Origin of the sequence: Psychrobacter sp. Sarcosine-3u-12 (genome assembly GCF_002836005.1) — a bacterium.
Lineage (GTDB): Bacteria > Pseudomonadota > Gammaproteobacteria > Pseudomonadales > Moraxellaceae > Psychrobacter > Psychrobacter okhotskensis.
Genome location: NZ_PJBY01000076.1, coordinates 1 through 115,343 on the forward strand (window position 1 = coordinate 1; position 115,343 = coordinate 115,343).

90 protein-coding genes (1 of these 90 running past the window's edge) are annotated in these 115,343 nt (G+C 43.8%); 41 read left to right on the plus strand and 49 right to left on the minus strand.

Annotated elements, in window-relative coordinates; genetic code table 11:
• Positions 1–46: 46 nt before the first annotated feature.
• From CXF65_RS02955 to ispF, 6 genes are all read right to left on the minus strand, one after another.
• Positions 47–1,006, minus strand: coding sequence for an AEC family transporter (locus tag CXF65_RS02955; protein WP_025653314.1), 960 nt, complete (start codon positions 1,004–1,006; stop codon positions 47–49).
• A gap of 144 nt (positions 1,007–1,150) precedes the next feature.
• Entirely contained in the window at positions 1,151–1,360 is a 210-nt protein-coding gene (locus CXF65_RS02960; protein WP_025653313.1) for a ChaB family protein, read from the minus strand.
• Positions 1,361–1,576: 216 nt separating this feature from the next.
• The gene (gene mnmG / locus CXF65_RS02965; RefSeq protein WP_025653312.1) at positions 1,577–3,475 is read right to left on the minus strand and encodes a tRNA uridine-5-carboxymethylaminomethyl(34) synthesis enzyme MnmG; all 1,899 of its coding nucleotides are present in this window, start codon (positions 3,473–3,475) and stop codon (positions 1,577–1,579) included.
• A 66-nt stretch (positions 3,476–3,541) separates the two neighbouring features.
• Positions 3,542–4,117, minus strand: coding sequence for a hypothetical protein (locus CXF65_RS02970; protein WP_101210986.1), 576 nt, complete (start codon positions 4,115–4,117; stop codon positions 3,542–3,544).
• Positions 4,118–4,315: 198 nt separating this feature from the next.
• Complete coding sequence (gene grxD, locus CXF65_RS02975) at positions 4,316–4,666, minus strand: Grx4 family monothiol glutaredoxin (RefSeq protein WP_025653310.1); 351 nt, start codon at positions 4,664–4,666, stop codon at positions 4,316–4,318.
• Between the two features lie 135 nt (positions 4,667–4,801).
• Complete coding sequence (gene ispF, locus CXF65_RS02980; RefSeq protein ID WP_037025748.1) at positions 4,802–5,305, minus strand: 2-C-methyl-D-erythritol 2,4-cyclodiphosphate synthase; 504 nt, start codon at positions 5,303–5,305, stop codon at positions 4,802–4,804.
• A 287-nt stretch (positions 5,306–5,592) separates the two neighbouring features.
• Between ispF and mnmA the strand changes: the two genes are divergently transcribed.
• Positions 5,593–6,810 carry a tRNA 2-thiouridine(34) synthase MnmA gene (mnmA, locus tag CXF65_RS02985; protein ID WP_413771503.1) on the plus strand — a complete coding sequence of 406 codons (1,218 nt, stop codon included), beginning with the start codon at positions 5,593–5,595 and terminating at the stop codon, positions 6,808–6,810.
• 22 nt (positions 6,811–6,832) lie between these two features.
• Positions 6,833–7,039 (plus strand): hypothetical protein, encoded by a 207-nt coding sequence (locus CXF65_RS02990; RefSeq protein WP_025653307.1) that lies wholly within the window; start codon positions 6,833–6,835, stop codon positions 7,037–7,039.
• A 9-nt stretch (positions 7,040–7,048) separates the two neighbouring features.
• Here the strand turns inward: CXF65_RS02990 and CXF65_RS02995 are convergent, their stop codons facing one another.
• Positions 7,049–7,699 (minus strand): hypothetical protein, encoded by a 651-nt coding sequence (locus CXF65_RS02995; protein ID WP_227523185.1) that lies wholly within the window; start codon positions 7,697–7,699, stop codon positions 7,049–7,051.
• Between the two features lie 928 nt (positions 7,700–8,627).
• Here CXF65_RS02995 and purB point away from each other — a divergent pair.
• Both purB and CXF65_RS03005 read left to right on the plus strand, forming a co-directional pair.
• Positions 8,628–10,031, plus strand: a complete 1,404-nt coding sequence (gene purB / locus CXF65_RS03000; protein ID WP_101210987.1) for an adenylosuccinate lyase — start codon at positions 8,628–8,630, stop codon at positions 10,029–10,031.
• Positions 10,032–10,074: 43 nt separating this feature from the next.
• Positions 10,075–10,716 (plus strand): DUF2238 domain-containing protein, encoded by a 642-nt coding sequence (locus CXF65_RS03005; RefSeq protein WP_101210988.1) that lies wholly within the window; start codon positions 10,075–10,077, stop codon positions 10,714–10,716.
• Positions 10,717–10,769: 53 nt separating this feature from the next.
• Here the strand turns inward: CXF65_RS03005 and CXF65_RS03010 are convergent, their stop codons facing one another.
• Positions 10,770–10,955 carry an NF038104 family lipoprotein gene (locus CXF65_RS03010; protein WP_025653303.1) on the minus strand — a complete coding sequence of 62 codons (186 nt, stop codon included), beginning with the start codon at positions 10,953–10,955 and terminating at the stop codon, positions 10,770–10,772.
• 158 nt (positions 10,956–11,113) lie between these two features.
• On the opposite strand from CXF65_RS03010, the gene CXF65_RS03015 reads away from it, so the two are divergent.
• Positions 11,114–12,286, plus strand: a complete 1,173-nt coding sequence (locus tag CXF65_RS03015) for a cupin domain-containing protein (protein WP_101210989.1) — start codon at positions 11,114–11,116, stop codon at positions 12,284–12,286.
• Between the two features lie 143 nt (positions 12,287–12,429).
• On the opposite strand, the gene CXF65_RS03020 is transcribed toward CXF65_RS03015, so the two are convergent.
• The 3 genes from CXF65_RS03020 to CXF65_RS03030 all read right to left on the minus strand — a co-directional run bounded on the left by CXF65_RS03020 (position 12,430) and on the right by CXF65_RS03030 (position 18,448).
• Positions 12,430–13,119 (minus strand): 1-pyrroline-5-carboxylate dehydrogenase, encoded by a 690-nt coding sequence (locus CXF65_RS03020; RefSeq protein ID WP_101210990.1) that lies wholly within the window; start codon positions 13,117–13,119, stop codon positions 12,430–12,432.
• 11 nt (positions 13,120–13,130) lie between these two features.
• A complete protein-coding gene (putA, locus tag CXF65_RS03025; RefSeq protein WP_101210991.1) occupies positions 13,131–16,406 on the minus strand; it encodes a bifunctional proline dehydrogenase/L-glutamate gamma-semialdehyde dehydrogenase PutA in 3,276 nt (1,091 codons plus the stop codon).
• 746 nt (positions 16,407–17,152) lie between these two features.
• A complete protein-coding gene (locus CXF65_RS03030; RefSeq protein ID WP_025653299.1) occupies positions 17,153–18,448 on the minus strand; it encodes an NCS2 family permease in 1,296 nt (431 codons plus the stop codon).
• A 479-nt stretch (positions 18,449–18,927) separates the two neighbouring features.
• Between CXF65_RS03030 and tolQ the strand changes: the two genes are divergently transcribed.
• The 4 genes from tolQ to CXF65_RS03050 all read left to right on the plus strand — a co-directional run bounded on the left by tolQ (position 18,928) and on the right by CXF65_RS03050 (position 22,566).
• A complete protein-coding gene (tolQ, locus tag CXF65_RS03035; protein WP_025653297.1) occupies positions 18,928–19,656 on the plus strand; it encodes a protein TolQ in 729 nt (242 codons plus the stop codon).
• Positions 19,653–20,111, plus strand: a complete 459-nt coding sequence (gene tolR, locus CXF65_RS03040) for a protein TolR (protein ID WP_025653296.1) — start codon at positions 19,653–19,655, stop codon at positions 20,109–20,111. The genes tolQ and tolR overlap by 4 nt, the downstream gene beginning before the upstream one ends.
• A gap of 74 nt (positions 20,112–20,185) precedes the next feature.
• On the plus strand, positions 20,186–21,190 hold the full coding sequence (locus CXF65_RS03045; protein WP_227523186.1) for a cell envelope integrity protein TolA: 1,005 nt from the start codon (positions 20,186–20,188) through the stop codon (positions 21,188–21,190).
• 74 nt (positions 21,191–21,264) lie between these two features.
• Positions 21,265–22,566, plus strand: a complete 1,302-nt coding sequence (locus tag CXF65_RS03050) for a translocation protein TolB (protein ID WP_227523187.1) — start codon at positions 21,265–21,267, stop codon at positions 22,564–22,566.
• A 218-nt stretch (positions 22,567–22,784) separates the two neighbouring features.
• Here CXF65_RS03050 and CXF65_RS03055 read toward each other — a convergent pair whose 3' ends face one another.
• From CXF65_RS03055 to CXF65_RS03080, 6 genes are all read right to left on the minus strand, one after another.
• On the minus strand, positions 22,785–23,417 hold the full coding sequence (locus CXF65_RS03055; protein WP_173240384.1) for a c-type cytochrome: 633 nt from the start codon (positions 23,415–23,417) through the stop codon (positions 22,785–22,787).
• An 88-nt stretch (positions 23,418–23,505) separates the two neighbouring features.
• Complete coding sequence (locus tag CXF65_RS03060; RefSeq protein WP_025653293.1) at positions 23,506–25,107, minus strand: flavin monoamine oxidase family protein; 1,602 nt, start codon at positions 25,105–25,107, stop codon at positions 23,506–23,508.
• A 206-nt stretch (positions 25,108–25,313) separates the two neighbouring features.
• Entirely contained in the window at positions 25,314–26,768 is a 1,455-nt protein-coding gene (locus CXF65_RS03065; protein WP_101210992.1) for a cytochrome c, read from the minus strand.
• Between the two features lie 901 nt (positions 26,769–27,669).
• Positions 27,670–28,287: a flavodoxin family protein gene (locus CXF65_RS03070; protein WP_101210993.1), complete on the minus strand. Its 618-nt coding sequence runs from the start codon at positions 28,285–28,287 to the stop codon at positions 27,670–27,672.
• Positions 28,288–28,370: 83 nt separating this feature from the next.
• The gene (locus CXF65_RS03075) at positions 28,371–29,399 is read right to left on the minus strand and encodes a polyphenol oxidase family protein (RefSeq protein ID WP_101210994.1); all 1,029 of its coding nucleotides are present in this window, start codon (positions 29,397–29,399) and stop codon (positions 28,371–28,373) included.
• Between the two features lie 62 nt (positions 29,400–29,461).
• The gene (locus CXF65_RS03080) at positions 29,462–30,775 is read right to left on the minus strand and encodes an RluA family pseudouridine synthase (RefSeq protein WP_025653289.1); all 1,314 of its coding nucleotides are present in this window, start codon (positions 30,773–30,775) and stop codon (positions 29,462–29,464) included.
• Between the two features lie 815 nt (positions 30,776–31,590).
• Between CXF65_RS03080 and CXF65_RS03085 the strand changes: the two genes are divergently transcribed.
• A complete protein-coding gene (locus CXF65_RS03085; protein ID WP_227523188.1) occupies positions 31,591–32,826 on the plus strand; it encodes an outer membrane protein assembly factor BamD in 1,236 nt (411 codons plus the stop codon).
• 352 nt (positions 32,827–33,178) lie between these two features.
• On the opposite strand, the gene CXF65_RS03090 is transcribed toward CXF65_RS03085, so the two are convergent.
• A complete protein-coding gene (locus tag CXF65_RS03090) occupies positions 33,179–34,810 on the minus strand; it encodes an alkaline phosphatase (protein WP_025653287.1) in 1,632 nt (543 codons plus the stop codon).
• Between the two features lie 532 nt (positions 34,811–35,342).
• Here CXF65_RS03090 and CXF65_RS03095 point away from each other — a divergent pair.
• The 10 genes from CXF65_RS03095 (at position 35,343) to yfaE (ending at position 47,047) form a co-directional block, all read left to right on the plus strand.
• On the plus strand, positions 35,343–37,535 hold the full coding sequence (locus CXF65_RS03095) for a DNA primase (protein WP_025653286.1): 2,193 nt from the start codon (positions 35,343–35,345) through the stop codon (positions 37,533–37,535).
• Positions 37,536–38,029: 494 nt separating this feature from the next.
• Positions 38,030–39,949, plus strand: coding sequence for an RNA polymerase sigma factor RpoD (gene rpoD / locus CXF65_RS03100; protein ID WP_025653285.1), 1,920 nt, complete (start codon positions 38,030–38,032; stop codon positions 39,947–39,949).
• Between the two features lie 258 nt (positions 39,950–40,207).
• On the plus strand, positions 40,208–40,564 hold the full coding sequence (locus tag CXF65_RS03105; RefSeq protein WP_025653284.1) for a YbeD family protein: 357 nt from the start codon (positions 40,208–40,210) through the stop codon (positions 40,562–40,564).
• Positions 40,565–41,078: 514 nt separating this feature from the next.
• Positions 41,079–43,355: a class 1a ribonucleoside-diphosphate reductase subunit alpha gene (gene nrdA, locus CXF65_RS03110; protein ID WP_101210995.1), complete on the plus strand. Its 2,277-nt coding sequence runs from the start codon at positions 41,079–41,081 to the stop codon at positions 43,353–43,355.
• Positions 43,356–43,557: 202 nt separating this feature from the next.
• Positions 43,558–44,283, plus strand: coding sequence for a hypothetical protein (locus CXF65_RS03115; protein ID WP_101210996.1), 726 nt, complete (start codon positions 43,558–43,560; stop codon positions 44,281–44,283).
• Between the two features lie 307 nt (positions 44,284–44,590).
• On the plus strand, positions 44,591–44,842 hold the full coding sequence (locus CXF65_RS03120; protein ID WP_101210997.1) for a type II toxin-antitoxin system Phd/YefM family antitoxin: 252 nt from the start codon (positions 44,591–44,593) through the stop codon (positions 44,840–44,842).
• Positions 44,832–45,119 (plus strand): type II toxin-antitoxin system RelE family toxin, encoded by a 288-nt coding sequence (locus CXF65_RS03125; RefSeq protein ID WP_101210998.1) that lies wholly within the window; start codon positions 44,832–44,834, stop codon positions 45,117–45,119. The genes CXF65_RS03120 and CXF65_RS03125 overlap by 11 nt, the downstream gene beginning before the upstream one ends.
• Positions 45,120–45,158: 39 nt before the next feature.
• A complete protein-coding gene (locus CXF65_RS03130) occupies positions 45,159–45,542 on the plus strand; it encodes a hypothetical protein (protein WP_101211035.1) in 384 nt (127 codons plus the stop codon).
• Between the two features lie 67 nt (positions 45,543–45,609).
• Complete coding sequence (gene nrdB, locus CXF65_RS03135) at positions 45,610–46,743, plus strand: class Ia ribonucleoside-diphosphate reductase subunit beta (protein WP_101210999.1); 1,134 nt, start codon at positions 45,610–45,612, stop codon at positions 46,741–46,743.
• Between the two features lie 37 nt (positions 46,744–46,780).
• Positions 46,781–47,047 carry a class I ribonucleotide reductase maintenance protein YfaE gene (gene yfaE / locus CXF65_RS03140; protein ID WP_025653277.1) on the plus strand — a complete coding sequence of 89 codons (267 nt, stop codon included), beginning with the start codon at positions 46,781–46,783 and terminating at the stop codon, positions 47,045–47,047.
• A 118-nt stretch (positions 47,048–47,165) separates the two neighbouring features.
• Here yfaE and CXF65_RS03145 read toward each other — a convergent pair whose 3' ends face one another.
• A complete protein-coding gene (locus CXF65_RS03145) occupies positions 47,166–48,494 on the minus strand; it encodes a S1C family serine protease (protein WP_025653276.1) in 1,329 nt (442 codons plus the stop codon).
• Between the two features lie 424 nt (positions 48,495–48,918).
• Between CXF65_RS03145 and CXF65_RS03150 the strand changes: the two genes are divergently transcribed.
• Both CXF65_RS03150 and CXF65_RS03155 read left to right on the plus strand, forming a co-directional pair.
• Positions 48,919–49,752: a Nif3-like dinuclear metal center hexameric protein gene (locus tag CXF65_RS03150; RefSeq protein ID WP_101211000.1), complete on the plus strand. Its 834-nt coding sequence runs from the start codon at positions 48,919–48,921 to the stop codon at positions 49,750–49,752.
• A gap of 1,034 nt (positions 49,753–50,786) precedes the next feature.
• Positions 50,787–51,995: a transglycosylase SLT domain-containing protein gene (locus tag CXF65_RS03155; RefSeq protein ID WP_025653274.1), complete on the plus strand. Its 1,209-nt coding sequence runs from the start codon at positions 50,787–50,789 to the stop codon at positions 51,993–51,995.
• A gap of 180 nt (positions 51,996–52,175) precedes the next feature.
• Here the strand turns inward: CXF65_RS03155 and CXF65_RS03160 are convergent, their stop codons facing one another.
• The 3 genes from CXF65_RS03160 to CXF65_RS03170 all read right to left on the minus strand — a co-directional run bounded on the left by CXF65_RS03160 (position 52,176) and on the right by CXF65_RS03170 (position 57,541).
• Positions 52,176–55,187, minus strand: coding sequence for a LysM peptidoglycan-binding domain-containing protein (locus CXF65_RS03160; RefSeq protein WP_025653273.1), 3,012 nt, complete (start codon positions 55,185–55,187; stop codon positions 52,176–52,178).
• Between the two features lie 276 nt (positions 55,188–55,463).
• Positions 55,464–55,958, minus strand: a complete 495-nt coding sequence (locus CXF65_RS03165; RefSeq protein WP_025653272.1) for a hypothetical protein — start codon at positions 55,956–55,958, stop codon at positions 55,464–55,466.
• Between the two features lie 308 nt (positions 55,959–56,266).
• The gene (locus tag CXF65_RS03170; protein ID WP_084212346.1) at positions 56,267–57,541 is read right to left on the minus strand and encodes a CNNM domain-containing protein; all 1,275 of its coding nucleotides are present in this window, start codon (positions 57,539–57,541) and stop codon (positions 56,267–56,269) included.
• A 1,410-nt stretch (positions 57,542–58,951) separates the two neighbouring features.
• Here CXF65_RS03170 and yajC point away from each other — a divergent pair.
• From yajC to CXF65_RS03205, 7 genes are all read left to right on the plus strand, one after another.
• Positions 58,952–59,278, plus strand: coding sequence for a preprotein translocase subunit YajC (gene yajC / locus CXF65_RS03175; RefSeq protein ID WP_025653270.1), 327 nt, complete (start codon positions 58,952–58,954; stop codon positions 59,276–59,278).
• Between the two features lie 271 nt (positions 59,279–59,549).
• The gene (gene secD / locus CXF65_RS03180) at positions 59,550–61,427 is read left to right on the plus strand and encodes a protein translocase subunit SecD (protein ID WP_101211001.1); all 1,878 of its coding nucleotides are present in this window, start codon (positions 59,550–59,552) and stop codon (positions 61,425–61,427) included.
• Between the two features lie 9 nt (positions 61,428–61,436).
• Positions 61,437–62,705, plus strand: a complete 1,269-nt coding sequence (gene secF, locus CXF65_RS03185; RefSeq protein ID WP_025653268.1) for a protein translocase subunit SecF — start codon at positions 61,437–61,439, stop codon at positions 62,703–62,705.
• A 235-nt stretch (positions 62,706–62,940) separates the two neighbouring features.
• Positions 62,941–64,362, plus strand: coding sequence for an MATE family efflux transporter (locus CXF65_RS03190; protein ID WP_025653267.1), 1,422 nt, complete (start codon positions 62,941–62,943; stop codon positions 64,360–64,362).
• A gap of 396 nt (positions 64,363–64,758) precedes the next feature.
• Positions 64,759–65,490 (plus strand): AzlC family ABC transporter permease, encoded by a 732-nt coding sequence (locus CXF65_RS03195; RefSeq protein WP_413772492.1) that lies wholly within the window; start codon positions 64,759–64,761, stop codon positions 65,488–65,490.
• Positions 65,480–65,836 (plus strand): AzlD domain-containing protein, encoded by a 357-nt coding sequence (locus tag CXF65_RS03200; protein ID WP_101211002.1) that lies wholly within the window; start codon positions 65,480–65,482, stop codon positions 65,834–65,836. The genes CXF65_RS03195 and CXF65_RS03200 overlap by 11 nt, the downstream gene beginning before the upstream one ends.
• 549 nt (positions 65,837–66,385) lie before the next feature.
• The gene (locus CXF65_RS03205; protein WP_025653264.1) at positions 66,386–66,919 is read left to right on the plus strand and encodes a DUF2058 domain-containing protein; all 534 of its coding nucleotides are present in this window, start codon (positions 66,386–66,388) and stop codon (positions 66,917–66,919) included.
• Between the two features lie 154 nt (positions 66,920–67,073).
• Here the strand turns inward: CXF65_RS03205 and purF are convergent, their stop codons facing one another.
• The 11 genes from purF to CXF65_RS03265 form a co-directional block, all read right to left on the minus strand.
• Positions 67,074–68,609, minus strand: a complete 1,536-nt coding sequence (gene purF, locus CXF65_RS03210; protein ID WP_101211003.1) for an amidophosphoribosyltransferase — start codon at positions 68,607–68,609, stop codon at positions 67,074–67,076.
• Between the two features lie 331 nt (positions 68,610–68,940).
• The gene (locus CXF65_RS03215) at positions 68,941–69,438 is read right to left on the minus strand and encodes a CvpA family protein (protein WP_025653262.1); all 498 of its coding nucleotides are present in this window, start codon (positions 69,436–69,438) and stop codon (positions 68,941–68,943) included.
• Positions 69,439–69,465: 27 nt separating this feature from the next.
• Positions 69,466–70,500 carry a quinone-dependent dihydroorotate dehydrogenase gene (locus CXF65_RS03220; protein WP_025653261.1) on the minus strand — a complete coding sequence of 345 codons (1,035 nt, stop codon included), beginning with the start codon at positions 70,498–70,500 and terminating at the stop codon, positions 69,466–69,468.
• A 178-nt stretch (positions 70,501–70,678) separates the two neighbouring features.
• Entirely contained in the window at positions 70,679–71,107 is a 429-nt protein-coding gene (locus CXF65_RS03225) for a DUF4870 family protein (RefSeq protein ID WP_101211004.1), read from the minus strand.
• A 209-nt stretch (positions 71,108–71,316) separates the two neighbouring features.
• On the minus strand, positions 71,317–71,865 hold the full coding sequence (gspM, locus tag CXF65_RS03230) for a type II secretion system protein GspM (protein ID WP_101211005.1): 549 nt from the start codon (positions 71,863–71,865) through the stop codon (positions 71,317–71,319).
• Positions 71,866–72,004: 139 nt separating this feature from the next.
• Complete coding sequence (gspL, locus tag CXF65_RS03235; RefSeq protein ID WP_101211006.1) at positions 72,005–73,309, minus strand: type II secretion system protein GspL; 1,305 nt, start codon at positions 73,307–73,309, stop codon at positions 72,005–72,007.
• A 401-nt stretch (positions 73,310–73,710) separates the two neighbouring features.
• The gene (sixA, locus tag CXF65_RS03245) at positions 73,711–74,172 is read right to left on the minus strand and encodes a phosphohistidine phosphatase SixA (RefSeq protein WP_101211007.1); all 462 of its coding nucleotides are present in this window, start codon (positions 74,170–74,172) and stop codon (positions 73,711–73,713) included.
• Positions 74,173–74,311: 139 nt separating this feature from the next.
• Positions 74,312–75,628: an NAD(P)H-dependent glycerol-3-phosphate dehydrogenase gene (locus tag CXF65_RS03250; protein ID WP_101211008.1), complete on the minus strand. Its 1,317-nt coding sequence runs from the start codon at positions 75,626–75,628 to the stop codon at positions 74,312–74,314.
• A gap of 152 nt (positions 75,629–75,780) precedes the next feature.
• Positions 75,781–76,530, minus strand: a complete 750-nt coding sequence (locus CXF65_RS03255) for a nitroreductase (protein ID WP_101211009.1) — start codon at positions 76,528–76,530, stop codon at positions 75,781–75,783.
• Positions 76,531–76,748: 218 nt separating this feature from the next.
• Entirely contained in the window at positions 76,749–77,855 is a 1,107-nt protein-coding gene (gene zapE / locus CXF65_RS03260; RefSeq protein ID WP_101211010.1) for a cell division protein ZapE, read from the minus strand.
• A gap of 66 nt (positions 77,856–77,921) precedes the next feature.
• Positions 77,922–78,578, minus strand: a complete 657-nt coding sequence (locus tag CXF65_RS03265; protein WP_025653252.1) for an alpha/beta hydrolase — start codon at positions 78,576–78,578, stop codon at positions 77,922–77,924.
• A gap of 354 nt (positions 78,579–78,932) precedes the next feature.
• On the opposite strand from CXF65_RS03265, the gene CXF65_RS03270 reads away from it, so the two are divergent.
• The 3 genes from CXF65_RS03270 to xseB all read left to right on the plus strand — a co-directional run bounded on the left by CXF65_RS03270 (position 78,933) and on the right by xseB (position 81,514).
• Positions 78,933–79,301: a hypothetical protein gene (locus tag CXF65_RS03270; protein ID WP_101211011.1), complete on the plus strand. Its 369-nt coding sequence runs from the start codon at positions 78,933–78,935 to the stop codon at positions 79,299–79,301.
• Positions 79,302–79,668: 367 nt separating this feature from the next.
• Complete coding sequence (gene xseA, locus CXF65_RS03280; protein ID WP_101211013.1) at positions 79,669–81,201, plus strand: exodeoxyribonuclease VII large subunit; 1,533 nt, start codon at positions 79,669–79,671, stop codon at positions 81,199–81,201.
• A gap of 67 nt (positions 81,202–81,268) precedes the next feature.
• A complete protein-coding gene (gene xseB / locus CXF65_RS03285; protein WP_025653249.1) occupies positions 81,269–81,514 on the plus strand; it encodes an exodeoxyribonuclease VII small subunit in 246 nt (81 codons plus the stop codon).
• A 15-nt stretch (positions 81,515–81,529) separates the two neighbouring features.
• Here xseB and pncB read toward each other — a convergent pair whose 3' ends face one another.
• The 5 genes from pncB to CXF65_RS03310 all read right to left on the minus strand — a co-directional run bounded on the left by pncB (position 81,530) and on the right by CXF65_RS03310 (position 90,199).
• Positions 81,530–82,747, minus strand: coding sequence for a nicotinate phosphoribosyltransferase (gene pncB, locus CXF65_RS03290; protein WP_101211014.1), 1,218 nt, complete (start codon positions 82,745–82,747; stop codon positions 81,530–81,532).
• Between the two features lie 441 nt (positions 82,748–83,188).
• Positions 83,189–85,024, minus strand: coding sequence for a bifunctional peptide-methionine (S)-S-oxide reductase MsrA/peptide-methionine (R)-S-oxide reductase MsrB (gene msrAB, locus CXF65_RS03295; RefSeq protein ID WP_101211015.1), 1,836 nt, complete (start codon positions 85,022–85,024; stop codon positions 83,189–83,191).
• 416 nt (positions 85,025–85,440) lie between these two features.
• On the minus strand, positions 85,441–86,379 hold the full coding sequence (locus tag CXF65_RS03300; RefSeq protein ID WP_101211016.1) for an ATP-binding cassette domain-containing protein: 939 nt from the start codon (positions 86,377–86,379) through the stop codon (positions 85,441–85,443).
• Between the two features lie 24 nt (positions 86,380–86,403).
• Positions 86,404–88,356 carry a glycine betaine ABC transporter substrate-binding protein gene (locus CXF65_RS03305; protein ID WP_025651823.1) on the minus strand — a complete coding sequence of 651 codons (1,953 nt, stop codon included), beginning with the start codon at positions 88,354–88,356 and terminating at the stop codon, positions 86,404–86,406.
• A gap of 361 nt (positions 88,357–88,717) precedes the next feature.
• Positions 88,718–90,199, minus strand: a complete 1,482-nt coding sequence (locus CXF65_RS03310) for a coniferyl aldehyde dehydrogenase (protein ID WP_025651822.1) — start codon at positions 90,197–90,199, stop codon at positions 88,718–88,720.
• A 440-nt stretch (positions 90,200–90,639) separates the two neighbouring features.
• Here CXF65_RS03310 and lipB point away from each other — a divergent pair, with 440 nt between their 5' ends.
• The 3 genes from lipB to CXF65_RS03325 all read left to right on the plus strand — a co-directional run bounded on the left by lipB (position 90,640) and on the right by CXF65_RS03325 (position 92,917).
• Complete coding sequence (lipB, locus tag CXF65_RS03315) at positions 90,640–91,545, plus strand: lipoyl(octanoyl) transferase LipB (RefSeq protein ID WP_025651821.1); 906 nt, start codon at positions 90,640–90,642, stop codon at positions 91,543–91,545.
• A gap of 168 nt (positions 91,546–91,713) precedes the next feature.
• Complete coding sequence (locus CXF65_RS03320) at positions 91,714–92,244, plus strand: inorganic diphosphatase (RefSeq protein ID WP_101211017.1); 531 nt, start codon at positions 91,714–91,716, stop codon at positions 92,242–92,244.
• Positions 92,245–92,443: 199 nt separating this feature from the next.
• Positions 92,444–92,917 carry a hypothetical protein gene (locus tag CXF65_RS03325; protein WP_025651819.1) on the plus strand — a complete coding sequence of 158 codons (474 nt, stop codon included), beginning with the start codon at positions 92,444–92,446 and terminating at the stop codon, positions 92,915–92,917.
• Between the two features lie 184 nt (positions 92,918–93,101).
• Here CXF65_RS03325 and CXF65_RS03330 read toward each other — a convergent pair whose 3' ends face one another.
• The 3 genes from CXF65_RS03330 to CXF65_RS03340 form a co-directional block, all read right to left on the minus strand.
• Positions 93,102–93,569: a hypothetical protein gene (locus CXF65_RS03330; RefSeq protein WP_101211018.1), complete on the minus strand. Its 468-nt coding sequence runs from the start codon at positions 93,567–93,569 to the stop codon at positions 93,102–93,104.
• A gap of 278 nt (positions 93,570–93,847) precedes the next feature.
• On the minus strand, positions 93,848–94,594 hold the full coding sequence (locus tag CXF65_RS03335; RefSeq protein WP_101211019.1) for a hypothetical protein: 747 nt from the start codon (positions 94,592–94,594) through the stop codon (positions 93,848–93,850).
• Positions 94,595–94,974: 380 nt separating this feature from the next.
• Complete coding sequence (locus CXF65_RS03340; RefSeq protein ID WP_101211020.1) at positions 94,975–95,862, minus strand: SDR family NAD(P)-dependent oxidoreductase; 888 nt, start codon at positions 95,860–95,862, stop codon at positions 94,975–94,977.
• A 212-nt stretch (positions 95,863–96,074) separates the two neighbouring features.
• Here CXF65_RS03340 and CXF65_RS03345 point away from each other — a divergent pair, with 212 nt between their 5' ends.
• Entirely contained in the window at positions 96,075–96,464 is a 390-nt protein-coding gene (locus tag CXF65_RS03345; RefSeq protein ID WP_101211021.1) for a DUF1622 domain-containing protein, read from the plus strand.
• A gap of 32 nt (positions 96,465–96,496) precedes the next feature.
• On the opposite strand, the gene dusB is transcribed toward CXF65_RS03345, so the two are convergent.
• The 4 genes from dusB to CXF65_RS03365 all read right to left on the minus strand — a co-directional run bounded on the left by dusB (position 96,497) and on the right by CXF65_RS03365 (position 102,700).
• Positions 96,497–97,534 (minus strand): tRNA dihydrouridine synthase DusB, encoded by a 1,038-nt coding sequence (dusB, locus tag CXF65_RS03350; RefSeq protein ID WP_101211022.1) that lies wholly within the window; start codon positions 97,532–97,534, stop codon positions 96,497–96,499.
• A gap of 133 nt (positions 97,535–97,667) precedes the next feature.
• Positions 97,668–99,710 carry a BCCT family transporter gene (locus tag CXF65_RS03355; protein ID WP_101211023.1) on the minus strand — a complete coding sequence of 681 codons (2,043 nt, stop codon included), beginning with the start codon at positions 99,708–99,710 and terminating at the stop codon, positions 97,668–97,670.
• A 218-nt stretch (positions 99,711–99,928) separates the two neighbouring features.
• On the minus strand, positions 99,929–101,974 hold the full coding sequence (locus tag CXF65_RS03360; protein WP_025651811.1) for a BCCT family transporter: 2,046 nt from the start codon (positions 101,972–101,974) through the stop codon (positions 99,929–99,931).
• Between the two features lie 282 nt (positions 101,975–102,256).
• Complete coding sequence (locus CXF65_RS03365; RefSeq protein ID WP_101211024.1) at positions 102,257–102,700, minus strand: HIT family protein; 444 nt, start codon at positions 102,698–102,700, stop codon at positions 102,257–102,259.
• 228 nt (positions 102,701–102,928) lie between these two features.
• On the opposite strand from CXF65_RS03365, the gene CXF65_RS03370 reads away from it, so the two are divergent.
• The 3 genes from CXF65_RS03370 to CXF65_RS03380 all read left to right on the plus strand — a co-directional run bounded on the left by CXF65_RS03370 (position 102,929) and on the right by CXF65_RS03380 (position 107,288).
• A complete protein-coding gene (locus tag CXF65_RS03370) occupies positions 102,929–103,717 on the plus strand; it encodes a hypothetical protein (protein ID WP_101211025.1) in 789 nt (262 codons plus the stop codon).
• A gap of 185 nt (positions 103,718–103,902) precedes the next feature.
• Positions 103,903–105,789 carry a dihydroxy-acid dehydratase gene (gene ilvD, locus CXF65_RS03375; RefSeq protein ID WP_101211026.1) on the plus strand — a complete coding sequence of 629 codons (1,887 nt, stop codon included), beginning with the start codon at positions 103,903–103,905 and terminating at the stop codon, positions 105,787–105,789.
• Positions 105,790–106,040: 251 nt separating this feature from the next.
• A complete protein-coding gene (locus CXF65_RS03380) occupies positions 106,041–107,288 on the plus strand; it encodes a cation:proton antiporter (protein ID WP_101211027.1) in 1,248 nt (415 codons plus the stop codon).
• A 51-nt stretch (positions 107,289–107,339) separates the two neighbouring features.
• On the opposite strand, the gene CXF65_RS03385 is transcribed toward CXF65_RS03380, so the two are convergent.
• The 4 genes from CXF65_RS03385 to CXF65_RS03400 form a co-directional block, all read right to left on the minus strand.
• Positions 107,340–108,731, minus strand: coding sequence for a serine hydrolase domain-containing protein (locus CXF65_RS03385; RefSeq protein WP_101211038.1), 1,392 nt, complete (start codon positions 108,729–108,731; stop codon positions 107,340–107,342).
• A 180-nt stretch (positions 108,732–108,911) separates the two neighbouring features.
• Complete coding sequence (locus CXF65_RS03390) at positions 108,912–109,484, minus strand: beta-lactamase hydrolase domain-containing protein (RefSeq protein WP_227523189.1); 573 nt, start codon at positions 109,482–109,484, stop codon at positions 108,912–108,914.
• Between the two features lie 80 nt (positions 109,485–109,564).
• Entirely contained in the window at positions 109,565–110,482 is a 918-nt protein-coding gene (locus CXF65_RS03395) for a MaoC family dehydratase (protein WP_101211029.1), read from the minus strand.
• Positions 110,483–110,903: 421 nt separating this feature from the next.
• Positions 110,904–112,304: a 3-oxoacyl-ACP reductase gene (locus CXF65_RS03400; RefSeq protein ID WP_025651803.1), complete on the minus strand. Its 1,401-nt coding sequence runs from the start codon at positions 112,302–112,304 to the stop codon at positions 110,904–110,906.
• Between the two features lie 652 nt (positions 112,305–112,956).
• On the opposite strand from CXF65_RS03400, the gene CXF65_RS03405 reads away from it, so the two are divergent.
• The gene (locus tag CXF65_RS03405; protein ID WP_101211030.1) at positions 112,957–114,576 is read left to right on the plus strand and encodes an acetyl-CoA C-acetyltransferase; all 1,620 of its coding nucleotides are present in this window, start codon (positions 112,957–112,959) and stop codon (positions 114,574–114,576) included.
• A gap of 231 nt (positions 114,577–114,807) precedes the next feature.
• Positions 114,808–115,343 carry the 5' portion of a polyphosphate kinase 2 gene (gene ppk2, locus CXF65_RS03410; protein WP_264754722.1) on the plus strand. 478 nt of this gene lie beyond the right edge of the window, so 536 of the gene's 1,014 nt are visible here — the first part of the coding sequence; its start codon is at positions 114,808–114,810; the stop codon falls past the right edge of the window.

Below are 115,343 nucleotides of genomic sequence, written 5' to 3' on the forward strand. Positions count from 1 at the left end.
TTTTATTATTGAACTGCTCTCTTATCTTATCATGCTAAAACAACCACTACATCCACCCTAAAGCACGTAACATCGCCGCACCAATCGCCATGCCAAACATGCCTACGACGGTGGTAAACGCTAAGATATTGGCGGCTAATACATCATTGCCACCCATGGCTTTTGCCATCACGTAGCTGGCGGCCGCTGTAGGTGAGGCGGCCATCAAAAACAGCACGCCCATATGAACGCCCGTTAGCTCGAAGCTCAATCCTACTGCGATAGCGATTATTGGCGCGACGACGATACGGCCAATACTGGCTTGCATGGATAATCCTGAAGGATGTAGCATCGACTTTAAGTCAATACTGGCGCCTGCACAAATCAGTGCTAATGGTAATGCTACGGCCGCTAGTAAGTCGCCAGTCGTATGAATCACACCTGTTATCGGTGGTAGCGGCAACGCCTTATAAGCAAAGGCAGCTAGTAAAGCGATGATTAATGGATTGGTAAAGAGTTTTTTGATGATCATGGTGCTACGACTAACCCACGTATCGTCCACGCTTTTCGACACGCGACTGAGGGTAATCACAGCTAAAATATTAAATAATATCGTCACCACACCCATATATACCGCACCAATACTTAAACCGCGCTCTCCGTAGGCATTGGCAACTGTCGCCAGTCCAATAATGGCCATATTGCTACGAAATATACCTTGTACAAACACTCCTTGATCTACGGGACGACTGACAAAATGCTTGGCGTAAATCTCTGCCCCAATAAATAGAATAAAAGTCACTAAAATACCAGCAACTATCAGGGTAATTTGCTTGCCATAATCCACATTACTATCGACGACACTGAAGAAAAGCAAACAAGGCAGACAGTAATTAAAGACGAAGTTTGAAGATTGATCGATAAAGCTCTGGCTTGCCTCGCCGCGTATTTGCATAAAAAACCCCAACCCCATTAACACAAGGTTGGGCAGTACAATAGTAATCGCAAAAACAATGGCTTCGATCATAGATAAGCTCGGATCAGCAATATGCTCAAAGCTATGTTGTCAAAGCCATGAGCATATACTTGTTATAGGTCGGATTAAATAATGGAAGATTAAATGTTATAGAGTGCTACATTATAGAATGAGATATTACAGTGTAGTGCATATCTATTTATGATCTGGTTTTTTGACCCATTTACCGTCAGCACTTTTTTCGTAGACATTCTCAACGGCAGACCATGCGGTCGCAAACCAACGTGACTCCTCATCATACTGTTTACTCGCACTATTAAACGCCGCACGAAAGATTTCTTGTGCGTGTTTGGGTAAGTTGTCTTTTACCGCATCCGGTAAGTCTGATAATTTATCATAAGGCATAAAAGCATTCCTTGTCTGTAATCGACTATCGACATCATCTTTAATCATTCTATTCTACCTATTATTTGTTCTCAAAACAGAATAGAGCCATATTATGCTGTTTTTAAATTGTTAAGAATATTGTTAGGCGCTTTACCATAAAAAGAGCCCATAACTAAACAACGTTATGAGCTCTTTTTATCATTCTTTATTCATTGTTCTTTTTTTAGTGATGTTTTACGACAAATTTAAAGCTGCTGCGACTTTTTTCTGCTTCTTGACGGTCATGGCTAATAATTGAATGGCGGCAGGCGTGACTCCACTCACGCGCCCAGCTTGGGCAAGTGTAGCAGGACGGACTTGCGTGAGCTTCTGCACAATCTCATTTGATAGCCCTGACACGATGCTATAATCAAAATCAACAGGTAGCGCGGTGTTCTCCAAGCGCTTCATTTGATCAATCTCTTCTTGCTGACGATCAATGTAGCCGGCGTACTTGACAGAAATTTCAATCTGCTCACCCACCTGTGCATCGACTTGCGAATCAGTAATCGAAGCGATATCGGCAAAGTGGATTTGCGGACGTTTGAGCAGATCAAAAGCAGTTGCTTCTTTGCTAAGTACTTCGCCTGTTTGCTCAGTGACTTTTTGCCCTAGAGCATTGGCAGGGGTTGCCCACATATCTTTTAGGCGAGCAGACTCAGTAGCGATAGATTCCATTTTCTGCTCGTAAGCCTGCCAGCGCTCATCATCAACCAAGCCAAGCTTACGACCCGTTTCAGTCAAGCGTTGATCCGCATTGTCTTCACGTAGCAATAGACGATACTCAGCACGGCTAGTAAACATACGATACGGCTCAGTCGTGCCATGTGTAATCAGATCATCGACAAGCACGCCAAGATAGGCTTCATCACGGCGCGGTGTCCACGTTTCAAACTCGCTATTATTACTAGTGACGAGTGCAGCATTCGTTCCTGCTAGCAAACCCTGCACGCCTGCTTCTTCGTAACCCGTCGTACCGTTGATTTGACCTGCGAAGTACAAACGATCAATAGATTTGGTCTCAAGCGTTGGTTTTAGATTTTGCGGATCAAAATAATCGTATTCAATCGCATAACCGGGACGGGTAATGTGCGCGTTCTCTAACCCTTTCATACTATGAATAAAGTCTAATTGCACATCAAATGGTAAGCTGGTTGAGATGCCGTTTGGATACAGCTCATGCGTCGTCAGACCTTCTGGCTCAATAAAGATTTGATGACTGTCTTTATCAGCAAAGCGGTGAATCTTATCTTCAATCGATGGGCAATAACGTGGACCCACGCCTTCGATTTTGCCAGAGAACATCGGTGAGCGATCTAAATTCTCACGGATAATGTCATGGGTACGCGCATTGGTATGGGTGATATAGCAGTTGACCTGCTCAGGATGCATCGACACATCACCCATATAACTCATCACTGGCAATGGCGTATCGCCTGGCTGTACGGTCATCACACTAAAGTCAACGCTACGTGCATCGATACGTGCGGGTGTGCCAGTCTTTAAACGTCCAACTGGCAGCTTAAGCTCACGCAAACGGTCAGCCAACTTGATCGAAGGTTGATCCCCTGCGCGTCCGCCTTTTGAGTTCTCAAGACCAATGTGAATGACACCGCCCAAGAAGGTTCCTGAAGTCAGTACCACAGTTTCGGTATTAAAGATAATGCCAGTCGAGGTGACAACCGCCGTCGCGCGACCATTTTCTACCAAAATATCATCAGCACCTTGTTGGAATAAATCAAGATTAGGCTGGTTTTCTAGCGTTTCACGAATGGCGGCTTTGTACAAAATGCGATCTGCTTGCGCACGGGTCGCGCGCACGGCAGCGCCTTTACGACTGTTCAATACACGAAACTGAATACCTGCTTTGTCCGTCGCCAATGCCATGGCACCGCCCAACGCATCAATCTCACGTACCAAGTGTGATTTACCGATACCACCAATCGCTGGATTACAGCTCATCTGCCCCAGCGTCTCAATATTATGCGTCAACAGCAAGGTCTGCGCGCCCATACGTGCGGCCGCCAGAGCAGCTTCAGTACCGGCGTGACCGCCACCGATGACGACCACGTCGTAATGTTTTGGATATTGCATGCATGCCTCGCTTGACAGATAACGTCAATATAAATAGAGAAAAATAGTCACCAATTATAGCAATTTTTAGTCGGTATTCATATTATTACCAGGACTCAGCGGTACAATGCGATCTGCGTGACCACTACCTAGCATATGCTGACTACCATAACCCTCTGGATTAATCTGCAAGTAGGCATTCATCTGCCCAATCGCATCACCGTCATCACTGGCTAAGATCTGACCTTTAATCAGTTCAACGGGTGGCAGTGGTAAGTTTTTGAGTAATGCCAAGCGCTGATCGTTATCACCCTTATTGACAACCAATTCAATTAGCTGACGCGCATCAATCGGCAAATCTGGCGTATTTTGTGCCATCAAAGCTAAATGATAAGCACCAGCCGTGTCTTGATCCGCAACGACACGCTGCTCAATGGCTACATAAGTCGCTTCAGTTGCACCGCCTGCCACACTGAGCTGATGGATACATTTGAGTGCTGAATTCGGCTCATTGCCCGCAATATCAATAATACGCGTGGATTCATTTTTTAGGTGTTCACGGCGCTTCTCGATAGCCGCTTGCTCGAGCACTTCTTGTTGCTTATTTTTTTGATCAGCAACTTGTGGTTCAGTAAGTTCATTATTATTTAATTGATTATTCATAAGTCTCTCTTATTATGTAAACTGGATTTATCTTGAACACTATATGGGGTTAAAACCTATAAAAACAATCAATTGCACAGACAATAAAAAACCCGAATAACCATTTTAATCTATTAAGAAAGGTCATTCGGGTTCACTGTGCTTTGATATCACGCTTTGCGTTTAGACATTAAGTTAGTCTAATCATGCGAGTAAATATTAAGCAGCAGGGCTGTTTGCTTCAACCAACGGCTTAAGCTCACCTGATTGATACATTTGTAAAATGATGTCAGAACCGCCCATCAACTCGCCATCAATCCATAATTGTGGAAACGTTGGCCAGTTGGCAATTTTTGGTAATGTTGCACGGATTTCTGGGTTTTCTAAAATATTGACAAAGGCAAATGGACGACCGATTTGGGTAAGTACCTCAATCGATTTAGCAGAAAAACCACACTGTGGAAACTGCGGTGTCCCTTTCATATAAAGAATGACTTTATTGTCTTTAATTTGATCACGGATCAGTTGTTCAACATCGTTTGCAGCGGTATTTGGGGTTTGCTCACTCATAAAAGCTCCTATTGATAAAGCGGTTCATTGAAATGGTTATTTATATGACAAAATAGTACTATGAAGATATGGTTGATACATGGGGCGATTGCCACGGTATTACAAGCAAAATCTATATACTGGTCCAGCCAATCGTTATTTGGCTTCGACGACATTAGGGACTAATAATACCACGGCATTGGCCATAATGCCCTCTTGCCGACCGGTAAAACCTAGTTTTTCAGTCGTTGTGGCTTTGACACTGACATGTCCAATATCAGTTTGCAAGTCACTGGCGATATTCTCACGCATGGCCTGATTGTGCGGGGCAAGTTTTGGGCGCTCACACATCACCGTAATATCAGCATTGCCAAGCATATATCCTGCCGCTTGCACCTTGCTATAGACATAACGTAGCAATACTCGCGAGTCCAGACCCGCATGCGCCGCATCAGTATCTGGAAAGTGCTGACCGATATCGCCAAGCGCCAAGGCACCCAACAGCGCATCCGCGAGTGCGTGCAGTACTACATCGCCGTCAGAATGCGCCAGTAAACTATGGCTATGCTCAATAAGCACACCCGCTAAGATGACGTATTGCTGCTGCTGACCATTATTATGAAAAGCATGAACGTCGATACCTTGACCAATTTTTATCATTGTTATTCCAAATTAAGCGTGATTAAAATAATTGACAATCACTATCTAAATTTTCAAAGCTATTTTCTGGCAGTCAGGCCGTATAGCTCGCCACCAGTTTTAAATTAACTGGTATAATGTGACGCTTATTTTATCATAATACCCAGTCCAAGCGATAAGTCTAAACGATGAGATAACCCTGTCAACTTACTAAGCCTATTAAAGGCGTTGTAGTGAGGTCAGTGGTATTTCAAACTTTATTTCAAATTTGGACAAGGTATAAAAAGTTGAGCCGTTCTATGTCAGTCATGCCAAATACTTCAAGCATATCCGTTTCTGATTCTTTCAGCGCCCAGCGCCCTTTGACGCTTGCCGATATCGACAATCCTAGCAGCAAGCATGTGATTGTTGGTATGTCGGGTGGGGTCGACTCTTCCGTATCGGCTGTCTTGCTTCAGCAGGCAGGCTTTAAGGTGGAAGGACTGTTTATGAAAAACTGGGAAGAGGATGACGGCACCGAATACTGCACAGCGATGGATGACTTAGCCGACGCGCAAGCCGTATGCGATAAAATTGGTATCAAGCTGCATACGGCTAACTTTGCCATGGAATATTGGGATCGCGTTTTCGAGCATTTCTTAGCCGAATATAAAGCTGGCCGCACGCCAAATCCAGATATTTTATGCAATAAAGAGATTAAATTTAAGGCGTTTTTAGACTACGCACTCACTCTAGGTGCTGATTATATCGCCACCGGTCACTATACGCGCCGCAGTGTGAATTACAAAAATGACAACGATACCGAAGTTGCGCAGCTATTACGTGGCTTGGATAATAACAAAGATCAAAGTTACTTCTTACATGCCGTTGGCGGCGACAAAATCGCCAAGACACTGTTCCCAGTTGGTGAGCTTGAAAAACCGGTCGTACGTCAAATCGCGGAAGAGCATGACTTAATTACGGCTCATAAAAAAGATTCAACGGGCATTTGCTTTATTGGTGAGCGCCGCTTTAAAGACTTTTTACAGCAGTACTTGCCTGCCCAAAAAGGCGATATCGTCACAGACGATGGCCACATTATCGGCTCCCATGATGGACTTATGTATTATACCTTAGGTCAGCGCGGTGGCATCGGTATTGGTGGCGTCAAAGATCGCCCCGAAGAGCCATGGTTTGTACTCGCAAAAGACTTAGATAAAAACCGCTTAATCGTTGGTCAAGGTCACGAGCACCCAATGATGCTGAGCAATGAGCTGCAGGCTTATAAGCTTGACTGGGTCGATGGTCTACCTCCTGCAGCTATATTTAGCGCTGAAGGCTTACATTGTATGGCAAAGTCGCGCTATCGTCAGCCAGATCAAGCCTGTCATGTGTTTGCTATTGATGATAAAGGTTTGGAGGTGAGAGCTGTATTTGACGAGCCACAACGGGCGGTAACCCCAGGTCAATCAGCAGTATTCTATATTGATGAGGTTTGTCTAGGCGGCGGCGTGATTGAGTCTATCGATGCGCCTTGTGGGTTTTAGAATATATATAAAGAGCAAATAGATGCTTATCATTGCTTATACCATTTGGATCGCAGTTTTTTTATTGTTAATTATTGGAGCTTTTATATTCTCTAATAAGAATAACTCTAAATACTCTGCGAAGAAACGCAACTTAATTTTAGTGGCTCTAACGATTCAAATTGTCTGCTCACTCGCTTTTATAGCAGTTTTTATATCAGCAGTTTTTGATGTAGCTGCATCTGTTTAACCTTGATTGTTATTCGATAACCTCATAAATATTATAAGTTAACTGAGCAACTGGCTGTAGCTCAGAGGTAAATTGATAAAAACGAATGTCATAACTACCTACCGCCCAGCCCTCATAAGGTGTAAAACTGACCCAATTCTGATTGCTGTTAGCGACAATATTCTTTTTCTCAAATAACAATACTTGCCCTGTTTGATTATTGACCCATTTGACAAATACAAATGGGCTAGTAGGAACTTTTCCATCGGTGTCTAAATGTGCAAACAGCTTAGCATTCTTATTTATTGTTGCCGTATCTAAAGAGCCTGATGGCATCACAGGGTTTGTTGATAGTTTCACAGTGCCTACTAAGGGCTGATTGTCATTCGACTTATATAACTCTTCAACAGCACGCTCAGCAAAACGCCTTTTATCATCGATTACTTCGCTAGCACCCTTCGCCATAAACTTATCTACATACTGCCCAAGCACATAATCTGGCATTTTATCAATCATCTCTTGTGCTTGCTGCTCTGAGTAGTCCTTAATAGAAGGAGATGAATCATCGGCATTTGGCGCAGTTGATACGTCTGCGTCTGCATTACTTGCGTAATTTTTTAGCTCTACTAAAGGATTTTTGGTTTGATTACCTGCGTTTTGATTTTTTGTAGATATAGGCATTTGCTGCTTTGCTTGCATAATTTGATCTATCTGCTGCTTAGTTATGAACAGATAGGTGGCTAAGCTACCTAAAACGAAAGCAACCAGAACTGATGAGAAAAATAAGGTTTTGTCTTTCATAAGATATTAATTGTTTAATAATATAGTTGATTGAGGTGAAGACTTCTAACTATGACTCTTAGAACATAAAAAAAGCATCCACTACTAGTGTGAACGCTTTTAGAAATGAATCGACTTATCTTTTAAGCCGATAGAGATTATTTAGCACATTGAACTATATAACCGTTGAAATTAAGGCTACCAGCAGATATTCCTCCAGAAACTTTAGAGCCTAAAGTAACAGTATTACCCGAACACTCATAACTACTCTCTTTACCTCCATTAACTTTAGGAATTGCGAAAGTACATGTGCTTTCTTTAGGCACATATACATTTTTACCTTCAGATTTACATTTAGCAACAGTAGGCTGTGGTGGTGGAGTCGGTTTTGGTGGATTAGAATCATTTGGTACTTAAGGTTTAGGGGTTGAAGCGGTATTACCACTACTATCAGAATCACCGCCACAAGCAGATAAGCCTAAAGCTGCACCTAAAAGCATTACACTCATCAATTTATTCATAGTGTAGTCGTCCTTAAATAAGTCATTAGTTGGTAAAAATACAGTCTTATTTAATCAGTTCTGTTTCTGCAATGCAACACAAATATGAACAAATGTATATTCATAATAAAAGATATAGTTCGACTTAATTCAGTAGATCTATATGTTAGATTATTAATAGCTTCATTAATTTATTAGCTTATAAAAAAACCTCTAAACCTGATGGTAATCGTCACTTTTTTATACCAACTCTTGTTATAATCATGCCATCAAAAAATCCCTACTTACTTTATGTAATGATTTACTCACTCTTAATCTAAAGGATGTTTATGACCACCTCTTTATCTGCCTTGACCGCCCTCTCTCCAATCGATGGTCGTTACGCGTCCAAAGCCGACAGCTTGCGCCCCTACTTGTCTGAATTCGGTCTAATCAAAGCGCGCGTGACGGTTGAGATTCGTTGGTTACAGTCGTTGGCGGATAATAGCGCAATCGGTGAATTAGCAGCGTTTGATACCGATACCAATGCGTTTTTAAATAGCATCGTTGACGATTTTAGCGAAGCGGATGCGCAAGCGATTAAAGACATCGAAGCGACGACCAATCATGATGTGAAAGCGGTCGAATACTTTATTAAAGATAAGTTTCGCGGGAATCAGCAGTTAGAAGATAGCCTAGAGTTTATTCATTTTGCTTGTACCAGTGAAGATATCAACAATCTATCATATGCATTAATGCTAAAAGACAGCCGCGAAATCGTCGTTGCTAAAATGCAGCAAGTCACAGATAGCATCGTTGATTTGGCGATTACCCATGCTGATCAACCCATGTTGTCACGCACACATGGTCAAACGGCTAGCCCAACGACACTTGGTAAAGAGATGGCAAACGTGGCTTATCGTTTAGCTCGCCAAATCAAGCAAATCGGTCAAGTAGAGCTACTCGGTAAAATCAATGGCGCAGTTGGTAATTATAACGCTCATTTTTCCGCCTACCCTGATGTTGATTGGCAAACGCATGCTGAGCAATTCATTAATGAGCGTTTAGAGCTGACCTTTAACCCTTATACCACGCAGATTGAGCCGCATGATTACATCGCTGAATTGTTTGATGTGGTCAAACGCTTTAATACGATCCTAATCGATTTTAACCGCGATATTTGGCAATATATTAGCTTAGGCTATTTTAAACAGCGCCTAAAAGAGGGCGAAGTGGGTTCGTCAACGATGCCGCATAAAGTCAACCCGATTGATTTTGAAAATTCTGAAGGTAATTTAGGCGTTGCTAATGCCATGCTTGCTCATTTGGGTGAAAAGCTACCAATTTCACGTATGCAGCGCGATTTATCAGACTCTACCGTATTACGTAATATCGGTGTTGGTCTGGCACAGAGCATGATTGCGTTTGACGCTTGCTTAAAAGGTGTGAGCAAACTTGAGTTAAATGCACAGCGCTTAAATGACGACCTTAATCAAGCACAAGAAGTATTGGCTGAGCCGATTCAGACAGTGATGCGCCGCTACCGCGTTGAGAACCCTTATGAGAAACTTAAAGCCTTAACTCGTGGTAATGCCATGACTCGCGAAGCGATGCTGACATTCGTTGAAAGTGACGAGTTAGCAGCCGTTAGCGATGCGGATAAAGCACGTCTACGTGAACTAACTCCAGCGACCTATATCGGTAATGCAGCTGAGCAAGCACGTACGATTAAAGAGTGGATTGCTAAGCTTTAATCATTAGCTATGAATAATTGCTAATAATTAAAGAAGCGTGCAAATGCATCGAAACTTTAACTCTGTCATTGTCAGTACTGTAGCGGTATTTATCGTCATGGTACTGGCAAGCATTGAGCCTCTAGAGTGGTCAAGCTACCTACTCCATCAATTAGGCACGCTGTTGTTTTTGGCATTAATGCTGTTTGCGTATCGCTACTGGCATATTAGCTCACGCTCCTATGCCCTTGCCTCAATATTCCTCCTCATTCATATCATAGGCGCACGCTATCTATATTCGTATGTGCCTTATGATAACTGGACAGAGCGGCTATTTGGTATAAGCCTAAACGAGTTGTTTGGTTGGCAGCGCAATATGTATGACAGGCTCGTACATTTTAGCTACGGGCTATTGCTGTTCAATGCGATGGTTGAAAGCTCAAAATCTATCTTTAAGATATCATCCATCAAGCTTTTAGTCGCTATCGCCCTCATGATTAATATGTCATCGAGTCTGCTGTACGAGCTACTTGAATGGGGAATTGCAGCGACTTTATCACCAGAAGCGGCAGAGGCTTACAATGGTCAGCAAGGCGATATTTGGGATGCCCACAAAGACATGGCATTAGCGCTCCTCGGTGGGCTGATTGCGGCAGGCATTCTTTTATTTAAGGCTTCTATTCAAACTCGTAGCTTCAAACAATAACCGTTAAATAACAGCCTTTTAAAACAGACACAAAACGATTGCTAAAGAATAAGTTAATCGTCCTTTTTGTCGTCATCACTGTCACCCGGTATGATAGCTTTGCCCACAGCGACGGTACCTTTTACCACGCCCTTGGTGGTTTTATAAGCAACTTTGGCAGGTACGGTCACTATCTTGTGTACACAGGCTTGTAGTAAAAACACGCTAGCGATGATGACAATAAAATGTAATTTTTTCATAAATTTCCTACGATTGATGGGATGTTCTGACAGTAGCTATTGATATTGATACTGTAATACTCGCTATCAGATAGGCGATAATCATAAACTATTAAAACCTTCCTATAAAGCACTCCTCACTATTAATCTTATACCCATTTTTAGATATGGATTTATCAATGACCTCAACTCCCCTTTGTTTACCCGACTCTATTACGCCTGAGCAATTCTTAAATGACTATTGGCAAAAAAAACCATTACTTATCAAGCAAGGTTTACCGCAATTGATTGGAATGTTTGAGCCAGAAGACATGCTTGGCCTAGCACTTGAAGAAGACGCTTCGGCGCGCCTGCTTATCCAAGCTGCAACTAAGCAAAAAGGTGCGCCACAATGGCAACTCAAAAAAAGCCCATTGGCTGAAACTGATTTTGATAACTTGCCAAAACAATGGACTGTGCTGGTTCAGAATATGGAACAGTGGTCACCTGAGCTTGGGCAATTGTGGCAAGCCTTTGACTTTATTCCGCAATGGCAGCGTGATGATATTATGGTCTCATATGCGCCCAAAGGCGGCTCGGTGGGCAAGCACTATGACGATTATGATGTATTTTTAGCGCAAGGATTTGGGTCTAGACGTTGGCAGCTTGGCAAATTCTGTGATAAGAGCACTGAGTTTGTCGCAGATGAGCCAATCAGGCTTTTTGATGATATGGGCGAGATCATATTTGATGAGATACTAGAAGCTGGTGACGTGCTCTATGTACCGCCAAAACTCTCGCATTTTGGGGTTGCTCAAGATGATTGCCTGACCTTCTCTTTTGGCTGTCGTCGTCCAAACTTAATGCAAATTATTGATAGCCTAGCTGATATCGCCACCAATGACAGCGATTTATTTATCCCAATGCTACTACCACAAGCGCTGCAAGCGTCAGGTGAATTGCAAGCAGATAGCATTGATGCGATTAAAGACCAGCTATTACAAATGCTGCAATCTGAGCGCGGAGACGATATCATTCGTCAAGCAGTGTCGGAAGTCGTGAGCAAACGTCAATATGATGCGCTGGTACCCGAAGAAACGGTAGATACTGATGAGCTGATGCAAGCTTTATCAGAAGGTGCAACGCTGCAAGCCGACTATAGTAATCGCCTACTCTATAGCCAAACTGATGATGGCATCACGCTATACGCCAATGGTCAGCGCATTGACGGGCTTGACGAGGCAGCAGGCGCTGTATTGGTGCGTTTGGCAAATGGCGAACACCTAAATAGCCAAGATGTGACGGATATTGATGCAGATGACTTGAGCGAATGGCTAGAGAACGGCTGGGTATGGATCGACGCGGCTGAATAGCTTTTAATGCGATTTTATTAAATTTGGCTTATCCAACCATAAGAAAACCGATACCTGATTGATTCAGATATCGGTTTTTTAATGCATATTACTTTTTAAGTTAGAGTCTTTATTGTGACATCAGACATTACTTAAATCCTTGGCTAAGTACCAAGCTCAAGCAAGCTCGCATTACCACCAATAGCGGTGGTATTAATCGTTCTTACCCGCTCAGTAACAAAGCGATGGAGGTAATCAGGCGTTAGCATCTCTGACATGCCTTCCATATCGGTCACGGCAATCACTTGCGTCAAAATACCATCCGTATTGGCCAGCTCTTGACTGATTGCTTGTACTTCACTGTTATTACCTGCAACAGCAACTTGGGCGAGACGATCAATATATAACAGCGTAATCGTTTGCGAATCATTAGCCACACTTAGCACATCATCGCTAATACCAGTGTCATAAAGTATTTTTGCTGCCTCATCACACATCTCAGCCTGACTAGGACAATGCAATATCACTTCATTGCCCATCAGTAATGCAGCGATTAGCTGTCCAAGTACTGCCATCGCCCGCGCAGACTCACCGCCGATGACCATCGTTTTACCACGACCAGTGACATATAAGTCGTTGGACTCACCTGTTGCACCCGTCATACGCTGTACTTTATCCAGACTGGGCGCGGCGTTCAATAAATGATGGAATAGACGCTTTGCCTTGTTGGCATCACCAGTCAGCAAAGCCAGCTTAGGTATCGCAGCCTCAAGATAAGTGGCGCGATTGACTGCGCTAAGTAATCGCCAAGCTTCACAAACCTGGGCATGATTTTTTTTAAATTCAGTCGCCATGTTGCTGCTCCTTATGCGATTTCTGGTTGAGTAAGTGATTCTGTTTTAGTATTGGTAGCAGTGTTTTGCTTAGTAGCACTTGTTTGCTCAGTAGCGACTGACTCAGAGCTTAGCTGCATGAGACGGGCGACGTAATGTGGACCACCCGCTTTTGGACCCGTGCCCGATAGACCACAGCCACCGAACGGTTGGACGTTTACGACCGCACCGATTTGGTTACGGTTGACATAGGTATTACCGACAAAGGCACGGCGTTCAATATGCTCAACAATATTTTCAATACGGCTGTGAATACCTAACGTTAAGCCAAAGCCAGTAGCATTGATAGCATCGATAAGCTTATTTAAATCACGGGCTTGATAACGCAGCACATGCAATATCGGGCCAAAGTGCTCACCACCAATCACGTCGATACTTTTGACTTCAATCGCGGTTGGTAACACAAAGGTAGACTGCTCTTGACTGACAACCGAGCTGGCACTCATCGGTGTCTGCGCCAAGATATTGGCCGTTGGCTCAGCGACCATACGTTCGATATGCGCCTCAAGACCTTGCTTGGCATCATTATCAATGACTGGGCCGACATCGGTAGCTGCATACAGCGGATTGCCTACAACCAGTTCAGCCATATTGCCTTGCAGTAGCTCAATCAACTCATCAGCCACTTCTTCTTGTACACATAGTATGCGACAAGCTGAACAACGCTGACCTGCCGAGCCAAAGGCAGACAGTACGGCATCTCTGACCACTTGTTCAGGCAAGGCTGTTGAATCGACAATCATGGCGTTCTGACCACCTGTCTCAGCGATAAACACGGGCAGCTCCCCGCTGGCTTGCGCATGATCATTTAAACTTTGATTGATACGTTGTGCCGTTTGGGTCGAGCCAGTAAAGATGACACCAGATAAATTGTCAGCAGCGGTTAATGCCCCACCCACTTCACCAGCCCCAGTGACAAACTGTAGCGCCCCGATTGGCACCCCAGCTTGATACATCAGCTGCGCACCGAAATGCGCGATTAAACTGGTTTGCTCAGCAGGTTTTGCAACGACGGTATTACCGGCGGCGAGTGCTGCCACAATCTGACCGGTATAAATAGCCAATGGGAAGTTCCAAGGGCTAATACAAACAAAGGTACCACGCGCTTTATAGACTTGGCGCGACTGCTTGCCAGATAAATCGGTAAACTCATGGGCTTTGGCGTCTAAGCGCTCCGCTTCATCCGCATAAAAACGGCAAAAATCAACGGCTTCTTTGATCTCATCAATACTGTCTTGCATGGTCTTGCCAGCTTCGACTTGGCACAACGCCATCAGTTCAGCATAGTTTTCTTCGTAGAGATCAGCGGTTTTGCGCAATATTGCCGCACGTTTTGCCGCTGGCACTGCTTGCCACGCGCTTTGTCCGGCTACTGCGGCATCAATGGCTTGACGCGCCAATTCTGCATTGGCGTATTGTACGTCGCCTGCGATAACTTCATGATTCCACGGCGCACGCACTGTATGACTATCAAGCTTCTGAGCTTTACCATCCACTGAAGAGTCATGAATTGCTTGCCCATTGATGATAGGAGACGCGGACCATGTCTTTGTTAAATGACTGTCAATCGCGGCTTTGAATAATAGCCACTGCGACTCTACAAATATATTGGGACCAAAGCTGGCACGGCGATCGCCATAAATCTCTAAAGGTAACGGAATATCCGGATTGTTTAACGTATCATTGGCTACTAGCTTGTCATACGGATGTACCGTCAGCTTATCAATCGGATAAGACTTATCTAACAACTGATGCACAAATGAGCTATTCGCGCCATTTTCGAGCAGACGGCGTACTAAATATGGCAGTAAGTCTTTGTGCGCACCAACTGGGGCATAAATACGAACAGGGATCTTGTATGTTTGTAAGATATGGTCATAAAGCGCATCACCCATGCCATGCAAACGCTGAAATTCAAAATCTCTATGCGCACTCATGGTCATCACTGATGCCAGAGTATGAGCATTATGGGTCGCAAACTGCGGCCAAATAAGTCCGCGCAGATGCTCAGACAACAAGAAGCGCGCACAGGCTAAATAAGCGGTGTCCGTGCCTTCTTTACGCGTCCAAACGGGATATCCTGACAAGCCTTTTTGTTGGGCAAGTTTAATCTCTGTATCCCAATAAGCGCCCTTAACCAAGCGTAACGGGATACGATCGCCAACTTCTTTTGCCAAGCGTGCAAGCCAAGCAAAAATAGCAACGGCGCGCTTAGAGTAGCCTTGCACCACTAAACCCAATCCATCCCAACCAGCGGTTAACGGATCCCGATAGAGCGATTCAAACAGCTTTAGAGATATCTCTAGGCGATCGGCTTCCTCGGCATCGATGCTCAAATCCACATCCACTTCGCGTGCCGCTTCGATCAGCAATAAGCAGCGCTGACGCAATAATCCCAACACCTGAGCTTCTTGCGTGGCTTCATAGCGTGGATGTAGTGCCGACAGCTTGATAGAAACTGACGGCTTTGGCATGCCCTCTTGAACTTTGACATTGGCAGTTGCTTTAATCGCATGCAAATAGTCGTTAAAGTATTTTTCGGCGTCTCTATGGGTAATCGCCGCTTCACCCAACATATCGAACGAATAGGTATAGCCTTTATTACGATACGGCTGACTGTTTTTGTTGGCGTCTTCAATCGTCTCACCAAGGACAAACTGATGCCCCATAATACGCATGGCTTTTTGCATCGCCGCCCGAATCATTGGCTCACCCATTCTTTTGGTCATTCGATCCAAAAATCCTGAAGCAGTCGTGCTATTGTCGATACTGACGACACGGCCCGTCATCATCATGCCCCACGTCGAGGCATTGACCATAAAACCATTGTCATCTTTTAAATGCTTTTTCCAGTCCGCCACACTCATCTTGTCACGAATCAACGCATCAGCGGTATAATTGTCTGGCACGCGAATCAAGGCTTCGGCCAAGCTCATCAGCAAAATACCTTCTTGCGTATCAAGGCTGTATTCAAGCAATAACGAATCAACCATTTTGATTGCTTTGCCATCATTGCGCACATATTCAACCAGCTGGCGCGTCTGATTACTAGCCGCCTCACGCTCTTCATCACTGGGTTTAGCAAGTGGTAATAAGTCAGACAACCAACGCTGCTCATCGACACTATACAAAGGTGAGATGCGCGCATACAACTCATCTGCGGACTGATCAATATAGGCTGGCGATAGCATATCGACCGGGTTAAATAAAATCGGCTCTCTCGGGGTAAACTGCTCTACTGGGTTCATACCAACTCCATAACTATCGTCTAAAAACCATGATAAATGGGCCATGAGGAAAACTGATTGCGCAAGCTTACTGCCTATAATCCTACGATATTTAATAGGAATTATTGACTGCGGCTCACAGTAATAATCAAAAGACCAAACGGCGCCATCGTAAAACGAGCAAATCCAGCATAAGCTGGAAACGTTTAAGTAGGTCGTTCGAGTGTTAAACGGGCTACGTTAACAATATAAAGGCAACAACGAACAGCTAAGCGGCATTAGTGCCTTCTTCTTGTCAGTAGTGAAAGGAGTGCGATTGATAGCTCAAGGTCGAACCTTATTAAAATAATAACCATAAGTTATCACGCTAATGAGCCCAAATCCGTCATCTTATACGGCGCTAATTCACTGTAAGAAAAACCTCTACGGCGTTGATTGAGGTGATGCGCTTAACCCAGCTATGGTATCATGAAAAAAAATTTCGAACTAACGATATTTAGGATTTAAGTCAATAATTATATCTTTTAAAAACAATTAGTTATCTATAATTTATTGGTAATGACGCTTTAGTTATAATTTTTTGTTTACTATTGGTTATTAATTGTTTTTTGAGTCGAATATTTTCCGCTAATTATGACCAATGACTTTCTTTCAAACGTAAAAAAACCCTCCTTATTACTCACTAATAAAGAGGGTTAAAATTCAAAATACTAATAAGGTTAAAAAACCAATAACCCTATTATTGGCAATGTCATACCATCAGACATTTATAACAATACTAACTTTGCCAAAAGAATCGCTGTCAAAACCCATACAGGAATTGTAATTTCAGAGAATTTACCCGTCATCAACTTCACCGCGGTAAAGGTAATAAAACCAAGCGCGATACCATCAGCGATAGAATATGTCAGCGGCGTTAATAGCAATACAACTGCGACTGGTGCGGCTTCGGTCAAATCTTCCCAATTGATGTCTTTTAGCGTGAACAACATCAATACCGACACATAGAATATCGCCCCTGCCGTGGCATAAGCAGGAATCATACCGGCTAATGGTGCAAAGAAAATACTGAGCAAAAACAGCACACCGACAGTCACTGCCATCAGACCCGTACGACCACCTGAAGCAACTCCTGACGCACTTTCAATATAACTGGTCGTTGAAGAAGTACCTAGCATGGCACCAGCAACCGTAGCGGTTGAATCAGCCAATAAGGCTTTGTCCATATTAGGGATGTTGCCGTCTTTATCGATAAGCCCTGCTTTATTGGCAATACCAACCAAGCTGCCCGCTGTATCAAACAAATCAACGAATAAGAAAGCAAAAATAACGCTGATCATACCAATATCAAACGCGCCCGCGATATCAAGCTGTAGGAACGTTGGGGCAATGGGTGGCGGTGCCGACATGATACCAGTGAATTGCGTATGCCCCGTCACCAAACTAACCAAAGTGATGAACAATATACCAATGGTAACCGCGCCTGGGACTTTTTTATAGACCAGACCAATAATGATGAAAAAGCCTAAGGCCGCCATCATGGGTGGAAATGAAGTCATGTCCCCAAGCATCACTAACGTCGCATCACGTCCAACGATGATGCCGGAGCTTTGCAGAGCAATAAACGCCAAAAATGCACCGATACCGGCAACGATACCTTGCTTCAGACTGGTAGGGATGGCATTAATAATCCATTCGCGTATCTTAAATAAGCTCAAAAGGATAAACAAACACCCTGATAAGAATACTGCTCCTAATGCGGTCTGCCACGCATAGCCCATGCCCAGCACTACACCGTAGGTAAAAAAGGCATTTAAGCCCATACCTGGCGCCAATGCCACCGGCAGTCTGGCATAAATACCCATGATAAAGCAGCCTATTGCCGCTGCCAAACAAGTAGCAACGAACACCGCACCTTTGTCCATACCCGCTTCTGCTAATACATTGGGGTTTACAAAGATGATGTAAGCCATCGTCAAAAAGGTCGTAATACCGGCTAGGATTTCCGTTTTGACCGTGGTGTTTTCACCGTTGATCCCAAAATAGCGTTCAATTGCATTCATAAGTGTCGCGCCCAGCTTGCTAGTGAAAGAACAAATTTAGTGGCGCCTAAAATAAAGATGACGTCAGCAAGCAAGTTGCGACGTCATAATCAAAAGGCAGCGGTAACAAAGAGCAATATTTTAGAGAAATTGAGCTACAAATTCAATCATTACCCGTGCCTTACGCGTTTAAAACGAAAATAAGACTGTACTGTCATTCTATTATTGGATAATAGTCGTGTTATAGAATAATCTAGCCTGCAAACCTACCTTATATCGATAAAAATCATAACTCTATCAATAAAACGCATTTTTTTTCGCTTTAAGCTTTTAAAAAAATGACCTTTTCTTCATTTAGCAGTACACTAGTCGGTTGATATAAGTGTACAGAATGCAACGAACGATACTTTGCTGTCCTACATCTTGAGTTGTCAGAGGTCTTATCTGGTCTGCGTGTGACGCTTATGCCAGTTATTGTTAATTACCCGTGAGTCCATTACATGCCTGAATCATTAAATATTATTGACCTTATTACCCAAGCCAGTCTATTGGTACAGATTGTGATGGCGCTGTTATTATTAGCGTCTTTGCTCAGTTGGGTGATTATTTTTCGTATGAGTGCACGGCTCGGTACGGCTAGGAACTTTGATCAACAGTTTGAAACGTGGTTTTGGTCGGGTGAAGATTTGGCAAAGTTGTACCAAGGTGTGCAAGGCTCGCCTGAGCGCCAAGGGCTTGAGCAGATATTTTATGTCGGGTTTTCTGAATACTTAAGAATGCACAAAAAACGCCAGCCAAAAGATGACATTATCGATGGGGTTGAGCGTAAGCTGCGGGTCGGTTTAGGACGTCAGCAGCAGTTATTAGAATCTGGGCTCACGACCCTAGCCAGTATCGGCTCAGTCGCACCTTATGTCGGTTTGTTTGGCACAGTATGGGGTATTATGAATGCCTTTTTGGGACTCTCTCAAACGGAACAGGCGACTCTCGCTTCTGTTGCGCCAGGCATCGCGGAAGCACTCATTGCCACGGCGATGGGTTTATTTGCAGCGATTCCTGCTGTGCTCGCGTACAACCACTTTACGGCCAAATCGAGCCGCTTGTACGATTCACGCGCGTTATTCTGCGATGAGATGACAGGGATGCTCCAGCGTGAGACCAGTGCTCAAAGCGTGATAGACAGAGACACTGCCCTTAACAGCAATGCCAGTCAGGTGACAGGGCTATGAAACCAAACCCTTATCGCCGTGAAAAAAAAGCGCTGAATGCGGAGATGAATGTCGTTCCTTATATCGACGTCATGCTGGTGCTACTGGTGATATTTATGGTGACAGCGCCAATGTTGATCACCGGCGTCGATGTCGAGTTGCCAAAAGAGCAAACCAATACCTTGAGTCAAAGTCAACTACCCGTGATTGTCTCTTTAACTGACAGTGGCGAGATTTTTATCAGTTATGAAAACAATGTTGATTTGCCAATTAGTGAGCCCGAGCTGATTAATACCTTGTCTAATCTGCAATCGCAGAGCAGCAATGCAGGTGCGCAGCCTTTACAAGTGATGATCAACGCCGACCAAAACAATCAATATGGCGCCATCATGACTTTGATGGCAAGCTTGCAACAAGCAGGTATCCAAAAGGTGGGATTATTAACGGGCGCCCCCTTACCCACCCCTTCATTGTAATCAATTCTATTGTTAGTATCGTTTGTTATAATAAGTGAATAATCTGATGAACCTTGTCTTTCAATACCCTGTCCATGAGTATCACTGCCATGAATAATGCGCCTGCTGTTTATGTGCCGACCCAACCTGAAGGCAATGGGCTGACACTGCCTACGCTGCTCAGCTTGCTTGCACATGGTCTGGTGATTGGCATACTTATTTATACTTATCAACATACAAAAACCGACACTGTGGAAAGCATTGAGACGGTCATGGTATCCCCTGAGCAATTGGCTGAGATGCAAGGGCAAATCCTTGCCAACCGTGCAGCGGCGGCCAGTGCTGCTATGCAAGCTGACAGCGGTGCAAGCAGTGCATCAAACACCCCATCATCAGAAAGTTTTAGCGATAGCACCAGTCAGTCAAACTCTCAGCGCGTACCTGTCTTTACCCGTTCCGATGATCCTGCCAGTCGTCCGATGCTCATGAGTGAAGAGCAGCATCAACGCATACTTGAGCAAAATCAAGAATATGAGCGTAATATGGCTGAATGGGCAGCCAAGCTAGATGAATCGGTGACAGAAGAGCATGGTCAGGTAGAGCAAAACAAAAAAGAACAGCTAATAGAAGAACAAAAACAGCTGGGTGATTTCCGTCATAAACAAAATAACCCGCCTCATATTCCACGCCCGACTGCGACTGATAAAAATTTAAAGATTGACACTGGCAGCTCTGGCAGTGCCAGTAAAAACTTTAGCTTATCAGAAGATGGTGAGTCGACCATATCTGGAAGTATGTCTGGTCAATCTAGTGGTGGTAGTCCTGCCCGTTCTAGCGGTGCTAGCGATAGTGAGATAAAAGCACTAATCAAAAAGAATCTTATATCACCAGAAGGAGCTAAGGGGCAAACTGTCCTAGCAACTCTGACTATTACTGTTGATAGCAGTGGTATTATAACTGGTTACAATGCATCAGGAAGTAACCCAAAATATAATAAAGCACTAGAAGATGCAGCTAGGGTTACTAGGAAATTACCCATTGGTCCTGACGATCCTAAATACCCTACTTTTAGCATAGAATATATTGGAACAACTAAATAAAACTCAGTATATAAAAACCTCATTTCTTAAATTTTAAAAGTATCAAGATTCTTTATTGATTTTAGGAGAATAAATTGTACAAGTATATTTATAAAAAAAAGCTTACAACTCTGTGTATTAGCGCATCATGTTTACTTGCTTCTACTAGTTTGTCTGCCAAAGAAATAGTCGTACTACAGGATAGTTTCGAAATTCCAGTCCAACAAAACCAAGTGGTTTTCGTGCCATTTGCGGGCGATTCTGTATTATCACCGATTATTCTCAATGATTTGAGTAAAACAGAATTAAAGGTGACCAATAAAGATTTACCGCAGCAGCCGCACAGTAGTAGTGAACTTTCTGGCACGCTACCCGTCTGGCAGAGCATGGGTATTCCTTACCTAGTTGTCGGCAATACTCGTAGTAACCGTGGTAAAATCGTCACCGATTATGAAGTCGTTGATGTCAAATCTGGCCGAGTGATTGAAGGCAAGCAAACCTTAACAGCTGACAATAATAAAGAAAGCCTGCGCTACGCCGGTCACGTCATCGCTGACAAAGTTTATGAGCTGATTACTGGTACGCCAGGTGATTTCTCCGGGCGTATTGCCTACATCGAAGAAGTGGGTACTGGTAAAGACAAAGTATCGCGCTTAAAAGTGATGGATGCTGATGGCGAAAACGCCAAGACCATTACCGAGGTTGCCGGTTCGATATTCTCCCCATCGTGGTCACCAGATGGTAACCGTATCGCCTACTCTGTACAGCGTGATAAGTCATATCCTGTTATCTATGTACAAAACGTGAGTGGCGGCGGAGCAAGTGCATTAACGCCTTTTAAAGGTAGCAATTTAAGTCCCTCGTTTTCACCTGATGGTAGCAAAATACTGTTTTCAAGCAGCTTTGAAGGCAGCGCTGATATTTACGAGATGAATGCCAGCGGTGGTAAACTTAGACGAATTACCAATTGGCCAAGCAGTGAAGTGCAACCAAGCTACGCCCCAGATGGCAAATCTTTTGTGTTCGTCAGCGACCGAGCAGGATTTAATAAACCACAGATTTATCGTTACGAGTTTGGTTCGGGACGTACAACCAAAGTATCCAGTAGCGGTTATGCCACCAGCCCGCAGTTTAGTAGTGATGGCTCACAAATTGCCTTTTTAAGTGGTCGCTCAGCCGCTATTATGAATAGCAGTGGCGCGGTAACCACCAATTTGGGCAATACAGGTATCGATGAAGCGCCAAGCTTTTCACCCAATGGTAAACGCGTGGTTTATGCTTCTACTCAAGGTGGCAAAGGTATCTTGACCATCAAGTCTCTAAATGGTGGTGAGTCATTTGGTAAATCTGGACAAGGCACTATTCGCTCACCAGTCTGGTCATCTAGCCCTAAATAACTTATACAGCTCCCAAGCTTTACGAGTTAATAAAAGCGTAGATAAAAAAAAGCGCCTAATACATAATTAGGCGCTTTTTTATGTTTGCTAAAAATAGCTGAGTAATTCCTATATTAAGGTCTGCTAAACATTCGACCGTGGCACTGCTGCCTTCTGGTGAATATTCAACATATCCTAACAGCTTCACTGAAAATTACTGGCTAAAAGATTAAACTGTGTTAATCATCACTTGGGTCCCCAGCTGGTGGATTGGCATGCCGCAGCTCTGCCACATCCTCGGCAGTGACGGTATCGGTAAAGCCATTCAAATCGCTGACCACATATTGAGTCACTGCAGCTATCTGCTCATTATTCATCATTCCATGGAATGAGGGCATACCGCGGAAGCCATTAATCAAGATATCAATGATGTAGTACTTCGATTGCATTTTACTGTTATTAGCCAGTGGCGGATAATAACCTGCACCGTAAGCGCCCTCGCCTTTATGCATATGACACGCCGCACAAGAGTCATGATACAGCTTGGCACCATCTGTTGTCACAAAGCCATTGGTTCCTTCAAACTTTGCGTCCCACTTAGCAATACTTGGATCATTGTCCATAGTGGGCAGTGAGCTGTTATCGACGATATTGATAGGAGGTGCTGTAAGCTCTTCACGACTCATATAGACGCCGCCCCAAGCGCCCGTATTACGGCTCGCCTGATAGTCATCCGTTGTGATACCTTCTTTCTCTTGTTCGCTAGCCACTGTCTCTACATCATCTGACTGTTGACTACAACCTAACAGTGCTGCACTGCTCATCACACTCAGCAACATCACAGTCAGCAGTTTGGGTGTCATGTTTTTCATGACTTTTTTCTTCAAGATTGCCTTCTTCACGATTGCATTGTCCATGATAGCCTCTGAATTTTTATAGTTATCCATATTAACCAAATATTTAACCGAGCATTTTTGCTTTTTGATGTAGGCGCTTTGCGGCATCCATACCAGATAAAATAGCGCCCTCTTGCCACGCTGGAATATGTGAACAATGCTCGCCCGCCAGTACAATACGGTTATCAATGCTGCACAAAGTGTCGTAATGCTGACGACGAGTTGATTCATTCCAAATTCCATAACAACCGAGCGTCCACGGGATACGATGCCATACTACTGACGTACCGGCGCGGAACTCTTTTGTATACTGGGGATGAATATACTTACCGTAAGCGAGCGCGACATTGATACGTTCTTGCGGCGTCAAAGTATTAAACTTATAAGATGTCGGGCCGTAACCATAGGCTCCTAGTAGCACTCCAGTACCATCTTTAAACATATTCTGTGAAGGATAGGCAATCTGTGCAATGGGCATATCGGTATAAGTCAATCCACCAAATATCCACTCGTCTTCTTCCCAAAAGCGGCGATTAAACTCTAAGCCAACTTTATAAGAAGTCTCATAAGGTACTGCCGCCATGGCTTCTTTCATCGGTTTTGAGACGTTAATATCCATTTGCGTCAGCACCGTTAACGGGATATTACACACGCACCAATCGGCACGTATGGTTTTGGTTGCCCCGTCTGGGCTGTTGCTATCGACATAATCGACAGTCACACCGCTTTCATCTTGATGAATTTTGGTTACTTTTGCGTTAAACTCAATCATATCGCGACATTCGCGGGTAAAGGCATCACCGATTTTGCCCATGCCGCCTACTGGCTGAAACATGGTTGGTTGGTGACCATAGGTCATATGATTGCCATAAATATCCGCCCACATGCCTGAATCTAAGATTTCACTGATAGGCAAAGGCTTTGACGGTTTTGCATCAGGCATCAAGCCACCACCGGGAAAGACACTGAAACCGCGATGCTTACTGGTCTCATTACTGGCGCGATAACGATAATCTTTATCGAGCACACCCCAGCCTTTTAAACCTTCAAGCAGCTTTTCTTTATCCTCAGTATTAACCGAGCGATCAAGACCACCAACGTTAACTGACTTTGACAACAGCTCAGCCACATGGCCTTGAATATCATTTTTTACATCACCCAAACGCTGTGGGACACCATCAAAATGAGTGGTACGGTGCAGATAGGCACGATCATTGGTTTGAATAAAGGGCTGCATCTCGACGCCGAACTGTTTGCAATAATGAAAGACAGCATAGTGATGACTGGGCAGACGCCACGGTCCACCATTAAAATAATTACCCTCTTCAAAATCACAGGTCACTTCTTCGCCACCCAGCTCAGTATATTTGTCCCCGCTGTTGAGTGTCCAGCTACGACCACCACCACGGTTTTGGAACTCAAGTACTTTGACATCGTAGCCCGCTTTTCGTAGCTCATACGCCGCAGTTAACCCACCAAGACCGGCACCAAGAATGACAATACTAGCGCCTGCAGGTGCACCCTTAAGATCCATGGTTTCTTTAAAGCTCGATTCAGAAGCAAACCCAAGGGTCGTCATCGCTTGATACATCGCGGTTGCACCTGCGGTTTTACCGATCATCGAGAGCAGTTGGCGCCGCGTTGGTGATTGAAGCATATCTTTCATAATAATGTCCTTAAAGTAGACGTCGTGTATAAAGGCAGGCATTGTTCTTTGGCATTTTGCTTTTATTATCGGCTCAGTTTATATCGAACGTTTGTCTTGCCAAGCCTTAATGCACTACCGTTTTGACCTTAATTCTCGTACTGTAATCAGCGTCTAATACGCCTTTATAAATTCTTTGTTCGACCATTTATCTAAACATAGTCAAACTAAGCGCGGCGTCTAGAGCGTAAGATGGCGCGGATGATAAATACAATGATAGCAATCGCAACGATAATACCTATTATCGCCAATAAGCCTGCGTACTTAATCAAGAAAGGCTTATCAACGCCAGTATTTGCGATGCGATCAACATCATCAGCACTCACATCACTGCTAGCAAGACCACCAAAATTCACCCGTACGTAGTTGGCAATACCAGCGATTTGCTCACTATTTAACTCGTCTGAAAACCCTGGCATGATAGGCGACGTATTGGTTGCCCCTTCTACCCCATGAAGAATCATATTAACCAGCGCATCGGGCTGGTCACGGCGGATACTGCTCAGGCCAACGATAGGCGCATAGCGAGCATCAGGCTGACCATAACCGTTAACACCATGACAGCTACCACAAGCGGCCAGATATAATGACTCTGGAGCGTTACTGCCATTACCTACTGCCGCTTTTGCCTGTTTCAAATACTCTTTTTGCGCCAGCAAGTCATGCGTGATAGATTCGTTGATTGGCGTTGGCAGACGCGACACATCCACCGCAGACACTTTGTCTTCGGTTTGGACAGCAGGTACGGCTTTTAGATAAGACGCAATGGCGCTTAAGTCTTCATTTTTTAAGTAGCGGGTACTGTGGGCGACTGCTTCACCCATGGGGCCACCAGCGTATGCACGTTGATCAAGCTCGCCTGTACGCAGATAAGTGACGATATCTTGCTCACTCCAGCTACCGATACCGCTTGACTCATCTGGGGTAATATTTGGCGCATGCCAGTTGCCGAGCTGAGCACCAGATAGGTACATACTCTTATCAAAACCCATCGTACTATTACGTGGGGTATGGCAAGTGCCACAGTGCTCTAGATTATTGACCAGATATTCACCGCGTTTTTGGGTCTCGTTCAGTCCGTCGCGCTTTTCAGTAGACGGTACGTTGAGAAAGTTCCAACCCAACATTAAGCTGCGAATATTAAAAGGAAATGGCAGATCCGTTTTTTCTTCGGGGGCTTCGTCAACCGCTGGTACCGTCTGTAAATAAGCAAACAGCGCACTGATGTCTTCCTCTTTCATGCCGCTGTAAGAAGGATATGGCATGGCAGGATAAAGCATATGGTCAGGCGCACGACCTTTTTGCAGCGCATTCTTTAAGTCCGCTTCGGTATAGTCGCCGATACCGTAACGTTTGGATGGGGTGATATTGGTGGAATAGATCTCTCCCATGGGGGTCTCGATTGCCGTCCCGCCGGTATAGTCCTCGCCGTGACAGGCCATACAGTCAGCAGCGCGAGCAATATAAGCACCGCGATTGACAAGCTCACTATTGGCGGGGCTGACATTAGGTAGGCTTGCGTTGGGCAAGCTCGCATTAGGAAGGTTGACACCTTCAGCCATGACGGCGCTGGAGGTGATACCAATGGCTAGCATTGATAACATCACAGAGAGTGGCTTCATAATATCCTCATATAGCTGGCATCTAGGGTGTTTTAATTATTTTTAGCACATAATATCTATTATTTAGCAGTATCCATTCATTGTTTGGCAATATCTAAGTCTTTGCCTATGAGGCATCTATGAAGATTAGTTACCGTAGAATGTCTGCCTTCACCACTAATGTAAAACTATTTTGCTGTTATTGCTTAAATAGTAACTTAACCACCCTATTTTTTTACAAAAATAAAAGATTTTATCATTAGAGGTTGGGTTTTATTATTCAAACCATATATTCATATTATTGTTAACAACGATAAAAAATTCCTTTTAAAAACAATTACTAATAAATATCAACTGCTTTATCTGTTTTTTATAATGACGAAATTTTAGTAATAAAACTCAATAATTCTATTTTTTGACTGTTATTTTTAATTTCGAGCGTACATAATAGATACATAGTGCAGAAACCATACTATGTCTACGCTTCACATTATACTGAGGTATATATGAGGTTAGCCGTTGCATAATGCGGTAATTTGTTTATGATGAACGCTGTTTTTAATGCTGGCAATTGTGTCCTGAGATACCATTATGAAATCCTTTGTCATGACCTACATACTCTCGGCAGCGCTACTATTAAACGCATGCCAATCTTTTCAATTTGTCGAAAACCCCATTCCTGTCAAACCATTACCCGCCAAAAACCTTAGTAAATAATTTTACTAATGGCAATAAAAAAAGCAGCTATCAAATTGATGTCTGCTTTTTTATTTATTAGGCCGTGTCATGATTTTAATAATGGTGATAAAAAAGAGATAAATTTGCAGTCCAAAGTGGAAATAGTGCCGTTAATTTCTGATTATATTGCAAGTCTCAGTTACGACAATTAATCCCTATTTATGCTAATAAAAGCAATCTGACTTTAGCCAACTGCAATGACTGGTCGATGCTTGATAATGGTCTTGGCTAAATGATCACCAAACCAGATAGCCGTATCGATATCACCTTTACCAGGGGTTTCCTCAGGAGGGCCGTCAAGGGATTGCGTCATGAGCCCCAAAAAGCTCGACAGACGATTTAAATCATGCGATTCATGACCTGTCGGCATCAAGGGTAAACCGATCCAATTCATGCCGTGCTGCATGGTATACAAACAGATCTGTTGTAAGACGGCCAATTTATCACCGCTAAGACCGCCCGAATTGGCAAAACCTGCGGCCCACTTACCTTCCCATTTGCGATGGTACCAACGCTGTGAGGTCTCATCCATAAAGGTTTTAAATCCAGCAGTCACGCTACCCATATAGACGGCACTACCAAAAACCAGCAGATCTGCCTGATCCAAAAAATCCCAGTCGACATCATGAACATCGACGGCTCTTGCCTGCGCTTCTGGTAATTGTTGGCGCGCACCCATAACGATCGCTTCGGCCACACGCTTGGTATGACCATAATTGCTATGATAAATGACGGCAATCGATACGCTCGTTGCGTCATCAGTCGCTATGGAGGTTGAAGATGCTGTGGCAGATGTATTCATACAAACTCTAATAATGGCTATAAATAATTAAATAGAAATAAAATGGCTCAAGCGTACTTAGTATTGATCAGCGACTAGCAAATTCATACTAACTCAGTATCTGACTCAGTATCTGACTGGGTGGAAGCACGGCGCACAATCACTAGCGCCATCCGTCCCGTCGCTGGTTGCTGCAAATGCGTCTGACGCCGATAAGAGTAATAACGGTCATCGCCGTAACTACAGCCTATAGCAGACTCATTACATAACGTCATACCAGCAGCAGTTAATTGGTCAGCGGCAAGTCTTGGTAAGTTTAGCTTAATTTTATCCGCATTTACTTTGGCATAATTTGCGAGTTTATCAACGGTCTTATGTAAGCGCTGAGGATTAACATCCGAATTTTTACTAGTATCAATATGGCTATCATCACCGGTTTGGTTTGCAGAATTCATCACGTAGCGCGCATCGAAGCGCTCGATATTTGCTGACGTTAATAACTGACTGTCTACGCAACCTGCCAGTAGCTTATCGCGGACTTGACTACCCACTTCATAATTCTGCTGGCTAATACAGACGCCAATCCATGCCATAATTTGCCCTGAGTCGGTAAAGCGCTCAGCAGTTGCTTGGATGACGCCACAAGCCAGCCCTTGCCAACCTGCGTGAATGGCGGCAATTTTACCACTTGCAGGTTGATATAAAACAATAGGCACGCAGTCGGCAGTCATTATCGCTAAACCAACACCCTGCTGCTGACTCAGCATAGCATCAGCCGCTAGCGGTTGCATACTTAAGGCAGTGGCGTCGATATGATGAATATCATTGCCATGTACTTGATTGACCCAATGCAATCTTTTGATAGGAGCATTTTGCGCACTCGTTGATGGCAAGCTGTTCAATTTCTCATTAATCGCCGTCAAGAGACGCATGCGATTGTCTAAAACCTTTGCCGCATCATCGTTTACATGCAAGCCCAAATTAAGCGCGCCATAGCTCGCCTGCCCTAGCTCATGCATTTGCTGACTGTTTGTATCAGCTGCACATTTATTACCATTGGCAAGTGCGGCGGTCTGAAAAACCGCCACATCGTCTAGTTGTGCTAGCAATGTCATAGGAAGCTTACTTTTCATGGCGTCTCTACCATCTCTCTCGTCACAGAAATACGTACTTAAGGCCAATTAGTCAAAAGCATTTATTCAGGATCGTAACCATCACCTAACACAGCCATCAACTGCTGCATGTCTTCAGGGATTGGCGTAGTGACTTCGATATCTTCGCCCGTCGTTGGATGAACAAAACCCAAAGTATAAGCATGCAATGCCTGTCTTGGGAAGTTAGTAATCGCTTGACGCTGCGCCTCTGTGAGACCTGCCCGCAGTTGACGACGACCACCATAGACGCGATCGCCGACGATCGGATAGGTAATATGACTCAAATGCACGCGAATCTGGTGGGTGCGACCCGTCTCAAGACCCACATCTAGCAGACAGTAATTGTCATTAAGAGCCGTCACATTTAACAAATGCGTGACCGCTTCGCGACCAGCAGTCATGACCGTCATTTTGGTACGCTGATTGCGATGGCGACCAATGGGCGCATCAATACGACGATGACGCAGCAGACTTGCCGCATCGCCAGCGACGACACACTGGTAATGACGATAGACAGACTTGTCTTTCAGTTGCTCCATCAATGCCAATTGCGCAGGTTTGGTCTTGCCAATAAGCAACAATCCAGAAGTGTCTTTGTCAATACGATGCACCAGACCGGCACGCGGAAGATGGTGCTGCTGCGGATAGTGATACAGCAACGCATTGACCAAAGTACCTGTCTGATTGCCAGCACCAGGATGAACCACCATACCGACGGGCTTATTAATCACCAAGACATCATCGTCTTCATAGACCACATCGATATCGATATCTTCTGGTTGATCTTCCCCATGCGGCTGCAGCGTCGTTGACAGATGTATCACATCGCCCGCTTTGACCCGAATCTTGGGCTTTTGCACGCTATCGTTATAGAGTAAGCTGCCGTCGCTGATCCAGCCTTGCAACTGCGCACGCGAAAAGTCGGTAAACACCAGTGATGCCAATTTATCGATACGGAGACCTGCTTGTTCTTCGGTGACGGCATAGGTTACATCGATAACGACGGGTACCGCTTGCCCTGCAGTCGACGCTTCATAATCAGCATCATCATCGTCGTCACTGTCATCAATACCTTCGTCAGCCTCATCCGTTTCATAGTCCTCAATCATCTCGTCATCGAGTCTATCACTATCTTTTGAGACACTGCCTTCTGAAACAGTACCTTCTGACGCTTGTGACAGGGTATCGTCTGCGATGAAACCATCGGATACCGTCTCTGCGTTTATGCGGTCATCAGTTTCTAGCGGCTTAGCATCTGATGATTCGTTATTTTTTAAAACTTTATTTGACATGGAAGGCTCTTGCGCTGATAAATCAGTATCTAGCGATTGATTCGGTGGTAAATGGGTGGTCATAGTATTATTATTCATAACAAATTTAGACATAAAAATGCCTGACATAATTTTATAAAGTACTTATAGCAATGCACTTCTTATAGTAATAAAGCACTTATAATAAACCACTTTATAAGAAAAATTTATAGGCAAATATAGTGCGCTATAACAAAAACAACGCCTCGCATTGACCATCAAAACCTATCTTGGTCAAGAAATCAGCGACAGTAGTGCCATAGTGTAGCATGCCAAGTGCTCAAGCCCTATAGAAGCTGCGCGTTATCTGTCATTTTATCCCTATCATTTGATCGCTAAATCATCGACAATTAACTCTCTAAAATATGACGTTGCTGTAATTTACTGTATATTTGTCGATGTCAGCGCCATTCGATATCGCTCGTTGCGACGGCTCATGCTAAACTGCAAAGCTGAAACGTAATAGACAGAGATGTTCAGGATATATCCGCTGGTAGGGCCTTGAATACACTAAGATAAATACGGAAGACCTTCTGCCATTCAAAGCGCTCTAGATAGATGAACGGCAAAATAGATAACGAAAAAATAGACGAAGCCGCGGTTATTCTATAAAGTAAGCTCTATTTTGCTGTATGCTATGGCACGGTATTTTTAAAAATGTACTTTTAAACTGGTACTATTAAATAAGCCATTGCAAAAACTGTATTTGATAAAAATTATGTTGATTACGAGTCGGCTTACCTATTAGCATACTCAATAATAAACCGTTAACTGGTGCGTTACGCATCGTTTTTATTATTAACCTTATATATAGCATGATAGCGCCGCTGCTATTATGCGTCTTGTGTCGGAGAAGAAGTATGCACGCTGTTGGCAATACGTTTATCAAACTGTCCTCAATCACCCTGCTTGCGCTAAGTGTCAACTTGGTGGGCTGTCAGACTTTTAAGAACCTGACCAATAAAAACGTCGATGCAGTCGAAACCGCCGAGAAGTCAGAGCAAGGCTACTATAACGATGCCATCGCTCAGATTGACAAAGCTCGTTATACCCAAGCGATTGAAGACTTGACCAATCTGCGTACTTTTTATCCTACCGGACAGTATGCTGAACAAGCGCTGCTCGATATGATGTATGCCCAATATGAAAGCGGTAAGTTTGAGTTGGCAGCAGCCAGCGCTGATCAGTTTATTGGTCTCTACCCTTCTAATCCGCAAGTCAGCTACGCCTATTACGTGCGCGGTGTGGCCAATATGCAGGGCTCATCTGAAGGCCTTAAATTGTTTAAGCTGAATCAAGCTGAGCGTGATACTGCCTATCTGCGTATCGCCTTTGCCAACTTTCAAGAGCTTATTAATAAGTACCCCAATAGCCCTTATACGCCAGATGCTGCACAGCGTATGACCTTTATTTACAATCAGTTTGCTGAAAGTGAGCTGAGTGCGGCCAGTTGGTATATTGAGCGTGAAGCTTATGTCGCGGCTATCAACCGTGCCAAATGGGTCTTTCAATACTATCCACTGAGCGAGTCTGTACCCGAAGCCATCGCCATTCTCGCCTACAGCCATGAAAAGCTAGGGCTAGCCGACTTGGCCAAAGAGTACAAAACCCTATTACAAATCAACTATCCAAATTGGCTAACCAGTGATGGACGCGTCAAGCTCAATACCAAGCGTGACCGCACTTGGTTTAACAAGCTGACCTTTGGTAAGCTTGGCCGTTCGGGTATCAAAGACAGCTCAGTCTCTCAAGGTAACTACACTGGCGCAACCAAAACCCAAGTCGTTCGTAACGCCAATCAGTTGCGATTGCCAAATGACAATGCAACTAACGCCAATGCTGCTAACGCTAATGCACCACTAAATACCTCTCCAACGAACCGTATTGGTGGTATCAATGTCGGCTTAGGTCTGCCTGAGGCGTCCTCTGAACGCGTTACCAACCAAGCCAGCACTGGCTCTACCGCTAGAGAAGCGAATGTTGATCCGCAGAACATCAACCCAACGCGCCGTACCACGCTATCCGATGAGAATAATAGCGATAGTATTCGTCTAACACCAATGGACAATGATATAGTCATAGAAGAAGCTGAATAGTTAGCGTTCATAGCCTTACACTGAAGTGATATAGCTAATCTGTAGTTATTTAAAAAGGCCAACTGATAGTTGGCCTTTTTTTGTTCATACTGATACTGAACAATATCTTTATAGATTTTATGTTTTTAATATCGATAATTGTTCATCATTAGTATCAATGCTACTGTAACACACCCGAGTTTGCAGTTACGGGAAAACTGCTTATGCCTTCGCAAACCACCCTTCTCTAACAACTCACCATAAACGTAGCAGAATTAAGCCCCTCATTATTTAACGCCATTGCCTTTTAAAAGTAGACCGGCCCCCGATAATTATCGAGGGCCAGTCAAATATTTAGGCAGGTATTAATGTATTAGTCTTCTAGTGCTTCCATAGCGTGTTGACCTACTTCTGTGTGATGCAGTACTTTGCCAAAGGGTACGGTAGTATCTCCCGGGCCTTGGGTAAATACCAGTACCGGTGTATTGGTATGGGTGCCGGTGGCCCAGACTACGTTTTGCTGTTCAGCCACTTCGCGAGCCAGCAGGTTTTGACGATTGTCGTCAGTTTGGTAAGCGAAAAAGGCACCGTTAACGTCCATTTTTGGAACGGTTTTGGTGCTTAAATAAGGATGGCCTTCGGTGTAAAGAGGATTGTCCTCGGTTGCGAGTACACGCGCAGCTTGAGCTTCTGTAATGTCAAAGCCAGTTTCAGAATTTACAATGCGAGCTAAGCTGGCAGGTGTTTGCTGGTCTGCTTCTAGTGCATCGAACTGGCTGTAAAATATGTCGCCGTAGGAGGATTTTTGCTCGTAGAGTGTATCGAGGGTCGCTACGTCGCCGAAGTTGAAGAGCGGTTGGAACTGTTGCTCTTTGAAAACGTTGCCTGGTAGGTCACGTCCGTGGGGTAGATCATTAGCAGAATAGCTGAAGCCAAAGCCACCTGTTTCGTGATCGGCGGTTACCACAATCAGGGTATCGTCACGGCCTTCTGCCCAATCCAATACATAATTAAGTGTTTCGTTCAACCGCAGCATTTCGTGCAGCATAGTGCCAGTGTCGTTGTAGTGCCCTGCCCAATCTATTTGCCCAGCTTCAATCATCAGGAAAAATCCTTCGTCGTTTTTGGACAACGAATTAATCGCTTTTTCTGACATTTCTTTTAGCGTTGGTATGGTGCGGGCGGGGTCATTCTTAGTTTGGTGCTCGGTAATACCGTTTGGCAACGATGAATAAGCAAATAAGCCAAGTATTTTACCGTCGGCCTTTTCCATCTGTGAGCGGTTGAACGCTAAATCATAGTTCTTCTGCTGTGCTTCAGCGATCAAGTTTCGGTTGTCTTTACGCTTGGATTTAATAACGACGCTACCTTCGGACAGCACTTCCAATTCTTGGCGGACAGCTGATTGCTCATCATTGACGGACTCAGGAATCCAGTAACGCAGACCACCGGACAACATGACATCTACGTTATTGTTCAGCAGGTCTTCAGCAATTTCATTTTCTAAGCTGCGATGGCTCTGGTGCGCGGCAAAGCCAGCTGGGGTTGCATGGGTAATGCGGGTATCGGACACCAGCCCGGTGGATTTGCCTAGTTTTTTGGCCTTTTCCAGTATACTTTCTGCGCTGTTACCGTCTTTATCCGTGCCAACCATCTCAGCACCAGCTAGCTTACCGGTTGCCAGTTGTGTAGCGGAAGCGGCAGAATCGACCACTAGGTTGTTGTTGGCGTGGGTCATGGAAATACCCATACGGCCGTTAGCAGCGATCCGGTCAAAGGCTGTTGTGCCGTCGGTGATTACCGAGTTTGGCGCTTGCTTGGCGTACGCCAATAGTAGACCAACTTGTTGTGGCCCCATACCGTCGCCAATGATCATAATGACGTTTTTGGCTTTTTCCGGCGTGGATTGTACTGCTTGCGGCGCAGATTGCATTGTTGTACACGCTGTCAGCATCAGGTAGGTTGTGACCATTCCTGCTGCTACTGTGGCTTTACGGACGTTCATAATAAAATCCTATTACGGTTGGTGTTTTCATGGCTATTTGGGTGCGACTATCGCCACCTCAGCTGTCGTCCAGATGTTTGCCTAGAGTGATATGGTGTAGCTCTCGTTCGTCAGCGAAGCCGATTATTTGACTGCTCTCTACCTCCAGCAGAATTAATAGACATGGCTTTTTTACGCAAACCTTCGTGAAGTACGCGCACTCCATGGCTCATTGAACTCATACCGTTTTCTTAATAACTTCCCTATTAAAATGAATCTTCATTGCAGTGAGGAAGCATTCAAACGAATACACTAACACAATTCCGTAACAATATTTCACCGAGTTTAATGACAAATTATCAGTAACTTGGCTTAATCGAAATGCCAGTATACATTTACAAAGGGCTTAAAAGTCATAACAGACTACAGTGATATTTTATTGAGAAATCAAACGAATTATACTAACGGTTTCTCATCTATTTGAAACTATTTTAGGTATTGGTAGCCCTATTTATGAATTGTATGTAGACCTTGTGGTAAAATATTTGTCCTTATGAGTATCCCAAACCATATTCTCGAACAATTAAATAGCCAAGCTGACTTAATCAGTATTATTGGGCGTCACACGACGCTCAAACGTGCTGGTAGTGAGTTTAAAGGCTGTTGCCCGTTTCATGGTGAAAAATCACCGTCTTTTTATGTCAATCCACAAAAAAATATCTATCACTGCTTTGGTTGTAGTGTCGGTGGCAATGCCATCAGTTTTTTACGTGATTATGAAAACCTAACGTTCATCGAAGCGGTCAATGAGCTGTCAAAACAAACGGGCATCGAAGTCCCAAAAGAAGAACAGCAAAACGTTAGTTATCAGCGTACTAAAAAACAAGCTGCTATAAAACCCGCCTCGCGTGCACCCGCTGCTGAAACTGCAAAATTTCAGCCAGCAGTGGATAACCAATTACCAGCAAGCATAGCAACCGATTCTCAGCAGAAAAACTATACAGATCAGCCCACTTATAATGACCATAATAATCATGATAGTAGCTACGATCATAACTATGAAAACAGCTACGACAGCTATCCACCGCTAGACGCTTACGATTCAGCGCCTTATCCAATGGATTCTTATCCTGCCGACTATCAAGATGCAACTAACAATGGCGCTCCACCTGCATGGTTGACCGATACCAATGCTGGCGCAGGCTCACATAGTGACAATAGTGTCTCAGATAAAGACGGCAATCTATACGATTTACTGGAACAAATTCAGCAATTCTATCAACACAACCTCACTATCCATCCGCATGCCAAGCATTATTTCTTATCGCGTGGCATTACTGAAGATATCTTTGAGACTTTTGGTCTCGGTTATGCACCCTTCGGTTGGCAGCATCTTGAGCATCAATTCCCGCAAGATATTGAAGGTCTAAAAGCGCTTGGTTTAGTGCGCCAATCAGAATCTGGGCGCGATTACGACTTGCTTCGCGATCGGGTGATTTTTCCGATTCGTGACAATCAAGGTCGCACCATTGGCTTTGGTGGTCGCGCGCTCGATGATGACGTGAAGCCAAAATATATCAACTCCTCTGACTCGCCCGTTTTTCATAAGCAGCATGTGCTGTACGGCTATTATGAATCACGCCAGCAACGTGCGGATAGTTGGCTGGTGGTCGAAGGTTATATGGATGTAATTGCCCTTTACCAATCCGGTATCTATGGCGCGATTGCCTCTATGGGTACGGCGATTAATGAGAGTCAAATCTCGCGATTATTAACGCTAAATCCTACCCTGACATTAAGCTTCGATGGTGATAGTGCAGGACAAAAAGCGGCTTGGCGAACGCTAGAAGTTGCTCTGCCTGTACTGGCTGATGATAAAGAGCTACGGTTTTTGACACTGCCCAACAATCATGACCCTGACACCTTTATCAAGAGTCAAGGCGGTGACGCTATGCGAGAGCAAATCAAAAATGCCATGCCGCTGTCACAGTATATTTTTGCCTACTTAAGCGAGCGCTATGATTTGACCTTGGTAGAAGGCAAAGCCAAACTGATGTCACAGGTTCGTTCACTAACCATGGCGCTTCCCAAAGGCAGTAGCTTTCGTTACCTACTAAATAATGATATCTATCAAAAGCTAGGTGGTAAGCGTAGCCAAAACAAAGAAGCAAGGGACGCGCTGCTAGATTTCGATGGTGATATGACCATCAGCCAGCAATTGCAGCTTTGTTTTTTATTCCAGCCGCGTGCACTGCTTGAAGATCCTATTGAGTCGATCTGGCAACAGGCCGGTATCAACCGCATCAACCTGCCAGCTCATATCAAGGAAAAAGCCTCGCCTGATATCTTGCGTGCACTTGCTTGGGAAGACTTGCAAGATGATGCCCTGCTCGATATCGTCAGCACTATCAAGCGCTGCCTCAATTATTTACCGCAGGACGCCAACGCCGCTGCGCACTTTATCCTGTCGAACGTCAAACCGATTACCCAAGAGATGCTGAGTCGTAACTGGGGCGGCTTTTATAAAACCCTAACGACAAGAAATATTTTGAGCCTTGATGAGCTGATTGAAAACTTGGTCAGTCAGCTTCTCGAACGCAATATGAAGAAAAAGATACAAGAGCTGATAAAAAACCCCGATCATATCAAGCTGGCGATTGTCCGTAAGCAGACACAGCTATTGAACGATTGGCTACGTGCTCAGCAAGCCGAACAATCGGCGCAGATGGTCACCGTGCAGTCTTAATATCTGATGTTATTTTTGGTTTATAAATTGGCAGCCCTTTAAAATTATGGTGGTTGCCCCCACTACTAGTGATTATGGCCAATCGCTCAAGCCATCTTTATCATTCATTATACGAACAATAAACCATTATACGAATCGAAAATAATGAGTAAATATGATAGAGAGCATGCACTACCTCGTGCTTGACTACACTGGTCTGTGTTAAACTGTGTCGCTAACTATTTATAGCATGGCTTACGAAATGACTATAAGCGTGCATCGTTAAGCACAAATTTTTAGTATTACTTTTAACAATTATTATTTTTGATATATTTTTAACAGTTTTTTAGCTCCGTTATTGTAGTGTTTTGAGCCTTTATTCATATCCACTCATTTTTGATATTGTTGACTGTCCCTACGCCTTATTTTGATTAATCGATTGATTAGATCAACGCACCGAGCGAGCGCTAGCGAGTCACCCTATAAAAATGTCCGATGCAAGTAAGCGAGTATTTATGAACGATAAGTCAGTTTCTAAGTCCACCTCTCAACTGGCCACCTTAATCCAAATGGGTAAAGAGCAAGGGTATCTTACCTATGCCGAGGTGAATGACCAACTACCCGACTCTATTACCGAAAGTGACCAGATCGAAGACATCGTGCAAATGCTGACCGACGTTGGCATTAAAATCTTTGAGTCTGCCCCAGATGCCGATGACATCTTGATGAACGATGATTCAAGTGATGATGACATGGCAGCGGATGAGGCAGCGGCAGTGCTTGCCTCTGTTGAGACAGAGCCTGGTCGCACCACTGACCCTGTGCGTATGTATATGCGTGAGATGGGTACGGTTGACCTCTTAACCCGTGAAGGCGAGATTGCTATTGCCAAGCGTATCGAAGAAGGTATTCGTGACGTCCAGCATGCGATGTCATACTGGCCGGGCACGGTACAATTCGTCCTTGATGAATATCAAAAAGTGCAAGATGGCGACAAAAAACTCTCTGATGTCATCACCGGCTTTTTGGATCCTGAGACCGAAGAAGACAAAATAGCGGCTCAAGAAGCCAAAGAAGCGGCGAAAGAAGAGCGCGAGCGCATCAAAGAAGAAAAAGAAAATCCGCCTGTTATCAAGCCAAAAGCCAATGCGAAAGACGATCTCGATGATGACGACGCTGATGATATTGATGACGCTGAGGAAGAGGAAGAAGAAACGGGCGGCATCGATCCAGAAGAAGTACGCTTGCGTCTAGAAGAGATCGAAAACCTATTTATTAAAGCAAAACAGGCCTTGCTCGACTATGGTCGTGGTAGCGCACAAGCCGACGAAGCCTATGCACAATTGGCAGAACGCTTTATGATGCTCAAGCTGAACAATCGCTTGTCAGACCAAGTCATGGCTATCATGCATGATGTGTATGATGATGTGCGTAAGCAAGAACGTCAAATCATGCGTTTGGTGATTCGCCGTGGTCGTATGCCGCGTGATGAGTTCCGCAAGACCTTCCCTAGTAACGAAACCAACGTTGATTGGCTCATTGAGCGCCTAAAAGGCAAGCCCGCTTTTGCTGGTACGCTAGAAAAAGTCACCGATGACGTGATTTTGCTACAGCGTAAAATTCGTGATTACGAGCAGCAGCTCGACATGAAAATCCACGATATGAAAGACGTCGCCCGTCGTATGGCAGTCGGTGAAGCCAAAGCTCGCCGCGCCAAAAAAGAGATGGTCGAAGCTAACTTGCGTCTGGTTATCTCTATCGCTAAGAAATATACCAACCGTGGTCTACAGTTCTTGGATTTAATCCAAGAAGGTAATATCGGTCTGATGAAAGCGGTCGATAAGTTTGAATACCGCCGTGGTTATAAGTTCTCGACCTATGCCACTTGGTGGATTCGTCAGGCGATTACCCGCTCTATCGCGGATCAGGCGCGTACCATTCGTATCCCTGTGCATATGATTGAGACGATTAATAAAATTAACCGTGTTTCACGTCAGCTATTACAAGAGATGGGACGCGAGCCGACACCTGAGGAATTAGGCGAACGCTTAGAGATGGACGAAGTCAAAGTCCGTAAAGTGCTAAAAATCGCCAAAGAGCCTATCTCTATGGAGACGCCTATCGGTGATGACGAAGACTCACATCTAGGCGATTTCATCGAAGATGGTACGATTTCAAGTCCTGTTGATGATGCAACCGCGGCTGGTCTGCGTGAAGCCACTCGTGACGTATTGGGTAATCTGACTGAGCGTGAAGCACGTGTCCTAAAAATGCGTTTCGGTATCGATATGCCAACGGATCATACGTTAGAAGAAGTTGGTAAGCAGTTCGATGTGACGCGTGAGCGTATTCGTCAGATTGAAGCAAAAGCCCTACGTAAATTGCGTCATCCATCACGCTCTGAGCACCTACGCTCTTTCCTTGAAAATGACTAATTTATCTAGGTACAAAATGCTGAACACGATATAAGCATTCTTAAAATCAAATCAAAAAAGCTGAGCATGACTCAGCTTTTTTGTGTCTACAAGATAGTCATTTATGGTATTGCTAGCTTATTTTAACAATAGCAGTGCTCTTTTTCAGCGCTACTAATTTGCTTCAATACGTATCAGTGCCCTTGAATAATGGGTCAAGTGCCATTATAAATAGCCAGTATGTAAGCGACATTCTCAAATAACGATAAGGATACGATGATGAGCGATAACAACAACCCAAAAAGAGACGTCAAAGTGACCGAGTTAGTCGCCAATGACGGTATTTTGAAAGGCAAAAAAACCGACGTGCAAAATCCTGAGCTTTGGGAGTTCCCAATGAACTACCCACTGAGCATCATCGGTCATGAAGGCGAGCATGAGAATTTGCTGAATGAAGTGAAGCTCATCCTCGGTAGCCAGTTCCCAGAGTTTGATTTGGCGTCTATGGAAGTCAAACCGTCAAAAACAGGACGTTTTCATTCGGTACGTGCCAATCTGTACTTAACCACTGTTGAACAAGTAAATACGCTTTATGCCTCACTAGACGATGCCAAAACGGTACGCTTGGTTGTATAAACAGGGAATGGGTGTTTAGAAAAAAACAACCCTTTTTAGGTCTAAATCGTCACTCATATGGGTGGCGATTTTTTGTTGTCTGCGGTACAATCTGCATCCGAATTATTACGGTGATGACCATAACTATCACTCGACCCTTTAGCAAATAATAAAAAGCAAACGACCATCCATTTTTACAAAAAATTTATTATTTGTGTCATTCGCACCTAACCCTTGCCCCGTCGTCCTTTGCCAAAATTTGGACGCGCTTTCACCCCTTAGCAACATAGTTTGCTACTAAAATCAATATAGTATTTTCAAAATTTTCCCGCTATATTGTGCCTACCTACTAATAAATACGCTACATGTAGTGCTCAATGATTTTTATCATTATTTCGAGCAGCTGGATGCTTTTGCCATAAAAAAGCACCGCTAAGCTATTGATTATTAGTAGTTTGATTATTAATTTAATAATAAACGTTTCGCGGACTTAACCGCTTAGCGAATAATATAAGCAATCATCTAAGAGGCTAGCATGACACATATCGACAAAATCCAAGTGACCAAACGTGACGGACGTTTAGAGCCTATTGATTTAGATAAAATTCACAAGGTTATTGCCTGGGCAGCGGACGATTTGGATAACGTGTCTGTGTCACAAGTTGAGCTAAAGTCGCACATTCAGTTTTATGAAGGTATCAAAACTCGTGATATTCACGAGACCATCATCAAGTCTGCCGCTGACCTTATCTCTGAAACCACGCCTGACTATCAGTATTTAGCCGCGCGCTTGGCCATCTTTCATCTGCGTAAGATTGCTTATAATAAATTCACTCCGCCGCACCTATATGACCATGTCAAAAAACTGACTGACGCTGGCAAATATGATCAACATATCCTAGCCGACTATAGCCGTGCTGAATTTGATGAATTAGAAGAATACCTCGACCACTGGCGCGATATGAATTTGGCTTATGCTGCTGTTGAGCAAATGGCGGGTAAATACCTCGTGCAAGATCGCGTCAGCAAAACCGTTTATGAGAGCCCGCAGTTCTTATATATGCTGGTCGGTATGTGTCTGTTCGCCAATTACGACAGAGCTGAGCGCATGAGCTATGTGAAGCGCTTCTATGATGCGACTTCAGAGTTCAAAATTTCGCTACCGACGCCAATCATGTCAGGTGTGCGTACGCCATCACGCCAGTTTAGCTCATGTGTACTGATCGAATGTGGTGATAGCCTAGATTCAATCAACGCGACCACTAGCGCCATCGTACGCTATGTATCGCAGCGCGCTGGTATCGGCATCAACGCTGGTCGTATTCGCGCCCTTGGTAGCCCTATCCGTGGCGGTGAAGCCCAGCATACTGGCTGTATCCCATTCTATAAACTGTTTCAGACAGCTGTTAAATGCTGCTCACAAGGCGGCGTCCGTGGCGGTGCAGCGACGTTGTTCTATCCATTATGGCATTTAGAAGTTGAGTCGTTATTGGTACTCAAAAACAACCGCGGCGTCGAAGACAACCGTGTCCGTCATATGGATTATGGCGTCCAGTTAAACAAGACAATGTACACGCGCCTCATCAAAGGTCAAGATATCTCGCTATTCTCACCGGGTGATACCCCGGGCTTGTACGATGCGTTCTTTGAAGATCAAGACAAATTCGAAGAGTTATACACCAAGTACGAGAATGACCCAAGCATTCGTAGCCGTCAAATCCCAGCGGCAGATTTGTTTAGCCTAATGATGCAAGAGCGCGCCAGCACGGGTCGTATCTATATCCAAAACGTCGACCATTGCAACACTCATAGCCCGTTTGATCCGACGGTCGCTCCGATTCGTCAGTCAAACCTATGCATGGAAATCGCGCTACCGACTAAGCCACTTGATAACATTAATGACGAAGAAGGCGAAATCGCGCTTTGTACGCTATCAGCAGTTAACTTAGGTAAAGTTGAAAACGTCAGCGACATCGAAGAGCCAGCTGAGCTAATCGTGCGTGCGCTTGATGCCCTGCTCGACTATCAAGACTATCCAGTCAAAGCTGCTCAAAACGGCAGCATGCGTCGTCGTACACTAGGTGTGGGTGTGATTAACTACGCGTACTACCTTGCTAAAAATGGCGTACGCTATTCAGACGATAGCGCGCTTGGTCTGACCCATCAAACGTTTGAAGCGTTGCAGTTCTATCTCTTGAAAGCGTCAAACAAATTGGCAAAAGAGCAAGGCGCGTGCCCTGCGTTCAATGAGACAACTTACTCGCAAGGTATCTTGCCGATTGATACGTACAAAGCCGACTTGGATAAAATCTGCCAAGAGCCGCTACATCTCGATTGGGAAACGCTACGCACTGAAATCACCACTCACGGTCTGCGCAACTCTACCCTAACTGCCTTGATGCCATCTGAGACTTCTAGTCAGATTGCCAACGCCACCAATGGTATCGAGCCACCACGCGGTCTGGTCTCTATCAAAGCGTCAAAGGACGGTATCCTCAAGCAAGTCGTGCCTGAGATTGACAAGCTAAAAGATCAGTACGAGCTACTATGGCAAATGCCGAACAATGACGGTTATTTAAAGCTCGTCGCTATCATGCAAAAGTTCGTCGATCAAAGTATCTCTGCCAATACTAACTACGATCCGGTTCGTTATGAAGGTGGCCGTGTACCGATGAAGATATTGCTAAAAGACTTGCTAAACGCTTATAAGATGGGTGTAAAAACGTTGTACTACCATAACACTCGTGATGGTGCGAACGATGCCCAAGCGGATATGGAAGATGATTGTGCTGGCGGGGCTTGTAAGATCTAGGTCTAATTATATTACCACGGTTTCATTCTTTATTTTTCAAGCCATTTGTGAATATATATTTACGAATGGCAAGTGTTAATGATTTTATAAATAGAATTTAATAAAAATGCACTTCACTAAACCTTGAAGATTATAAATTTAGTAAGAGGTTATCAAATATTTATAATTTAGAGCATAAAAATTGATTAGAGAAAAATAAAATATGAATCAATATTTATTACCTATATTAAGTATAGCTATTCCTACTATTGTAGTAATAGGAGTTGCTATTTATCAAAATAAAATAAAGAAATTGTCTTATGAAATAGTGCTAAACACTCCTTTAGTTAAGGTGAGCTCTAAGGTAAAAGATAAAATTGAAGTATATTATGAAAAAAATAAAGTAGAAAACCCTCAAATATTAATAATTAGATTTCTAAATAATGGAAACCAACCCATTAGTACTTCTGATTTTGAAGAAAGTATTAAACTGGTATTTCATAGTGATGCAAAAATTATTCAATGTGAAAGTACAAATTTAAATCCTGACAGCTTATCATTAAATTTTAACCATGCAAAAAACACAATAACTATTGATCCATTACTTCTAAACTCCAATGAAGGGTTCACTTTGAACTTAATTATTGAAGGTGAAGATAGTAGTTTTACTATTATCGATAGAATCCAAGGTGTCAATGTCAAAAAGTATAAAGAGCCATTCTTTATTGTCAATGACTGGATATATTTACCAATTGCTTTATTTGCAAGCTTCGTTTGGATGTATTATTTCACACCGATGTTTCAGCGCAGTTATACTGCTGAAGATACTCTATTGAAACTTGCAAACGTACCGATGTATGCATTTCCTACAGGAATTTTATTTATATCAATTATATCGATTCCAAATATCTATAGATTTTTTAGAAAGCGTAGGCTTGAAGATAAATAGATTGTATGGTGCGCCCAATCAGAATAGTCGTTAATAAAAGAGAAAGACGCCCTAACACGGTCGTTTAGCCGCGACTATAGCGGTATCCTGCTGACGACGATGGCGATGCAGACTGTGGCTGAGAGCAGTATCGAGACAACAGGAATGCGGTCAGACACAATAGACTGCACGCCAGCGGCAAGGCAGATACAAGCGGTAGGCGGGATTGGCTACTAAAATATTTAATTTAACACAGTGACAAATAAGACCGAATTTTCATGCTAAAATTAGCCCTATATTTAGAGCGTAATTTTAATGGAGAATGAATATGCAACCAATATTTGCGACACAGACAGCCAGTATCTCAGAGTTAAAGACCAACCCTTCGGCACTGATTAAACAATCAGACGGTGAGTCTATTGCTATTTTAAACCACAATAAACCTGTGGCTTACTTGGTTTCCACAGACATGTATGAGCGCATGATGGAAGCGATGGACGATATGGCATTAAGCCAAACCGTTAGCGCACGATTAAATGATGGGCAGATACCGATAAAGGTAACGTTGGATGACTTATAGTCTTGAGTTTCATCCCTTAGCATTAAAAAAATGGAAAAAGTTAGCGCCCAGTATTCAGCAGCAGTTTAAGAAAAAATTACAGCAGCGCTTATTAAATCCTCGTGTTCCTGCGTCGAAACTTTCAGGACATACGGACGCCTATAAAATCAAACTACGCACCATCGGCTATCGTTTGGTATATATCGTCAAAGATGATGTCGTCGTTGTATACGTGCTAGCAGTAGGCAAAAGAGAAAATAACAAAGTATATGACGCGCTTGCGACACGCCAGCCGTAATCGACACACAGACAGAATAAAATGACGGAGGTCATAGACGTGCAATATACCGCAATCATCAAAGACGGTGGTTTGTTTATCCCTAACGTATTTTCAGACCTAAACGATGGCGGCTCGCATATCGTACAAGTAGAAGTAGACATCGAGGAAGTTCGTCAGCAATTAAGCGAAGGCGCTGTATCAACACTAGAAACACCAAAGAAAGACACCGCAAAAGCACCCAAAAAACCAGTAAAGAGAGCGACCAAAAAAGACGCACAGAAAGAAATACAGCAACTGTCAGATGATGAAGGCTTGAGTGCGCTGCGCAAAAGCGCAATCGATGAATTGGAAGCATTGGATGATGTGGAGCTGAGCGAGATATTTAAAGCGTATATGAATGATGGACAGACGTCAGAACAGATATCGTTAGAGAACTTGTAATCCAATCCAAGCAAACCCAGTCAAATCCATATAAATTAATAACCGTATCACTTATAAAGGCAGTCCCATGACTTATTCGATTTTTTCCCAAACACCAAATGACGCCATGAAAGAGCCGATGTTCTTTGGTCAGCCAGTCAATATTGCCCGCTACGACCAACAAAAGCACCCCATCTTTGAGCAATTGATTGAAAAGCAGCTGTCATTCTTTTGGCGTCCAGAAGAAGTCGATGTGTCAAAAGACCGTATGGACTACGGCAATCTGTCCTCGCATGAGCAGCATATCTTTATCAGTAACCTAAAATACCAGACCCTACTCGACTCTATCCAAGGTCGTAGCCCAAACGTCGTGCTACTGCCGCTGGTATCGATTCCTGAGCTGGAGACATGGATTGAGACGTGGTCATTCTCTGAGACCATTCACTCACGCAGCTATACCCATATCATTCGTAATATCGTCAACGATCCCGGTATTGTGTTTGACGATATTATGCAAAACGAGCACATTTTAGAGCGTGCTTCAGACATCGCTCAATATTATGACGAGCTGTATCGCAATTCGCAGCTGTATAGCCTGTACGGTGCTGGTACGCACAATATCAACGGTAAAGAAATCACCGTCGACTTAAAGTCACTTAAGAAGCAAATGTATCTGTGCATTATGGCGGTCAACGTCTTAGAAGCCATTCGCTTTTATGTGTCGTTTGCCTGCTCGTTTGCCTTTGCTGAGCGTAAGCTGATGGAAGGTAATGCCAAAATCATTAAACTCATCGCTCGTGATGAAGCGCTGCATTTGACTGGTACGCAGCATATGCTAAACCTCATGCGCAACGGTCGTGACGATCCCGAGATGGTCGAAATTGCCGCAGAGTGCTATGAGGAAAGCATCGAGATATTCCGCAAGGCGGCTGAGCAAGAAAAAGAATGGGCAGGTTATCTGTTCAAAGACGGCTCGATGATTGGTCTGAATAAAGATATTCTGTGCCAATATATCGAATACATCACCAACTTGCGTATGGAAGCGGTGGGCTTGCCATCAGCTTTCCCGAAATCAAAATCAAATCCGATTCCTTGGATCAATACGTGGTTGTCGTCTGACAATGTACAGGTCGCACCGCAAGAAACCGAAATCAGCTCGTACTTGGTCGGTCAGATTGATTCGGACTTATCAGACAGTGACTTTGATGATTTTGAGCTTTAGGCTTTAGTAGCTTTACGCTTTTTACATAGGATTTATCATGACTTGGGTAATGACCAGTAAAAAACAATTCTATTTGCATGATAATGAGAGTCTACTCGATGGACTGTTGCGCACCGGACATGAGGTCAATTATCAGTGCAAGGAAGGCTACTGTGGTAGCTGCCGAGTCAAGCGCATTGCCAGCTCGCATACGGTCGATTACCCGTTTGCTCCGCTTGCGATGATTGAGGACGATGAGATCCTACCCTGCTGCTGCCGTGTGCAAGGGGTGATTTATATCAACCACGAACCAATCGAGAAATAACCTCTCATTTATAAAACGTTAAGATCAATAAAAAGCGCGCTATCTACATAAGATAACGCGCTTTTTTTATGCTAATAATCTTTTTGAGCCCTTGCGCCAATTATTCTGACCCAAGAAACTACTGAGCCACGCCATCTTGGTCAAACAGTTTTAGCAGCTCTTCACGCATACGGTCACGCTCGGCTTCTGACATCATGGGCGTCTCTTGTCCACCGTCTTGCATGTTGGGTTGACCAAGACCATTCATGGTCTCATCTTCGATAATAACAGGGCGCTCGACTGGCTCTTGCACAGGACGCTCCTCTAACAGTATCTTCACTTGCGCATTTTTACCACGGCGTAATATCTGGGCGTTTAGCTCAGTATTGGGTGGTTTGCGAGCGACATACTGAATCAGCGTGTTGGCATCGGTCATCTCAACGCCATCAATCGTCAGGATGATATCGCCAACGCGCAGACCACTCTTGGCAGCTGGACCTTTATCGATAACATTTAGCACTTCTACACCCGTCGAGGTTTCAAGCTGCGTCGGATCCCGAAGCTGCGACTGTATCTCAATACCTAGCCAGCCGCGACTGACCTTACCATCTTTGATCAGAGCATTCATCACTTGCTCAACTAGGGCGGTCGGGATAGCAAAACCAATGCCCATCGAGCCACCAGAGCGTGAGTAAATAGCCGTATTAATACCAACCAATTCACCGCGCGCATCAACCAGTGCGCCGCCCGAGTTACCGGGATTGATAGCGGCATCGGTTTGGATAAAGTCTTCAAACTTATTGACCCCAAGTCCAGTACGACCCGTTGCTGAAATAATCCCTTGCGTCACTGTTTGACCGACACCGAACGGATTACCAATCGCTAATGCAATGTCTCCCACTTTAATAGGTTCTTCACGGAAGCCTAACGGTGTCAATCCAGTCATGTCGACCCGAATCACTGCCAAATCACTGTCTGGGTCGGTACCGATAAGCTTAGCGCGACTCTTACGACCATCATTAAAGGCAACGGTAATCTCATCTGCCTTTTCGATTACGTGCGCATTGGTGACGATAAAGCCGTCTTCTGACACAATCACACCCGAGCCCAAGTTGGTTGGGCCTTGATCTTGTGGCGGTCCACCATGGAACTCAAAGAAGCGGCGCAACACAGGATCATCCATATAAGGATGCTCCGCCATGGTCTGTGTCGTATAGATGTTGACCACTGACTGCGACGCACGGCTAACGGCATTATGATAAGAGGAAATAGGCGTTGGCGTATCGGCTACAGGTTCCGACGCTGCCTGCTCAGCAGCCGAGGTTCTTGGTGGCTCCCAAGTGGCTTCTGACGGCGTTTTCATACTGGTGAATAACCAGATAAACGCTGCAAGCACTAACAGTAATAAAATCCACGGTAACCATTTTAATAGAGACGTCTTGTTGTTGGTGTTCGGGGCTGGCGACATAGATAAAACCTCTATAAATTTGATACAAACAGGCAATGACCAATAAGATGAGACACTTTGTGCTAAGTAGATACTATTGAGTGGCTGGCTGTGCTTAACGGATTACAAGTATGGATTACAAATATGGATTACAAGCACTGATTAAAACCTAATAATCAGGCAAACTCACGTATGCAAATTATACCCGCCCATGCCTTTAATTGGTAACGTATCGTGTACCATTTGAGTTATTAGCCTTGTCTACTCTTTGACACCACCATGTTAAAATGATGACTATAAAAAGGCATCTGCTTTTAGTCATGATTAATCAAGCGCCACATTGACCAACGAAATCAATCAATCAAATTGATAAATTGGCGCTATAAAATGAAACATGATAAAGATGAAACGCCATAACAATACAACGCCACGACAAGGAAAAACGATGACAGCCAATGATAGCTTAACTGTCCCAACCAATACAATCGTTACCGCGCAAAGCTTAGCCACTTTTTGCGACGAGTATCTGTCTGCTAGCGTCTTTCAAGACTATGCGCCAAACGGTCTACAAGTAGATGGCGGACGTCCGATTCAGCGTATCGTTACGGGTGTGACCGCCTGTGAAGCTTTAATTGATGCCGCTATTGCTGATAACGCCGGCGCTATTGTGGTGCATCATGGTTATTTTTGGAAAGGGGAACCCGCGCCCATTACGGGTATGAAAGGTCGACGTATCCGTAAATTAATGCAGCACGGCATATCGATGCTTGGCTATCACTTACCCCTAGATGCCCATCCAGTTATTGGCAACAACGCAAAACTTGCCGACTTGCTCGATATGACAATTATTGGGCCCCTTTATCCTCATGAGGCGCACCCTGTTGGTAATATTGCGATTTGTGAGCCACAGAATGCTCAAAGTCTTATTGCTCAAATTACCAAGGCATTAGGGCGTATACCCTTACATATTTCGGCCAACTATAAAACCGCTACCAATACTGATGATGAGCGACCGAACGATAGGCTTATCGAGCGTGTGGGCATTTGCACAGGCGGCGCGCAAGACATGATTGAGCAAGCGGCCTTGATGGGTTGTGATGCTTTTATTTCTGGTGAAATATCCGAGCGTACCACCCACCTTGCGCGCGAGCTGGGGATTGATTATTTTGCTTGTGGTCATCACGCAACTGAACGTGGTGGTATTCAAGCATTAGGCGATATCATTGCTCAGCAATTTGGACTACCAGTAACATTTATTGATATTGATAATCCAGCCTAGCTTTTACAATCAGTCATTACACTTAGTCTTAGTCTTAGTCATTACGATTAGTCATTATAAAGATGAGCAAAACAGTGCACTCATTCGAATAAACGATATTCAGTCTGTTACGCATGTTAATAAAACTTTAGCGAATGTAGCGATAACGAGTGGATTTCTTACCGTCTATAGCCTAATTGTTAAGTTTTATCGCTCTTTTCTTAACTTAACTTGAATAATCTACGATATAACCGCATATTGGTACTTGAAGAAAGAACGTTTTGTCATGAAACTTCCCATTTATTACAGCTTCCGGTTATGGCACTAAAATAATGCTGGTAGTTGTTTAAGACTTTATCATGCTACATAAGTGGTAAGGCTTTAAACCGCTATCCATTGAAATACTATGCTTGCACTACATATGTTAGCAACATAGTATTTTTTTATTTTTAGTGTCGCGATGATGGTATTAAATCACCTGTTTGATAAAAAGCGATAAGAATTATCAAGCTTGGTTATTTTACTTACCCTTATTGCTGGACAAGAAACTTTAACAGCCAGCTATCCTATTACTAATGATTCAAGGTATAGCCAGCCATAAAAGTTAGCATCGTAAAAACAGATGAATGTATTTGCTTAATTAGCAAATTATTACATCAAGATTTTATGCGATGTCTTTGTCTCAATGACTTAATCATGACCTTACCTGTGTTTGACATATAGTTGTTTGGCCACTAGCCATATTTAGTTATCGATGAAGGAATCATCTGATTTATATCCTTCGCGTCGTTGTGCGTCCAGTTTCCAAAATCAATTTAAAAATAGTATTTTATAACGCTTTGATAACGCACCGATAGCTGGCTGACGACAAACTACCCCACTAACTCTTAGAGAGAGTACGCTAGTGGCGCTATAGTCAAACAAATAGAGTGGCATTTGTCCCATTAAGAGATGCGACTTTATTTAAGAGGCAATATCGATATATGTCAATATTATGGTCATATGTTTGTATGTGTTTTTGCGGTAAGAAGGATGGCTAAAATTAGGAGACATCCATGCAGCGTATTACTTATCGTGTAAAAGTATCTGCGCAAGGGGCCAAACGCCGTATCTCATATTTACTGCGTCCGTCCAAACGCCTACTGAACACTAAAAGTAACCTCGTTACATTCGTTAACCCTGTTACCTCAAGTCGTTTTGCCAGAACCAAGAAACTGGCACAAGTCTCTAGTATCGCCCTGCTCTCTTTGCCTGCTGAGAGCTTTACCACCATGGGTGCGCAGGTGCCAGCCTATGACCATGTCATGTTGGAGAACACCTTGACCATCGCTGCTGTCCCTGGAGATAGTACTTATTTTGCGACGGACGGTTTTCAGCACGGCTTTGGTTATGATTTGGTACGTACCTATGCCGATGAGCTGGGTGTGGACGTCGATCTAAAAGCCTATGCGACTGAAGAAGCCGCACTCAAAGCGGTAAAATCAGGTAATGCTGATATGGCGTTGACGACTGCCAGCACCCAACTCAAAAGCCAGCTGAATTTGTCTTCTGTCAATGTTAGCTGCGGCTATGATGCCAGTTTGACCAAAAACGGTCTACATCCAAAAGTCAGTTGGACATTTAATTCAGCCAATGATCCGCTATCACAAAAAGCCAGTTACTTCCTATGCGACAGTATCAAGCTTCAAAACACCCAAAAGCTGGCCGCTTTTTATAATCAGAACTTGTTAAAAGATGCGTATAGCCAAGACCATTTCCAAAAAACGCTGACAGAAAAGCTGCCTGATTATCAGTCGTCTTTTGAAGAGCAAGCGCGCAACTACAATCACGATTGGGAATTGCTGGTGGCAATGGGCTATCAAGAATCACATCTTGATGCCAATGCGGTATCGCCGACTGGGGTACGCGGCATTATGATGCTGACCAATAACACCGCAAAGGCGATGGGCGTGTCTAATCGTGTCGACCCTTATGAGAGTATCGGTGGTGGTGCGCGTTATCTAGAGCAAATGAAATCAGACTTTGCCGATGTACCCAAAACCGATCGTATTTGGTTTGCACTGGCGGGCTATAATATGGGGCCGAACGCAGTAAAAAGCATTCAGCGTAAATTGAGAGCTCAGGGCATCGATGACAAAAGCTGGGCGAACGTTTATGCCTACCTTGCTGAAAATAGAGCGTCTAATAGCCGTTATGGACAAGCGATGCATTATGTCAGTAACATTAGGAGCTATCTTGAAACTATCAAGACGCAAACCGTTTAATGACCCTTCTTTTTGGTTTAATGATTCTTCTGTTTTAAAGCCTGATAGTAGAAGACTCATAGTAAAAGCTTCGTAATAAAAGCTTTTGAATAAAATACGTATAAAACTTTTCCAATAAAAAAGCTGCTCTTTTATAAGAGCAGCTTTTTTGATTTTTAACCTGTACTAAATGCGACTATATTAGCGATTTGGTACGGTTAGACGCTGACCACGCTGTAGCATGGTATCAGCTTTTATATTGTTCATATCCGCAAGCTCTTGAGTCGACACCCCATACTTACGGGCGAGACCAATCAAACTATCCCCTGAACCAACCGTATAGCTTACCGTTGCTTTAGGGACTTTGATGGTTTGGCCACGCTGTAGCTGAGCATTGGTCGCGAGATCATTGGTCGCTGCCAAATCTTCGACTGCAATACCAAACTGACGAGCCAGCGCGATTAAGCCATCGCCTGATTTGACTTTATAACTCTCAGTATTGCCCAGTTTTTTGCCACTACTGGCTGTACTGGTCGTGGTACTAGCAGCGCTGTTGCTAGTACTTTGATTACTAGTACTAGAAGTAGCTTTGGCAGGAGCACTACCGTTAGCAGGAATGGTAATCGTACGACCCAATATCAAGTTAGAGTTGGTTTTTAAGTTGTTGGCTGCTGCCAAATCGCCCAAACCAATATTGTAACGTTGAGCGACACCCGTTAAGGTATCTCCTGATTTTACTTTATAACTGACCGCCTTGTCATTTAACTGACGATCAACCAATTCCTTAGAAGCTGGAACTTTGATCGTTTGGCCGCGTTGTAGACGCGCCTTAGCATCGAAGTTGCTATTCACCGCAGCCAACTCTGCCGCACTGACGCCCACACTATTGGCAATGCCGATTAAGGTATCACCTGATTTTACTTTATAGTTGGTCGTTGGTACTGAAGAGCTTGCGCTACTAGTCGAACTACTAGTACTAGTGCTGCTATTAGTAGAATTAAAATCTACGCTAGCCGGTACTTTTAACGTCTGACCCACGTATAAAGAGTTAGTAGTACCGATGTTGTTAAGACTGGCTAAGGTTTCGGTTGAGATATTAAATTGACGTGCTAAGGCAATAAGACCATCGCCTGCTTTGACTTTGTAGTTCTTAGTCGCTGTCGACGACTTGCTTGGTTTAGTCGATGGTGCAGCAGGTGTCGTTGCTGGCGCCGTGACCTTACCGGGAATCAACCACAGCTTTTGGCCTCTCAGCAAGTCAGCGCGACTGCTGAGGTTGTTATAACTTGCGAGTTGGGTCACTGATAAACCGAAACGATTGGCCGTACCAATGAGCGTGTCGCCGCTTTGTACCACATAGCTCTCAGGCTGGCTAGCAGCGCTTGTGCTACTGCTACTTATCGGCTCAATGGTTTTGGCATCATATAAATATAATGTGCTGCCAGATAGTAGCTTAGCGCTAGCATCTATTTGGTTCCATTCAGCGATGTCACGCCAGCTTACACCAGCACGAGTGGCGATGTTTGATAAGGTATCGCCGCGTTTTACGGTATAAGTGGTGCGCGCGCCTTGTGGCTTGGGCTTACTGACTGAGGTTTTTGGGAAGCTCAGTTTTTTCTCTTCGCCGCGCGCTTCTAGAATAGACTGCTGCGTCTGTACTGCAGATAAATTAATATTACCATCCGCATTGATGACGTTGGTTTCAGCCGTACTGTTACGAATTTGATTGGCAATAAAGTCACGCTCTTCTTTACTTAGCGGTGGCTCTTGGACAATGGTATTATTTTGGGTAATCTGCGCAGAGGTGGTCGGTAGACTGTTGCTACTTTTGAGCTCCGCATTGATTTTGTTGGTTTCTGCCGTGGTCAGTGGTGGCTCAGTACGCACAGCGGCATTGTTACTATAGACAGAGCTGCTCGTCGGCGTGGCTGATGGTGAGATATAACTGGTCGTTTGCTGAGGCACACTGGCGCTCGCTGCATAATCTGCAAGTGCACTACCTGTAGACGGCAATGACGTGCCGGTGGTGTACGGCTTGCTATTGTAGCTTGGCGTCGTTGGTGCATTCGGGTTAGTATTACTCGTAGCAATGACATTACTACTACCGTTCCCTCGTAATGAGCTTAATTTTGCATCAGTATTAAGGCTTACATCATTCGGAATAATGATACGCTGCGGGCCTGAGGAATCAACACGGGCTGACGTCAGCGCAGTATTCAGCCTTTCTAATTCGTCGTAACTGACGCCTGTTACTTGCGATACTTCAGCTAAGCTAACGCCATAGTTCACTGGCACACTACGGAAATGCTGACGGTTGGCAATAGCAGGCAAGTAGACACCATATTGCTCAGGTTTTGCCACAATTTCAGCCACTGCCAAAAAGCGTGGTACATAGTTCATGGTCTCAGTCGGTAATCTGAGTGACCAATAATCAGTTGGTAAACCGCGAGCCGCATTGGCATCGATTGCTTTTTGCACGCGACCAGGACCCGCGTTATAAGCGGCCAAGGCCAGCTCCCAACTACCGAACTGATTATGTAGGGCTGTCAAAAAGTCATATGCAGCGCGGGTCGATTCGATGACATCACGGCGACCGTCGTAACTACTGCTTTGATTGAGACCATAAATACGGCCCGTACTCGGAATGAACTGCCATAGGCCAGCGGCCGCGGCACTACTGGTACCACTTGGATCATAGGAGCTCTCAATCACCGGCAATAATGCAAGCTCAGTAGGGATATTACGACGCTCAGCTTCTCGTACGGTATGGTATAGATAGCGACTGGCACGTGCCGTTAAACGGTTTAGATAATCCTGTCTGCTAGTAAACCAACCTTTTTGCCCTTCGATACGTTGGTTATAAACAGGCTGTCCACCGTTCATGCGATAGCCTGCACGTAGGCGATTCCACAAGTCCCCGTATTGTTGAATGGCAAGTTTATTACCTTCAACCATCGTCATGTCGGTCGCTTCTAACAAATCGGCCAGCTCGTCTAAGCTCTCGGCATCTAAAAACGCCGTTGAATAATCAGCGTTCGTGCTTGGCTTAGCAGCTTGAGTGGTAGGACGTTTGGTAACCACAGCTGAGCTGTTGGTCATGCCCTTATTTTTTACCGTTGACGTATTACTACAAGCACTGATAAGTAAAGTCGATACCGCGAGCGTCAAGGGTAAGGCAATAAATGAGCGAGAGTTTGATAGCACAGTAGACATGATATTGGAAGTTTCCTAACGACAAGAATTGATAAGGTAATATTGAGGGCTAGTATAGTATGCAATGTTAAACAAAGACTAGCCTAATATAAAAGATAATAATCAGCTATTACTCTAAAAGCCACGACGACATGATAAACGTATGTAAAAATCGAACGTTTAGACGTACAGCTACTAAAACTTTGGATGATTATTATCTTTTTTATAGCTCAGCGCTGAATATAAACGATAAGCCATCACTACTGACTATAAGCACTGATTACAAGTACTGAATGCTTAGTTAATAGCGACTTGTGATACAGCACGTAGCAGGACGGCATTACCAGTAGATAGGGTCAGAGTGACGCGCGAGGTGGTAACGAATGACACATTACGACCATCTTTTACCCAGCTCTCATTGGTGGTAACATTTGCCTTAGCTTGATTGCCAGTGATAACAACATTATCTACCGAGATATCGTAGCGATAATTAGACGTATCATTCCAGCTATTTTGTAATAGCTTTAAATAAGCGTCTTTGTCTAAGCTGGTAGATTTGCCTTTTCTTGATAATGAAATCAACGCATCATCAGAGACCAGACGCGCGACTTGATTGATGCTTTTATTATTCGCTGATGACTTCATGGCAGCTGCATAGCTTTGCACCAAATCTTCGGTCATGGTTGCCGCTTGCGCAGTGATGCTGACCGTACTTGCTACAGCAACAACTGCTGCTAGACCAGCACTTTTTAGCAATAGAGCCAATAGCCCTTTTCCCCATAGTCGTTTCATGATAATCCTTAGCGATACTTTTTCGTTGTTGTCATTAATTGACGTTTGGCATTTACTTACTATTTAATTATATTTTGCTGTTTGTTTAATACTGTTCACAGCATAGTTGGATAGTGGCTTTAGCCTATCACTCAATTCTCACAGTCATGTGACACCCTGTGTAATTATTGCGAATATCATTTTACTATGAACGCCTTACACCTTTATTACCCTACAGCACTTATTACTCTAAAGCACTGACCATACGTCAACAGCACTGTCATGACTCAGAAGCCCAACGTATGGCGCATCAATGGTAATGCTATGGCTTATGTATTACTGTCTTCATACTGCTCATCATCGCTCAGCTTCATGCCCAAACGCTCTACGCGTCTGTCCATCATTTGCCGTGCGAGCGCCTGCATATCTTCAACGCGGTCTATCTCATCAACAATTTCTAGACCCAATAACGTTTCAAACACATCTTCTAAGGTGACTAGACCTTTTACTTCACCGTATTCACCCACGGTAATGGCAATATGGATACGATTTTTTAGCATGAGCTCTAACAAATCAAACAACTTCATTTTTGAAAATACAAAGGTGATATCGCGTTTAAATTGAGTCAATGGCTTATGCATAGCATGATTGACTTTCGCCAACAACATATCTGTTTTTAAGACAAAACCAGTAATATTGTCCAAGTCACCATCATAAATCGGTAGTCGTGAAAAGGTTAGTTTAGGACGATCAACCAACAATTCAGCCACGGTCTTGTTTTCTTCGAACGCCAGCATCACCGAGCGCGGCGTCATGATATCTTCGACTTTAATAGCGCCAAATGCGAGTAAATTGCGGATAATTCGAGACTCTAGTGGATCGATCTGTCCAGACTCTTCACCAATACTAGCAAGCGCGGCAAACTCACGACGGCTAAACACATGGGTCTCTTTACCACGTACCAATAGCTTAGTCAGACGCTCCGAGAACCAAATGACTGGGTATAGCGCAACAATTATCGTGCGCACAAAGTAAGCAACTAAGCCACTTAAACGGCGCCAATACATCGTGCCTAACGTTTTTGGAATAATTTCAGAAAATATCAAAATAGCCAAAGTCATAATAGCCGAAAAGACACCAAACCACGTACTGCCGAAGACAATCGTGGCCTGTGCACCAGCACCAATAGAGCCGAGCGTATGAGCGGCGGTATTTAGTGTCAAAATAGCAGCCAGCGACTGATCGATATTGTCAACTTTTAGCTGCTTGAGCATTTGGCCTTTTTTGGGATTGTTTTCTTGAATATCTGCAATGTATGAAGGCGTCATGCTCAGCAAAACAGACTCAGCCAGAGAGCAGATAAACGAGATGCCAATAGCGATCAGCACAAACAAGATAAGCAGCAGTACACTGGCAGCAGTCGGTTCTGCTAAGCCTTCAGCCGCCCATACCGCTTTTGGCAACATAAAAGTGGTCAATACAGTTAGCAGAGACAACGATTTTATGCCCAAGCCTAAGCGAGGGTTATGACCCATCGTCGGGGGAGGTTCAGCAGAAGCGTCTTTACGACAAGCGCGTGGACGACACAAACGAGGTATAAACATAGAAGTGGTGGACAAGTTAGGTAACCTAAACATAAAAGAGAAAAAGGAATCGGGAGATAGAATAAGCAAACCACATCGGACAACAAACCATCTATGATAAATCTAAACCGTACTTATAAATGGTCAATTAACGCAGCTTTCTTATCCTCTATTAGCACTTATTATATAGGGCGTGTTGAACATTCACAAATAGGCACTGCTGATTGCTAAAATGGTTTCATACAAGGCGCAAGTCGACGATAATGTTAATACCTTAGCTAGACTTGCAACGCAGTATGAGGCGATTTTAGCATCAGCCCGTAGGGACAGGACTGTTTTTTGCCGCTTCTGTGTTAAAAATAGACGTCTAGAAAGACTAAACTTAAGATTTTTAACGTTGAATCGCCTAAAAAATAGTCTCTGTCAGTGCCATGGTTGAATGTTCAACACGCCCTAGTCAATCCACAATAATATCGATTAATTGATAAAAGCAAATCAAGTACAAGCACTATACCAGTATGGTTAACAAGGTTGATGCTGTCGCGGTTTTATAGTGGGCAGAATATGGCTCAATAGAGAGTGCACTAAATACAGGCAATCATTGTCTTTTGATAGTAGCACTGATGATGTGAATGCACAATAAGTCACTATTTATTAAAAAGGTTGTTTTGAGCCATTTTGTTGAGCGCTTTGCTCAACTTGATAGCATTTTTTAAACAGATATTGCTAGCGATAGCGCGCTAATAATGCTTACTTTATTAATGAGGTTTATAACTAAGGGTTTGCACGAATTCAACTCCTAGACCTTATAAGACGTACCCTTATAAGACGCACCCCTATTTTTGTAATAACGATAAATCTGAAATAAATCTCAGGGCACATTCTCTCTTTAAAAATGATTAAAAAATTAAGATAAATGTTAGTGTCTGTTGAACATTCAAATATTAAGACTGCTGATTGCTAAAGTTGCCCCAAACCTTTTATCAAATCAGGCGTAAACCGACGATAATGTCGAGACCTTAGCTAGGTTTACAACAACGTTTGGGGTGATTTTAGTATCAGCCTTTCAGGGCAGGGCTATTTTTTGCCAATACATGGCGAAATTATCTAACCTAGAATGACTAGACGTCAAAAATTTCACTGCGTATTGTCTAAAAAATAGCCACTGCCAGTGCCTCATTTGAATGTTCAACAGACCCTAAGTAAACAAGCCAAATACTGTCTATAGTATAAGCGTATTTGATGGGAGTTGGCCTAGATATAGCCATTTTTAAACCTTCATTATGACTACCGCTAGAATTGAGGATGTGACCTAGTATGCCAGTACGTTAAGAAAAACACGCCTAGCCTATGATTAACAGTTACCAAGTCTAGGATTTTTTGTTACTATGCGTTTAATTTATTATTATCTATGACTCACTGAGAGAAATTATGTTTTTATTTATCCAAGCTGCTCATGCCGCCGAAACTGCTGGTGCTGCATCACTATTTGGCCAAATTTTATTACCTGTTGCTTTTTTTGCCATTTTTTACTTTTTGGTTATTCGCCCACAGTCTAAGCGTACCAAAGAGCACCGCGCCATGGTCAGTGCGTTGACTGTTGGTAGCGAAATCATCTTTGCTGGTGGACTGATGGGTCGTATCAAAGCCATAGAAGGCGATTACGCGGTTGTTAGCTTGAATAATAATACGGATGTCAAAGTACAACGTGCTTCTGTCATCTCAGTATTGCCAGCTGGCACTATCGAAAGCGTTTAATCGTTATTAATAAATCTGATAATGATTGAACATTAGTTGTTACTAATTGATGGCAGTTATGAATTAATAGTTGTAATAACTTTAAAATGACCGTACATTATTTACGGTCATTTTTCGCTTTACCTTTTACGCTTTACTATCATCGCGGATGATCGCAATGGTGCATGATGACGACTGCTAAATACCGCACTCAACCATTGCTATCGCTAACTTCCCATCTGCTAACTTGTGGCCTGCGTCGCCAATAGTTTATCAACCTAAAGAAGTGATTATGCAATATCCCGCTTGGAAATACTTACTGATTGCCGTCGTGCTAATCGTTGCCGGTCTGTATGCTGCTCCTAACCTCTATCCTGATGAACCTGCCGTACAGATTACAAGTGCCGCAGCAGGTACGCAGCTGTCTGATGGTATCTTAACCCAGTCTCAAAGCTTACTCGAAGAGGCTGGAATTAATAATCATGATGGTACCTTTGAAGGCAACAGTGCGCTGGTACGTCTTGATAACCCGGTCGAGCAGCTCAAAGCTCAGGAAGTACTGCGCCAGAATCTGGGCGAAGACTATGTGGTCGCGCTTAACTTAGCGCAGACGACCCCGCAGTGGCTGCGTGATATCGGTGCTAAGCCGATGAAGCTTGGTCTCGATTTGCGCGGTGGTGTTCGTTTTGTACTAGAAGTTGACATGGACAAGGCTCTCGATCAACGCCTGACTAGTGCGAGCCGCGATGTACGTCGTGACCTACGGGCTGAGCGTATCGCGATCAAAGGCATCAAAACTGAAAACCAAGGCATCATGCTGCATTTCGCTGATACCGATGCGCGTAACCGTGCACAAAACGTCTTGCAAGGCTCAATGGGTAATACCTTCAGTTTACAGTCTTCTATTGATGACCAAGGCCCTGCCCTGATTTTGGCGTACAACGATGCCACGCTAGATGAAATCAATAGCTATGCGGTCAATCAAAACTTGACGACCCTACGCAATCGTATTGCTGAGCTTGGCGTCACAGAGGCCTTAGTACAATCACAAGGCGCGAGTCGTATCGTCGTGGAATTGCCAGGTGTGCAAGATACTGCAGAAGCCAAACGTGTGCTTGGTCGCACAGCGAACCTTGAGTTCCGGATGGTCGCTGAAGATAGTGAAAACTATATGGGCGGTATTCCTCCTGCTGGTACCGAAGCATTCCCGTTTGAGACGCTTGATGGTCCACCAGTACTTTTAGAGCGCCAATCTATCGTCACCGGTGATAAAGTCACTAACGCGCAGACGGGTATTGATGAGAGCGGCTCACCTGAAGTCAGCATTACTTTGGACAGCGCTGGTGGCAAGCTGATGCAAAACGCCACGCGTACTGCTGTTGGTAAACAGATGGCCGTGCTATTCATTGAAAACAAGCAACGTATCACTTACGAAGAAGATCCAGCGACTGGCGAAACAGTCGAAGTACGTACGCCTTATGCTGAAACCAAAGTCATCAACCGCGCTAATATTCAAGCGGTACTGGGCTCCTCTTTCCGTATTACTGGTCTTGATAGTAGCGCAGAAGCGGCAGAACTTGCATTACTCCTACGTTCAGGCGCCTTAGCCGCACCGATGTATTTTGTAGAAGAGCGCACGATTGGCCCCTCATTGGGTCAAGAGAATATTGACAAAGGCCTGTTTTCTACGCAGGTAGGTTACTTATTAGTCTTTGCCTTTATGATCATTTTCTACCGTCTGTTTGGGGTCATTGCCAACGTGGCGCTAGCGATTAACGTCATCATTATCATTGCCATTATGTCAATTTTAGGCTCATCACTGACCCTACCCGGTATTGCCGGTATCGTCTTGACCATCGGTATGGCAGTCGATGCCAACGTGCTGATTTTTGAGCGAATACGTGAGGAGCTGGCAAATGGCGTCCGACCAAAATCCGCCATTGTGGCCGGCTTTGATCGCGCCTTTAGTAGTATCTTCGATGCCAACATCACCACCTTATTGGTCGCCTTTATCTTATTTGCGATTGGTACCGGTCCGATTAAAGGCTTTGCGGTCACTTTAGCTATTGGTATTGTCAGCTCGCTATTTACCGCGATTTTGGTAACGCGTGCTCTGGTACAAATTGCTTACGGTAAACGTAAATCTATCAAACGTTTGAGCATCGGTTAGGAGAAACATATGGCGATCGATAAGAATAATCCCCTAGAACAACAGAATAACCCAGATCGAAATGGCTCAAATGGCGACTCAAATAGTGGCAGTACGCGCCGCCGTAACAAACCACGTCGTGATGGTAAAGGTAGCAATACTAAAACCAACAACCCTACCACAGCCGCATCGGGTAAAAATAAAACGCGTCGTGGTGGTCAAAATTCTCAAGCATTGACGACTCAAACCGCAGAGACGAGCACTGCTATTGATCAGAGTCAGTTGATCAGTGATGCCGCTGAGGATGCTGCTGCACAAGCTGAGGGTGGTATCAAAGCCGTCGGCAACCAGCGCATTATCCCCTTTATGAAGATAGAAAAGCCAATGGCTATTTTATCGTTACTCATGGTGATTGGTAGTATTATCGCGATTGCTGTTAATGGTCTAAATTTTGGTCTAGATTTTACTGGTGGTGTATCAGCAGATGTACGTTACGAGCAGCCGGCTGAGCAAGTAGAAGTGGTCAAAGCCTTGGCCGACAATGGCTTCGATGATGCCGTCGTACAGTATCTTGGCACACGTCAAGAGCTACTAGTTCGCTTACCACCTCAGTCTGACAACATTGACGGACTCAATGCCAGTCTTAGCGCCGCGTTAGCATTGCCTAATAACACGGTTGAAATCAGTAATGTAAATATCATTGGTAGCCAAGTAGGTAATGAAGTCTACTTAAACTCTGTTATGTCGCTGGTCTTGGCCTTGGCTTGTATGCTTGGTTATGTTGCGCTACGTTTCCAGTTTAAGCTGTCTCTAGGTGCAGTGCTGTCACTGTTCCACGATGCTATCGTGACCATTGGTGTCTTTGCCTTATTCGGCTTTCCGTTTGACCTGACCGTTTTGGCAGCTATTCTGGCATTGATCGGTTATTCCTTGAACGATACCATCGTTGTCTATGACCGTATTCGTGAGAACTTCCGCCGTGTCCGTGGTATTACGCCGCGTCAAACGATTGATTTATCATTAACAGAGACGTTACGTCGTACCATTATGACTATCTCAACCGTATTACTGGTTGTTTTAGCCATGTTGTTCTTGGGCGGTGACGGTCTCTATTGGTTCTCGGTTGCACTGTTCATCGGTTTGCTGGCTGGTACTTATTCATCAACCTATATCGCCAGTTCTATCCCGCTACGTATGGGGCTATCTCGTGATGATTTCGTGGTGAAGGTTAAGCCTGAATTTGAAGAAGAAATTGTGACCTTTAATGATCCAAAAATGTTTGAGCAAGACAATATTTAAAGCAACTTAGTTAATCTTTAAATAGAAGAGTATTCAAACAAGCTTATAATCCGTTTTTCACTATACGGAAGTGAGCTACCAATAAAAGCACCTGACTCATAATCAATGAGTGTTAGGTGCTTTTATCTTTATATGGTTCTATAAATTATCGATATAGCGATCAAATGTATTGCTTATTCCGAAAGCAAAATGATTTTCTGTACCCTCTGTCTGTTAAGTATAAAATGAGCCATCTATGTCAACTATTACGCCGCCACGCTCTATGCCACCGATTGATACTCGCTACGCGCGTATTATCGCTATTGCCTTGCCGGTATTGTTGGCCAATTTGGCAATGCCACTTCAAAGCGTCATTGATACTGCCATTGTCGGTAATATGAATGACACCGCTAAGCTTGCTGGTATGGGGTTGGCCATACAGTTATTGTCTTTATTGCTCGTCAGTTTTAATTTTTTACAGTACGCCTCATCTGGACTGTCGGCACAAGCATTGGGACAATTGGCTAGTCATGTTGACAACGCTATCAGCAGTACGACAAAACAGCCGAATCTAGCGCCCTCACCACTGCTATCTATTTTGCAACGTGCGTTATTGTTGGCATTCATCATTGGCGCACTGTTACTGCTGGCAAAACCTTGGTTAATAGAGTTTGGTCTGCAAGCATTATCTGCCAATCCTAACAGTGGCCTTGCTGCCAAGACTTATTTGGATGTGCGCTTTTGGGGTGTGATCGCTGAGCTAATGAACTTTGCCTTTATAGGCTGGTTTGCGGGTCAGGGCAAGACTCGCTACATGCTCTACCAACAAGGCTTTATCGCCTTACTTAATATCATTCTAACGCTATTTTTTGTGTATGGCATGCACATGGGCTTGGTCGGTGTGGCACTAGGTACGACTATTGCATTTTGGTCTGGGGTATTATTAGCACTATGGTTAAGTCGTCAACATCTACAAATATCTTGGACGGCGCTGTTTACTGCTGATCGGCAACATTTCACCAAAGATAAAATGCTTAGGCTATTTTCGCTCAATAAAGATATCTTTATTCGTACGCTGATCTTAACATTGAGCTTTGCTTGGATTACCCGCTTATCTGCGCAAAGCGGTGATGTCATTCTGGCGGCCAACGCTATTTTATTGCAGGTACTAAGTATTTCAGCATTTGCCCTCGATGGTGTCGCAGTATCTGCTGAGACCTTGAGTGGTCAAGCAGCAGGACGACGTGATTGGCCACGTTTTCGTATTATCGTCAAACGCACTGGCGTAGTCAGCTATGGGCTTGCCATCATGTTGAGTACGATTTGGTGGCTTGCTATGCCAACTTATTTGAAGTTTATGACCAATATTGAACCAGTCTTCACACTCGCCTATGATTACCATCTTTATGCGGTGCTATTACCATTGGTCGGCGTTGGCGCTTATTGGTTAGATGGCATATTCTTTGGTTTAACAGCGGGTAATGTCATTCGTAACGCTGCCCTTATATTGGCGGCGGTCTTTTTCCCTCTGAGCTGGCTACTCTATCAGCAGTGGGACATGACTGGCATCTGGCTCAGCGTTTGGTGTTTGTTGCTGCTAAGGCTGATTATTCTCGGCGGGTTTTTATACCGTGCACATCAAACTGGTAGCTATGAAAAATTACAGCCCAATGTTTAGCATTGATTACCTAAAGGTTTATTTACCTGAAAAATAGGACTTTCTTAACCTTATCGGATAACAATTAGCCCTTCATTATAAAATATAGGGCGTGTTGAACATTCACAAATAGGCACTGCTGATTGCTAAAATGGTTTCATACAAGGCGCAAGTCGACGATAATGTTAATACCTTAGCTAGACTTGCAACGCAGTATGGGGCGATTTTAGCATCAGCCCGTAGCATAGGGACAGGACTGTTTTTTGCCGCTTCTGTGTTAAAAATAGACGTTTAGAAAGACTAAACTTAAGATTTTTAACGTTGAATCGCCTAAAAAATAGTCTCTGTCAGTGCCATGGTCGAATGTTCAACACGCCCTAGTCAAAAAACAATACTGTTAGAAAATTAGGATGTCATGTGACCATTCATTCAAAGGAACTAAATCATCAACAAGCGGCTCACTATGATTGGGCAGGAGGCTTCAAAAAGAGCCTGCCAGTCGCCATGGGTTATCTGCCAGCAGGGATTGCCTTTGGTGTGCTCGCACAAGTGGCTGGTGTGCCAGTGTGGGCTACTATCATGCTAAGTGTGGTCTTATATGCAGGCGCTGCGCAATATGCTTGTTTGAAGATGCTGAGCGCTGGCGAGGCTATTAGCAGCATCGCCAGTAATATCGCGGCGATTAATTTGCGCCATGTATTTTATGCGGCGCCACTGCTGCATGCGATGCCTAGTAATAAAATCGCTAAAATATATTGTTTATTTGCCCTTACTGATGAGACGTTTTCAGTGATGACCAGTTTACCTAATGAGTATCGACAGGCATTAATCCTACCGATCAGTTTGTTTAACCAAAGCTGGTGGGTACTTGCTAGCGCTATTGGCGTGATGATTGGCAGCGCGCTCAGTGACTTGGTACCGCATTTAGATTTTGCCTTGGTGTGTCTGTTTGCGATTTTGGCCTATGAGCAGTTTCAAAGTATCAAGCGCTATTTCCCAATTGCTATTGCCGTGATTGCTTTAGCCGTTGCCTCTTTGTTTACTAGCAACTGGCTGTTATTGGTAGCGATTAGCCTTTGTATGCTGATGATTTTGGCCCGTGGTGTGTGGATGCAGCGCCGCCTACAAGGAGACACCGATGAGCAGTAGTTACCTTATTTTTGCCACCTTTGCTATGGCTGCCGTCACTTTTATTACGCGCGCCCTTCCCGCCTTGATACCCAAAAAGCTGCTGGATACGCCTTGGTTACACCGTTTAAATGAGAGCTTACCGTTATCCGTGATGGTATTACTTATTTTAACCAGTCTCTCCTATCAAGACTTATCAGCAAGTACGAGTATGCAAAGCGCAGAGTTACATTTACTCATGGCTCAAATAGGTGCTTTACTTCTGGTATTATTGGTCTATCATTTTAGCCGTCAATTATTGGTGAGCATGATCGTCGGCATCGCTGCGATTAATGGCTTGCTTTGGTTATTTACTCAACTGGCTTAATCGCTAATCATTACTTATAGTCGGGTCAATATAAAAAAGAGACAGCGTGACTGGTATAAGTTTTTTGCAGCCTCTGTCTGCGTAGGCACAGCAAGCAAGAAAAATTTTACCAGTCACGCATCATAATGTTGTTTACCAAACTGGCTTAATGGTTAGGGCGTGTTGAACATTCGACCATGGCACTGACAGAGACTATTTTTTAGGCGATTCAACGTTAAAAATCTTAAGTTTAGTCTTTCTAAACGTCTATTTTTAACACAGAAGCGGCAAAAAACAGTCCTGTCCCTATGCTACGGGCTGATGCTAAAATCGCCCCATACTGCGTTGCAAGTCTAGCTAAGGTATTAACATTATCGTCGACTTGCGCCTTGTATGAAACCATTTTAGCAATCAGCAGTGCCTATTTGTGAATGTTCAACACGCCCTAATCATTATTAATCGTATTTTGTATAACAGTACCATCTTTTGCAGATTAGAGGAATTAACGACACGCCACCGCAAAATTTGCTACTATTTAATTTTTATTTTTATCATCTAGGTAATGGAATTATGGCCAAGAATGCCCTACAAGCTCAACTTTTAAAAGCGGGATTGGTTGATAGCAAAAAAGCCAAAAAGATAAGCAAGCAATCTGAACATGCCAAGCGCACTGGTGATGCGTCCAATGTGGAAGCCAAAAAAGCATTGGCAGCAGCCCAAGCAAAAAAGCTGGAGAAGGATCAAAAGCTTAATCAAGAAAAACAGCAGCTTTTAGAAGAGAAAATGCTAAAGGCCAATATCGTCCAAATGATTAGGCAGCATCAAATCACTGATACAAAGGGTGAAGTCAATTATCAGTTCGTTGACGACACTAAAGTCAAAAAAATCTCTATCACGCAAAAACTATACGATCAAATCGTAGCAGGTCACGTGGTCATTGCACGCTTGGAAGAAAGCTATGCTCTACTTCCTCGCCCCTTGGCCGATCGTATAGATGCAAAACTAGAAGGCTTTATGGTAGTGTCTAACGATACCTCAGACAATGAGTTAGCAGATGACGATCCTTATGCCGCTTATGTGATTCCAGATGATCTCATGTGGTAATCCTACCAATAAAGCGCTATATATATTCCCAATATCACCTCTTACCATAAATAGTGGTTTTTCAAAGGATATCTCTTATTTTAAGCAATAAAAAAGGCTGGATTCTATCAAGAATCCAGCCTTTTTATATTTAAAAATTTAGGTATTTAGCAGCTTAAAGCTCTTCTACACCCATCATATCTACAGGTGTATCAGCCACTATTTGCACGCCTTTTTTTCCGGTCTTAGCAGTTTCACTGCGCTGCTCTTGTAGGTGCTCAAGATAGGCTTCATTGATTTGTCCAGTAATGTAGCAACCATTAAATACCGCACAGTCAAAACCTTCGACTTTACTGTATTTGGTATCTTTTACTGCTTCGATCAAATCGTCTAAATCTTGGAAGATCAAACGATCAGCACCAATAATTTTACGCACTTCTTCAACGCTATGCCCTGAAGCAATAAGCTCGCTACGCACTGGCATATCGATACCATACACGTTTGGATATTTTACGGGCGGCGCTGCACTGGCAAAAAATACTTTACGTGCACCTGCATCACGCGCCATTTGAATAATCTCATGACAAGTAGTACCACGGACGATCGAATCATCAACCAATAGCACGTTTTTACCTTTAAACTCTAACGGTACAGCACTGAGCTTTTGACGCACTGATTTTTTGCGTTGCTGCTGACCTGGCATGATAAAAGTACGACCGATATAACGGTTTTTCATAAACCCTTCACGGTACTTAATATTCATCTTAAGCGCCAGCTCCATCGCTGAGGTACGCGAGGTATCTGGAATAGGAATAACCACATCAATATCGTGATCTTCACCCCATTCTGCAAGAATTTTATCACCAAGCTTCTCGCCCATACGCAGACGCGACTTATAGACTGAGATATTGTCCATGATGGAATCTGGACGAGCAAAATAGACGTATTCAAAGATACAAGGGGTGTATTCTTGCTGCTCGACGCACTGATGCGTATGTAGCTGATGGTCTAAGTCAATAAAAATCGCTTCACCGGGTTTGACATCACGAATAATAGTGAAGCCAGAGCCAGTCAAGGCGACCGATTCTGAAGCAACCATATATTCTGTGCCGCCATTGGCTGCCAAACGTTCACCAAAGATAAGTGGGCGAATACCGTTTGGATCGCGGAAGGCAAGCAAGCCATGACCTGTGATTAAAGCAACAACGCCATAAGCACCTTCAATACGACTATAAACCGCTGTGACTGCTTCAAATATTTCGGCAGGCGTTGGATGGGTTTTTCCTAGATTCTGCATCTCATGCGCCAGCACGTTTAACAGTACTTCCGAGTCTGAATCAGTATTCAGGTGACGACGGTCTTCTTTATATAGAGACTTGGCCAAGCCCTCAGCATTGGTCAAATTACCATTGTGCGCCAGCGTAATACCGTAAGGTGAATTGACATAAAACGGCTGCGCTTCTGCACTGCTTGACGTGCCTGCCGTTGGATAACGAACATGACCGATGCCAAATTCGCCAACCAGTTTTATCATATGGCGATTCATAAAAACGTCACGTACCATGCCGTTTTCTTTACGTAAATAAAGCCGACCATCTTGCAAAGTCACAATACCTGCCGCGTCTTGCCCGCGATGCTGTAGCATTGTTAAGCCATCATAAAGAATCTGATTGACCGGCTCATGAGCTGCAACCCCAACGACTCCACACATAGTTATATCCTATTTTGAACCACACATTAGTAACACAATAACGGCATAAGCTTGACAGTAGCTTATGAAAAACAGCCATCTACTCTTACCGCTGACCTGATGATGTTGCTTAAGCTTAAAATCTTGATGACAGTTTGCTCACTGACCTACAGTCAGCAAAGCCATCAATCATTCACAAATTGAAATTTATGAACCCTAAATGCTATCGAATAATTTTTTATCAAGGATAAGTTACAAAGACTCAGTTATGATTTTTGGTATTAAAACGTTAAAAAATAGGCTTAAAAAACAGGCTTAAGAAACGAAGAATAAGTCTAAAAAACTATGCGTATTAAGACTGATTGACCTGATCCCAAGCCATACCGAGCACGTCTGAGACTAAAGCCTTACCCATTGGCGCATAAGGCATCAGTTCAGGAGCAAGCACCGAGGTTTGCCATTGCGGCATTTTTACCAATAAGGGCGCGCTGACACTCAAAACGACTAATACCATCAATACATTTTTGGCCGCCCCAAGGACGCCACCTGCCATCTTGTCAACAATACCCAGACGTAAGGTTTTGAGTACCCCTGAAAAAGCAAAGGCGACGATATGCATAATCGCTAAGATAATGATTACGACCAATAAGAACGCCGTTGCCATTTGCAAGACAGGGTTTTGTACGATACCTGATAATTGCGGAGCAACTGAGCCTGCCAAGCGCGTGGCAGCAATAAGAGCAATAAACCAACCTGCCAAGCCGACTGCTGTCTTAATGAGTCCTACCTGAAAGCCGCGCCATAAGCCAATTAAGACCACAATAGCAATCACAATATCTAGACCACTCATATGTCACGCCTCATTTTTAGTGGTTGTCTAACTTTCCATGGCATCGTAATAGCCACCGATGGCTTGAATGCATGACTGTACCAGCCCAGGACCTCGATAAATCAGTCCGGTATAAAGCTGTACCATATCAGCACCTGCTTCAATCTTTTTGACCGCTTTGGCACCACTATCGATACCACCCACCCCAATCAAAGCTACTTTACCATCCAGCTGATCAGAGAATTGTTGTAAAATTTGGGTGCTGATGTGGCTCACTGGACGACCCGATAGGCCACCGGCTTGGTCACCATCGGGCAAGTCTTCGACACCGACGCGGCTCAATGTGGTATTGGTGGCTATCAAACCATCAATCTCAAAATCTAACAACTGCTGTGAGATATAATCCACTTGTAGCGGCTCTAAATCAGGGGCTACTTTCAAAACCAGCGGCACATAAAAACCATACTCTGTTGCCAATTGGTTGTGACGGTTTTTAATCGTATCAAGTAGCTGCGTTAACGCTTCACCACTCTGTAAGTCACGTAAGTTTTTGGTATTTGGCGATGAGATATTGACGGTAATATAGGAAGCGTGTGCATAAACCCGCTCTAGGCAATAGACATAATCATCAGCGGCTTGCTCCACTGGCGTACTGGCATTTTTACCGATATTGATGCCGATGTTACCTTTGTATTTACAGCGTTTGACGTTTTCAATCAGGTAATCAACGCCCTGATTATTAAAGCCCATGCGATTGATAATGGCATCGGCTTGTTTGATTCTAAATAGGCGTGGCTTATCATTACCAACCTGCGGTCTTGGCGTGACCGTCCCCACTTCTATAAAGCCAAAACCAAGCTCGGCCAGTGCATCGATATAATCACCGTTTTTGTCCAACCCTGCGGCAAGGCCAACTGGATTAGCGAACTGTAAACCCATACAGTCTGTAGGCTGCATCGACTGACCATATACCAAACCTAAGGCACGCGCTTTATGGGCTTTATCTAACAAAGATAAGGTCATCTCGTGGGCGTGTTCAGGGTCCATCTTAAATAAAAAAGGGCGAAGTAAGGCATAAGACATAGTAATGACAGACCCTGCTCGAAAAGCAATGATGAATGAGAAAAACGAAAGAGATTAAGCGCAGCGATTATATCAGCTTAACAGAAATAAGACCAAAGTTTCATACAGCAAATTTCTATTCCAAAAAGTCAATAAGCGCTGCTAAACACTGTATATAAATGATATGGGATTGAACGTATTATGGCACAGGTCGTCCATCTGTTAAGGCAATCCAACCTCGTACAATACGATAAAGGTGCCAAATAAAGGTCAAACCCATAATAATAAAACCAATACTGACCAATAAAAATGAACCAATGGCTATATTGCTGCTATCGGCAAACATGCTGACACCAAAACCGCCCAAAGCAAACGTGATGATAAGAATGCCTATGATAAACCAGACGATACTGTACCAAAACGTCTTAATTTGCCAATCAAAATGCGTGGCTAGCCATGAGCCGTCCGCATCGTGGCGCTTAGCATAATTCATGATAATCGGCACGACCCACAACAGACCAGCCGTGAAATAACTGATCACATACAATAGATAGGTGATGTGATTATAAGTGGTTAAAGAACGGCGTTTACTGTCACTCATGTTGCCGCTTATATTGTCATTTATCATGTGTCTTGATCCTTAACAGGTCATATTATAATCAGACGTCTTAGTCTTAATAGTAGTCTGTTGACGCAGATGCTTATCCGCTTAAGTGCAGGAGAATAATGTATAGGAAGTATTCATCACTAAAGTGTTCAATAAACCTTTGATTGTGTCGGATGAGGTGTTTTTCAATGAAGCTAAATTCAATATACAGTGCGAGGCAGTTAGCATTGTTAAGAAGTAACAGTTGCTTGCACCTCAATAGCTTTGGTGGTCACGTCCTGTTGCATCGAGAGTTGGGTAAATTGCCAACCTTGCTGCTTAAGCTTACCGAGTGCTGCACTCACAACCGCTTGACTGGCATTGGTGAAGCTCAGCTGCACCCCGTCACCAGCCGCAACCACTTGCGCATTGGCAATACCCGAGGTATTTAGTAGCTCACTCACTCTGTTGGCAGGTGGCATAGCAGCTGCCCCATCGACGCTGTTAGTCGCATTGCTATCCACCTTACCCGCTTGCGCGCGCAGCCAAAAATAATCAGCAATTTGCTCTTGATACTCAATTTTGCTATCGCTTGCAGCTTGATGAACCGTATAACCGCCGTAGCCACCCACGAATAACAGTAAAAAAGCAGACAATATAGCCAATGCTAATTGATCGCGTGGAGACAATGCCTGCCAGCGTGATGATAGGACATTTTGATAACTATTCACCCGCTCTGAAAAAGCGCTTGTTTTAGGCGCAGACACGCTACGTTTGGCTCGGCGCTGTAATCGTTTCATGCTCTAACCTTTATTGCCAATAGTTAATCGTGGAGGGTTTAATCTTGAGTAAGTAGATTGCAATCATCTGAGTGAGCACCTTACCGATGGTGATCGTCAAAACACAGCGCTCAGCAAATACTAAAAATTCTCAATGAGCTTAAGATGCTGCTGCCTTGTCGGCACTGACGCTTTCTGGCGTCGTATCATCTTCATTTATACTCACAGTAATTTGCCCACTAAACTGCCCTTGCTCATTGCTATTTACCCGCTCTAGCTTGGCCGTTAATCCTTGAGTGAACAGGGTATTGGCGAATTTATCAAGACTGTCGCGGTCAGGGGCAATCAACGTAAAACTGAGCGCGGATGGTTGCATAACCAAAGCTTGCGCTTTTAGAGAGGACTGCTTAATCAGTGGTGATATGCGTGCCAACACGGCCATATGTGGCGAAGCTTGACCATTGGTACCCAGTTTTGGCGCCATTTGCGTCTTTAAATTGGTGCGCGGGTTTAGACGTTCATCAGGAAACCAAGACTGATATTGCCCCGCAATCGCTGTTTTTGTCGCAGCCGTCGCCTGATGATACTGATAAGACTGCACCCCATCTGTGGCTATCTGTAGCACGAGTGCCGACAGCGCCACCATCATTGCCACTCGTAGATAAGGTGATAATTGCGAGTCGGTTGATTTGATAAAGAAATTAAGCGCGTGACGGTCAGGGTTGTCAATCGGCTTGGGCGTACTCGTTAGCGTCGTCAATAGCAGCTGATGAGCTGCTATGAGCGCGGCTGTTTGTGCCGAAACATCGCTGGTCGTTACTGGCTTTTGTAAATCAATCCTATGATCAGACTTTGTAGCATCAAGGTCTGAAAAACTTGTACTATCAAAAGCTTCAATGCTTGGTACCACCATCACTTCACTCAGCTGCGGGAAGCGCTCAAAAATCAACGGTAAATAGCTGACCGCCATTCCTTGATATAATGATTGGCGTAGCAGCATCGTCTGGTCATCTTGATAGAGTATGACTTGCTGCCCTGCACCTTCTTCCGGCACTGGTAACAATAGAAAGTCGGGCAGTAATGCTGCGATAGTCATACCAACGAGTTTGGCACTTTGCTGCCATGCCTCAATATCAGCCTGCGCCAGCGCGTATAAATACTGACTATCAGCAAGGCTGGTTTGCCGCACTGCCAATTGCTCAACAGGGGTCAAAGACATCTCTTCAAATAAATACTGCTTACCAGTATTACCCAATTGCTTAAGCTGTGCACCACTAAGCTCGGTATCGACGTGTAATACGTGGCTTGATGGAAAGTACAAACATACTGTTTTATGGCTATTGGATTTATAGCTGCTATAAATATCATGCAACTGTTGCCAGCCAGCAACTGACTGCCATTGTTGTACGTCTTCATGCCAGACAGCTAGCGGACTGTGCTGCGCTCTTAACCAAACATGTAACACCAAGTGTGTCCTTAATTATCAAAGCCATAAAATAACAAATTTAGACGTTTTGTAAGAGCCCATGACCATGTTTATGTTTATGTTTATGTTTATGTTTATGTTTATGTTTATGTTTATGTTTATGTTTATGTTTATGTTTATGTTTATGTTTATGTTTATGTTTAAAGCATCTTAATATTTTTAAACAGGGTCATGATGATGAATATTACTACTACTAAATATAGTCAGTCCAATATGGAAAAGATACAGCGGAACTGGGATGCTTAGTTTTTAATATAAGTTTTGCAGCCTCTGTCGGCGTAGGCACAGCAAGCAAGCAAGAAAAATTTATACCAGTTTCGCGTTATGAAATAGCGTATCCATTTTATTTAGGATCGACTATAGCCAATGAAAGAGCGATATCAATACGGTTGCTCAGGTACAAAGCGATCGACCTCGGTTGCCATTCCAGACATGATAAAATCCATCTCAAACACTCGTGCTTCTGCCAAAGAGAACGCCTCAGGATGATCACCGGTTAGTAAGGCAGCCAGATTGGCGACGATAGACATATGACACACCACCACGAGACACTGCGCCTCAATCTTTGCTATATCGGTCAACGCACTATGGGCGTCATCAGAAGGCGTTATATTATCTTGTACCGTCGCTGGTACTGTTGTAGGCGCCCGCGCTTGCAGCTCTGCTAGGGTTTGCTGCGCCCTAGCATAAGGACTTACGATAAAACGATCAGGCTTATAATTGGTCGTGATATATTCTGCAGTTTGCGCGGCTTGCTGCTGTCCAAAGTCAGTCAGCTGACGAGCGCTGTCTGGACGCGTTTCGTCTTCTGCCTGACCGTGACGTATTAATATAATTTTCATAGCGTTCCTTGTCTATAACCTGGCTTTTTGTCAGCTGCCTTTTTATCAACTGCCTTTCTATGACCTACTTTGCCACTGTCTGACTTTACACGTTTTTAGCAATACACATTTTCAGCAATACACGTTGCCAACAATCGTTTTATTTAGCATCGCTGTCTGTATCAACATCATCGTCATTGTCATTGTCAGAGGTACTACTGGCAGCTTTCATTTGCGCAGTAAGTGCAGCGTTGCTATGGTCATGAGCCATCACAAATTCGACATCACTGCGGAAACCCGCTTCCATCAAATGGAGAGCCACACCCAGCGCGGCCTTATCTTCATAAATAACCGCATAAAGCGCATGGGTAATGGGCATATAAATACCGTCTTTAGTCGCCTTTTCATGGACTTGCTGAATAGTATTAACGCCTTCTGCAGTCTGGCCCAGTTTTTTGACGGCAGCATCAATACTCATACCACGACCAAGCATATTACCGATGCGGTAGTTACGACTTAACTCCGAACTACAAGTGGCGTATAAATCGCCAACACCTGATAGCCCTAAAAACGTCAGTGGATTGGCACCGGCTTCGACACCAAAACGACTCATCTCTGCCAAGGCACGGGTCAATATCATTGCTTTGGTATTCTCACCCACTTCGTAGGCCGCAGCCATACCCATCGCAATGGCATAAATGTTTTTGAGCGCCCCGCCCAGCTCAACACCGCGTATATCATCACTGGCAAATACTCTAAAGAAAGCACTATGCAGTGCCGCTTGTACAGCATGACGTAGTGGTTCAGACTCACTCGCAATCACGGTCGCAGATGGCATATTTTTCATAATCTCTATAGCAAGATTAGGCCCTGACATGACGCCAAAATTCACCTCAGGCAACACTTCTTTGATAATATCACTCATCATGGCAAAAGTGTCTTTTTCCATGCCTTTCGTTAGCGACACAATAGACTGTCCACTAATAAAGGGGGCGATATTTTTTAGCGTTTCGCGAAAGGCCAAGCCTGGTACGGCAATAAAGATAATGTCGGTATCTTTGACTGCCGATGCTAAATCATGACTATATTTCAGGCGGTCATCAAGCTTATAACCGGGCAGATATTTCTTGTTCGTCTGGGTTTTTGTCATGGCCTTAACGGTACGCTTGTTACGAACCCACAGCGTGGTATCACAACCATTACGCGCGGCTAAGTTCGCCATTGCCGTACCAAAACTACCACCACCTAAGAACGCCAAACGCAGCTTGGTAGGATTGCTGTGAATCTCTGCCATGTTTTTTGCGACTGCTGACTCTACCGTGCTAGGGTTGAGCTTCTTACGACCAATACCAGATTTGCTGGCTCGTTCAATGATACCTGACAACAGACTGTTTTGTTTGTCAGCGGCTTTGTTACTCTCGTTGCTACTATTCTGAGCATTATCTTTGTTAGTATTGTTGTCATTAGCGCTTGTCATATGCATGTATCCGTATTGACTGACTTATTAGTAATAATATCTTTAGTGGGCAGCTAGCTACTGAGACCAATTGTGTTGCATAAATCATTTTCTTTAATTAGTAATATTGTTTAATAAAAAACCGTCTTTAGCTCAGTAGCCCTCGAGTATGGTTATGACTCAAAGCGGACAAGCGGCTCGATATCAATAGGTTTACGTGGGTGCTCACCTTTAGGACTGGTGCCAGTATAAACAAAAGCCGTGACATAATCATCTGCACTTACGCCGAAATATGCTTTTACCGCAGGTTCGTTACACAATAATCCTGTACGCCATACTGTGCTGAAGCCTTGCGCTTTTAACGCCAAAGTCAGATTTTGTACCGCAGCGCCTGTACTTAACATCTGTTCGAAATGCGGTACCTTTTTATGCTCTTGCATCTGAGTCACCACCGTAATAATAAGCGGCGCACGTAGCGGCATCGTCTGAGTTTTTTTCACTGTTTTTTCAGAGAGTATCTCGCCCTCTTCGGTGGCCTTTGCTTCTGCTGCTTCGACAAGGGCACGCCCCAAGTCGTGACGAGCGTCACCGGCAGTCACAATAAAGCGCCACGGACGCAGTTTTTTGTGGTCAGGTGCCGTCGCTGCACACTCAATCGCTTCTTCAATTTGGGCTTGCGTTGGTGCAGGAAGATCTAAGTTACCCACGCTGCGTCTTGAATTAATCCAATGAATGAGCTCATCACTGGTAAATGGCGTGCTCTCAGTCGTTAGTGCTTTAATAGAAATCTTTTCACTATTTTTTGCAGGGTTACTTTTTATTTGACTGTTTTCTGCTTGACTATCTTGTTCTTGACCACTTTGCACTTGACTATCTTTTGCTTGATTTTCCTTTGTAAAGTTGTTTTCGTCAGACTTATTCATTATTTGTCCTTATTTATTATTGATATTGACTGCCACTATTTATATCAGCAGATTATCCCGTTATAAATATGATTGGACAATCGTAAAACCGTAAACGAAAACCCAAGCAGCCCTTAACCTCTATCTTTAAATCACAATCATACTTTTAAATAAAAGTCCTACCAATAGTAGACCGAGCTAGACTAACGCCGCATTTAATTTATAAAGGATTAACTATATTAAGCAGCATTCGCATTTTCAACACGGTGCTCCATCTTTAAGTAGTCTTCTGATTGCATCTCAAGCAAGCGCGATCGTGTCCGTTCAATCTCAAACGCCAGCTTTTCACCTTGATACAGCTCAAGAATTGACTGCTCTGCTCGAACCAATAGTTTTACGCGGCGATCATAAAACTCATCGACCATATAAATAAACCGGCGCGTTGGATCACGCAGGTCATCATCTAATGCTGGGACCCCATTGACCAGTACCGTATTGAACTGTTTGGCGATTTCAATGAAATCAGCAGCGGAGCGCGGCTCCATACATAAATGACGAAAATCGCAGAATAAAATATCTTCGGTACGGGCATTGATTTTGATCTGCCGACCATTGATAGTGATAGGCTCATTGCTGATTTTTTGATTATTAGACAAGCTCGCAAAGCGGTTGGCCAGCCAATGGTGATTGGCTTTGGTCATGGGTGATTCATACAACTCTGCTTGCTGTAATACGCGCAAACGATAGTCAATACCAGAGTCGATATTCATGACTGTAGTATGGCGCTCAACTTCAGCGATAGCCGGCATAAAACGATCACGATGCAAACCGTCTTTGTAGAGTCCAGACGGCTCAATATTTGAAGTCGCAACCAACGTCACGCCGCGATTGAATAACATGGTAAATAGATCGCCCAAAATCATCGCATCAGAGACGTTGGAGACAAAGAACTCATCAAAGCAGATAATAACGGCTTCTTTGTAAATAATATCAGCAACTTTCTCTAATGGATCACTCTCACCCTGGATGGCATTTAGCTCGCGATGGACGCGCTGCATAAAATGATGGAAATGCTGACGTATCTTGCGCTCAATGGTCAAAGAGTCGTAAAACATGTCCATCATCCAAGTCTTACCGCGTCCCACCCCGCCCCACATATACAAACCTTTTGGGGCAACTGGCTTGGCCTTTAAAAAGCTAAAAATGCCTTTTTTTTGTTCCACGCTATTGGTGAGCTGATGGTGTAGCTCATCAAGATAGCTCATGGCCTGATATTGCTGCTCATCTCGAGTAAACTCATCAGTGCTGATGGCTTGCTCGTAACGTTGCAATGGAGATAAACTCATAATAAGACTCATCATTTAAAAGGGTAAATATAAAGAAAAAGGTGTGTAGCGCTAATCGCTACTTATTTAATGCTCAGCAAAACTGTGCTGTTCCAACAGTTTTTTTAGCTCAGACAAGCGCCCGTGAAAAAAATGTCCTGCCCCATCCACGATACTGACTGCCAGTCCTAAGCGTTCTGCAAACTCCTGCATATTATCAGGATCAATGACTGTATCAGCATTACCATAAATCTCAAAAGTTTTGTCAGCTGGTAAGCTTAAGTCACTGGTATTATTTTTTTCTACTGAGGGAGCAATCAGCGCGATTTTAGAAACTTCAAAATCACTCAAGCCCCATACATGCGGCGCTTCTATGACTTGCTCAGCCGCACGCGCAATCACGTAGCCACCGAAAGAAAAGCCGCCAAGCCATAACTTACGTGCATTGGTTTGTTCTGCAATCCATTGTAGCACGGTCATTGCATCCACCACCTCTCCTTCAGCATAATCATGCTCGCCTGTCGATTGACCGACACCGCGAAAATTAAAACGGACCACGTGCATACCGTTATCACGGGCAAAACGGTACATCGTCGTGACCACTTTATTGTTCATGGTGCCGTCAAACAAAGGGTTGGGATGACAAAGCAGCGCCACCGTGTCAGTATTCGGATCGTTGGGATTGTCTTGTTGCCATAGCGCGTCAACTTCGAGCACGCCAGCAGGAGCAGGAATCAATTGCATAAACTTACTTAATAATTAAAAATGAATACCTCAATTATCCTAGATATGATTTTTATTTCAAGTGATTTGCTGTGTATGCACGAGGTTTGTGGCAAGTGCACATGGTTTTATCATGGCTAATAGCTTGGAACACTTAGTAAAATTAGGACAATTTTCTTGGCGGCAACGTCAGCAGGTAATACAAGCGCAATACCGCACACAATAACTGCCTAGACACTCCAGACTGCAATAGGTTAAATTTAGTCTGTCTTTTCATGGACGACATTTTTAATGAACAAAACTCTTAACGAACAAAATACTTGCCCTACTTGTCTTTGGTTTTTATGGTTAATTTATAGGAAAGAGGAATAATTTATGAATACTGTTAATAAAACTGCCACCATCACGGCTACTTTGGCGACGGCTCTTATCTTAAGTGCCTGCCAGAGCACGCCTTCATCACCAGTCATTCAACGTGCCAATTCTATTTACGAGACGACTGGCATAGCGGATAGCAAGGTCAAAGCCCAGCAAAATGCACTTGATAGTGCCAAAAATACTTGTCGCAGCAAGCAAGTGATTATCGTTGATGATAAAGTCACTTACAATGGTATTTTAGATGAGCGTGCGGGTCGTATGGTTGGACAAGCAGGTGCGGTTATCGGCTCAATTTTTGGGACTGGCTCACCAGATTTGTCACGCGATGATGATTATGAGTATAAAATCAGTTTCCGTTGCCAATAAAAGAGTCATTATTAACTGACAAAGCTCAAGCATTCTACTAATTTTTTAAGCTGACGGAATAAGCTGATAAACCTGTGAGTGGCTCAAGCTTTGTCTTATACATAATAAAAGCCTTGGTATTTGGCATAAAATATTTGGCGTAAAATATAATAGGGTTTGGCCAGTAAATCAGCGATGAAAATAGCATATTGCTCGCTGATTTATTGGCTTGACTTTTTGTAGCTGCAATTTTGGGGTAGACTACCCTATCTAATTTTCTACTCACTCTATTCAGTTTTCTAATTTTCAGAATCCTAGTCTTCAGAATCCTTATTTTTAGAACTCTTGTTTTTAGAGCTCTTATTTTTAGAATCCATGGTCTATTATTATGCGCAAACCCAATCTTTCAAATACCAAATCGGCAAAAGTGTTAGCGCCTGCTAAGGATTTAGCGACGCTAGAAGCCGAACTGGCAGAGCAGGAAGATCATTTAGAAGATACGGTCTTGCGTTTGAGTGACTATTTATCAGCAGTTGAGATGGTCATCAAACAAACCTTTGATCACCGCGTATGGGTGAAGGCTGAAATTCGTAATTTGTCTAGCAAAGGCGGGCATTATTACTTTGAGTTGGCTGAAAAAGATGAAGAAGGCAAAGTCGTTGCCAGCTGCCGTGGTAACCTTTGGCGTTTTAAAGCTGCCCGCGTATTGGCAAAATTTGAGCGGGCGACCGGCATGCCTCTTGAGCGCGACTTGACCGTATTACTCAAAGTATCCGCAGGCTTTCACGCACAATATGGCTTCTCTATTACGATTGAAGACATTGATCCTAGCTATACCTTGGGAGATTTGGCACGGCAATATGCGGAGATGGTCGATCGCTTGACTGGCGAAGGCTTATTGCAGCTCAATCAACAATTACCTGTGCCCTTTGATATCGAGCATGTCCTCGTGATTGCGCCCGAAAAGGCCGCAGGTTTAGGTGATTTTCAAGCCGATGCTGATCGCTTAGCAAGTACAGGCGCTTGTCACTTCCATTACCATTACGCGACCTTTCAAGGCAATCATGCCCCAAGCGAGATTCGCCAAGCCATCGTCAGTGCCCAGCAACGATTCCAAGATACTTATCAGCGCCTGCCTGATTTATTAGTGATTATTCGTGGCGGCGGCGCGGTGGGAGATTTGGCTTACCTCAATGATTACGAGCTTGCGGCATTGGTCGCTGAACAACCTGTCCCCGTCTGGGTTGGTATTGGTCACGAGCGCGATAAAGTGATTTTAGATGAAGTAGCGCACAGCAGCTTTGACACGCCATCAAAGGTAATTGCCGCTATCATGGCGCATTTAGCACAGCTGGTCACGCAGACTTTGCATTATCAAACACAAATAAAACAAGCCGCTCAGCGTCAACTCAATATCGCGGAGCAACAAACGGCGCGACAATTGAGCCAAATACAGTCACGTACCATCGGTCAGCTGACCGCGCTACAAAAAGACAGCGACTATGCGTGGCGTAGTATTCAGCAGAGCGCGCAGCGGCAAGTAAAGCAAGCGGCGAGACTGACAACCGAGTTACACACACAGACGCAAACCCTTGCACATCAGCAATTAGCCAGCGCCCATAACTACAGTGATATCCATCAAAAAACCATCATGCAGAGCGCGCAGCAGCAGCTGATACAAGCACAACGTGATAGCGCCCATCTTCGTGATATCGTACTCTTGCACCGACCGTCTCGTGTGCTCAAGCAAGGCTACACCATGCTGACTAATGATAAAGACAAACAGATACTCACCAGCAGCACACAGCTCTTCCCTGAGCAAACCATTCATATCGTCTTAAAAGACGGTAAGGCTAAAGCTCAGATTGTTGAGGTTAATACTGAGAAGAACACGACAGAAATATCAGATATACCAAGTTAACCATATAATAACATCTAACGATTACTCCCCTACTTACTTACTTGTACTCTAAAAATTAGGACACGCTATGACTACCCCTACTCGCAAGCGCAAAAAAGCCGCCCCAAAAACCTTTAAGGCAGCTTACGATATTCTAAAAACCAATGCGGCTGAATTGCAGCAACAAGATGAGCCTGATATCGACAACTTGATGACCACGGTGGAAGAATCAATTGCCGCTTATCGCGTTTGCGAGACGCGCATCAATGCAGTACAACAAGCATTGGATGCCGCTTTTGCTGAAGAAGATAAGACAGAAAATAGCAACAGCTAGAGATAGGCTCATTCTCTATTCGGGTTCATCAACCTCGAAAACTTGGCGCAAATAGGCAAGATACGTATCATTATTGATCATGGTCTTGCCTGGGCTATCAGACAGTTTAGCAACAGGCTGCCCATTACACTCAACCAATTTGAGTACAATATTAATTGGCGTGATGCCCATATCATTGGTGAGATTGGTGCCAATACCAAAGCTGGTTCTGATGCGCTCTTTAAAGTATTGATGCAACTCCCACGCCTTTTCAAGCGTCAAGCCATCACTAAAAGTCAAAATTTTCGTCTTCGGGTCTATCTTTAGTTTTTGATAATGCGCAATGGCTTTATCACCCCAAATATACGGATCGCCGCTATCATGGCGCAGACCATCGAAAAGCTTGGCGAAATACAGATCAAAATCACGCAAGAATGCGTCCATGCCAACGACATCGGTCAACGCGATACCCAAATCACCGCGATATTCATGTACCCAAGATTCGAGTGCGGCTTTTTGTGAGTCACGTAAACGCACATCCAATGCTTGAAAAGCTTGCATAAACTCATGCGCCATCGTTCCTATCGGCGTCATCCCAAGCTGCTTAGCTAAATAAACGTTTGAGGTGCCGCTAACAACTTTCGGCTCAGCTTTGTGCAGAGTTTCTACCACATGCGCTTGCCAGCTTTTGCTAAAGCGTCGACGTGTACCAAAGTCTGCAACGATGAAAGGTGGCCTTTCTGTATTTTGTTGCTTTGCATACTGATGCAATAGCGCAACCTTGTCATCCAAGCGCCTTTGTCCCTCTTCTATTACGCTAGGGCTCGATAAGGCATTAAAATACAACTCGTTAACGATTGCCAGCACGAACACTTCAAAGAACATCGCCTGAATCATCGGCCCTTCGATATCGATCAACAAGCGCCCTTTATTGTCCGTACTGACGGTAATAAAACGGCGCTTAAGTTTAAACAGCTCTAAATAATCGACAAAATCAGAACGCATAAAGCGTAACCCACGCAAATACTCCAATTCATCTTCTAAGAAGCGCAATTCACACAACATATCCAATTGATGCTCTAATGACTCTCTAATGTCTGCTAGTGGATAGACCGCTTCATTATTATTACGGCAGCGAAATCGATAGACACCATGGGTCTGCGGGAACTGATGTAACATGGCTTGTAGCATGGTAAATTTGTACAAATCGTTATCAAGCAACGAGGTAATAATAGGTGCATAGGTGACCGTCATGTTACAACCTTAAACGCAAAAGTTAAAAATCCATATTGCTCAATAGCTAAGCGATACCGACTAAAAGATATCAAAAATTCTAATAACAAATGATGATGAGACATTAAAAGACCATTTAGTATAAACACATTTGCGGTTTTTTGCAGGCATCGCGATGCCTAGCAGCAAAAATCATACGATGGCAAACAACGTTTATAAAAACTACCCATCCAAACGACTGTTTACAATTGCCTAGATTAGTATAAAAAGTAAGTATAAAAAAACGCTAAGGGGAACCTTAACGTCTTTTTTACTGCGCAGATGATCGTCATTAAATGACTATTATATAGTCGATTCAATTTAAAAGTAGTACAAGCCAACCAAGTGTAGATGTATATGTGATACTTCAAGCGAGGTTAACGCAGTAATACTTTTATAGTGGAATGACTATAATTATGAAAATTACGATTTGACCAATTTTACCAGTGGCGCGTAGCCTGATTGCGGCATAGCACTCACAGGAATGAACTGTAATGCACCGCCATTGATACAGTAACGCAAGCCGCCGCGATCTTTTGGCCCATCAGAGAAGACGTGACCAAGATGCGAGTCTGCTACCCGCGAGCGAATCTCGGTACGCACCATGTTAAAGGCTGTATCTTCATGCTGAGTAATGACTTGCATATCAATAGGCTTAGTGAAGCTTGGCCAGCCACAACCGGATTGATACTTATCGGTAGACAAAAATAACGGCTCGCCACTGACCACATCGACATAAATACCGGGTGCAAACAGATTGTCATATTCATGACTAAAGGCACGCTCAGTAGCGGCACCTTGGGTAATATCATACTGGGCTTTGGTCAAGATATTCTTCAAAGCATTTTTGTCAAAATTAGCATAACGCTTGGGATCTAAAGTCTCGGCAACCGTACTAACAGCGGCGAGCTTGGTGCGTGCTGTGCCTTCAGGTTTGTCATCAGCAAGGCTTAAATCAATATGACAGTAACCATTTGGATTTTTGGCGAGGTAATCTTGATGATACATCTCAGCCAAATAGAAGTTACCTAAGGCTTCATGTTCAACGACGACTTTTTGCTTATACTGAGCCTGTACGCGTTTGAGTGCGGCATCAATCACCGCTTTGTCCTCTTGATCGGTATAGTAAATTCCTGAACGATACTGCACACCGTGATCATTACCTTGCTTATTTACACTGGTCGGGTCAACGACACGGAAATAATACTTCAAAATCGTGTCGAGATCGGTCTTATCTGCATCATAAGTAACTTTCACCGCTTCAGCATGTCCTGAACCGCGAATCACATCCTCATAGCTTGGGTTTGGCTGATCATCATCACCGTTGGCATAACCTGAGACCACATCAACTACGCCATCGACGCGCTCCATATAGGCTTCAACACCCCAGAAGCAGCCACCCGCCAGATAGATTGAACGGGTATTAATGGCTTTACCTTTATCGTTATAGTAAACCCCATCTTTTTGCTTAATGGTTTCAATCTTACTGTTATTGTCTAAGACTTGCACGTTTGTCGGTTTGGCCTTGCCGCTTTTAAGCTCTGCAAAATCGTTATTGGCATTTTCGGCCAGCGCATAAGCTTGCTCAGCTGTAATATTACCTTTGACTAAATGCACAAGGTTGCCTTTTTTGTCCAGTATTGCCCAGCTAGGATAGACTTGTACACCAAGCTTATTGATCAAATCACCGGAGCTATCGACCAACACTGGTAACTGCGGATAGTCTGCTTGAACGCCAGCATACCAAGTCGTGAACTCACCATCGGCTTTTTCGTTGAGGTGACCAGGACTGGTAACTGTCACAACATTTAAGTCGGCAAATTTAGGATCGGTACGCCACTTTTCGGTCTCCTCTAGTGTACCCAAACATAGCGGACACCAGCTTGCCCAAAATTTAACCAAAGTGGGTTTATTAGGATCAATGACTGCCGCACCATTTTTACCCAGACCTTTAGTGAGCTGCGGTAACGCTTGCATTTGCTTGAGCATGTCAGACGGCAACATATCGCGTGAGTTGGTTACACCGTCGTTTTCACTACCAGACTTACTATTACTAACCGACGTATTACTGCTTGATTGATTTTCTGCGCTACTCATTTGCCCACATGCTAACAGTAGACCAGCACTCAATACCGTGGTCACACCCAGCGCACTAGCATTTTTGAGCCAACGTGATGGCTGGCGCTGTGAGCCTGTTGTCAGATCAGAGTTCTGGTCATCGTCATGAGCATCGTCATTATCGGAGTTATTGTTTGGCATAACGAATCCTTTTTATAAAGTCTTACACTTTTTTATGAAGTCTTGCACTCATATCGTGCGCAGTTGGTCACGATCTTCTTGATAGGTTATTAGAGCAGGTGCTCAATTCAATCGATAGTTATCTAAATGAGCTAAAAAGAGGATAAACCAAGTGAAGATATGGGCAAAAAAGCTCAGCTATCAGCCGATGTCATAAAAGAATAAAAATAAAGCAAAGAGAAATAGAAAGAGGTGAATAAGGACATATTAATAGTATACATCGCTAGCAGAACCTATTTTAATAGTTACTAAGCGCTTGATACATTTATTTAACAACGCGGAAAAGCTAGTGATATACAACCATTAATAGTGAAGCTTATCAGCTTGGTTTAAAAGTAAATCAACAAAGGCTTAGCGCCGCCCATGTTAATTTATGATTAAGCTTTAGCATGCATGAATTGCGCCACATAGTCATCAGCAGGATTGTCTCTTAATTCGCTAGGCGTGCCCGTTTGCACCAAGCGACCACCATTTAAAATACTAATACGCTGACCTACTTTGACCGCTTCATCGATATCATGAGTAATAAAGACAATGGTCTTATTGAGACGGTCTTGTAGCTCAAGCAGCTGATCCTGTAGTTGGGCGCGGATAAGCGGATCAAGCGCGGAGAACGCTTCATCCATCAGCAAAATCGGATTGTCAGTCGCTAAGGCTCGCGCCAGCCCTACGCGCTGCTGCATACCGCCCGACAGCTCATCAGGATAGCTGTGTTCTAGATTAGGCAGCCCTACCTCATTAAGCCAATGACGCGCGATTTCATGACGCTCTTCGATACTCATTTTGCGGACACGTAATCCATAAGCCACATTTTGCATGACGGTCATATGCGGCATCAAGCCAAAATGCTGAAACACCATACTGACGGTATTCTGGCGATATTGTTGTAATTCCTTATCATTCAATTCTAAAATATTGATAGAGTCGCTTGAGTTGGCATTGTCTATCCCGTCTGTATTAGCGGTTACTGGTGCTGCAGCAGTCGATGCTTCATCTTTTGCTATATCTTGTGCTTTTGATGATAAGGTCTTGGGATTAATAGTGGTATCGACCCATATCTTGCCGCTGGTCGGATCAATCAACCGGTTAAGATGGCGTATCAAGGTCGATTTACCTGAGCCTGAGAGTCCCATGATGCAATGCAGCTCCCCTGCTTTTATGGCCAAATTAACATCATAAAGCCCGACTGAATAGCCGGTCTGCTTTTTGACAGCGACACTATCCATACCATCTGCTAGTAGTTTCAACGCTGATTGTGCTTGTGACTCATTAGCATTATAAATTTTGCTGATATTCTCTAACTGGATATGATTCATAACTATTCTCATTATTGTTGTTATTTAACCGATAGGACGTTTGCCAGCTTCAATGGTTTTTTGCCGCGCGCGTTTTCCTTGACCAAAGGCTTGGCTGATACGGTCAATGATAATCGCGACAATGACAATGGCCGTACCTGCTTGTAGTCCTTGACCAATATTGAGCGTCTGAATAGATTGTAAGACATCTTCTCCCAGACCCGGCGCACCAATCATAGACGCCAGTACGACCATGGCAAGCGACATCATTACTGCCTGATTGATGCCCGCCATAATACTGGGCAATGCTTGTGGTAACTTGATCCAAATGAGTAGCTGAAAATGGGTGCTACCGAACGAGCGCCCCGCTTCGATCATTTCATGATTGACTTGCGTTATACCCAATGTCGTCAAACGAATAAGCGGTGGCAAGGCATAGATAATCGTGGCAAATAATGCTGGTACTTTACCAATACCGAATAGCATGAGCACGGGAATCAAATAGACGAAACTTGGCATGGTTTGCATCACATCTAATATCGGCGTAATAATTTTACGGAGCAGACTGCTGCCCGACATAGCAATACCAATGGGAATACCGACAACCACTGTCACCAAAACAGAGACGATCAATAACGCTAACGTATCGATCAAAGCGCCCCACAATCCAAACGCACCGATTAAGAACAGCCCTGCCCCGCAGGCAATAGCAAACAATACTTTGCGCACCCCAAACCACGCTAATACAGTCACCAGACCAATAATTAACCATGCGGGGATCACCGTCAATAGACGTTCAATAGGTAATAATAAATAGGTCAAAGTGACGCTACTGATACTCCGAAACACATCGCCATAGTCTCTGACTACAGTCGCTAAGGCTTTATTAAGCGGTGACTCAAGGGACCATGACGGAAAGCTGGACGTTAATGCTAGGAAGGCATTACTTGAGGTGGCGTCATTCAGTGATGGATTGACACCGCTATTGCCTGTGCCATCGTCCGTTAGACTGATGCCTAAATTGGCAGCAAGATTTTCAGCGACTTCTTTGGGTAGCCACGCTTGCCAGACGTTTGGGTTGGCACGTAAAAACTCAAGCGCCTGTTCATCACCACTGCGCTTGCTTTCACTCATCTCTAAAATCGCACTGTTTAGCTGATCTGGCGTGAACTGTACTTTTTCAAAAGCGCTTGCCAATTCGGGATTATTATCAATAAAAGGCGTCGATGCAGCAATTTTAAGAGGGGACACAGGAAAGCCAGACACACAATCCGAGGTGCCGTCGGCCAACAACAAGTCTTGCCAGCACGCATCCTCATGGGCAGGGAACGCTAGCGGCGCAAAGTCGTATTTGGCGATGAGCCCTGTTGGCTGCCAATAATAAAATAGTAACGGTTTTTTCTGTTCAAAGGCGGAGGCAATCTCAGCATCGAGTGCTGCACCCGTACCTGGATGGGCATTATTAAAAACCGCGTCCAAGCCAGTATTTTTGAGCAGTCGGGTGTTAAAAATCTCACACGCCCAGCCTGACGGACAGTTCATAAACCGTGATTTACTAGGATCTTCTGGGTCTTTAAACAACGCTGCATACTTAGGCAAATCCTGATAACGACGCAGTCCCGGATTGTCATCCATGACATATTGAGGGACGTACCAACCTTGAGTAGCACCGCCTTGCAGCGTATCGCCAATGACCGCAACTTTATCGTCATTGATGGCCTGCTCCATAATCGGCGAGCGCCCAACCCATTGTTCGCCGATGATTTGGATATCGTTTTGCGACAATGCAGTCTCGAGTGCGGGTCCTGCCCCAGGTACTTCCTCGATCGTGCAGTCGTAACCGCTCTCGGCAATATATTTGAGTATACCAGTCGTAAACTGACCACTCTCCCAAGTCAACGCGCCAAACTTGATCGGTGATGCGCAAGCTGCTGATGCTGACACTGGCAGCAACAACACACTTATACACAGTAAACTTAACGCAATCCATTGGCGCATGGGATGTCCTATATTTCGTTATTGGCATCAATTATTTCGATATTGAAGTCAGCTTTTGAATGCGGTTATCGATATCGAATAATGCTGCATTGGGTTGATAATTCACGCAAAATCAATCTTTATGTCTCATCAGCAATATAAATTTACCATAACTACCGTCCGGTAATATTAAGAAATGTAGCAACAAATGAGAATAATTATAAATAACTATTGGCTGGGTTCAGCTTTTCCTTTATGTATAAAAAATATTATAAAGCCATCAAAAATAAATACTATAATCATCAAAATTTTGTTTTTTGGACAAAAAATAGCACCTACTTACGTAGATGCTATCATTATTAAACAGCCAATCTCATCACACTTATTTCATCATGAACGCCATGGCTTTGTTAAATAAGCCGCCATAAGGTGGTAATAGGAAATTCATACCATTGAGCTTATTTTGTACAAACACAGGCTTCATATGACTTAAACGCTCAAAGCCCGCTTTACCATGATAGGCGCCAGTGCCTGAGTGCCCAACCCCGCCGAACGGTAAGTCGTGCTGCACCACATGCAAGATAACTTCATTAATAGCCAAGCCACCTGATACCGTGTTGTCACGCACTTTTTCTATGTCGCTATTACGCTCACCAAACACATAGAGGGCCAATGGACGCGGACGCGCATTGACGAAGTCTATCGCATCATCGAGCGTATCATAGTGCATCAACGGCAAAATCGGTGCAAACAGCTCGTTTTGCATCACATCACTATCGGCTGCCGGCTCACTGATAATCAGCGGCGGCATCAACCGCGTTTCAATATCATAGTCTGCATCAGTTATCTTATGAATGTTTTCACCAGATAAGGCATCTAAGTAACCTTTGATACGTTTGAATTGCTGACCATTGATAATACGCGAGTAATCTGGGTTTTCGCTGATATTCGGATAATGCTTCTGCATCCACTCTTTTGCTAGGTTAATAAACACTTCATGATCTTTGCGCTGAATAAGTACGTAATCAGGAGCAATACAAGTTTGCCCAGCATTGAGCGTTTTGCCCATCATGACTCGATTGACCGCTGACTCTAAATTGGCACCATCCAACACGATGACGGGTGATTTGCCACCAAGCTCTAGCGTAACTGGGGTCAAGTTGGGCGCTGCCGCCGCCATGATTTTTTTGCCCACCGCAGTAGAGCCAGTATACAATAGATGATCGAATGGCATCTTACTGAAAGCTTCAGCGATATCTACTTCGCCCAGCACGACACAAACCATATCCGATGAAAAATAATGAGCGATAAGATCGGCAAACACTTGCGCGAACTGCGGTGCGGCCTCACTCATCTTAATCATGATTCGATTGCCTGCCGTGAGTGCATCAATGATTGGCCCTACCGCTAAGAATAATGGATAGTTCCATGGCACCATGATACCAACCACGCCTAATGGCTGTGGCTGAATCTCATTATGAGCTGGCATATACAATGCTGAAATAGAGGCGTGGCGAGTTTTCATCCATTTTTTACCATGCTTTTTGGCATGGCTAATGCCCGTAAAACTCGGAACAAGCTCTGCAAACTGAGTCTCTGATTCACTACGATAACCAAAATCAGCGCTGATCGCTTGAGCGATGCTTTGTTGATTGTCGCTGAGCATCATCTCTAAATTGTCTAATTGAGTCTCGCGCGTCGCCCAATCATTTATTGGTTGAGCACGGCTCAATGCTTGTAATCTTGAGAACTGCGCTTGCATATCTTCAACAGTGGTCACAATACTAAGTGACTTATTACTACCAAGTGACTTATCATTGTTTTTATACGCTTGATCATTAGTGTTTTGATTGTTGTCTGTCATATATCTTCCTTGTCATAGGCGTTAGAGTCAGCACGCTATATTTGGTTTAAAACTCTGTATCTTTATTTAGGCGCTGGCGGAAATCTCCGCATACGCGCACATCATTATGAGAACTAACAAGATTCCATTCATTACTCTTTAATGTAGCGCATTGATTGAGCAATGAACAGTCTCTTTGATTGACTGCTGGGTTTGTATAAGATACGTGTCAGCCATCATCAATACCCACGATATAGATTCTTCTGTTAAGTAATACTTTATAAGTAACATGCTTCAATACTTTGTTCTGTCCTCAATATTCTGCTTTATATATGCATGGATTTAAATTTGAGCAGCAATCCTAAAAACTGCTACACTCAATATTGGGGCGCGTTGAACAGTCGCTACCAGTCAGTATTTGCCAATACTCTATACCAGACCACAACAAGACAGTCACGCTTATGCAAAACCTAACGCAACAGATTCACGATAGCCTTCTTGACGATACCTTGCTTAATGACACCCTTCTGACAAAATCGCTGTCGGCAGCCGATTATGTCTCTACCCATGATGCGATGCTAGCACGCACGTTAGCGCGTATTGCGCTTAAAAAAGAGCAAGGTTTGCGCACGCCTGATGAGTTATGGATTGTCGATCACAATGACGTCTACACGCTTGGGCAAGCAGGCAAAGAAGAACATATCCTGCAACGGACTGACACCCCTATTATCAAAACAGATCGCGGCGGACAAGTGACGTGGCACGGTCATGGCCAGCTGGTTATTTACTGGTTGTTTGATTTGGACAGTATAGGCTGGAGTGTGCGCAATCTGGTATCGCATGCCGAGCAAGCGATTGAGGACGTGACCAATGCCTGTTTGCAAGGTTTAGCCTCATTTGACAGTATCCATGTCCGTGCGCATTCACGTCGTGACGCACCCGGCGTTTATTTATACAATAATTCATACGTGTGTGCTGCAGACAATAGCGAGGATTCTGACACTAGCAATGAAACTACTACCCTGCCAGTAACGGATGCCATTATGCTAGGAAAAATAGCCTCGCTAGGGTTTAAAATTAAACATGGTTTTAGCTATCACGGCATTGCGCTCAATATCAATTGTGACTTATCGGCTTTTAACGCCATCAATCCGTGTGGCTACGCTGGCATGCAAATGCTACGTTTGGCGGATTTTGTGGCAATTAATAAGTTAGCCAATCTTGATAAAACAGCTCTGGATGAGACAGCCAACAAAAAGACGACTGAGCAGCTAAGCTATAAACAAGTTACTCAAATGCTGATTGATAATATTGCACAGCGTCACGCAGGAAAAATCCCATTGCGACCGGTAGCGCCTAAGTCTTAGCTTATTTTGCATAACCTTGTGCCTGCTTAGACTTAAGCATAACGAGCAACTGATATGGAAATTTGCTATACTCGCAGCCGACTTTCATGAGGTGCCGCTAGCATTTGTGGCCTCTACTTAGATAACTTTACCCCTCAAACTTTAATATAAAAGCAACAGGAGCATTTTATGGCAGACTTTAATAAAATCTTGGACGCAGGTGACGTCGACGGTGGCATCATCAACGTTGTGGTAGAAATCCCAACAGGCAGCAGCCATAAAATCGAATGGAACCGCGAATTAGCCGTTTTTGAGCTTGACCGTGTTGATCCACAAATCTTTGCCAAACCTTGCAACTATGGCTTTATCCCGCAAACGCTTGATGAAGATGGCGATGAGCTTGATGCATTAATCATTACTGAGCAGCCTTTACCTACTGGCATTTTCTTAAAAGCCAAAGTAATCGGCGTTATGAAATTCGTTGATGATGGCGAAGTTGATGACAAAATCGTCGTCGTCCCTGCTGACGACCGTGATACAGGCAATTCTTACAACAGCCTAGAAGATTTACCAAAGCAGCTGATCAACCAGTTACAGTTCCATTTTAGCCACTATAAAGATCTTAAAAAAGCTGGTACAACAGTGGTTGAATCTTGGGGTGACGTCGCAGAAGCCAAAGAAGTGATCAAAGAATCTATCCAACGTTGGAAAGACCTATAGAGTACAATAATAATCTAATGAGCTGATGTTTATGCTCACAAATATAAGCACTCTTAAAGATACCGCAGACACGATATGACTGCGGTATTTTTTTGCTTGAATCTCACGCTTATAAAATGGTTATAATAAACGACAGTAGCTATAAAGTTATCTGCAACTATTTTCATTTCTAATAAAGCAAGCCTCAATAAGGAAAGTCATGTTTAACCCCAATCCCAGCTCAAAATCTGTCAGTGCCAAGCTGCCAAAAGCGGTCATCATGATGATTGAGAAAAACAATCTGGTGATGGCTATCAAAACCTTGGCCGCTGAAGAAAATATCAGTATGGACGACGCCAAGGTTCGAATTGATGCTTACGAGACAGCATTGAAGGTAAAGCAACAGCAGAAGTTGAATACCATCGCTAACAAGCAAGGTATCTCCAACCACGCCATTAGTTTTGATAGAGAGCAGGAAACTGAAGACGGACATGAGGCTGGGAAACTGATAAAAAACCGTGTGAAAACCACTCAAGCAGATCAAGGTTTCAAAAGTCTACAAAGGGGTGTAGAGAGCCAACTTAATGATTTGGGATATAAAAAGCCTCTTTTACCACATTGGGCAAAGCGGCTATTGATTATTGCTGCGGTGATGGCAGGATTGTTTTGGCTGTTATGGCGGGCGTTTGGTTAGTCTGTTTTAAATGGTTCCATTATAGAGGTCTATTTTAAGTGGTCTGTTAATACGTTTGAGGGGTGAATTATCTGGTTCCCTTGGGGTATACCTTAATAAAAACGAACAGTACATTAGACTTTTTTAGAATGATAATCTTCCAAGTTAATATTTACAGATTCGACAGTAGGGGTCATGGCGAATTCTACTGTGTTTCATAGAAAGTAACGATAGGTTCGAAAGAATCTCCTATAATTTCAACTATAAATCGTCTATCAGGATATTTCTTTATTAAGTAATACTCCCAATTATGTTTTATTAGCATAGAAATGTTCATTAATGTCTCATCAGTGGAGTTATCTAGATTATTAAAAAAAATATTTCCAACATTAATACAGTTCCAATCTTTTTGTCTTTCACATTCCGATCGCTTTATAGGATCCTTTTTTTGATAAGCCTCTCTGACGAAAGGCTCCCCATCACCGTCAATATCAAAAAATACTTTACCATCAATTTCAAATATCTTTGGCATTAATACTGTCATGAATATTTCTATGTCTTCTGGATATATTTCCAAACTTCGGTAAATTCTCAAATTATATTCTGTGTCGTAAGGCGATTTTTTCATTTCGCCTTCCCATTTTATGTACTTCCAATTATCAGCATACTGCATCTTTTGATCCTTTTTAACATATTGAAGTTCATCAGGGCGTGCTGGACGAGGTTTTATCTTTCCACTAGGTTATTTATTCTAATAGTGACCCCTGTTATCAAATATATATAACTAAACTTGCGAGATTTTACATAAGATAGCTTAATGACTCATACTCTTAATTTCATGGTACCTAAATTTATATCTAACACTAGCAGTTCGATGCCTGTATAGCGCATCGATCATGAGTTAATACATATTGTTAGAAATTTAGCACTCACAAAGCTTAACGGTTACTTTCACTCGGGCATAACTTTACCTGTATGGGTATATTCTCTGCCTAAAACATGAAATTTTCTCTGTAATTCTTCGAAATCTTGCATTCGATTAAGCTCAAAGCACTCTATTGCTATAGGTGAACGGCTTAGAGGATTATTCAAAGTGTTTAGAAAGTCATTCATTCGATAATCACTTTTAGGGTTGATCATCTTTCGACCTGTCTCTTTGTCAATTATTAAGTAATTTTCTATATCGACATCTTTATTATCCAGCACAGATACCATTTGGTTAACTGGAATATCTGGGTTTTGCGCTGCCATGTTATCGTTTAAGTAGTTAACGCACTTATTTAGCAATTGAGGTAAATTTTTATCCGAAAGGAACGCTTTAAGCAGATATTCAGTTTTAGCGGTTACATAAAGCATCCCCTCACTTCCCTTTCTTGGTAAATAGTGTTCAGGAAGTAGCGCTACCTCAGATGGGTTGCCCTCACCAAATTTGTAAGATAATTGAGTACCATTAAAATCCATAGTCTTATCAGACCAATCAGTCTTTGGCTGAAATTGCTTGCGAGGGAAAGTTCTGTCTATTATCTGACTGTTAGCGCCTTCAATATTTGTGCTAGTAGCTTCTGCTACATTTTCTGATAGCTGTTGATCAATATTTAAACTATGAGTTGATAGATTGCCTGTACGCTTCAACCAAAGAAGCGAGGCTAGTAGTAGCAGACCAATAAAAAAACATACGATAACGATGAATCTATTCATAGATTTCCAACTTAAAAACAAACAACATCATAAACACTAATTAAATTAACTAGTCGTAACAATTATAGGAATAGCCATTATTGTAGAACCCTCGTAGATTATTTTTACTTGATAACCCAGCTAAAAACTATTAAGCCAAGTTCATCTAGTACACTACGATGTACACTGACATCATCCACAGACCTGCATACGTTGAAAAATGAGAGTAATAGGTTATCTTTCAAGTCCTCACTAGGGAACCATGATTACTACCATAATTAACGTTGTGGTAAATAAAAATCCGCTACCTTATCTGTATATATAAACTATATATACCTTTTAAGGCAATAAAAAAGAGATACCGTAGCATCTCTTTTCCTAAATTCATCAGACGTACTATCTTAGTGATGCTCACCCGGTAAAATTCTGGCAAAGGCACGCTGAGCAAGGTTTGGTTTTTTATCGGTGGTCAATCCAGCGCGGGTGCTTGGGAAAATACGATAACCCATCGATTGGATACCCACGTTGATCGCTGGTGCTAATGAATAAGTAGCCGACGCAAACTTGCCCATATTACTGGCAATACTGTTAGGTTTATAAACAATCGCTTTAGCGACCATCATTGCCGCTTCATCAGGCATCAGCGCAGGCATGTAACGATATAACTTAGTCGGCTCAATCATCGGCGTGCGTACCAATGGCATAAAGATATTGGTAATCGTGACATTATCGCCTTTCACTTCAGCAGCCAAGCATCGGCTAAAGGCATCTAATGCCGATTTTGAGGCGACATAAGCGGCAAAGCGCGGACTATTTGCCAGTACACCAATGGATGAGATGTTAACAATTTGACCGGCTTGGCGTTCAATCATCGTCGGCAAAAATCCAAGAACTATTTTGACAGCGCCAAAGTAATTGATGTCCATGGTACGCTCAAAATCATGGAAACGATCAATAGATTCGTGCACCGAACGGCGAATTGAGCGACCAGCATTATTAACCAATACATCTACATGTTCAAAATCTGCCAAAATTTGCGCGCTAATTTTTTCAATATCATCCATATTGGTCAAATCACAAGGATAATAACTGGCCTTGCCGCCAAGCTCCTCGATACTTTCCTTGACCGCTTTTAATTTGTCTTCGGTACGTGCCAATAAGATGACATGCGCACCGCATTCACTAAGTAGATAGGCCGTACGCTCACCAATACCGCTTGATGCCCCTGTAATAATAATATGCTTATCTTTTACTGCTTTAGTTATTGCTTTCTTTGAGGGATTGGCCATAAAAAAATCCTTTTTGTTTGTTATATTCCCAATAGTGTGCAGCTCTAGAGTAGCAAAATTACATTGTAATTACTCGAAAAAATACCAGTAAAATTTTATAAAAATAATATTGCGAACTGCTAACAAAGGGCAGCAAATTTTCTATCCTACTATGCGCAGTTTTTTAGCTATAATTGTCTTTATATGTTGCGCATCTTAAAGGAGAATATTTTTTGATAGAAACGCTGGCTCATTATATTGATCTGATTGCCAAATTCGTTGAAGTCGTTGGTGTCCTTATTATGTTTTTTGGACTATTTTATGCTTTTTATAGAGCCATTCGTTTAACAGGTCGCTTTACCCATGACTCCTATGTCGAAATCCGACAGACGGTTGGTAAGTCTATTTTATTAGGGCTAGAAGTGCTCATCGCTGCTGATATTATGGCTACCGTAGTCACAGAGCCTACATTGCGTAGCGTTTTGGTATTGGGATTTATTGTACTCATTCGAACTTTTTTAAGCTTATCTTTACAAGTCGAACTAGAAGGCCGCTTTCCTTGGCAACACCCCAGATCTACGCCTGAAAAAAAATCAAAAACCGAGCATGCTGATGAGTTGTAATATGCGTTTCATTGTGAATAGCTATTTATGCCCTACTCATGAGCCTGTAAAAAATCCTCGACCACACGAAACTGTCCAGCGGTACTCTCTTCACTATACATCGCTTGCCGAAAAGCATTGGAATTAGGAATACCGGTGGTATACCAGGCAATGTGCTTACGAGCAATTCGGCAACCTGAGTATTCACCATAAAAACCATACAGCTCCTGCAAGTGCACCAAGACAATCTCTTTAATCTCACTAACCGTTGGCGCAGCAAGCGTTTCACCTGACCGTAAAAAATGCTCAATATCACGAAATATCCACGGTTGTCCTTGGGCCGCACGACCTATCATCACCGCGTCACAGCCAGTCAGCTCATAAACACGCTGGGCTTTTTGTGGACTGTCGATATCACCGTTGGCAATGACTGGAATGCTGATGCTTTCCTTAACCTCACGTATCAGCTCATAACGCGCCTCGCCAGTATACATATCCTCACGCGTACGCCCATGAATGGCAATAGCGGCAATGCCTGCCTGCTCTGCTCGCTTCGCCACACGCAAGATATTCTCGCGACCATTTTCAAAACCCAAGCGCGTTTTTAGTGTCACGGGTGCATTGACGCTATTTACCGCAGCATCTAACAAGCGCGCAACCAAATCTTCGTCTTGTAGCAGCGCCGACCCTGCCAGCTTACGACAGACTTTTTTGGCTGGACAGCCCATATTGATATCGATAATCTGCGCGCCATTGTCAATCTGATAACGTGCCGCTTCTGCCAATTTATCAGGTTCTGCGCCTGCTATCTGCGCAGAAATAGGCGCGATTTCGTTATCAAAATTGGCACGATATAAGGATTTTTTGCGGGCATAAAGCGCCGTATCAGCGATAATCATCTCGCTAACTGCGTGCCCTGCACCAAAGGATTTGCATAACCTTCGAAAGGGATTGTCCGTCACGCCTGCCATCGGAGCTACCATGAGACGGTTTTCAACCGTCAAGCCGCCAATCATCAATGGCTGCAATAGAGGATGATCATTGGCGATTTGTGCTGACGACTCAGAAGAAACTGGAGAATCAATAGACATAAAAAACGGCTTGCTCTTGATTGAGATAAGTTAATGAAAACAAGCCGTTATTCTAAGGGTTCTTGACTTTATTGCAAGCTATTCATATGGGAAACCTGCAACAATTAATGCTCAGTTTTGATAGCTAAACCAATTATTTATCAAACACACTGCCTTGCTCTAGCGTGATGTCTTCATCATGCTCTTGCATCCGCCACGGTAAGCTATCAGGCGATTCATGTAAAAACTTTAAGTACTTTTCGAACTGGTCAATAATATCATTGATTACAGATTCTGATTGATAGCCATATAAATCATAAGTTTGTGCACCGCGACGTAGATAAACTTGCGCCCGGTAATGATGTGCTTGCTCTAAACCACTTGTCACATCTTGCGTGTAATAGTCAGGCATATCATGGTTTGATAAACGGACTTCATACCAGAACTCCACATCATCGCCACGTTGCAGCTCCAATACCGCTCGATTATTGGTGTCATCATAGTTTACTTCAGGGTGCCAGCCAGTTTCTTTAAACTTTTCAGCTACCTCAGTCATCGATGACATGACCGTACCTTTAATATAGTCTAAAACAGCCTCGCGGCTTGGTTGTTCAGTGATGTAATCAATACGGGCACGCCACGCTTCAAGCTTGAGCAGATGGGGCGGTAGATGGTTCTCATTCGCCAGACTCTCATTACGATGCCCCTCGATACGTAACGCTTTCCACATACCGTACATAGCGATCAAAATAATAATAGTAAACGGTAAGGCGCTGACGATAGCGGCTGTTTGCAGCGCCTGTAGACCCCCTGCTAGCAAAAGCACAGAAGCGACGACGCCTAGTATCACCACCCAAAACGTTCGCTGCCATGCTGGCGTATCACTACGACCTCCTGCGGCGAGCGAGTCAATGACTAAAGACCCTGAATCAGACGAGGTGATAAAAAATGTAATAATAAGCACAACAGCCAGAGCTGATACTACTTGCGTAAACGGCAGATTTTCAAGTAGCTTAAACAAAGCAATCGCTTGATTGTTCTGTACTTCAGTAATTAATGACTCATAGCCTTGTACCATAATCATATTTAGCGCTGTATCACCAAACACGGCAAACCAAAAGAAAGTAAAGATGGTTGGCACTAGCATCACACCTGCGATGAACTCACGAATGGTACGACCACGGCTGATTTTAGCAATAAATATGCCGACAAACGGTGACCACGAAATTGTCCATGCAAAGATAAACAGCGTCCAACTGGTAATCCAGTCCCCTTGCTGATAGGCCTGTAAGCTAAAAGTACGCTCAACGATATTGCCCAAATAGCTGCCCGTATTTTCCATAAAGGCATTTAAAATAAATACGGAAGGGCCAACGATAAACACAAACAACATCAGCGTGGTTGCCAGTATCATATTCAAAATTGAGAGTCTTTTTACCCCTTTATCCATACCAGCCAATACTGATATCAGAGCCAAACCCGTAATGAGAGTAATGGCAATGACCTGAACCGTGGTATTAACAGGGATACTAGGAACCAAATAGTTCAAACCGGTATTAATCTGCGAGACTGAGATACCCAAGCTGGTAGCCAACCCAAACAAAGTGCCTAAGATGGCGAATACATCTACTGCATGGCCGATAGGGCCATATATTTTTTCACCGATAATAGGGTAAAGCGTTGAGCGCATCGATAAAGGCAAACCCTGACGATAAGCAAAATAGGCCAAGGTCAACGCCACTACGCCATTGATCGCCCAAATATGAAAACCCCAATGAAAATAAGCAATTTGCATTGCCTCTTTAGCAGCAGCAATAGTTTGCGGCTCTGACAGCGGCGGCGTGGCAAAATGTAGCACCGGTTCGGCGACACCATAAAATAGCAACGCAATACCATAGCCTGCTGAAAACAGCATAGCAAACCATTCAATGAATTTGTATTGTGCCTCGCCATGATCAGGGCCAAGCTTAATACTGCCATAAGGAGAAAACGCCAGCACCACGATAAATATCAAAAACAGCGCGGTTGCCAGCATATAAAACCAACCGAACGTCTCAGTGGTAAAATTCAGTACTTGCTCAAATAGCCCACTAGCCAGCTGCGGATTGACCGAAGTGCCTATCACCAGCAATATCATGACAATCGCTGTCGGTATAAATACGGGCATCGAAATAGTAGAGCCAGATAACTTACTCATAAAATGTTCTCTAAAAAATTATGAAATTGGATATGCGTGTCATACGGTTATATAGCATTCATTTATTTAAATAGCCTGTCTAAGTGTTTTTTAAATAAGGCAGACAAACATTGACCTTAACTATGCGTATCAGCCAATAAATTGTAATAAACAACATAAATATCTCCAAAAAAAGGCAACTTTTCAGCTGCCTTTTTGTTTATCGGATGATCAACGCTCTATTTATCAAATACACTGCCCTGCTCCAACGTGATATCTTCATCATGTTGTTGCATACGCCACGGCAAGCTATCTGGCGAGACATTCAAGAAATGTAGGTACTTCTCAAACTGATCAATAATATCATTAATCACCGACTCTGATTGATACCCATATAAGTCATAAGTTTGGCCACCACGGCGCAGATATACCTCAGCACGATGGTGATGCTCTTGTGGTAATTCATTGGCCATATCTTCTGTATAGTAGTCAGGAATCTCATGCTCTGACAAACGAACCTCGTACCAGAACTCCACGTTATCGCCACGTCTTAATTCCAATACAGCACGGTCATTGACCTCATCATAATTAACATCTGGCAACCAACCCGTTTCGGCAAACTTCTCTGCCACCTCATTCATCGATGATAGAACCGTGCCTTTGATATAACCCAGCACTTTATCGCGCGTTGGCTGATTGGTCATATAATCAATACGGTCACGCCACGCGTCTAGCTTTAGTAGATGTGGCGGCAGATGATTGTCATTGGCTAGGCTCTGATTGCGATGCCCCTCAATCCGTAGCGCGCGCCACATACCAAATGTCGAAATCAAGATAATGACCGCAAACGGTAAGGCACTGACGATAGCGGCTGTTTGCAACGCGCTTAGACCACCCGCGATGAGTAAAACTGCAGCGACGGCCCCTTCCGTGATTACCCAAAACGAACGTTGCCACCATGGCGTGTCACTACGTCCACCTGCAGCGAGCGAGTCAATCACTAATGACCCTGAATCAGATGAGGTCACAAAAAAGGTAATAATCAGTACTACTGTTAATGACGAGACAATCTGAGTGAAGGGTAAGTTTTCTAACAATTTAAATAAGGCTATCGCTTGGTTGTTTTGCACCTCACTAATCAAGGCGTCATAACCATCGACCATAATCATGTGTAGCGCGGTATCACCAAATACTGAAAACCAAAAGAAAGTAAATAGTGTTGGTACTAACATTACGCCCAGCACAAACTCACGAATGGTGCGACCACGACTGATTTTGGCAATAAACAACCCAACAAAAGGCGCCCATGCAATCGTCCATGCAAAGATAAATAGTGTCCAGCTACCGATCCAATCACTCGATTGATAGGCTTGCAGGCTAAAGGTACGCTCAACGATATTACCCAAATAGCTGCCTGTATTTTCCATAAAGGCATTGAGTATAAAAACAGTCGGGCCAACGATGAAGACAAATAGCATCAATGCCGTTGCTAACAACATGTTTAAGATAGACAAGCGCTTTACGCCTTTGTCCATCCCAGCTAACACAGAGACCAAGGCAGCGGCTGTTACCAAAGCAATGATGATAACTTGCACCGTGGTATTCACTGGCACCATATCTGGTAGCAGATAGTTTAAACCGGCGTTAATTTGCGCCACTGACAGCCCTAAACTGGTAGCGATACCAAACATCGTACCCACAATCGCAAACACATCGACGGTATGACCAATAGGGCCGTAGATTTTGTCACCGATTAATGGATATAGCGTTGAGCGTACTGACAATGGCAAACCATGACGAAAGGAGAAATACGCCAGCGACAAACCTACCACGCCATAAATTGCCCAAATATGAAAACCCCAGTGGAAATAAGCAATTTGCATGGCTTCTTTTGCAGCCTCAATCGTCTGCGGCGTGGACAGCGGCGGACTGGCAAAATGCAACACAGGCTCTGCCACTCCATAGAACAATAACGCGATACCGTACCCTGCGGAAAACAGCATGGCGAACCATTCAAGGAACTTATACTCAGCCTCGGCATGGTCAGGACCCAGCTTAATACTGCCATAAGACGAAAACGCTAAAGCAATAATAAACATCAAAAATATGGCAACTGCCAACATATAAAACCAACCGAAAGTATCGGTGGTAAATGCCAGTACGGTACTAAATAGCTCGCCAGCAGCTACTGGATTAATCGCTGTGCCAATGACCAATAACAGCATAATGGTGGCGGCTGGTACAAATACTGGCAGCAAAATGGTAGAGCGAGGTAATTTACTCATAAAAAGTGATGTCCTCAAATTAATGCAGCGTTATTAAATATAAAGGTTGTTGGTAAACACAATGTAGAACCGGTGCGCCCAACAAAATATAATTTGTACCACACTCTTTGCCTCAACCCCAGATGTACCTTTCACTTGTAACACTACTTTAACGAATGTTACATGACTATTACCAAGCAATAAAAAAGGCCGCTTGTTAGCCGCCTAATTATAATTATCAAGAAACGCTTAATACCTAACGCGCAAAGTTGCTTTACCAAGTAATAAAACGGTGTTCTTGTCTTATAAAGTAGAAATCACTGCAGCAAGTTGTTTAGCCGTCTCAGCCAATTTTCCATGATTTGCCTGCGTCACTGCATGACGGCCTAGCTCATGAATGCTTGATGGAATCAGATGCACGTGATAATGAAAGACGGTCTGCCCTGCTTGTGACCCATTCAACTGCATCTGGATAACACCTTCACGCTCAAATAATTGACGCTGTGCTTGCACGATCTTTTTAGAGGTCATTAATACTGCTGCGGCATATTCTGGCTCCAAATCACCTAAATCAACGGCTTTTTGCTTGGGGATAACCAACACGTGACCTTCTGCTTGCGGCATGATGTCCATAAAGGCGAGCGTTTTATCATCTTCATATACTTTATGATAGGGAATATCACCGTCTAGCATTTTGGCAAAAATATTACTGTCGTCATAATTAGTCGGTTGATTGGCTTGTGTCATTATTTTTTCCTTTGATTGTTTGATTGTTTGATTATCAGTATTGAATACAATGTCTGTCATATAGTGGACGAATTATGGGTTAAGCACAAGTTACCATAATGGCTATCTGTAATTGCCTATCCATCCAAATTGTCGAAGCAAACCTTCACCTCTTGAAGCCATTAATTTATTGGCGAGGTGCCTACTATAAATGTTATATTAATAGCCTATTTTGCTGACACGACGTTTATGGATTTGCCTACCTTGCCGACTCACTCATTTACAGCCAACGACTCTTATTCAGACCCTCATAATACAGAATCTGCCTCTGGCAATACTGGCACCCCTGCTATGAATAATAGCGGTGTAGAGAACGAATCTGCGGTTGATAATAACAGTCAAAAGATAGATTCCAATGCGATTATCTTGGCAGAAGCACTAAGCGATAAAACGATCAGCTGGCGTATCCATAACTGTAAAATTATTAAGAAGATTATCACCCAAGATCTGCCGCTGCCATTCTTATATCATTACGACAGCCTAGAAGACAGTATCAAAGCAACTTATCCGCTGACGCCCAAATTGCTGGCGCAGTTTAATACGCCTATGACGGCTGTTGAGGCGGCGAAATTTATCGGTATTGATAAAGCGCTGATAACTAGCCCTTGGCATGTCAAAGTCATTGGCTCGTTGGTGGTGTTTAGCGAGGCGCTACAATTGGCGGTACGCTTGCATTGGACCAATACTGGTAAAGACACCCAGCAGATTTATACACAGAATGAAGCGGACGCTATCACTGCAGCCTTTAAAGACTGGCAGTTTTTTGGTCGCGTTGATATCCTATATAAAAATACCAAACAGACCTTAATCAGTATCGATGAACATGGCACAACTGAAGCGCCGCTACTGACTATTGAGGCCAGCGCTGATTACCAACAATTATTAGCCACGCATGCATTGACGGTCATTGCCAAATTAGAAGCTGACAAAACCGAGTTACCATGGTTTGATGATGCTATCTTAGCGCGTCTTGAGTAGCGAGTATGTTGTCTCATATTGATCGATTGTTTATTGCCCCATTATTTTTAGTTACTCATAGCTAATGGTATGGTAACGAATTAGTATTATTCACTAGTACTCACTCTACATAAAAAGCACACTATCGGCATCACAGCTGATGCTGCACACGTTCATAAATCTCGCTTATTTGTAAGGAATATCACATGGATTATCGCTCAAAAACATCTACTGGTGGTCGTAATATGGCAGGTGCACGTGCCCTATGGCGTGCAACAGGTATGACTGACGGCGACTTTGGCAAACCAATTATTGCAATTGCCAACTCCTTTACCCAGTTTGTACCCGGTCATGTGCATCTAAAAGACCTCGGGCAAATGGTGGCGCGTGAGATTGAAAAAGCGGGCGGCGTCGCAAAAGAGTTTAATACCATTGCGGTAGATGACGGTATTGCCATGGGTCATAGCGGTATGTTGTATTCACTACCGAGTCGCGACTTGATTGCCGATTCTGTTGAATACATGGTCAATGCGCATTGCGCCGATGCCCTAGTTTGCATTTCTAATTGCGATAAAATCACCCCTGGTATGTTGATGGCCGCAATGCGCCTTAATATTCCCGTGGTATTTATTTCAGGTGGGCCGATGGAAGCGGGCAAAATTTTGGCCAGTACAGTCGGTAAAAGTCACAATAATGAAGACAGTAACGGCAGCGCCGTTCGTAAGCTGGATCTCGTCGATGCGATGATGGATGCCGCTGATGACAGCATTAGTGATGAAGATGTCGCCGCTATTGAAGCTTCAGCCTGCCCGACTTGTGGCTCATGCTCAGGTATGTTCACGGCCAACTCGATGAACTGCTTGACCGAAGCGTTAGGACTGGCATTACCGGGTAATGGCTCGCTGTTGGCTACTCATTCGCTGCGTCGTGAATTATTTTTAGAAGCGGGTCGCACCATCGTCTCATTAGCCAAGCGTCGCTATGAGCAAGATGATGATTCGGTATTACCGCGCTCAATCGCCAGTAAGGCAGCTTTTGAAAATGCGATGACTCTAGATATCGCCATGGGTGGCTCGACCAATACTATTTTGCATTTATTGGCAGCCGCCAACGAAGCGGAAGTTGATTTTAAAATGTCAGATATCGATCGCCTGAGTCGCGGTGTACCTTGTCTGGCAAAAGTTGCGCCTGCCTCGCAAAAGTACCATATGGAAGATGTGCATCGTGCTGGTGGTGTCTTTGCATTACTAGCCGAGCTTGATCGTGCCGGATTATTGAAGACTGACGTGCCGACCATCCATAGTGAGACGATGAAAGCAGCGATTGATAAATGGGACATCATGAACCCTGACAATACTGAGGCACGTGCGCGTTATATCGCCGCGCCTGGTGGCGTGCGCACGACTGAGGCGTTTTCTCAGTCAAAAGAATGGTCAAACCTTGACGTCAACCGTGAGTCAGGCTGTATCCGCAGTGCCCAGCATGCTTATTCAACCGATGGTGGCCTTGCTGTACTATACGGCAATATTGCAGAGCGTGGCTGCGTGGTCAAAACCGCTGGTGTCGATGAAAGCATCTTAGTTTTCACAGGGCGCGCGCGACTCTTTGAATCACAAGATGATGCTGTCGCCGCCGTTCTTGATGATCAAATTGTTGCAGGTGATGTTGTCATCATCCGCTATGAAGGCCCGAAAGGCGGCCCTGGTATGCAAGAAATGCTGTATCCAACGACTTACCTGAAGTCAAAAGGCTTGGGTAAAGAATGCGCCCTACTCACCGATGGTCGTTTCTCTGGTGGTACATCTGGGCTCTCAATCGGTCATGCCAGCCCTGAAGCGGCTGAAGGCGGAGCCATTGGTCTGGTTGAAGAAGGCGATACCATCCATATCGACATTCCTAATCGTACGATTAACATGCAAGTCAGTGATGCCGATTTGGCCATTCGCCGCGAAGCGATGGAAGCTCGCGGACGCGATGCGTGGAAACCTGTCAGCCGTGAGCGTCATGTTTCTCCTGCCCTACGTGCTTATGCAGCAATGACTACCAGTGCTGATACTGGTGCGGTGCGCGATGTGAGCCAAGTGGAGCGCTAAGCTAAAAACCTTACCTAGCATTTTTTAGAATATTTTTACTAGAATTATCCTAAGCCTGAATACTAAAAAAGCCTGCGTGATGCAGGCTTTTTTAGTATTCAGGCTTTTTTTTCACCAAAAAACAACGTAGTCACTATTCTGATAACGTTTTTTTGTAGTAATAAAAAATTTTTACCGTCATTATTAATGAGCTAATAAATACCCTCTAACCTCAAAAATTTAAACCCTATGACACAGTGTGTAGCAAACCTATGATTGAAAACTATAATTTATTCTTATTGGTCTGTGGCATCACCTTTTTATTAGGGGCGTTGTTTCCTATTATCTTTAAGCGCACGCCTATCTCCTTACCTATGTTGCAAGTCAGCTTTGGTCTGCTGATGGGTTATTATTGGACGACATTATCATTTTTAAATCCGCTTGATAATGGTTTAATCGTCGAGAAATTAACCGAGATTGTGGTGTTGGTCTCTTTGGTTGGCGCGGGTATCAAGATTGACACTAAGTTGTCTTGGCGATTGTGGCGCCCGACTGTCCGTCTGTTGCTTATCACTATGCCAATTGGCATCTTTGCTATGGCGGCCTTGGGTTATTATGCTTTTGGTCTCAGTATGGGTGCAGCAATCTTACTGGGCGCGGTACTGGCACCGACTGATCCCGTATTGGCCTCTAGCATTCAAGTAGGACCACCGAACACAGGCGGTGAAGATACGCCGCGCTTCACCCTAACCTCAGAAGCTGGATTAAACGATGGGCTGGCTTTTCCATTTGTTTATTTGGCGATTAAAATAGCAGAGGCTTTTAGCGAAGGTCAGCGTTTTACGGGTGAGATGCTCTGGTCGTGGTTTACTCATGACGTACTGTGGAAAATTGGCGCCGGCTTGGTAGTCGGTATCATCGTCGGTAAACTGTTAGCAAAATTGGTGTTTTCAAAGTACAGCCACGAAACCACCATTTCTCAAGGTTATTTGGTGATTGCGCTAACACTACTGGCCTATGGTTTAGCAGAATTGGTACATAGCTATGGTTTTATTGCGGTATTCATCGCAGCATTTGCTTTTCGTCGTTCAGAGCATGAACACAGTTACCATAACAAGCTGCATGACTTTGCAGAGCAATCAGAAGGCTTGCTGATGTCACTCGTGCTCGTCACTTTTGGGATGTTTCTCGGTCAAGGGTTACAGTCGGGTGTTGAGCTAACATGGCGTGTCTATATCGTCAGCTTTACTTTTTTATTATTGATACGTCCGATTGGCGGCTTCATTGCCCTGTCTGGGCTAAACTTGCCACACACTGAAAAATATGCCATCTCTGCATTGGGCATCCGCGGTATTGGTACCTTATATTATTTATCTTACGCGCTCAATCAAGGTTTTTTTGGTGAGGAAGATGCGCTCAAATTATGGGTCGTCTGCTCGATTGTGATTCTGGCTTCAATCTTTATCCATGGCCTCAGTGCCACAAAGTTGCTTAAAATGACGCCGAAAAAACCACATTAACCCTCACCCCAATACGGATAAATCAACAGTGATTATGATCACTCTGTATCTTTATGGCGCTAGGATTTTATTGTCCAACAAGTCAAACACAGCTTCGGTTAGGGCAAACTGACGAACATCGTTGAGCATCGTGGTATCAAAGTTATGAATAAAGGCAAAGGATAACTGCCGCGCAGGATCACACCACGCAACCGAACCGTTATAACCCATATGACCAAAGCTCGCTTGAGTATCAGCACAAATACTGAGTAGTCGATGATAACCCAAGCGCCAATCCATATTCGATGGCATGACAGCATCTAGCCCTGTGACTTGCGGTTTGGCTAGCGCCTCAAAAGTGGCGCTATCAATGAGCGTGCGCCCCTCCCATTGCCCGCCATTAGCCAACATCGCATAGATAGTGGCTAGTGCCTGCGCTGAGGCAACACCGTTGGCCGCTGGAATGGCTGCCTGTAACGTCTCACGCTGGTAATAGTCAATAGGTTGCTTATTAGCAGGTATGAGCGCCGCTTTGTAATTTCTTAGATTCAGCTTGCTCGTATTGAAATACAAACCATTAATATGAGCCGTGTCTAGTATAGTCAAATTGTTTTGCTCATCACCCTGAATTGTATTTGCCGTTTTTTTATTTGCTAGTGTGTGCTGCTGCCAACACCCATAACTGGGTAGATTTGCATACGTTTTTAATGTCTCTGCTGAGTCTGCTTTTATCGTAGGTTTATGACGCCTATTACCTAACTGTGAGCTGTCCTCATTTGACCCAGCAAAGTTTTTGGCCAGCATCGCCACTTGGTCTACTTTGCTAGCGGGTACGCCGAAATAACAACTGTCTGCGATACCCAGTGGTTCAGTCAAATAATGCCGCAGCGCCTCAGCCAATGACAGCTCAGTCACCGCTTCTATCACGCCGCCTAATACCCAGCCATAGACTAAGGCACTATACGCGCTGTCGTATAACTCGGCATCTTCAGGTGCAGTGACTGACATCGCAGCGACTTTACTAAGCATCAACTGCCAATCGAGCAACTCTTCACTGTCCGCATCAATACTCTGAATAGAGAATAAATTGGCTTGATGCGACATAACATGGCGTAGCGTAATATCACCTTTATGCTGGGCAGCAAATGCGGGCCAATAGCTGGCAATCGGCTCATCATAAGCAAGTAACTGCTGCGCAACCAATACATGCACCAGCGTTGCCAATACGCCCTTACCCGTCGAAAAATTAAGCGATAAAGTATCAGGACTCCATGACAAATCCGCGCGCGCCAGCCCTACGCTCGCTTGAGCGATACATTTACCATCCTGATAGACAACCACTGCACCGCCAGCAGGCGCATCATCAAGCTGTAAATCGGTAAGCATTCGCTGCAAACGTTGCTGAAGCTCGCTATCGGTTTGCTCGTTAGGGTTTTGATTGGTTTTATTATTGTTGTCGCTCATGGTTGCTTTACTCCATTCTTTATAATTATGACAGGTCATTGAAACTTCAAGATTTTAAAACGCCTTAGCGCCTTAATCTTAAGCATTTATATACTACGGCATTTATAAAATACCAATAAATTATTTAATAATAAAAAAGGCCACCTATTGGTCGCCTTTTTTATTACTTCTCTTCATGCTTTAGCGCGGTACTAACAAACGCTTATAAACTTCGTCTTCAAGCTTCGTCAAACCATGACCGCGACCACGCTCCATAGCCGTATCCATCTTACGCCCGCGTAGCCAACCTGCCCGCAGAGCAATCGCTGCACCTACTCTATTGCCAGAGCCACAGTGCAACGCTGTTTTTTTGCCATGATGTTGGCGTAAGATATTATCAAACGCCAATATCTTAAGCTGCTTTAAATCTGCAGCGCCGCTAATAGCCAGCTGCTCATAGTGCATGCCTGCCCGCTCAACCGCTGCTGCTTCATCAAAGCTCAACTCGTCATCAGGTTGTAAGTTAATGACTAGCTCAACCCCAGCTTCGGCCAAAGCCGCCACTTTTTCCTCATCGAGCGCACCGCACACAATGGTATTTGCATCAGGGCGAAAGTAAGGGACGAAAATAGTGGCAAGATCGACACCATTATCACAAGCGCTGATGTCAATAGTAGCGCTGTCAGTCGCAGCGTAATCGTTCGCAGCGACTGTGTCAGCTGCTGCCGAGCGATCAGAATGTACGGTACTGGTTACTTTTTTTTGTGAAGTCATAATGTCAAATGTGTTCGTTAAGTGTGGCTATTGAGATAAAAGCGTCTTAGCTTACTGGTTGTCATTTTGTCGACAGTTAATTAGCGGTCACTCTGCAATTTAATAACACCTGCCAGATGTGGCTTGTCGTTTTTAGAGCTATATAAGCCAAATTCACAAGTATCGTCTGCATTGTCAAGCTGCGCGACTGGATCAGCGATAAGCTCTACTTCAGCGGGCAAAAAGATAGGCAACTTAAATGACACATCAACCGTACAAGCATCAGGTAGCTCGTCCATCATGGCAAGACATTTGGCCTTTGACCACATACCGTGAGCAATCGCTTTAGGAAAACCAAACGCGCGTGCTGATAATGGATGCAGATGGATAAGGTTGAAGTCACCTGAAACAAAAGCATAACGACGACCAATGTCTTCTGGCACTTCAAAGATGCTATGCACACCGTCTGCGTTCACTGCTGGCTTCACGGTTACTGGACGCGGGCTGCTTTTATTATCTTTTTTGCTACTGTCCGATTTTTTGCTACGTGACAGATAGGTTGACGTCCCTTCCCAAATGACTTCGTCCTCTGACTTGACCGTCGTCACAAAGTCAAACTGTTGACCTTGAGCATGATCACGCAAGTTATCGAACTTCACTGCCATGGCGACAGTCTCACGCTCACCGATAGGACGGTACTGAGTCACGCTATTATCCACATGTACCAGACCTAGCATGGCAAACGGGAATGGCTCTTTGACCATCATATTCATCTGTAAGGTCTGCGATAAGACCGAAAAATACGTTACAGGCACTTTGCCATTATCAGCAAAACCACAAATCTTACGGTAATCATCAAGATTGCTTTGATCGATGTGTAAGTCATCTACATAATAGGTCGCTTGCGGCAATTGGTCTTTACTGATTTTGCCACTATTGCCAATCGGCAATAAGCTTTTTACGATATTGGCGTAAGTCGTATGCGCTTTTGGCAACGCATCATAATGTTTGTCTGACATAATAAATCCTAAGTGTGGCTCAAGCTAATTTTCTTAGTGCATCTCGAGATGCTATGAAGTCGTTGATTAAGCTTATTGTTGAATGATGTTATAAGCGCTCTGCTCAATATCTTTAATGCATAGCGTTTTTCATACAAGGCAGCCGTTATATATAGATATTTTTTATACCTATTCCTTATATCTAGTATAGGCGCTTATCCCAACAAAAATCAATTGGGCTCATGGTTCCTGTGCTTTTATCATAAAGTTCCTGTGTTTTTATCATAAAAAAGCCACCCTTGGGCAGCTTTATTACAATTTATCAGCAATTCTTTCGTAAGTATATGTGAGGCACATAAAAAATTGTAAGTTATATCATGGATTTACCATGAGCAAATTCATCACCTATACCCACAAACGAATTAGGACTATGCACTCAAGGCTATGCACCTAGCAAGCTTTGACCACAAACGCGTACAATGTTGCCATTTAGACCGCCAGAAGCAGGAGATGCAAACCATGCGATAGTCTCAGCGACGTCGACTGGTAAGCCGCCTTGGCTCATTGAGTTCATACGGCGACCCGCTTCACGAATAGCAAATGGAATGGCTTCTGTCATTTGCGTTTCGATAAATCCTGGAGCAACAGCGTTGATAGTCATACCTTTAGCATTATCTTCTAACTGCTTGGCGGTGGCATCAACCAAGCCAATCACGCCTGCTTTTGAAGTGGCATAGTTGGTTTGACCCAAGTTACCCGCGATGCCTGAGATAGATGATACGCAAACGATACGCGCGTTTTCTTTTAGGACGTCATTGTCAAGCAAGTAGCGGTTCAGCTTAGCGATACTGCCTAAGTTGATATTGATGACCATGTCCCACTTTTTCTCATCCATTTTTGCCAAGGTTTTATCACGTGTCACGCCAGCGTTATGGATAATTGAGTCTAGACCGCCACGCTTTTGCGCTGCTTCTGCGATTTCTTTGCCCGCGTCGGCACTGGTGATGTCGACGGTTAAGACAGAGCCACTAATTTCGCTAGCGACTTTTTGCAAGTCAGCTTGCTGCTGCGGAACATCAAGGCAGATAACATGAGCCCCTTCACGAGCCAATACGCGCGCGATGGCTTCGCCGATACCGCGACTTGCGCCAGTGACTAGCATGGTTTTGCCGCCTAGAGGCTGTGTCCAATCGACATCGACGTTATCGCCTTTGCTGACGCGTACGACTTGTCCTGACACATAAGCTGAGCGCGCAGAAGTGAAAAAGCGTAGTGTCGAATCTAGATTTTGCTCAGCACCTTCTTCAACGTAGATAAGCTGTGCAGTAATACCACGCTTAAACTCTTTACCAACTGACTTCACAAAGCCTTCAAGCGCACGTTGTGCCAATGCTGCTTCGATATCAGTCGAGTTTTCTGGCGTACGGCCCACGATGATTACTCGACCTGATCGTTCTACGCGGCGAGCAACGGTGTGGAAGAATTCATACACTTCTTTAAGCTGGTCAGCATTACTGATATTACTGGCGTCAAAAAGCAAGACTTTAAATTTATCATCGCCGCCCGTATTGGCTTTTGCCTCAACACCCGCATCAGAAAGCGCATCTTTGATACCATCGCTGCTATTGACAAATACCTCGGCATGGACGTCTGACAAGATGCGGGCGATTGACTCACTCACGCTTTTGTCATCGCCAGCAGCGCGACCGACCAATACGCTACCGCGTACCAAGGGTTGACCACTATCAAAACGGTCAAGCTCTACCGGCATAGGCAAGCCTAAGTTTTTTGCGACTTTTTTACCAATAGAAGATTGAACAAAATCACCATAACGGTCTGACATAATATAGTTCCTATAACGAAAGGTTAAGATAAGAGTAAATGAAAAATGGAATTTGTCTTTTATAATCACTCATACGAACACCAACAAGTATAAAGACTCATCAGCATCATAATTATTTATATTTAGTAAATGGGTACAAAACTGCCTTAACTATACACTCACATGGTAAACAAGTCCAAAAGCCAAAAATGTCTATAACAATCTGTAAACAAGCCAGTATACAAGACAGTCTCTTTTTTTAGATTTAAAAATTGCTATCTTGTGCTAAAATCAGACCTATAAGTTATGGCAAATGCATTTATCGATAACAATATATTATCAAACGTGCCGTTATGCAATGCTAATAATCAATACTAGCCAGTCTACGAAAGTTATCATTCTAAGAAATACCATGACTGCCTCTATAGCTATCAGTGGACTGAGAGATTACTGAGCTTAAATAAGAGTCACATAGTTTGCTAAAGACATACAGTAAGGCAGCAAAAACGCCTTATGATACACAGCTAGACGGTACAATAAATGATAATATTTGTTCACTGCATTAAATCACTGAGTCATACTGCTGAGCAACTTAAGCAATATATTTTGATTAGTCACCCTTTTTAAGGGCTATTTTCTTTTTTTCTTCTGCCAATATTTTAAGGATAATATTATGAGTAATAAAAATAATCACCCTGAGAGCCCTGTTGTTGAAAGCACAGTCGTAAAGTCTACTGATAGCAAAGCAAACAATGCTAAGTCTGAAAATACCAAGTCAGACAATGCTAAGTCAGCAGATAGCGCTAAAAAAGACACTGCCGCTAATAAAACCAGCAGCACCGATAATAAAGCAACTACGGTCAAAACATCTGCTGTAAAAGATACTGACACTAAAAACACGAACACCAAAAGCACTGCCAGCGCAAAAGAAACGGATGATAAAGTCGATACTGCAGCTGCTAAAAAGACCGCCACTGCTGCTAAGAAATCAAGCACGAGCAAACTTACTTCAGGTCAAAACCGCGTTGCCATCCTAGGTGGTAACCGTATCCCATTTGCACGCTCAAATGGCTCATACGCAGACGTCAGCAACACAGACATGTTAACCGCTGCACTGAACGGTTTGGTTGAGCGCTTTAACTTACAAGATGAAAAAATCGGTGAAGTCGTTGCTGGTGCGGTCATGAAATTAAGCCGCGATATCAACTTAACGCGTGAAGCCACCTTAAACACTGCTCTAAACCCGCATACCCCAACTTATGACATCTCACAAGCTTGTGGTACTGGTTTGCAAGCAACATTCGCTTCTGCGAACAAAATCGCCCTTGGTATTATCGATTCAGCCATTACTGGTGGCGTAGATACCACCTCTGACGCACCTATCGCAGTTGGCGATGGCTTACGTAAGGTTCTTATCAAGCTAGGCGCTGCTAAAGACAACAAACAACGTCTAAAAGCATTGATGGGTTTAAATCCAAAAGACTTAATTGATTCACCACAAAACGGTGAGCCACGTACGGGTCTATCGATGGGCGACCATCAAGCCATCACAGCGCTTGAGTGGAATATCAGCCGTGAAGCACAAGATGAGCTTGCCTTTAACAGCCATCAAAACCTCGCACGCGCTTATGACAAGGGCTTCTTTGATGACTTGATCACCCCGTATAAAGGGTTGACTCGTGACAATAACTTGCGTCCGGACACTACCTTAGAAAAGTTAGCCAAATTAAAGCCTGTATTTGGCAAAAAGAACGCCAACCCAACCATGACGGCTGCTAACTCTACCCCGTTAACCGATGGTGCATCTTGTGTACTACTGGGTACAGATGAGTGGGCAAAAGAGCATGGTCTGAAGCCATTGGCTTATATCGTTCATCAAGAGACCGCCGCTGTTGATTTCATCGGTAAGTCTGGCACGACAGAAGGCTTATTAATGGCCCCTGCTTATGCTGTACCGCGTATGCTTGAGCGCGCTGGTCTGACGCTACAAGACTTTGACTTCTATGAAATTCATGAAGCCTTTGCTTCACAAGTGCTATCAACACTAGCGGCTTGGGAAGATGAGACCTTCTGTGAAGAGCGTCTAGGTCTTGACGCCCCACTAGGCTCTATCGATCGTAGCAAGCTCAACGTCAATGGCTCATCATTGGCGGCAGGTCATCCATTTGCTGCTACTGGTGGTCGTATCTTAGCCACTGCTGCTAAATTATTGGATCAAAAAGGCTCAGGTCGTGCACTTATCTCTATCTGTGCCGCTGGTGGTCAAGGCGTTACTTGTATCCTAGAAAAGTAATTTCCTAATTCATTTAGCTAACCAATAAAGCTTTACGTTTTAAACACCCTTTAGTCCACTGATTGAAGGGTGTTTTTTTATGTCTATAATTTACTGGTTAAAAATGCAAATTTAGTAAGCCATCAGCCAGCACACAATAATAAAACGTAGGCAATTCAAGGGCTCATCAGTAGATATGTTAAAGTAATGGTAATCAATAACAACCATAATACCATTTATCAGGAGCTTTCTATGAGCAAAACACCCTCAGCGATTGACCCCACCTCATTGACAGCGCAAGAGCGTAAGAAGCTTACCGCACCTGAACAAGGCAATTTCATCGATCGCATGGACAAAGACGTCTTTAATGATGAGCTGCGCCGCAAGATGCATCAAGACTTGATTGATACCTATGATGAAGAGCTTGAGAACGAGATCGATGATTACGTGCGGGACTTTCGTTTTGATGGTCGGGAGATGAGCGAGCAAGAAAAACTTGATCGCCGTATGTACTTTCAAGAGCTGGTACGGTTGCAGCGTGAGCTGATTAAATTACAAGATTGGGTGGTGGCTCGCGGTGAGCGTATTGTGGTGATATTTGAGGGTCGTGACTCTGCGGGTAAAGGTGGCGCTATCAAACGTATCACCCAGCGCTTAAACCCACGCGTTTGTAGAGTGGCCGCCCTACCTGCACCAACGGAACGTGAGCAATCACAATGGTATTTTCAGCGTTATGTGGCGCACTTGCCTGCTGCTGGTGAAATCGTACTGTTTGATCGTAGTTGGTA

Bases quoted from the DNA above. Each gene is read 5' to 3' on its own strand.
- CXF65_RS03090 (WP_025653287.1), bottom strand. From the start codon at position 34,810: ATGAACGTCCGTAAAGCCACAGTAGCAGCAGGAATGGTCACAACCTAC.
- CXF65_RS03120 (WP_101210997.1), top strand. From the start codon at position 44,591: ATGCAACCAATATTTGCGACACAGACAGCCAGTATCTCAGAGTTAAAG.
- CXF65_RS03310 (WP_025651822.1), bottom strand. From the start codon at position 90,199: ATGACAGACAACAATCAAAACACTAATGATCAAGCGTATAAAAACAAT.
- CXF65_RS03115 (WP_101210996.1), top strand. From the start codon at position 43,558: ATGAATCAATATTTATTACCTATATTAAGTATAGCTATTCCTACTATT.
- CXF65_RS03170 (WP_084212346.1), bottom strand. From the start codon at position 57,541: ATGTTTATACCTCGTTTGTGTCGTCCACGCGCTTGTCGTAAAGACGCT.
- CXF65_RS03155 (WP_025653274.1), top strand. From the start codon at position 50,787: ATGCAGCGTATTACTTATCGTGTAAAAGTATCTGCGCAAGGGGCCAAA.
- CXF65_RS03205 (WP_025653264.1), top strand. From the start codon at position 66,386: ATGGCCAAGAATGCCCTACAAGCTCAACTTTTAAAAGCGGGATTGGTT.
- CXF65_RS02955 (WP_025653314.1), bottom strand. From the start codon at position 1,006: ATGATCGAAGCCATTGTTTTTGCGATTACTATTGTACTGCCCAACCTT.
- ispF (WP_037025748.1), bottom strand. From the start codon at position 5,305: ATGATAAAAATTGGTCAAGGTATCGACGTTCATGCTTTTCATAATAAT.
- xseB (WP_025653249.1), top strand. From the start codon at position 81,269: ATGACTACCCCTACTCGCAAGCGCAAAAAAGCCGCCCCAAAAACCTTT.
- yajC (WP_025653270.1), top strand. From the start codon at position 58,952: ATGTTTTTATTTATCCAAGCTGCTCATGCCGCCGAAACTGCTGGTGCT.
- putA (WP_101210991.1), bottom strand. From the start codon at position 16,406: ATGAACCCAGTAGAGCAGTTTACCCCGAGAGAGCCGATTTTATTTAAC.
- CXF65_RS03265 (WP_025653252.1), bottom strand. From the start codon at position 78,578: ATGCAATTGATTCCTGCTCCTGCTGGCGTGCTCGAAGTTGACGCGCTA.
- CXF65_RS03160 (WP_025653273.1), bottom strand. From the start codon at position 55,187: ATGTCTACTGTGCTATCAAACTCTCGCTCATTTATTGCCTTACCCTTG.
- secD (WP_101211001.1), top strand. From the start codon at position 59,550: ATGCAATATCCCGCTTGGAAATACTTACTGATTGCCGTCGTGCTAATC.
- CXF65_RS03305 (WP_025651823.1), bottom strand. From the start codon at position 88,356: ATGCGCCAATGGATTGCGTTAAGTTTACTGTGTATAAGTGTGTTGTTG.
- tolR (WP_025653296.1), top strand. From the start codon at position 19,653: ATGAAACCAAACCCTTATCGCCGTGAAAAAAAAGCGCTGAATGCGGAG.
- CXF65_RS03125 (WP_101210998.1), top strand. From the start codon at position 44,832: ATGACTTATAGTCTTGAGTTTCATCCCTTAGCATTAAAAAAATGGAAA.
- xseA (WP_101211013.1), top strand. From the start codon at position 79,669: ATGCGCAAACCCAATCTTTCAAATACCAAATCGGCAAAAGTGTTAGCG.
- CXF65_RS03355 (WP_101211023.1), bottom strand. From the start codon at position 99,710: ATGAGTAAGTTATCTGGCTCTACTATTTCGATGCCCGTATTTATACCG.
- CXF65_RS03200 (WP_101211002.1), top strand. From the start codon at position 65,480: ATGAGCAGTAGTTACCTTATTTTTGCCACCTTTGCTATGGCTGCCGTC.
- zapE (WP_101211010.1), bottom strand. From the start codon at position 77,855: ATGAGTTTATCTCCATTGCAACGTTACGAGCAAGCCATCAGCACTGAT.
- CXF65_RS03055 (WP_173240384.1), bottom strand. From the start codon at position 23,417: ATGAAAAACATGACACCCAAACTGCTGACTGTGATGTTGCTGAGTGTG.
- CXF65_RS03095 (WP_025653286.1), top strand. From the start codon at position 35,343: ATGAGTATCCCAAACCATATTCTCGAACAATTAAATAGCCAAGCTGAC.
- mnmA (WP_413771503.1), top strand. From the start codon at position 5,593: ATGCCAAATACTTCAAGCATATCCGTTTCTGATTCTTTCAGCGCCCAG.
- CXF65_RS03360 (WP_025651811.1), bottom strand. From the start codon at position 101,974: ATGAGTAAATTACCTCGCTCTACCATTTTGCTGCCAGTATTTGTACCA.
- CXF65_RS03380 (WP_101211027.1), top strand. From the start codon at position 106,041: ATGATTGAAAACTATAATTTATTCTTATTGGTCTGTGGCATCACCTTT.
- CXF65_RS03080 (WP_025653289.1), bottom strand. From the start codon at position 30,775: ATGACCACCCATTTACCACCGAATCAATCGCTAGATACTGATTTATCA.
- CXF65_RS03105 (WP_025653284.1), top strand. From the start codon at position 40,208: ATGAGCGATAACAACAACCCAAAAAGAGACGTCAAAGTGACCGAGTTA.
- CXF65_RS03400 (WP_025651803.1), bottom strand. From the start codon at position 112,304: ATGTCAGACCGTTATGGTGATTTTGTTCAATCTTCTATTGGTAAAAAA.
- CXF65_RS03340 (WP_101211020.1), bottom strand. From the start codon at position 95,862: ATGGCCAATCCCTCAAAGAAAGCAATAACTAAAGCAGTAAAAGATAAG.
- CXF65_RS03330 (WP_101211018.1), bottom strand. From the start codon at position 93,569: ATGCAGTATGCTGATAATTGGAAGTACATAAAATGGGAAGGCGAAATG.
- CXF65_RS03300 (WP_101211016.1), bottom strand. From the start codon at position 86,379: ATGAATCATATCCAGTTAGAGAATATCAGCAAAATTTATAATGCTAAT.
- lipB (WP_025651821.1), top strand. From the start codon at position 90,640: ATGCAAAACCTAACGCAACAGATTCACGATAGCCTTCTTGACGATACC.
- CXF65_RS03030 (WP_025653299.1), bottom strand. From the start codon at position 18,448: ATGAATGCAATTGAACGCTATTTTGGGATCAACGGTGAAAACACCACG.
- ilvD (WP_101211026.1), top strand. From the start codon at position 103,903: ATGGATTATCGCTCAAAAACATCTACTGGTGGTCGTAATATGGCAGGT.
- CXF65_RS03395 (WP_101211029.1), bottom strand. From the start codon at position 110,482: ATGTCAGACAAACATTATGATGCGTTGCCAAAAGCGCATACGACTTAC.
- CXF65_RS03335 (WP_101211019.1), bottom strand. From the start codon at position 94,594: ATGAATAGATTCATCGTTATCGTATGTTTTTTTATTGGTCTGCTACTA.
- CXF65_RS02970 (WP_101210986.1), bottom strand. From the start codon at position 4,117: ATGAATAATCAATTAAATAATAATGAACTTACTGAACCACAAGTTGCT.
- nrdB (WP_101210999.1), top strand. From the start codon at position 45,610: ATGACTTATTCGATTTTTTCCCAAACACCAAATGACGCCATGAAAGAG.
- CXF65_RS03270 (WP_101211011.1), top strand. From the start codon at position 78,933: ATGAATACTGTTAATAAAACTGCCACCATCACGGCTACTTTGGCGACG.
- sixA (WP_101211007.1), bottom strand. From the start codon at position 74,172: ATGAAAATTATATTAATACGTCACGGTCAGGCAGAAGACGAAACGCGT.
- mnmG (WP_025653312.1), bottom strand. From the start codon at position 3,475: ATGCAATATCCAAAACATTACGACGTGGTCGTCATCGGTGGCGGTCAC.
- CXF65_RS03215 (WP_025653262.1), bottom strand. From the start codon at position 69,438: ATGAGTGGTCTAGATATTGTGATTGCTATTGTGGTCTTAATTGGCTTA.
- CXF65_RS03390 (WP_227523189.1), bottom strand. From the start codon at position 109,484: ATGACTTCACAAAAAAAAGTAACCAGTACCGTACATTCTGATCGCTCG.
- CXF65_RS03045 (WP_227523186.1), top strand. From the start codon at position 20,186: ATGAGTATCACTGCCATGAATAATGCGCCTGCTGTTTATGTGCCGACC.
- CXF65_RS03225 (WP_101211004.1), bottom strand. From the start codon at position 71,107: ATGATAAATGACAATATAAGCGGCAACATGAGTGACAGTAAACGCCGT.
- CXF65_RS03015 (WP_101210989.1), top strand. From the start codon at position 11,114: ATGACCTCAACTCCCCTTTGTTTACCCGACTCTATTACGCCTGAGCAA.
- yfaE (WP_025653277.1), top strand. From the start codon at position 46,781: ATGACTTGGGTAATGACCAGTAAAAAACAATTCTATTTGCATGATAAT.
- msrAB (WP_101211015.1), bottom strand. From the start codon at position 85,024: ATGCCAAACAATAACTCCGATAATGACGATGCTCATGACGATGACCAG.
- CXF65_RS03405 (WP_101211030.1), top strand. From the start codon at position 112,957: ATGAGTAATAAAAATAATCACCCTGAGAGCCCTGTTGTTGAAAGCACA.
- grxD (WP_025653310.1), bottom strand. From the start codon at position 4,666: ATGAGTGAGCAAACCCCAAATACCGCTGCAAACGATGTTGAACAACTG.
- CXF65_RS02960 (WP_025653313.1), bottom strand. From the start codon at position 1,360: ATGCCTTATGATAAATTATCAGACTTACCGGATGCGGTAAAAGACAAC.
- CXF65_RS03065 (WP_101210992.1), bottom strand. From the start codon at position 26,768: ATGAAGCCACTCTCTGTGATGTTATCAATGCTAGCCATTGGTATCACC.
- CXF65_RS03145 (WP_025653276.1), bottom strand. From the start codon at position 48,494: ATGTCGCCAGCCCCGAACACCAACAACAAGACGTCTCTATTAAAATGG.
- CXF65_RS03325 (WP_025651819.1), top strand. From the start codon at position 92,444: ATGTTTAACCCCAATCCCAGCTCAAAATCTGTCAGTGCCAAGCTGCCA.
- CXF65_RS03320 (WP_101211017.1), top strand. From the start codon at position 91,714: ATGGCAGACTTTAATAAAATCTTGGACGCAGGTGACGTCGACGGTGGC.
- CXF65_RS03005 (WP_101210988.1), top strand. From the start codon at position 10,075: ATGCATCGAAACTTTAACTCTGTCATTGTCAGTACTGTAGCGGTATTT.
- CXF65_RS03250 (WP_101211008.1), bottom strand. From the start codon at position 75,628: ATGACAAGCGCTAATGACAACAATACTAACAAAGATAATGCTCAGAAT.
- nrdA (WP_101210995.1), top strand. From the start codon at position 41,079: ATGACACATATCGACAAAATCCAAGTGACCAAACGTGACGGACGTTTA.
- CXF65_RS03220 (WP_025653261.1), bottom strand. From the start codon at position 70,500: ATGTCTTATGCCTTACTTCGCCCTTTTTTATTTAAGATGGACCCTGAA.
- CXF65_RS03085 (WP_227523188.1), top strand. From the start codon at position 31,591: ATGCACGCTGTTGGCAATACGTTTATCAAACTGTCCTCAATCACCCTG.
- CXF65_RS03365 (WP_101211024.1), bottom strand. From the start codon at position 102,700: ATGACACAAGCCAATCAACCGACTAATTATGACGACAGTAATATTTTT.
- purF (WP_101211003.1), bottom strand. From the start codon at position 68,609: ATGTGTGGAGTCGTTGGGGTTGCAGCTCATGAGCCGGTCAATCAGATT.
- dusB (WP_101211022.1), bottom strand. From the start codon at position 97,534: ATGTCTATTGATTCTCCAGTTTCTTCTGAGTCGTCAGCACAAATCGCC.
- CXF65_RS03020 (WP_101210990.1), bottom strand. From the start codon at position 13,119: ATGGCGACTGAATTTAAAAAAAATCATGCCCAGGTTTGTGAAGCTTGG.
- rpoD (WP_025653285.1), top strand. From the start codon at position 38,030: ATGAACGATAAGTCAGTTTCTAAGTCCACCTCTCAACTGGCCACCTTA.
- CXF65_RS03075 (WP_101210994.1), bottom strand. From the start codon at position 29,399: ATGAAAAGTAAGCTTCCTATGACATTGCTAGCACAACTAGACGATGTG.
- CXF65_RS03060 (WP_025653293.1), bottom strand. From the start codon at position 25,107: ATGAAAGATATGCTTCAATCACCAACGCGGCGCCAACTGCTCTCGATG.
- CXF65_RS03255 (WP_101211009.1), bottom strand. From the start codon at position 76,530: ATGAATAAGTCTGACGAAAACAACTTTACAAAGGAAAATCAAGCAAAA.
- CXF65_RS02995 (WP_227523185.1), bottom strand. From the start codon at position 7,699: ATGCCTATATCTACAAAAAATCAAAACGCAGGTAATCAAACCAAAAAT.
- pncB (WP_101211014.1), bottom strand. From the start codon at position 82,747: ATGACGGTCACCTATGCACCTATTATTACCTCGTTGCTTGATAACGAT.
- CXF65_RS03165 (WP_025653272.1), bottom strand. From the start codon at position 55,958: ATGAAACGACTATGGGGAAAAGGGCTATTGGCTCTATTGCTAAAAAGT.
- CXF65_RS03150 (WP_101211000.1), top strand. From the start codon at position 48,919: ATGACAGCCAATGATAGCTTAACTGTCCCAACCAATACAATCGTTACC.
- CXF65_RS03385 (WP_101211038.1), bottom strand. From the start codon at position 108,731: ATGAGCGACAACAATAATAAAACCAATCAAAACCCTAACGAGCAAACC.
- CXF65_RS03370 (WP_101211025.1), top strand. From the start codon at position 102,929: ATGGATTTGCCTACCTTGCCGACTCACTCATTTACAGCCAACGACTCT.
- tolQ (WP_025653297.1), top strand. From the start codon at position 18,928: ATGCCTGAATCATTAAATATTATTGACCTTATTACCCAAGCCAGTCTA.
- purB (WP_101210987.1), top strand. From the start codon at position 8,628: ATGACCACCTCTTTATCTGCCTTGACCGCCCTCTCTCCAATCGATGGT.
- CXF65_RS03070 (WP_101210993.1), bottom strand. From the start codon at position 28,287: ATGAATACATCTGCCACAGCATCTTCAACCTCCATAGCGACTGATGAC.
- CXF65_RS03010 (WP_025653303.1), bottom strand. From the start codon at position 10,955: ATGAAAAAATTACATTTTATTGTCATCATCGCTAGCGTGTTTTTACTA.
- CXF65_RS02990 (WP_025653307.1), top strand. From the start codon at position 6,833: ATGCTTATCATTGCTTATACCATTTGGATCGCAGTTTTTTTATTGTTA.
- gspM (WP_101211005.1), bottom strand. From the start codon at position 71,865: ATGAAACGATTACAGCGCCGAGCCAAACGTAGCGTGTCTGCGCCTAAA.
- CXF65_RS03190 (WP_025653267.1), top strand. From the start codon at position 62,941: ATGTCAACTATTACGCCGCCACGCTCTATGCCACCGATTGATACTCGC.
- secF (WP_025653268.1), top strand. From the start codon at position 61,437: ATGGCGATCGATAAGAATAATCCCCTAGAACAACAGAATAACCCAGAT.